This is a genomic window from Streptomyces sp. bgisy100, from assembly GCF_057709105.1.
Genome location: NZ_JBYITE010000014.1, coordinates 57,672 through 155,166, shown reverse-complemented (window position 1 = coordinate 155,166; position 97,495 = coordinate 57,672). Strand labels below are relative to the sequence as shown.

Annotated in this window: 73 protein-coding genes and 4 tRNA genes (1 of these 77 running past the window's edge); 17 read left to right on the top strand and 60 right to left on the bottom strand. The window is 72.4% G+C overall.

Annotation, left to right across the window (positions count from 1 at the left end):
* Window positions 1-136: 136 nt before the first annotated feature.
* From AC3EQ1_RS12955 to hrcA, 5 genes are all read right to left on the bottom strand, one after another.
* Window positions 137-3,373 (bottom strand): S41 family peptidase, encoded by a 3,237-nt coding sequence (locus AC3EQ1_RS12955; RefSeq protein ID WP_432094455.1) that lies wholly within the window; start codon window positions 3,371-3,373, stop codon window positions 137-139.
* A gap of 168 nt (window positions 3,374-3,541) precedes the next feature.
* Window positions 3,542-4,285 (bottom strand): 16S rRNA (uracil(1498)-N(3))-methyltransferase, encoded by a 744-nt coding sequence (locus tag AC3EQ1_RS12950; protein ID WP_432094454.1) that lies wholly within the window; start codon window positions 4,283-4,285, stop codon window positions 3,542-3,544.
* Complete coding sequence (locus AC3EQ1_RS12945; RefSeq protein WP_432094453.1) at window positions 4,282-5,361, bottom strand: nitronate monooxygenase; 1,080 nt, start codon at window positions 5,359-5,361, stop codon at window positions 4,282-4,284. Before AC3EQ1_RS12945 ends, AC3EQ1_RS12950 begins: the two co-directional genes overlap by 4 nt.
* 166 nt (window positions 5,362-5,527) lie before the next feature.
* A complete protein-coding gene (dnaJ, locus tag AC3EQ1_RS12940; RefSeq protein ID WP_432094452.1) occupies window positions 5,528-6,667 on the bottom strand; it encodes a molecular chaperone DnaJ in 1,140 nt (379 codons plus the stop codon).
* A gap of 2 nt (window positions 6,668-6,669) precedes the next feature.
* A complete protein-coding gene (gene hrcA, locus AC3EQ1_RS12935; RefSeq protein WP_351515351.1) occupies window positions 6,670-7,686 on the bottom strand; it encodes a heat-inducible transcriptional repressor HrcA in 1,017 nt (338 codons plus the stop codon).
* 172 nt (window positions 7,687-7,858) lie between these two features.
* On the opposite strand from hrcA, the gene AC3EQ1_RS12930 reads away from it, so the two are divergent.
* Both AC3EQ1_RS12930 and AC3EQ1_RS12925 read left to right on the top strand, forming a co-directional pair.
* A complete protein-coding gene (locus tag AC3EQ1_RS12930) occupies window positions 7,859-8,596 on the top strand; it encodes an MBL fold metallo-hydrolase (RefSeq protein WP_432094451.1) in 738 nt (245 codons plus the stop codon).
* Between the two features lie 33 nt (window positions 8,597-8,629).
* Entirely contained in the window at window positions 8,630-9,454 is an 825-nt protein-coding gene (locus tag AC3EQ1_RS12925; protein ID WP_432094450.1) for a DUF3097 domain-containing protein, read from the top strand.
* A gap of 138 nt (window positions 9,455-9,592) precedes the next feature.
* Here AC3EQ1_RS12925 and AC3EQ1_RS12920 read toward each other — a convergent pair whose 3' ends face one another.
* The 3 genes from AC3EQ1_RS12920 to AC3EQ1_RS12910 form a co-directional block, all read right to left on the bottom strand.
* Window positions 9,593-11,236 (bottom strand): MFS transporter, encoded by a 1,644-nt coding sequence (locus AC3EQ1_RS12920; RefSeq protein ID WP_432094462.1) that lies wholly within the window; start codon window positions 11,234-11,236, stop codon window positions 9,593-9,595.
* A gap of 330 nt (window positions 11,237-11,566) precedes the next feature.
* Window positions 11,567-12,799 carry a radical SAM family heme chaperone HemW gene (gene hemW, locus AC3EQ1_RS12915; protein ID WP_432094449.1) on the bottom strand — a complete coding sequence of 411 codons (1,233 nt, stop codon included), beginning with the start codon at window positions 12,797-12,799 and terminating at the stop codon, window positions 11,567-11,569.
* Window positions 12,800-12,899: 100 nt separating this feature from the next.
* Window positions 12,900-15,035 carry a SpoIIE family protein phosphatase gene (locus AC3EQ1_RS12910; protein ID WP_432094448.1) on the bottom strand — a complete coding sequence of 712 codons (2,136 nt, stop codon included), beginning with the start codon at window positions 15,033-15,035 and terminating at the stop codon, window positions 12,900-12,902.
* A gap of 386 nt (window positions 15,036-15,421) precedes the next feature.
* Here AC3EQ1_RS12910 and AC3EQ1_RS12905 point away from each other — a divergent pair, with 386 nt between their 5' ends.
* Window positions 15,422-16,006 carry a response regulator gene (locus tag AC3EQ1_RS12905; protein WP_432094447.1) on the top strand — a complete coding sequence of 195 codons (585 nt, stop codon included), beginning with the start codon at window positions 15,422-15,424 and terminating at the stop codon, window positions 16,004-16,006.
* Window positions 16,007-16,062: 56 nt separating this feature from the next.
* On the opposite strand, the gene AC3EQ1_RS12900 is transcribed toward AC3EQ1_RS12905, so the two are convergent.
* Together AC3EQ1_RS12900 and lepA are read right to left on the bottom strand one after the other, a co-directional pair.
* On the bottom strand, window positions 16,063-17,946 hold the full coding sequence (locus tag AC3EQ1_RS12900) for an AMP-dependent synthetase/ligase (protein WP_432094446.1): 1,884 nt from the start codon (window positions 17,944-17,946) through the stop codon (window positions 16,063-16,065).
* A 283-nt stretch (window positions 17,947-18,229) separates the two neighbouring features.
* Window positions 18,230-20,104, bottom strand: a complete 1,875-nt coding sequence (gene lepA / locus AC3EQ1_RS12895; RefSeq protein ID WP_432094445.1) for a translation elongation factor 4 — start codon at window positions 20,102-20,104, stop codon at window positions 18,230-18,232.
* Window positions 20,105-20,341: 237 nt separating this feature from the next.
* Here lepA and rpsT point away from each other — a divergent pair, with 237 nt between their 5' ends.
* Window positions 20,342-20,608, top strand: a complete 267-nt coding sequence (gene rpsT, locus AC3EQ1_RS12890; RefSeq protein ID WP_351515358.1) for a 30S ribosomal protein S20 — start codon at window positions 20,342-20,344, stop codon at window positions 20,606-20,608.
* A gap of 672 nt (window positions 20,609-21,280) precedes the next feature.
* On the opposite strand, the gene AC3EQ1_RS12885 is transcribed toward rpsT, so the two are convergent.
* The gene (locus tag AC3EQ1_RS12885) at window positions 21,281-21,601 is read right to left on the bottom strand and encodes an ArsR/SmtB family transcription factor (protein WP_432094444.1); all 321 of its coding nucleotides are present in this window, start codon (window positions 21,599-21,601) and stop codon (window positions 21,281-21,283) included.
* Between the two features lie 92 nt (window positions 21,602-21,693).
* Between AC3EQ1_RS12885 and AC3EQ1_RS12880 the strand changes: the two genes are divergently transcribed.
* The gene (locus AC3EQ1_RS12880; RefSeq protein ID WP_432094443.1) at window positions 21,694-22,674 is read left to right on the top strand and encodes a quinone oxidoreductase family protein; all 981 of its coding nucleotides are present in this window, start codon (window positions 21,694-21,696) and stop codon (window positions 22,672-22,674) included.
* A 131-nt stretch (window positions 22,675-22,805) separates the two neighbouring features.
* Here AC3EQ1_RS12880 and holA read toward each other — a convergent pair whose 3' ends face one another.
* Window positions 22,806-23,798, bottom strand: coding sequence for a DNA polymerase III subunit delta (gene holA / locus AC3EQ1_RS12875; RefSeq protein WP_432094442.1), 993 nt, complete (start codon window positions 23,796-23,798; stop codon window positions 22,806-22,808).
* Window positions 23,799-24,295: 497 nt separating this feature from the next.
* On the opposite strand from holA, the gene AC3EQ1_RS12870 reads away from it, so the two are divergent.
* Window positions 24,296-24,523, top strand: coding sequence for a hypothetical protein (locus tag AC3EQ1_RS12870; RefSeq protein WP_351512109.1), 228 nt, complete (start codon window positions 24,296-24,298; stop codon window positions 24,521-24,523).
* A 186-nt stretch (window positions 24,524-24,709) separates the two neighbouring features.
* Here the strand turns inward: AC3EQ1_RS12870 and AC3EQ1_RS12865 are convergent, their stop codons facing one another.
* From AC3EQ1_RS12865 to leuS, 6 genes are all read right to left on the bottom strand, one after another.
* Entirely contained in the window at window positions 24,710-25,393 is a 684-nt protein-coding gene (locus AC3EQ1_RS12865) for an arylamine N-acetyltransferase family protein (protein WP_432094441.1), read from the bottom strand.
* A complete protein-coding gene (locus AC3EQ1_RS12860; RefSeq protein ID WP_432094461.1) occupies window positions 25,282-27,894 on the bottom strand; it encodes a ComEC/Rec2 family competence protein in 2,613 nt (870 codons plus the stop codon). Before AC3EQ1_RS12860 ends, AC3EQ1_RS12865 begins: the two co-directional genes overlap by 112 nt.
* A gap of 452 nt (window positions 27,895-28,346) precedes the next feature.
* Window positions 28,347-29,072, bottom strand: coding sequence for a ComEA family DNA-binding protein (locus AC3EQ1_RS12855; RefSeq protein WP_432094440.1), 726 nt, complete (start codon window positions 29,070-29,072; stop codon window positions 28,347-28,349).
* A 1,576-nt stretch (window positions 29,073-30,648) separates the two neighbouring features.
* Window positions 30,649-31,497 carry a DegV family protein gene (locus AC3EQ1_RS12850; protein ID WP_432094439.1) on the bottom strand — a complete coding sequence of 283 codons (849 nt, stop codon included), beginning with the start codon at window positions 31,495-31,497 and terminating at the stop codon, window positions 30,649-30,651.
* 82 nt (window positions 31,498-31,579) lie between these two features.
* On the bottom strand, window positions 31,580-32,521 hold the full coding sequence (locus AC3EQ1_RS12845; RefSeq protein ID WP_432094438.1) for a hypothetical protein: 942 nt from the start codon (window positions 32,519-32,521) through the stop codon (window positions 31,580-31,582).
* Between the two features lie 358 nt (window positions 32,522-32,879).
* Window positions 32,880-35,747, bottom strand: a complete 2,868-nt coding sequence (gene leuS, locus AC3EQ1_RS12840) for a leucine--tRNA ligase (RefSeq protein WP_432094437.1) — start codon at window positions 35,745-35,747, stop codon at window positions 32,880-32,882.
* A 374-nt stretch (window positions 35,748-36,121) separates the two neighbouring features.
* Between leuS and AC3EQ1_RS12835 the strand changes: the two genes are divergently transcribed.
* Together AC3EQ1_RS12835 and AC3EQ1_RS12830 are read left to right on the top strand one after the other, a co-directional pair.
* Complete coding sequence (locus AC3EQ1_RS12835; protein WP_432094436.1) at window positions 36,122-37,867, top strand: hypothetical protein; 1,746 nt, start codon at window positions 36,122-36,124, stop codon at window positions 37,865-37,867.
* The gene (locus tag AC3EQ1_RS12830; protein WP_432094435.1) at window positions 37,864-39,417 is read left to right on the top strand and encodes an NADH-ubiquinone oxidoreductase-F iron-sulfur binding region domain-containing protein; all 1,554 of its coding nucleotides are present in this window, start codon (window positions 37,864-37,866) and stop codon (window positions 39,415-39,417) included. Before AC3EQ1_RS12835 ends, AC3EQ1_RS12830 begins: the two co-directional genes overlap by 4 nt.
* Before the next feature lie 157 nt (window positions 39,418-39,574).
* Here AC3EQ1_RS12830 and AC3EQ1_RS12825 read toward each other — a convergent pair.
* The 10 genes from AC3EQ1_RS12825 to AC3EQ1_RS12780 form a co-directional block, all read right to left on the bottom strand.
* A tRNA-Ala gene (locus AC3EQ1_RS12825) sits at window positions 39,575-39,647 on the bottom strand.
* Between the two features lie 593 nt (window positions 39,648-40,240).
* The gene (locus tag AC3EQ1_RS12820) at window positions 40,241-40,474 is read right to left on the bottom strand and encodes a hypothetical protein (protein ID WP_351512021.1); all 234 of its coding nucleotides are present in this window, start codon (window positions 40,472-40,474) and stop codon (window positions 40,241-40,243) included.
* Between the two features lie 3 nt (window positions 40,475-40,477).
* Window positions 40,478-40,717: a hypothetical protein gene (locus AC3EQ1_RS12815; protein WP_351512023.1), complete on the bottom strand. Its 240-nt coding sequence runs from the start codon at window positions 40,715-40,717 to the stop codon at window positions 40,478-40,480.
* A 251-nt stretch (window positions 40,718-40,968) separates the two neighbouring features.
* Window positions 40,969-41,041 (bottom strand) — tRNA-Ala (locus AC3EQ1_RS12810).
* A 142-nt stretch (window positions 41,042-41,183) separates the two neighbouring features.
* On the bottom strand, window positions 41,184-41,837 hold the full coding sequence (locus tag AC3EQ1_RS12805; RefSeq protein ID WP_432094460.1) for a histidine phosphatase family protein: 654 nt from the start codon (window positions 41,835-41,837) through the stop codon (window positions 41,184-41,186).
* The gene (rsfS, locus tag AC3EQ1_RS12800) at window positions 41,834-42,274 is read right to left on the bottom strand and encodes a ribosome silencing factor (RefSeq protein WP_432094434.1); all 441 of its coding nucleotides are present in this window, start codon (window positions 42,272-42,274) and stop codon (window positions 41,834-41,836) included. Before rsfS ends, AC3EQ1_RS12805 begins: the two co-directional genes overlap by 4 nt.
* 100 nt (window positions 42,275-42,374) lie before the next feature.
* Entirely contained in the window at window positions 42,375-44,156 is a 1,782-nt protein-coding gene (locus AC3EQ1_RS12795; RefSeq protein ID WP_432094433.1) for an LCP family protein, read from the bottom strand.
* A 22-nt stretch (window positions 44,157-44,178) separates the two neighbouring features.
* Entirely contained in the window at window positions 44,179-44,802 is a 624-nt protein-coding gene (nadD, locus tag AC3EQ1_RS12790) for a nicotinate-nucleotide adenylyltransferase (protein ID WP_432094432.1), read from the bottom strand.
* A 52-nt stretch (window positions 44,803-44,854) separates the two neighbouring features.
* Window positions 44,855-45,019, bottom strand: coding sequence for a hypothetical protein (locus AC3EQ1_RS12785; protein WP_432094431.1), 165 nt, complete (start codon window positions 45,017-45,019; stop codon window positions 44,855-44,857).
* Between the two features lie 96 nt (window positions 45,020-45,115).
* A complete protein-coding gene (locus AC3EQ1_RS12780) occupies window positions 45,116-45,262 on the bottom strand; it encodes a hypothetical protein (protein WP_432094430.1) in 147 nt (48 codons plus the stop codon).
* Window positions 45,263-45,373: 111 nt separating this feature from the next.
* Between AC3EQ1_RS12780 and AC3EQ1_RS12775 the strand changes: the two genes are divergently transcribed.
* Window positions 45,374-46,450, top strand: coding sequence for a M48 family metallopeptidase (locus AC3EQ1_RS12775; RefSeq protein WP_432094429.1), 1,077 nt, complete (start codon window positions 45,374-45,376; stop codon window positions 46,448-46,450).
* Between the two features lie 118 nt (window positions 46,451-46,568).
* Here the strand turns inward: AC3EQ1_RS12775 and AC3EQ1_RS12770 are convergent, their stop codons facing one another.
* From AC3EQ1_RS12770 to proB, 5 genes are all read right to left on the bottom strand, one after another.
* On the bottom strand, window positions 46,569-47,642 hold the full coding sequence (locus AC3EQ1_RS12770; RefSeq protein ID WP_432094428.1) for an SCO2583 family membrane protein: 1,074 nt from the start codon (window positions 47,640-47,642) through the stop codon (window positions 46,569-46,571).
* 77 nt (window positions 47,643-47,719) lie between these two features.
* Window positions 47,720-48,334: an SCO2584 family spore wall biosynthesis protein gene (locus AC3EQ1_RS12765; RefSeq protein ID WP_432094427.1), complete on the bottom strand. Its 615-nt coding sequence runs from the start codon at window positions 48,332-48,334 to the stop codon at window positions 47,720-47,722.
* A gap of 158 nt (window positions 48,335-48,492) precedes the next feature.
* A complete protein-coding gene (locus tag AC3EQ1_RS12760) occupies window positions 48,493-49,797 on the bottom strand; it encodes a glutamate-5-semialdehyde dehydrogenase (RefSeq protein WP_432094426.1) in 1,305 nt (434 codons plus the stop codon).
* A gap of 221 nt (window positions 49,798-50,018) precedes the next feature.
* Window positions 50,019-50,561 carry a hypothetical protein gene (locus AC3EQ1_RS12755; RefSeq protein WP_432094425.1) on the bottom strand — a complete coding sequence of 181 codons (543 nt, stop codon included), beginning with the start codon at window positions 50,559-50,561 and terminating at the stop codon, window positions 50,019-50,021.
* A gap of 233 nt (window positions 50,562-50,794) precedes the next feature.
* Entirely contained in the window at window positions 50,795-51,880 is a 1,086-nt protein-coding gene (proB, locus tag AC3EQ1_RS12750; RefSeq protein WP_432094459.1) for a glutamate 5-kinase, read from the bottom strand.
* A gap of 412 nt (window positions 51,881-52,292) precedes the next feature.
* Between proB and AC3EQ1_RS12745 the strand changes: the two genes are divergently transcribed.
* A complete protein-coding gene (locus tag AC3EQ1_RS12745) occupies window positions 52,293-54,395 on the top strand; it encodes a hypothetical protein (protein WP_432094424.1) in 2,103 nt (700 codons plus the stop codon).
* 162 nt (window positions 54,396-54,557) lie between these two features.
* Here AC3EQ1_RS12745 and AC3EQ1_RS12740 read toward each other — a convergent pair whose 3' ends face one another.
* The 18 genes from AC3EQ1_RS12740 to AC3EQ1_RS12655 all read right to left on the bottom strand — a co-directional run bounded on the left by AC3EQ1_RS12740 (window position 54,558) and on the right by AC3EQ1_RS12655 (window position 83,001).
* Window positions 54,558-58,799, bottom strand: a complete 4,242-nt coding sequence (locus AC3EQ1_RS12740; RefSeq protein ID WP_432094423.1) for an nSTAND1 domain-containing NTPase — start codon at window positions 58,797-58,799, stop codon at window positions 54,558-54,560.
* A 37-nt stretch (window positions 58,800-58,836) separates the two neighbouring features.
* Window positions 58,837-59,199, bottom strand: a complete 363-nt coding sequence (locus AC3EQ1_RS12735; protein WP_432094422.1) for a CU044_2847 family protein — start codon at window positions 59,197-59,199, stop codon at window positions 58,837-58,839.
* Between the two features lie 96 nt (window positions 59,200-59,295).
* Window positions 59,296-60,732: a GTPase ObgE gene (obgE, locus tag AC3EQ1_RS12730; protein WP_432094421.1), complete on the bottom strand. Its 1,437-nt coding sequence runs from the start codon at window positions 60,730-60,732 to the stop codon at window positions 59,296-59,298.
* Window positions 60,733-60,939: 207 nt separating this feature from the next.
* The gene (gene rpmA / locus AC3EQ1_RS12725; RefSeq protein WP_388845938.1) at window positions 60,940-61,194 is read right to left on the bottom strand and encodes a 50S ribosomal protein L27; all 255 of its coding nucleotides are present in this window, start codon (window positions 61,192-61,194) and stop codon (window positions 60,940-60,942) included.
* Between the two features lie 14 nt (window positions 61,195-61,208).
* The gene (gene rplU, locus AC3EQ1_RS12720) at window positions 61,209-61,529 is read right to left on the bottom strand and encodes a 50S ribosomal protein L21 (protein ID WP_351512048.1); all 321 of its coding nucleotides are present in this window, start codon (window positions 61,527-61,529) and stop codon (window positions 61,209-61,211) included.
* Window positions 61,530-61,777: 248 nt separating this feature from the next.
* A complete protein-coding gene (locus tag AC3EQ1_RS12715; RefSeq protein ID WP_432094420.1) occupies window positions 61,778-65,851 on the bottom strand; it encodes an Rne/Rng family ribonuclease in 4,074 nt (1,357 codons plus the stop codon).
* A gap of 271 nt (window positions 65,852-66,122) precedes the next feature.
* Window positions 66,123-66,896: a TIGR03936 family radical SAM-associated protein gene (locus tag AC3EQ1_RS12710; RefSeq protein WP_432094419.1), complete on the bottom strand. Its 774-nt coding sequence runs from the start codon at window positions 66,894-66,896 to the stop codon at window positions 66,123-66,125.
* Window positions 66,897-67,186: 290 nt separating this feature from the next.
* Entirely contained in the window at window positions 67,187-69,112 is a 1,926-nt protein-coding gene (locus AC3EQ1_RS12705) for a TIGR03960 family B12-binding radical SAM protein (protein ID WP_432094418.1), read from the bottom strand.
* Between the two features lie 139 nt (window positions 69,113-69,251).
* Window positions 69,252-70,958 carry a CYTH and CHAD domain-containing protein gene (locus tag AC3EQ1_RS12700; protein WP_432094417.1) on the bottom strand — a complete coding sequence of 569 codons (1,707 nt, stop codon included), beginning with the start codon at window positions 70,956-70,958 and terminating at the stop codon, window positions 69,252-69,254.
* Window positions 70,959-71,025: 67 nt separating this feature from the next.
* Window positions 71,026-72,225 carry a rod shape-determining protein RodA gene (rodA, locus tag AC3EQ1_RS12695; RefSeq protein WP_432094416.1) on the bottom strand — a complete coding sequence of 400 codons (1,200 nt, stop codon included), beginning with the start codon at window positions 72,223-72,225 and terminating at the stop codon, window positions 71,026-71,028.
* Complete coding sequence (gene mrdA, locus AC3EQ1_RS12690) at window positions 72,225-74,402, bottom strand: penicillin-binding protein 2 (protein ID WP_432094415.1); 2,178 nt, start codon at window positions 74,400-74,402, stop codon at window positions 72,225-72,227. The genes rodA and mrdA overlap by 1 nt, the downstream gene beginning before the upstream one ends.
* Window positions 74,403-74,487: 85 nt before the next feature.
* The gene (gene mreD / locus AC3EQ1_RS12685) at window positions 74,488-75,195 is read right to left on the bottom strand and encodes a rod shape-determining protein MreD (protein WP_432094414.1); all 708 of its coding nucleotides are present in this window, start codon (window positions 75,193-75,195) and stop codon (window positions 74,488-74,490) included.
* Window positions 75,196-75,201: 6 nt separating this feature from the next.
* The gene (gene mreC / locus AC3EQ1_RS12680) at window positions 75,202-76,314 is read right to left on the bottom strand and encodes a rod shape-determining protein MreC (RefSeq protein WP_432094413.1); all 1,113 of its coding nucleotides are present in this window, start codon (window positions 76,312-76,314) and stop codon (window positions 75,202-75,204) included.
* A 185-nt stretch (window positions 76,315-76,499) separates the two neighbouring features.
* A complete protein-coding gene (locus AC3EQ1_RS12675; protein WP_351512064.1) occupies window positions 76,500-77,519 on the bottom strand; it encodes a rod shape-determining protein in 1,020 nt (339 codons plus the stop codon).
* Window positions 77,520-77,801: 282 nt separating this feature from the next.
* Window positions 77,802-78,215, bottom strand: coding sequence for a nucleoside-diphosphate kinase (ndk, locus tag AC3EQ1_RS12670; protein ID WP_388845961.1), 414 nt, complete (start codon window positions 78,213-78,215; stop codon window positions 77,802-77,804).
* Window positions 78,216-78,337: 122 nt separating this feature from the next.
* On the bottom strand, window positions 78,338-78,694 hold the full coding sequence (locus AC3EQ1_RS12665; RefSeq protein WP_388845963.1) for a DUF4233 domain-containing protein: 357 nt from the start codon (window positions 78,692-78,694) through the stop codon (window positions 78,338-78,340).
* Window position 78,695: 1 nt separating this feature from the next.
* Complete coding sequence (gene folC / locus AC3EQ1_RS12660; RefSeq protein ID WP_432094412.1) at window positions 78,696-80,210, bottom strand: bifunctional tetrahydrofolate synthase/dihydrofolate synthase; 1,515 nt, start codon at window positions 80,208-80,210, stop codon at window positions 78,696-78,698.
* 157 nt (window positions 80,211-80,367) lie between these two features.
* Entirely contained in the window at window positions 80,368-83,001 is a 2,634-nt protein-coding gene (locus AC3EQ1_RS12655) for a valine--tRNA ligase (RefSeq protein ID WP_432094411.1), read from the bottom strand.
* Window positions 83,002-83,119: 118 nt separating this feature from the next.
* On the opposite strand from AC3EQ1_RS12655, the gene AC3EQ1_RS12650 reads away from it, so the two are divergent.
* Both AC3EQ1_RS12650 and AC3EQ1_RS12645 read left to right on the top strand, forming a co-directional pair.
* A complete protein-coding gene (locus tag AC3EQ1_RS12650; RefSeq protein ID WP_432094410.1) occupies window positions 83,120-84,028 on the top strand; it encodes a hypothetical protein in 909 nt (302 codons plus the stop codon).
* A 19-nt stretch (window positions 84,029-84,047) separates the two neighbouring features.
* Entirely contained in the window at window positions 84,048-84,908 is an 861-nt protein-coding gene (locus AC3EQ1_RS12645; RefSeq protein WP_432094409.1) for a hypothetical protein, read from the top strand.
* 79 nt (window positions 84,909-84,987) lie between these two features.
* Here AC3EQ1_RS12645 and clpX read toward each other — a convergent pair whose 3' ends face one another.
* The 5 genes from clpX to AC3EQ1_RS12620 form a co-directional block, all read right to left on the bottom strand.
* Window positions 84,988-86,277, bottom strand: coding sequence for an ATP-dependent Clp protease ATP-binding subunit ClpX (clpX, locus tag AC3EQ1_RS12640; RefSeq protein WP_351512077.1), 1,290 nt, complete (start codon window positions 86,275-86,277; stop codon window positions 84,988-84,990).
* A gap of 155 nt (window positions 86,278-86,432) precedes the next feature.
* Complete coding sequence (locus tag AC3EQ1_RS12635) at window positions 86,433-87,089, bottom strand: ATP-dependent Clp protease proteolytic subunit (protein ID WP_351512117.1); 657 nt, start codon at window positions 87,087-87,089, stop codon at window positions 86,433-86,435.
* Window positions 87,090-87,154: 65 nt separating this feature from the next.
* Complete coding sequence (locus tag AC3EQ1_RS12630; protein ID WP_351512119.1) at window positions 87,155-87,760, bottom strand: ATP-dependent Clp protease proteolytic subunit; 606 nt, start codon at window positions 87,758-87,760, stop codon at window positions 87,155-87,157.
* 292 nt (window positions 87,761-88,052) lie between these two features.
* Complete coding sequence (tig, locus tag AC3EQ1_RS12625; RefSeq protein WP_432094408.1) at window positions 88,053-89,453, bottom strand: trigger factor; 1,401 nt, start codon at window positions 89,451-89,453, stop codon at window positions 88,053-88,055.
* Window positions 89,454-89,598: 145 nt separating this feature from the next.
* A tRNA-Pro gene (locus tag AC3EQ1_RS12620) sits at window positions 89,599-89,675 on the bottom strand.
* Window positions 89,676-89,812: 137 nt separating this feature from the next.
* On the opposite strand from AC3EQ1_RS12620, the gene AC3EQ1_RS12615 reads away from it, so the two are divergent.
* Both AC3EQ1_RS12615 and AC3EQ1_RS12610 read left to right on the top strand, forming a co-directional pair.
* Window positions 89,813-89,886: transfer RNA gene (locus AC3EQ1_RS12615), tRNA-Gly, on the top strand.
* 189 nt (window positions 89,887-90,075) lie between these two features.
* Window positions 90,076-90,441, top strand: coding sequence for an ArsC/Spx/MgsR family protein (locus AC3EQ1_RS12610; RefSeq protein WP_432094407.1), 366 nt, complete (start codon window positions 90,076-90,078; stop codon window positions 90,439-90,441).
* A gap of 361 nt (window positions 90,442-90,802) precedes the next feature.
* Here the strand turns inward: AC3EQ1_RS12610 and AC3EQ1_RS12605 are convergent, their stop codons facing one another.
* Window positions 90,803-90,997, bottom strand: coding sequence for a hypothetical protein (locus AC3EQ1_RS12605; RefSeq protein WP_388845980.1), 195 nt, complete (start codon window positions 90,995-90,997; stop codon window positions 90,803-90,805).
* A 606-nt stretch (window positions 90,998-91,603) separates the two neighbouring features.
* Between AC3EQ1_RS12605 and AC3EQ1_RS12600 the strand changes: the two genes are divergently transcribed.
* Complete coding sequence (locus AC3EQ1_RS12600; protein WP_432094406.1) at window positions 91,604-92,791, top strand: acyltransferase family protein; 1,188 nt, start codon at window positions 91,604-91,606, stop codon at window positions 92,789-92,791.
* A gap of 193 nt (window positions 92,792-92,984) precedes the next feature.
* Here AC3EQ1_RS12600 and AC3EQ1_RS12595 read toward each other — a convergent pair whose 3' ends face one another.
* Entirely contained in the window at window positions 92,985-94,127 is a 1,143-nt protein-coding gene (locus tag AC3EQ1_RS12595) for a SpoIIE family protein phosphatase (protein WP_432094405.1), read from the bottom strand.
* A gap of 148 nt (window positions 94,128-94,275) precedes the next feature.
* Between AC3EQ1_RS12595 and AC3EQ1_RS12590 the strand changes: the two genes are divergently transcribed.
* Window positions 94,276-95,505 (top strand): GNAT family N-acetyltransferase, encoded by a 1,230-nt coding sequence (locus AC3EQ1_RS12590; RefSeq protein ID WP_432094404.1) that lies wholly within the window; start codon window positions 94,276-94,278, stop codon window positions 95,503-95,505.
* 57 nt (window positions 95,506-95,562) lie between these two features.
* On the opposite strand, the gene AC3EQ1_RS12585 is transcribed toward AC3EQ1_RS12590, so the two are convergent.
* Both AC3EQ1_RS12585 and AC3EQ1_RS12580 read right to left on the bottom strand, forming a co-directional pair.
* A complete protein-coding gene (locus tag AC3EQ1_RS12585; protein ID WP_432094403.1) occupies window positions 95,563-96,384 on the bottom strand; it encodes an Fpg/Nei family DNA glycosylase in 822 nt (273 codons plus the stop codon).
* A 225-nt stretch (window positions 96,385-96,609) separates the two neighbouring features.
* A complete protein-coding gene (locus tag AC3EQ1_RS12580) occupies window positions 96,610-97,095 on the bottom strand; it encodes a ribose-5-phosphate isomerase (protein WP_351512093.1) in 486 nt (161 codons plus the stop codon).
* Window positions 97,096-97,258: 163 nt separating this feature from the next.
* On the opposite strand from AC3EQ1_RS12580, the gene AC3EQ1_RS12575 reads away from it, so the two are divergent.
* Window positions 97,259-97,495, top strand: partial view of an amino acid permease gene (locus AC3EQ1_RS12575; RefSeq protein WP_432094402.1) — the beginning only. The gene runs 1,200 nt beyond the window's last position; the window shows 237 of its 1,437 coding nt (coding positions 1-237); its start codon is at window positions 97,259-97,261; its stop codon lies off the right edge, out of view.

Sequence of the window (97,495 nt, the reverse complement as noted above, 5' to 3'; positions counted from 1 at the left end):
GAACCCACCACACACCCGCACCCACCCACAACCGGCACCGGCACCGGCACCGGCACCGCACACGCACACGCACACGCACCCAACCGAGGCCCGCACCAACGAACGGCACAGACCCCCAAGCGCGCGCCGCACGGCGTCAGGGCAAAGACGGCGGCACCTTGGCCGGCCTCTCCTCCAACCCCGCCAGCGCAATCCGAATCGCCTCGTCCAGCTGTGGATCCCGCCCCGCCACCGAGTCCTGCGGCGTGTGCACGACCTCGACGTCCGGATCCACCCCGTGGTTCTCGACCTCCCAGCCGAGCCCCTCCAGCCAGAACGCGTACTTGGGCTGGGTGACGGACGTCCCGTCGATCAGGCTGTAGCGGCTGTCGATCCCGATCACCCCGCCCCACGTGCGGGTACCGACCACCGGACCGATCTCCAGGGCCTTGATCGCCGCATTGACGATGTCGCCGTCCGAGCCGGAGAACTCGTTGGCCACCGCGACCACCGGCCCGCGCGGCGCGTCCTGCGGATAGGTCAGCGGGGCCATGCCGCGCGGCAGGTCCCAGCCGACCACCCGGCGGGCCAGCTTCTCCACGACCAGCTGGGACGTGTGGCCGCCACGGTTCTCGCGGACGTCCACGACCAGCCCCTCGCGGGCGACTTCGACCCGCAGGTCGCGGTGGAGCTGGGCCCAGCCGGAGCCGACCATGTCGGGCACATGGAGGTAGCCCAGGCGCCCGCCGGTCCGCTCGTGGACGTACGCGCGCCGGTCGGCGACCCAGGCGTGGTACCGCAGCGCCTCCTCGTCGGCGACCGGCACGACGACGGCGTGCCGGGGGTCGCCGCCGCCCGCCGGGGCGACGGTGAGTTCGACAGGCTTCCCCGCGGCCCCCACGAGCAGCGGCCCGGGCCCGGTGACGGGGTCCACCGGGTGGCCGTCGACGGCGAGGATCGCGTCCCCGGCCCGGACGGCCGCGCCGGGCGCGGTGAGCGGGGAGCGGGCGTCCGGGTCGGAGGTCTCGGAGGGCAGGATCCGGTCGATCCGCCAGGCCCCTTCCGCGTCCCGGGAGAGGTCCGCGCCGAGGAGCCCCTGCCGGTGCGCGTGGTGCCCGGGGCCGCCGGGCGGGGTGACGTAGGCGTGCGAGGTGCCCAGCTCGCCCTGCACCTCCCACAGCAGGTCGACCAGGTCGGAGTGGGTGGCGACCCGGGCGAGCACCGGACGGTAGCGGTCCAGGACGGCGTCCCAGTCGACGCCGCTCATGCCGGGGTGCCAGAAGTGGTCCCGCATCAGCCGCCCGGCCTCGTCGTACATCTGCCGCCACTCGGCGGCGGGGTCGACGGTGAGCCGGATGCGGGAGAGGTCGACGGTGACGCTGCCGCCGTGGTCGTCGTCCTCGTCCGACTTGCTGTCGGCCGGGACGAGCCGCAGCTTGCCTCCGGTGGAGAGAAGCACCCGCTTGCCGTCGCCGGTGACGGCGAAGTCGTCCACGTCCTGGGCGAGTTCCTCGGTCCGCAGCTGTCCGAGGTCGTAGCGCTCCAGCGCGCTGGTGGGCCCGTCGTCCTCGGGGGTGGCGAGCGTCGCGCCGAGCACGCCGCGCAGCGGGTGCCGCAGCCACAGCACCCCGCCGTCGGCCGCCCGCAGGCCGGAGTAGCGGCCGCCCTCGACCGGGAAGGGCACGGCGCGGTCGGCGAGGCCGTCGAGGTCTATGCGGGTGGCGGGGCGCGCCGGGTCGTCGCCGTCGCCGTCCGGCTTCTCCTCCTCGACGGGCCGGCCGTGCCGCTGCGGTCCGAACGGCGAGGGCGTGTCGGCCGCGAGGGTGAGCAGGTGGGGGCGGCAGGCGCCGACGAAGGCGAGGTCGAAGACGTGCGCGTCGTAGACCGGGTCGAAGGCCCGCTCGGAGAGGAACGCGAGGTGTTTGCCGTCGGCGGTGAAGGCGGGCGCGTAGTCGTTGAAGCGCAGCGGGGTGGCGTCGGCGACGGACAGATCGGCGGTGTTGGCGATCTTCAGCTGGCGCAGCGGGCCGGGGCCGGGGTGGGACCAGGCGAGCCAGCCGGAGTCGGGCGAGAAGACCAGCCCGTCGGCGTCCCCGTGCGGGCTGTTCGCGACCTCGCGGACCTCGCCGGAGTCCCGTTCGACCAGCAGGACGCGGCCGTCGTGGGAGGCGACCGCGGCGCGGCTGCCGTCGGGGGCGACGGCGAGGTCGAGGACCCGGCCGAGCCGTCCGGCGGCGAGCCGGCGCGGGGCGGCGCCGGGGGCGGAGCCGGCCGCGGGCGCGAATTCGAGCGCGTCCTCGCCTTCCGCGTCGGTGACCCAGACGACGTGCTCCTCGCCGCGGGCGGAGCCGCGGTCCTGGAAGGTGCGGGGCAGCCGGGCCCGCACACCCGGTTCGGCGGCCAGCGCCCGGGCCGGTCCCTCGCGGTGGGTGACCCAGTGGATGCTGCCGCGGACCTCGACGGCGCTGCCGCGCCCGGTGCGGTCGGGGCAGGCGTCCCCGAGGTAGGAGGCGGCGCGGACCGGGTGCGGCTGGAGATCGGTGCGCTGCCCGCCGAGACGGATCTCCAGGCGGCGCGGCTCGGCGCTCTCCAGGTCCTCCAGCAGCCAGAGTTCACCGGCGCTGCTGTACACCACGCGGGTGCCGTCGGTGGCGGCGTGCCGGGCGTAGAAGCCGTCGGGCACGGCGCCGTCCGGGCCGGAGCCGAGGGGGGTGTGCCGGCGCAGCCCGGAGCCGTCGGGCAGCGAGGAGTAGAGCGCGCCGACGCCCTCGTGGTCGGAGAGGAAGGCGATCCGGTCACCCACCCACAGGGGGCACTCGATGTTGCCGTCGAGGCCGGCGTGCAGCCGCTCGAACTGCCCGTCCCCGGTGGGGTCGAGCCACAGCTTCCCGGCGGTGCCGCCCCGGTAGCGCTTCCAGGCGGCGGCTTCGCGGCCCATGGTGACCGAGAGCAGCAGCACGGCGCCGTCAGGGCCGTACGCCAGGTCGCCGACCGGACCGTACGGGAGGGTGCGGGCGGGGCCGCCGTCCAGGGGCACCGCGCGGGCCCAGGACCGGCGCAGGGAGGCCTGGCCGTGCGTGGTGACGGCCAGGATGTCGCCGTCCGGGTTCCAGCCGCGGACGGCGGTCCGCACGCTGCCCCAGTAGGTGAGCCGGGTGGAGCCGCCGCCGTCGACCGGGGCGGTGTGCACCTCGGGCAGGCCGTCGCGGGTCGAGGTCCAGGCGATGTGCTGCCCGTCGGGGGAGATCCGCGGGGACGAGACGGGCATGTTGTCCGCGCTGACCCGCCAGGCACGGCCGCCGTCGAGCGGCGCCGCCCAGACGTCGTCCTCGGCGGTGAAGGCGAGCAACTCGCCGTGCAGGTGGGGGAACCGGAGGTACGAAGGCTGCGTCACCCTGCCACACTAACGATCCGTCGCGGGCCGTCACCAGGGGCCGGGCAGCCGCGGAGCTTCCGGGCAAGGGGGACGGACCGGCGGTTCCCGGTCGTTCGGGGCAAGAAGCCGTCGCGGCCCGTGCGGTCCACAGGGGCCGGGGCCGACGGCCGGCCGACGGCCGGCGGTTCAGGACCAGCGGCCGGTACGCCCCAGCAGCAGTGCCGTGGCGGCGGTGCCCGCGGTGGAGGTGCGCAGCACGCTCGGCCCCAGCCGGTGGGGCTGTGCGCCGGCCGCGGCAAAGGCCGCCAACTCCTCGGGGGAGACGCCGCCTTCGGGGCCTACGACGAGCACGATGTGTCCGTCGGCGGGGAGTGCGGCGGTGGCCAGGGGCTCGCTCCCGGCGTCCCGGTCCTCGTGCAGCACGGCGGCGAAGTCGGCGCTCGCGAGGAGGGCCGCGACCTGTCTGGTCGTCATGGCGTCGGCGACCTCGGGGAACCGCACCCGGCGGGACTGTTTGCCCGCCTCCCGGGCCGTACTGCGCCATTTGGCGAGGGACTTGGCGCCCCGGTCGCCCTTCCACTGGGTGATGCAGCGGGACGCCTGCCACGGCACGATCGCGTCGACCCCGGTCTCGGTCATGGTCTCGACGGCCAGTTCGCCGCGGTCGCCCTTGGGGAGGGCCTGGACGACGGTGATGCGGGGAGCGGGCTCCTCCTCGGTCACGGCCGCGCCGACGGTGAGGACGAGCCGGTCCTTGCCCTCGGTGGCCCGCACCACGCACGGCGCCGAGCCGCCCCGCCCGTCGGTGAGCACGACCTCCTCGCCGGCCCGCAGCCGGCGCACGGAGACGGCGTGCCGCCCCTCGGGGCCGTCGAGCACGAACTCGCCCGTGCCGGGCAGGGGGTCCACGACGAAGACGGGTGCGGTCACGACGCGGCGTCCGGCTTCAGCGAGGCCCGTGCGGCGTCGAGTTCGGCGGCGAGGAGCTCGACCAGCTCGGCGGCGGGCAGCTCCCGCGCCAGCCGGTGGCCCTGCCCGGCCCACAGCGCCATGCCCTGCGGATCACCGGCCGCGGCGGCGGCCTTGCGCAGCCCCGCGGTCAGGTAGTGGATCTGCGGGTACGCGGCGGGGGCGTACGGGCCGTGCTCCCGGATGAACCGGTTGACCAGGCCGCGGGCCGGGCGCCCGGAGAAGGCCCGGGTGAGCTCGGTGCCGGGGAACACCGGGTCGGTGACGGCCCTCTTGTGCAGCTCGTTGGCGCCGGACTCGGGGCAGACGAGGAAGGCCGTGCCGAGCTGGGCGGCGGTGGCGCCGGCGGCCAGCACGGCCGCGATCTGCGCTCCGCGCATCAGCCCGCCGGCGGCGACGACCGGCACCTGGACGGCCTCGCGGACCTGGGCGATGAGGGTCAGCAGGCCGACGCCGTGCCCCGGGCCGTCGGCGTACGGGTCGTCGTGGTGGGTGCCCTGGTGCCCGCCGGCCTCGATGCCCTGGACGCAGACGGCGTCCGCGCCCGACCACTGGGCGGCCTGGGCCTCGGCGGGGCTGGTGACGGTCGCCACGGTGAGGGTTCCGGCCTTGGCGAAGGCGTCGAACACGGCCCGGGAGGGGCAGCCGAAGGTGAAGGAGACGACCGGGACCGGGTTGTCGAGGAGGATCGCGACCTTGGCCTCGTAGGCGTCGTCGGTGCTGCCGTCCGTGTCGCCGAGCGGCGTCTCGTACCAGTTGGCCTCGCCCGCGAGCTGTTCGCGGTAGACGTCGACGGCGGCCGCGTCGGCGACGGAGGGCTGCGGCATGAACAGGTTGACGCCGAAGGGCCGGCCGGTCAGGCCGCGCAGCGCCTTGATCTCCTCGTACATGGCCTCCGGCGTCTTGTAGCCGGCGGCCAGGAAGCCGAGGCCGCCCGCGTCGGACACGGCGGCCGCGAGCTCGGGGCGGGACGCGCCACCGGCCATGGGGGCCTGCACGATCGGGTACCGGGAGAGATCGGTGAGCGCGGAGGGCATGACCACATGGTGTCACGCCCGCCGGGCCCGGCACGGCCGGACCCCGGAGCCGGCGTCCGGCGCGCGCGCCCGGCCGGAAGGACGGCCGGGGACGCGGGTGTTGCCCGCCGAGGCTGCCGGCGGGGCCTCCGGGCCCGGCGGTCGGGACCACCGGACCGGCCTTGCCTCAGCGACCGTTGAAGGCGTCCTTCAGCCGGGAGAACAGCCCCTGCTGTCCGGGCTGGAAGTGGCCGGAGGGCCGCTCCTCGCCGCGCAGCTTGGCGAGCTGCCGCAGCAGGTCCTCCTGCTGCGGGTCGAGCTTGGACGGCGTCATCACCTCGACGTGCACGATCAGGTCGCCGCGTCCGCCGCCCCGCAGGTGGGTGATACCGCGCTGGTGCAGCGGGATCGACTGGCCGGACTGGGTCCCGGGCCGGATGTCGACCTCCTCCAGCCCGTCGAGCGTCTCCAGCGGGCACTTGGTGCCCAGCGCCGCCGCCGTCATCGGAATGGTGACGGTGCAGTGCAGGTCGTCGCCGCGCCGCTGGAAGACCGGGTGCGGCAGCTCGTGGATCTCGACGTAGAGGTCGCCGGCGGGCCCGCCGCCGGGGCCGACCTCGCCCTCGCCCGCGAGCTGGATCCGGGTGCCGTTGTCCACACCGGCAGGGATCTTGACGGTGAGGCTGCGCCGCGAACGGATGCGTCCGTCGCCCGCGCACTCCTGGCAGGGGGTCGGCACGACGGTGCCGAAGCCCTGACACTGCGGACACGGCCGCGAGGTCATGACCTGGCCCAGGAAGGACCGCGTCACCTGCGACACCTCGCCGCGGCCGCGGCACATGTCACAGGTCTGCGCCGAGGTGCCCGGCGCCGCGCCCTCGCCGGTGCACGTGGTGCACACGATCGCGGTGTCGACCTGTATGTCCTTGGTGGTGCCGAAGGCCGACTCGTCCAGCTCGACGTCGAGCCGGATCATGGCGTCCTGGCCGCGCCGGGTGCGGGACCGCGGCCCGCGCTGCGAGGCGGTGCCGAAGAACGCGTCCATGATGTCGGAGAAGTTGCCGAAGCCCGCGCCGCCGAAGCCGCCCGCGCCACCGCCTCCGCCGGCCTGCGAGAGCGGGTCCCCGCCGAGGTCGTAGACCTGCTTCTTCTGCGGGTCCGAGAGCACCTCGTAAGCGGCGTTGATCTCCTTGAACCGCTCCTGGGTCTTCGGGTCGGGATTGACGTCCGGGTGCAGTTCACGAGCCAGGCGCCGGAACGCCTTCTTGATCTCGTCCTGCCCTGCGTCGCGGCGCACGCCCAGTACGGCGTAGTAGTCCGTGGCCACTTTTACGACTCCGCCAGGATCTGTCCGACGTAACGTGCCACTGCGCGTACCGCTCCCATCGTTCCGGGGTAGTCCATGCGGGTCGGTCCGACCACGCCGAGTTTGGCGACTGCCTCGTCGCCCGAACCGTAGCCGACCGCGACGACCGATGTGGACGTCAGCCCCTCGTGGGCATTCTCATGCCCGATTCGTACGGTCATGCCGGAGTCCTTGGCCTCGCCGAGCAGCTTGAGGAGCACCACCTGCTCCTCGAGAGCCTCCAGCACCGGCCGGATGGTCAGCGGGAAGTCGTGTCCGAAGCGGGTCAGATTGGCGGTACCGCCGATCATCAGCCGCTCCTCGGTCTCCTCGACCAGCGTCTCCAGAAGAGTCGCCAGGACGGCGGAGACCGTGCCCCGGTCCTCCGTCTCGAAGGACTCCGGAAGATCCTGCACCAACTGCGGCACATCCGCGAACCGGCGGCCCACCACGCGGCTGTTGAGCCGGGCCCGGAGGTCCGCCATGGAGGTCTCGCCGAACGGCGCGGGGCAGTCCACCAGGCGCTGCTCGACCCGCCCGGTGTCCGTGATCAGCACCAGCATGATCCGGGCCGGGGCGAGGGAGAGCAGTTCCACATGCCGGACGGTCGACCGCGTCAGCGACGGGTACTGAACCACCGCGACCTGCCGGGTCAGCTGCGCGAGCAGCCGGACCGTGCGGCCCACCACGTCGTCCAGATCGACCGCGCCGTCCAGGAAATTCTGGATGGCCCGGCGCTCCGGCGAGGACAGCGGCTTGACGCCGGCCAGCCGGTCCACGAAGAGCCGGTAGCCCTTGTCGGTGGGGATGCGGCCGGCGCTGGTGTGCGGCTGGGCGATGTAGCCCTCGTCCTCCAGCACCGCCATGTCGTTGCGCACGGTGGCCGGGGACACGCCGAGGCCGTGCCGCTCGGTGAGCGCCTTGGAACCGACCGGCTCCTCGGTGCCCACGTAGTCCTGGACGATGGCGCGCAGCACTTCGAGTCTGCGTTCACTGAGCATGCGCACACCTCCAGTGGTGGTTCCGTGGGCCTCTGCCTGGCACTCGCTGCTTCTGAGTGCCAGCTTCCCCCGCCTCAGTGTACGGCGGGGTGGTGTGAGCAGGGCAAGGGCCGTCACCGCCGGTGTTGGCCGGACGGCGGGTCACGGTACCGCTCCGCCGTAGCCTCGTCGCATGGACCACACAACGGAAGAGCCGCGCTGGGAGATGCTCGCGCCGGGGGTCGAACGGCGCAGACTGCCCGTCTGGGACATGACCGCCGGGGTGGTGCACGGCCCGGACGCGGTGCTGATGGTGGAGGCCGGTTCGAGTCTGCGCGAAGGCGCGGAACTGGCCCGCCAGGCAGCGGGGTCGGCGGGCCGGAGGGTGACACATCTCGCACTCACCCACCCGCACTTCGATCATGTGCTCGGGATGGACGCCTTTCCCGGGGCGGAGGTGTACGCCGCCGTCGGCATGGACCGGCTGCTGACCTCGCGCCGGGAGCGGGACGCCCTGCGTGCCGACGCGGTGCGGCAGGGGGTGGACCCCGGCGCCGCCGCGGAGGCCGCGGAGCGGCTGGCGGCGCCGCACCACCTGATCAGCGGTGAGATGACGATCGCGCTCGGCGGCGGCCGGGAGGCGGTGCTGGTGAACGTCGGTCCCGGCCACACCGGACACGACCTGGCGGTGCTGGTGCCGGGGACCGGCGGGGCCCCGAGCGTGGTGTTCTGCGGCGACCTGGTGGAGGAGTCGGGCGAACCTCAGGCCGGGCCGGACGCCGTACCGGCCCAGTGGCCCGCGGCCCTGGACCGGCTGCTGGACCTGGGCGGCGAGGACGCGCTGTACGTCCCCGGCCACGGCGCGGTGGTGAATGCCCGTTTCGTCCGGGAGCAGCGGGACGAGCTGGCGGCCCGTTTCGGCGTGTCGTAGTCACGACCAGCCGTTTCTTCCTACTGTCGGGCGATGCGCAGCAGAGAGTACGGGCCGGACCTCACCCCGCCGTGGAAGAAGCAGCAGCCCGCCCCCGAGGTTCCGGCCGAGCCCGGCCTGGTGGTCGAGGAGGTGTCGACCGGCTTCTGCGGCGCGGTGATCCGCTGCGAGAAGACTGCGGAGGGGCCGACGGTCACGCTGGAGGACCGGTTCGGCAAGCACCGGGTCTTCCCGATGGTGCCGCGCGGCTTCCTGGAGGAGGGGCGCGTCGTCACCCTGGTGCGCCCGTCGCACACGGCGCCCGCCCGCACCGGCCGCACCGCCTCCGGCTCGATCGCCCTCCCCGGAGCGCGTGCCCGGGTCGCACGCGCCGGGCGCATCTATGTCGAGGGGCGGCACGACGCGGAGCTCGTGGAGCGGGTCTGGGGCGACGACCTGCGGATCGAGGGCGTGGTCGTGGAGTATCTGGAGGGCGTCGACGACCTTCCGGCGGTGGTCCGGGACTTCTCCCCCGGTCCGGACGCCCGGCTCGGCGTCCTCGTCGACCATCTGGTGCCCGGCTCCAAGGAGTCGCGGATCGCCGAACAGGTCACCGACGCCCACACCCTGGTCGTGGGACACCCCTACATCGACGTCTGGGAGGCGGTGAAGCCCGCGTCCGTGGGCATCCCCGGCTGGCCGTCGGTACCGCGCGGGCAGGACTGGAAGACCGGGGTGTGCCGGGCGCTGGGCTGGCCGGAGAACACCGGGGCGGCCTGGCGGGAGCGCGTCCTCGCCTCCGTGAACAGCTACAAGGACCTGGAGCCGGCGCTGCTGGGCCGGGTCGAGGAGCTGATCGACTTCGTCACCGCGCCCTGAGGGGGGCTCGCCCCGTGGCCGATGGGGGGCGCGCAGAGGGAAAGCGCCCCTGAGCGCGGTCGGAGGTCGTGGGGCGCGGTGCGGCGCCGGACCACGCGGCCTATTCGGACGCTCATCGCGCAAGCACCCTGAGAGCGGTCAGAGGTCGGTGGGGCGCGCGGAACCCGGGGAGCCGGCCGGCCCGGTGAACCCGGCGGCGCCCCCGGGACCCGCCGGTTCCGCCCAGCCGGGGACGCCGGGCGGGCCGGACGGCCCGCCGGGGCCCGTCCCCGGGTCCCGTTCGTCCGGAGCGCCCGTGACGCGGGTGCCGGGGTGCAGCAGCGAGCAGACGAAGGCCAGGGCCAGGGCGCCCGCCATGCAGGCGAAGACGACCTGGTTGGCCTCGGCGAAGTCCATCCGGATGGTGCCCATGGCCTCGCGCAGGGAGCGGGCGACGGGGCCGTCTCCGGTCGGCTGCCGGTCGTCGGCGTTCCCGGTGATGGACTCCGCGATGTTCCGGGCGATGTCCCGGGACTCGCTCTCCGGCACGCCCCGGGCCTCGAAGCTCTCCACCACCCGGTCGGTCATCACATGGGTCAGCACCGTGCCGAAGATCGCGAGCCCCACGCTGGCGGCGAAGTTGCGTACGGTCTGGGTGATGCCGGTGACCTCCCCGTACGACGCGTCGATGGCCCGGTTGACGGCGTCGGTGGAGGCCGGGGCGAGCAGGAATCCGATGCCGGCGCCCGCGAGCGCGACATAGGGCCACTGGTCGTGCACCGAGAGGTCGGTCATCTTGTGGGCCCACAGGGCGAATCCGACCGCACCGACCGCGGTGCCCAGCCGCATCGCCGGCTTCGCGCCCTGCTTGTCGAGGATCCGGCCGCCCCACTGGGAGGCGATCGCGAAGCCCACGAAGAAGTACAGCAGGTAGAGCGCGGCCTGGTTGGGGGACTCGCTGAGCGAGATCTGGGCGTAGACGGAGGCGAAGAAGAACACCGGGACGAACGCCATCATGGCGAAGAACAGCACCGCGGCGTCGGCGGCGAAGGCCCGGTCGGCGAAGACCTTCAGCTGGATCAGCGGGTGCCGGGTGCGCAGTTCGAAGCGGACGAACAGCGCCAGGACCGCCAGGCCGCCCACGATGCACAGCCAGGTGGCGGCGCTGCCCCAGCCCCAGGCGGACGCCTGCTGGAGCCCCAGCACGCTCAGCCCCATCCCGACGACCACGAGCGCGGCCCCGGGCCAGTCCAGGGGTTCGGGGCGGGGTTCGTTGCGGATCCGGGCCAGGAAGGTGAGGACGAGGGCGACGATCGCGACCGGCACGTTGACCCAGAAGATCGCCCGCCAGGTCCAGGAGGTCAGCCAGCCGCCGAGCAGCGGGCCGACGGCGGTGAGCGCGCCGGAGAGCCCGAAGAACAGCGCCAGCGCGCGGCCCCGCCGCTCCACCGGGAACACCGCCACGACCACGGCGAGCGCGGCCGGGAACATCAGCGCGGCACCGATGCCCTGGGTGGCCCGGAAGACCACCAGCCAGGCCAGCGCCCCGTCCCCGTCGGGCACCGCGCCGCAGAGGGCGGAGGAGACGACGAAGACGACGGTGCCGATCACCACGACCCGTTTGTGGCCGAGGAGGTCGGCCAGCCGGCCGCCGAGGGCGAAGAAGGCGGCGAGGGCGAGCAGATACGCGTTGACGACCCACTGCATGCCCGAGGAGGAGAGGTTCAGCTCTTCGATGATGCTGGGCGCGGCGATGGACACGATGGTCTGGTCGATGAAGGTCATCGACACCGCGAAGAGCATCGCCGCCAGGGCGACGCCCTCCCGCGGGGCCTGCGCCGCCGCCCCGCCGCGGGACGGTGAGGGCGGCTCGGAGGAACCTCGGGAACCCCGCATGTCACTCACATCACAGGATTCTCCGTGGCCTCAGGGATCACTGCATCCGCGCCGGGCCCGGTCGGCGGGCCGGTGCCGTCCGGAGGTCGCCGTGCCGTCCGTACGCGGGGCGCGAGGGGCGTCACGGCGACGTGCCCGGCCCGGGTGCCATGCGTTGCTCCACCCGGACCGTCGGCGGCGACGCGGGCCCGGGCCATCGATCGGTCGTCGTATTCCGGCCCGCCCGGCCCCCTCGGATCAGTCGACCAGGTCCCGGACGACGGCGTCGGCCAGCAGCCGGCCGCGCAGGGTGAGCACCGCCCGGCCCTCCTCGTACGGCTCCGCTTGGAGCAGGCCGTCGGCGAGGGCGCGGGCGGCGGCGCGGGTGCCCGCCGGTGCCAGCAGGCCGAGCGGGCAGCCGTCGCGCAGCCGCAGCTCCAGCAGGATCCGCTCGACCCGCCGGTCCTCGTCGGCCAGGATCTCCCGCCCGGCGCCGGGCGACCGCCCCTCCGCCAGGGCCTGGGCGTACGCGCCCGGGTGCTTCACGTTCCACCAGCGGACGCCGCCGACGTGGCTGTGCGCGCCCGGCCCCGCGCCCCACCAGTCGGCCCCGGTCCAGTAGAGCTCGTTGTGACGGCAGCGCCCGGCCGCCGAGGTCGCCCAGTTGGACACCTCGTACCAGTCGAAACCGGCCCCGGACAGCGTCTCCTCGGCGATCAGATAGCGGTCGGCGTGCACGTCGTCGTCGGTCATCGGCACCTCGCCGCGCCGGATCCGCCGGGCCAGCTGGGTGCCCTCCTCGACGATCAGCGCATAGGCGGACACATGGTCCGGGCCCGCCTGGACCGCCGCGTCCAGGGAGGCGCGCCAGTCGTCGTCGCTCTCCCCCGGCGTGCCGTAGATCAGGTCGAGGTTCACATGGTCGAAGCCGGCGGCCCGCGCCTCGGCGACGCACGCCTCGGGGCGGCCCGGGGTGTGGGTGCGGTCCAGCACCTGCAGGACGTGCTGCCGGGCGCTCTGCATGCCGAAGGAGACCCGGTTGAAGCCGGCCGCCCGCAGCTCCTCCAGATAGCGCGGATCCACCGACTCCGGATTGGCCTCGGTGGTGATCTCCGCGCCGTCCGCCAGCCCGAACTCCTCCCGGACGGCCGCGAGCATCCGCCCCAGGTCCGCGGCGGCCAGCAGGGTCGGGGTGCCGCCGCCCACGAACACCGTCTCCACCGGCCGCGGGTCGTCGCCCAGCACCTTCCGGGCGAGCCGGATCTCCTCGGCGACGGTCTCCGCGTAGTTGTCCCGGGAGGCCAGGGCGCCGCCGGAGCCCCGCAGCTCACTGGCGGTGTAGGTGTTGAAGTCGCAGTATCCGCAGCGGGTGGCGCAGTACGGCACATGCAGATAGAAGCCGAGCGGCCGCTCGGCCGCCCCGTCCAGGGCGTGGCGCGGCAGGGTCCCGGCTGAGGGCATGGGCTCGCCGTCGGGCAGTGCGGATGGCATACGGTCCATTGTCCCCCGGCGCGAGGGTGTCCCCGCCCGGGCGTCCGGGGCGGCCGCTGAGGCCGGTACCGGGACGGCCGCGAGGGGCCGGAACCGCAGGTCACCGGCGGTGCAGCACCAGCAGCGCCAGGTCGTCGTCGGGCGGAGCCGCGTCGAAGCCGTGCACCAGCGCGCGGATGCGCTCGGCGGTCCCGGCCGCGCCGAGCCCCGCGCACCCCGCCAGCGCGGCGGCCAGGCCATCGTCGTCGTCGAACTGCCGCTGTCCCGAGCGCCGCTCCGTCACCCCGTCCGTCACGCACAGCAGGGTGTCGCCGGGTTCCAGGTCGAACGTCCCGGCCTCGTACGCGGTGTCCTCCAGCACACCGAGCAGCACCTGCGGCGCGGCCACCGGCCGCACCCGGCCGTCCGGGCGGAGCAGCAGCGGCAGCGGGTGCCCGGCACTGGCCAGGGTGCAGCGGAGGCCGCCCGCCTCCCCGGTCGCCACCAGCTCCCCGAAGAGCAGGGAGAGGAACCGGACCTGGGTGACCTCGCCCGCCGGGTGGGCGCCCGCGGTGGCCACCGCGGCGACGGCGGCGACGGCGGCCGCCGCGGCCTCGGTCGCCTGCATCGCGTCGTCCACCAGCATGCGGTTGAGCCGGTCGAGCACCCCGGCGACGCCGTGGCCCTCGTGGGCCAGCAGCTTCAGCCAGGGCCGCACGAGCCCGGTGACGACGGCCGCCTCCGGGCCGCTGCCGCAGACATCGCCGAGGGCGAAGCACCAGCGCCCCTCACCGGCGTGGAAGATGTCGTAGAAGTCGCCGCCGGCCCAGGCGCCCTCACCGGCGGGTTCGTACACCACCTGGGTGTCCACGCCGGGGACGGCCGCGATGCTCCGGGGCCGCAGGCCCTGCTGGAGCACCAGGCTGGTGGTGGCCTGCCGTGTGTACTGCCGCGCGGAGACCACCGCCAGGGCGACGCGCCGCGCGAAGTCCTCGACCAGCGCCGTCACTTCGTCCGGGATGCGCGCCAGACCGGCCCGGCCGAGCAGCAGGGTGCCGACGCTCCGGCCGCCCGCGAAGAGCCGGCAGGCGAGCGCCGAACCGTGCTCGTCCCCCGGCTCCGGGTCCGGCCACTCCGCGAACATCGGCCCGTCGGCGAGCCCCTCGGGCACCGGCACGGTCACCACGACCGCGGCCTGCGGCCACGGCCAGGGCACCGGCCAGCCGAGCGCGGCGTCCGGCAGCGCGGGCGGGTCCTTCTCCAGGACCGTGCGCAGCCCCTCGATCCGGGTCTCGTTGGCGTGCCACACCCGGGCCAGGCGGGGCTGCGCACCGGGGCCCCGCCCGTCCTCGCCGTCCAGCCAGACCGCGCACCAGTCGGCGAACCGCGGCACCAGCAGCTGGGCCGCCAGCGCCGCCACCTTCTCCTCGTCGAACTGCCCGGCCAGGAGGTCGGACGCCTCCGCGAGGAAGGACAGGGCGCCCCGACTGCACCAGTCGCCGTCGCGGTCCGGTGCGGGGTCGGGACCGGACCGGGGCACCGGGTCACCGGCCGGCCCGCCGGACGGCCGTGGTGCTTCGGGATCCGACGGCGCTCCGGAGGCGGGCACCACGCCGGGGACGGGCAGCACCCCGGGGAGAGGCACCGCGGCCCACAGCGGCGGCACGCCGCGGACCGCGGGGTCCGGGACGACGGCACCGGCGGTCGCCGGCAGCCGGAACCACACCGTCTTCAGCCCCCGCCGGTAGCTGACGCCCCAGGACTCGGCGAGGGCCCCCACCAGGTGCAGGCCACGGCCGTACTCGCCCGCGGGGTGCGGCTCGCCGCGCAGGGGGCGCGCCGGATGGTGGTCGGAGACCTCGACGACCAGGGCTTCCGCCCCGCCGTCGGCGCCGTCCGCCCTGCCATCGACACTGCTCGCCCCGTCATCGACGCTGCCCGGCCCACCATCGACACTGCCCGGCCCGTCCGCCGGGACGAGCCGGCAGACGAGTTCCACCTCCGTCCCGGCGTGCACCACGGCGTTGGTGACCAGTTCGCTGACGAGCAGGGCCGCGTCGTCCGCGAGCCGTTCGGCGAACGGACCGGACTCCAGCACTCCGGCCTCGGCCCAGCCGGCGAGCACCCGGCGGACGAAGCCGCGCGCGGTGCCCGGGGACCGGGGATTCCCGGGCAGGCTGGTGTGGGCCACCCGGTCCGGACCACGGGCGGCGGGACGGGAACCGGCGGTTTCCCGCTGCGTCGGAATCGACCCCACGTGAGCGTCTCCTGATCCGTGACTCCTGCCCGGTTCGGGCATTCAGCCGTGACGACACCGCCAGAGTGACAGAATGAGCCCGCCCATGAGCACCGAGTCACCGAAGTGGGCGGGCGGATGAGAGCAACGATGCGAACCGAGCACGACGGACCGGGGTCCGCGGCTCCGCGCGGCGGAGCGGCGGGCCCTGCGGCCGGAGTGCGCCGGGGTCCGGCACCGGCCGGAGCCCCCTGGCCGAACTGGCACGCGGACGTCGACCGGCCGTACGACCCGGACAGCGCGGCCCGGGGCCGCCCTCCGCTCGCGTCCGGCAGCCGTCGGCAGCAGGTCGGGCCAGGACGAGCGGCGGGGGCCCGGCCGGCTCCGCCCGATTCCCCGAGGACCCGATGATGAGCAGCGCCCCCGCCACCGACCGGGCGAGCATCCTCCTGGTGGACGACATGGAGGACAACCTCGACGCCCTGGAGGCCGTGCTGGGCGGCCTGGGCGAACCGCTGGTGCGGGCGGGGTCCGGGGAGGAGGCGGTGAACGCCCTGCAGGAGCGGGAATTCGCCGTCGTGCTGCTCGATGTGGTGATGCCGGGCATGGACGGATTCGAGACGGCCGCGAGCATCAGACGGCACGACCGGTCCCGCGATGTGCCGATCATCTTCCTCACCGGCACCGGGACCGGCACGGACCGCGGCTACGCCTTCCGCGGCTATGCCACGGGCGCGGCCGACTTCGTCGCCAAGCCCTTCGACCCGTGGGTGCTGCGCGCCAAGGTCGGCGTCTTCCTCGATCTGCACCGGAAGAACCGCCAGTTGCAGCGGCTGCTCGCCCGGGACCGGGAGCAGCTGGACACGCTGGCCGAGCGGCTGGCCTCGATCGAGAGCTGCCTGTCCACCGGCCGGGCGCCGGACACGGCGGAGCTGCGGGCCGGCGTGGCCCGGATGGAGGAGGCGCTGCGCGCGCTGCGGAGCGGGCGGTGAGGCGGATACCGCCCGCCCCGCGGATGTGCCGGGCGGACCCGGCGCGGCGGGTGCCGCTACGCCTCGCGCGAGCCGTTGTACATCTCGTCGATCAGGTGCTTGTACTCGCGCTCCACGACCGGCCGCTTGAGCTTGAGGCTCGGCGTGAGCTCCCCGTGCTCCACATCGAGGTCACGGGGCAGCAGGCGGAACTTCTTGATGGTCTGCCAGCGCTGCAGGCCCTCGTTGAGGCGGCCGATGTAGCCCTCGATGAGCTCCTGCACCTGCGGGGAGGCGACGACCTCGGCGTACGGCTTGCCGCCGAGCCCGTGGTCCGCGGCCCAGCTCAGGATCGACGGCTCGTCGAGCGCGATCAGGGCGGTGCAGAAGTTCCGGTCGGCGCCGTGCACCAGGATGTTGGAGACGAACGGACAGACCGCCTTGAACTGGCCCTCGACCTCGGCGGGGGCGATGTACTTGCCGCCCGAGGTCTTGATGAGGTCCTTCTTGCGGTCGGTGATCCGCAGGAAGCCGTCCGAGGACAGCTCGCCGATGTCGCCGGTGTGGAACCAGCCGTCGGACTCCAGCACTTCGGCGGTCTTGTCGGGCAGCCCGTGGTAGCCCTCCATGATGCCGGGGCCGCGCAGCAGGATCTCGCCGTCGTCGGCGATCCGCACCTCGGTGCCGGGCAGCGGCTTGCCGACGGTGCCGGTGCGGTAGGACTCACCCGGGTTGACGAAGCTGGCGGCGCTGGACTCGGTGAGGCCGTAGCCCTCCAGGATGTGGATACCGGCGCCGGCGAAGAAGTAGCCGATGTCCGGCGCCAGCGCGGCGGAGCCGGAGACGGCGGCCCGCAGCCGTCCGCCGAACGCCTCGCGCAGCTTGGCGTAGACGAGCTTGTCGGCGACGGCGTGCTGCGCGGCGAGGCCGAACGGGGCGCTCCGCTTGCCGGTGCGCCGGAAGTTGTCCTGGGTGACCTTGGCGTACTCCCGGGCGACCCCGGCCGCCCACTGGAAGATCTTGTACTTGGCGCCGCCGCCCTCCCGGGCCTTGGCGGCGGCCCCGTTGTAGACCTTCTCGAAGATCCGCGGCACGGCGGCCATATAGGTCGGCCGGACCACCGGCAGATTGTCGACGATCTTGTCGATGCGGCCGTCGACGGCGGTGACGTGCCCGACCCCGATCTGCCCGGAGATCAGCACCTTGCCGAAGACGTGCGCCAACGGCAGCCACAGGAACTGCACATCGTCCGCGGCGACCATCCCGGTGGCCGGGATCGCGCGGGCCATGTACGACCAGTTGTCGTGCGGCAGCCGGACGCCCTTGGGACGGCCGGTGGTGCCCGAGGTGTAGATCAGGGTCGCGAGCTGGTCGGCGGTGATGGCGTCGATCCGCTTGCGGACGCTGTCCGGGTTGTTCTCCAGGTGCGCGGCGCCGCGCCGCTCCAGCTCGGCCAGGGAGAGCACCCAGCCGTCCGGGTCGCCCTCGGCCGGCTTGGCGTCCGACTCCTCGATCACCACGACATGGGCCAGTTCGGGGAAGTCGGCACGCCGCTCCCGCGCCTTGGCCAGCTGTTCCGCGTCCTCGGCGATGAGCACCCGGCTGTCGGAGTCCGCGATGATGAACGCGGTCTCCACACTGTTGGTGCTCGGGTAGATCGTGGTGGTGGCCGCCCCGGCACAGAGAATGCCGAGGTCGGAGAGGATCCATTCGAGCCGGGTACTGCAGGCGACGGCCACCCGCTCCTCGGGGCGCACGCCCAGCTCGATCAGCCCGGCGGCAATGGCGAGCACTCGGTCCGAGGACTGCTTCCAGGTCAGCGAGCGCCACTCGTCCCGCCCGGACGGCGACGGCACGGGGTAGCGGTAGGCCTCGGCGTCCGGTGTGGCATCGACCCGCTCCAGGAAGAGGGTCGCCACGGAAGGCGGCCGGTTCTCGATCAACGTCTGCGTGTCGCTCACGACATCCTCCGTGGCCCGCGGCAGTGCTGTGACTGGCTGGAAGTTGTTTAACTGGCGAGTAACCTTCGAGCAGGCATCAGGTTAAAGCTCGTACCGCCTGTACGTAAGGGGTGTCGGCCCTCCGTCTTGGCCGAGTCCTGCCGCAGGGCCGGACCAGGCCTGTCATCCCGGGGAAAACCAGGAGTCTGCGGTTTTCTCCGCCATCACCCGGATGGACCGGGAGCGCCGGGCAGAACTCCGGCGCCCGCCCCCTCGGGGACGGGCGCCGGAGGTGAGGCAGCCGTTACTTCTTCGCCTTGGCGTCGCCGCCCTCGGTGTCGGAGGACAGCACCGCGATGAAGGCCTCCTGCGGGACCTCCACGTTGCCGACCATCTTCATCCGCTTCTTGCCTTCCTTCTGCTTCTCCAGCAGCTTCCGCTTACGGGAGATGTCACCGCCGTAGCACTTGGCGAGCACGTCCTTGCGGATGGCGCGGACGGTCTCCCGGGCGATGACCCGGCTGCCGATGGCGGCCTGGATCGGCACCTCGAAGCTCTGCCGCGGGATGAGCTCGCGCAGCTTGCCGACCAGCCGGACCCCGTAGGCGTACGCCTTCTCCTTGTGGGTGATCGCGGAGAACGCGTCGACCTTGTCGCCGTGCAGCAGGATGTCGACCTTGACCAGGTCGGCGGTCTGCTCGCCGGTGGGCTCGTAGTCGAGCGAGGCGTAGCCGCGGGTCTTGGACTTCAGCTGGTCGAAGAAGTCGAAGACGATCTCGGCGAGCGGCAGCGTGTACCGCAGCTCGACCCGGTCCTCGGAGAGGTAGTCCATGCCCTGCAGCGAACCGCGCCGGGACTGGCAGAGCTCCATGATCGCGCCGATGAACTCGCTCGGGGCGAGCAGCGTGGCGCGCACGACCGGCTCGTACACCTCGGCGATCTTGCCGGTGGGGAACTCGCTGGGGTTGGTGACCGTGTGCTCGGCGCCGTCCTCCATGGTCACGCGGTAGACCACGTTGGGAGCGGTGGCGATGAGGTCCAGGCCGAACTCCCGCTCCAGCCGCTCCCGGATGACGTCCAGGTGCAGCAGGCCGAGGAAGCCGACGCGGAAGCCGAAGCCCAGCGCGGCGGAGGTCTCCGGTTCGTAGACCAGGGCCGCGTCGTTGAGCTGGAGCTTGTCCAGGGCCTCGCGGAGCTCCGGGTAGTCGGAGCCGTCCAGCGGGTAGAGCCCGGAGAACACCATGGGCTTGGGGTCCTTGTAACCGCCGAGCGGCTCGGTGGCGCCCTTGCTGAGCTGGGTGATCGTGTCACCCACCTTGGACTGGCGGACGTCCTTCACGCCGGTGATGAGATAGCCCACCTCGCCGACGCCGAGGCCGTCGGCGGAGGTCATCTCCGGGGAGTTGGTCCCGATCTCCAGCAGCTCGTGCGTGGCACCGGTGGACATCATCCGGATGCGCTCACGCTTGCCGAGCCGGCCGTCGACGACCCGGACGTAGGTGACCACGCCGCGGTAGGAGTCGTAGACCGAGTCGAAGATCATCGCACGGGCCGGGGCGTCCGCGACGCCGACGGGCGCCGGAATGTCGGCGACCACCTTGTCGAGCAGCACGTCGACGCCCATGCCGGTCTTCGCGGAGACCTTCAGCACGTCCTCGGGCTCGCAGCCGATGAGGTGGGCGAGCTCCTCGGAGAACTTCTCGGGCTGGGCGGCCGGCAGGTCGATCTTGTTGAGGACCGGGATGATCGTGAGGTCGTTCTCCATCGCCAGATAGAGGTTGGCGAGGGTCTGCGCCTCGATGCCCTGGGCGGCGTCGACCAGCAGGATCGTGCCTTCGCAGGCGGCCAGGGACCGGGAGACCTCATAGGTGAAGTCGACGTGGCCAGGCGTGTCGATCATGTTGAGGATGTGGGCGGTGCCCTGGTCCTCACCGGTGGTCGGCGCCCAGGGCAGCCGGACCGCCTGGGACTTGATCGTGATGCCGCGCTCGCGCTCGATGTCCATCCGGTCGAGATACTGAGCGCGCATCTGGCGCTGCTCGACGACGCCGGTGAGCTGCAGCATCCGGTCGGCAAGGGTCGACTTGCCGTGGTCGATGTGAGCGATGATGCAGAAGTTACGGATCAGCGCCGGGTCGGTACGGCTCGGCTCCGGCACATGGGAAGGGGTCGCGGGCACGCAGGGTCCTGTTTCTTGAGACGCCTATCGCCTCTGGTCGGATCGATACGTAGCCTCCATCCTCCCATGGCCGCCGCGCGGCCCACCGCTGCCCGCCGGAGCACGGCTCCCGGCGCCCGCCGCACCTCGACCGGTTTGGGAGGCCATCGGGCCTGCTGCTAGCCTGGTCCACTGTGCCTCGTGCCCTCTCACGCGCGGCGCAGATCAAGAATCCGACGAACCTGCAAAGGCTCTTTCGTGGCGAACATCAAGTCCCAGATCAAGCGGAACAAGACGAACGAGAAGGCGCGCCAGCGCAACAAGGCCGTCAAGTCCTCGCTCCGTACCGCGATCCGCAAGACCCGCGAGGCCGTCGAGGCCGGCGACGTCGAGAAGGCCACCGTGGCCGCTCGCGAGGCCGCCAAGAAGCTCGACAAGGCTGTCAGCAAGGGCGTCATCCACAAGAACGCCGCTGCCAACAAGAAGTCGGCGCTGGCCACTCGCGTCGCCGGTCTCAAGGGCTGACGACACCCCCGAGTCCCCGCAGGGACTCACCGTCCCTCGTTGAGGGGCCCTGCCCCCTCGGGCGCTGATCACAGCTCCGACGGCCGGGCAGAACCGGGGCTCCGGCCCCACTCGCGGGACACCGTCCCGCCGGGGACTCCGGTCCCCACCCCGCCGCCCCGGACCCAGCGGTCCCTCTCAACCGCTCCGGACGGCACCCTCGCGGAGAGCGATCTCCCGCGACACCGCGTCGCACGCGGCCTGCGTTCGCCACGCGGGTGCGGCGCACCGAGTCGAACCGAAGGCCCGGCACCTGCCCTTCCCCAGGGCGGTGCCGGGCCTTTGGCGTGGTATCGGACTTTGGCGTGGTACCGGGCCTTCGACGTAGTGCCGAACTTTGGCGTGGTACCGGGCCTTCGGCATGGGTGGGGGCTGTGGCGCGGGGTGGGGGCTGTGGCTCGGGGTGGGGGCTGTGGCGCGGGGTGGGGGCTGCCTGCTCGCCCTCCTTGCTCCGCGTCTCGCTCGACTCGCCCGCCCCCTGTCGACCTTCTCGGCCCCACCGCCCCACTCCGTTCCCCTGCCACAGCGGACACTCGGGAAGGGCATGCGATCCCGCACGCCCCGCCGGCAGCGCGGGAGTTGCGGGAGTCGCGGGAGTTACTGCCCGGCTGTCGCTTCGGGTGCCGATTCCGGCTACTGATTGCGCTCGCGCAGAACGAGGTCGAGCAGCCCCGGGAACCGGGCGTCGAACTCGGGGCGGCGCAGCCGGTTGACCCGCTTGGCCCCCATGTCGCGCTGCTCGACCAGACCGGCCGCACGGAGCGACGCGAAGTGGTGGCTGAGCGCCGCCTTGCCGACGGGCACATCGAAGCTGCCGCAGCTGCGCGCCCAGTCCTCCGAGGCGGCGAGCTCCCGCACCAGAACGAGCCGGACCGGGTCGGCGAGCGCCGCCAGCGCGACCTCGACCGGTACTTCGTCGGGGTGAGTGTGCTCAGGCGCGGCCCGATGGCTCATGCCGTCTCCCGGATCACTTGCCGAGTGTTCGATCAAAACCATACACTCGCGGGTGTTCGCTTCTCATTGAATACTAGCGGCAGGGGACGATCATGCGTGCAATCGTGCTGGCGGAGTTCGGCGGACCGGATGTCCTGACCGAGGCCGACGTGCCGGTACCGGAGCCCGGCCCGGGCGAGGTGACGATCGATGTCGCGTACGCAGGGGTCAACTTCGCCGAGCTCAAGGCCCGTAGTGCCGGGTTCCGGGTGCCCGCCCTCCCGTTCGTTCCCGGCCTGGAGGTCTCCGGCCGGATCAGGGCCGTCGGGGCGGACGTCGAAGAGCTGCGGCCCGGACAGGAGGTCGCCGCGCTCACCGGCTCGGGCGGATACGCCGAGGTCGCCGTGGCGTCGGCCGCCACGGTCTTCGCGCTCCCGGCCGAGGTGTCACTGCGCACCGGTGCCACGCTCCCGACGGTGCTGCCCACCGCGCACGCCCTGTTGCACGAGGTGGGCCGGCTCACCCGAGGTGAGACCGTCCTGGTGCAGGGAGCGGCCGGCGGTATCGGAACCGTCGTCGGCCAGCTCGCCCGGCTGGCCGGCGCCCGCTCCGTCCTCGGCGTCGTCTCCCGCAAGGAGAAGATCGAGCAGGCTCTCGCGTCCGGTTACGACGAGGTGTTCGTCGGCGACGGCTTCGTCGACGACGTCCGGGACAGCACCGGCGGCCGGGGCGTCGATCTGGCACTCGACCCGGTGGGCGGCGAGACATTCCGGCGGGCCCTGGATTCACTCGCGCCCTTCGGCCGGCTCGTCGCGTTCGGCAACGCGAGCGGCGCGGAGCCGTGGGGGATCGGCCAGGCCGACCTGATGCCCGGCGGACGATCCGTGGCCGGCTTCTCCGTCCTGACCCTGGCGGAGAACGACCCGGAGGCGCTGCGCACCATCGCGGACAGGGCTTTCGCGCGCGTGGCCGAGGGCGCGGTCGACCTGCCGGTGAGCGCCGAGTTCCCGCTGGCGGACGCGGCGGCGGCCCACCGTCTCATCGAGACCCGTACGACCACGGGGAAGCTGCTGCTGCGGGTCGCAGGCGACTGACGGCGGCAGATGGCTGCTGTCCCGAAGGCTGTCCCCCGGCCCGGGCTGCCGGACGCGCGGTGCCCCGAAGGCGCCGGGCGCCTTCGGGGTCGGGCGCCTTCGGGGCCGGGGAGGCTGTCGGGCCGGGGGCGTCAGTACGGGCGGGCGGGGCGAGCCGCGCGGGCCACGGCGACAACCGCCTTTTCCAGGGCGTACGCGGGGTCGTCGCCGCCCCCCTTGACCGCGCCGTCCGCCTCGGCCACGGCTCGCAGGGCGGCCGACACCCCGTCCGCCGACCAGCCGCGCATCTGCTGCCGCACCCGGTCGATCTTCCACGGGGGCATGCCCAGTTCGCGGGCGAGGTCCCCGGGACGCATGCCGCGCGGCGCGGAGGCCAGCTTGCCGATCGCCCGCACCCCTTGGGCGAGGGCGCTGGTGATCAGGACCGGAGCGACTCCGGTGGAGATCGCCCAGCGCAACGCCTCGAGGGCCTCCGCCGCCCGGCCCTCGACGGCGCGGTCGGCCACGGTGAAGCTGGATGTCTCGGCCCGGCCGGTGTAGTAGCGAGCGACCACGGCCTCGTCGATGGTGCCCTCGACGTCGGCGGCGAGCTGGGAGCACGCGCTCGCCAGTTCGCGCAGATCGCTCCCGATCGCGTCCACCAGCGCCTGGCAGGCCTCCGGCGTCGCGGACCGGCCGACGGAGCGGAACTCGGACCGCACGAAGGCCAGCCGGTCCGCAGGCTTGGTCATCTTCGGACAGGCGACCTCACGGGCGCCTGCCTTGCGGGCCGCGTCGAGCAGCCCCTTGCCCTTGGCCCCGCCCGCGTGCAGCAGGACCAGGGTGATCTCCTCGGCGGGCGCGGCCAGATAGCCCTTGACGTCCTTGACGGTGTCGGCGGAGAGGTCCTGGGCGTTGCGGACCACCACGACCTTGCGCTCGGCGAACAGTGACGGGCTGGTCAGCTCGGCGAGCGTCCCCGGCTGCAACGCGTCGGGCGTGAGGTCCCGCACATCGGTATCGGCATCGGCAGCGCGCGCGGCGGCGACCACCTGCTGCACGGCGCGGTCGAGCAGCAGGTCCTCCTGCCCCACGGCGAGCGTCACGGGGGCGAGCGGGTCATCGGTCGAAGTCTTCCTGGCCATCGCGGAACAGCATCCCACGGGCCACCGACATCGATGGTTGTCGGCGGTTCCGGCGGTCATGGCTCGGCCACGGACCGGCGCCCTGCTGGGCTGTCCTCGCGTGGGCTGTCCTCACGGGACTCACGGGGCTGTCCTCACGGGACTCACGGGGCTGTCCTCACGCTGTTCGGCGTCGGCCGGTGGCTCACTCCCTGCCCGGGCAGCCGCCCATCGCCGGTCCCGGCGTCGCTCCCCGGTCCGGCGCACCGTCCGGCAGGGGCGGTGCGGCTCCCCGTCAGCCCCGGCACTCTGCGGACGGGGCCGTCTCCTCACCCACGGCGGACGTGGCCCGGGAACGGCGCTGCCGGTCCCCTTCCCCGGTAACAGCGCTGCCGTTCCGCTCCCCCGTTTCCGACCGCTCCTCGACGGTCCCGCACAATGGGCGCGTGAGCAGCGCGACGCCCCACCCCCACGAGACAGCCGCACAGCCCGGCCACCCCGCACCTTCCACCCATCACGTGCTGGTGCTGCCCGACCGTGACGCCGCAGAGGAGGCCGCCGAAGAAGTCGTGAGCCGCTTCGGGCCGCCTGAGGAACCCCAGCTCGTCCGGGACGCCCTGGCAGGCGAGGACGACGCCGAGGACGCCCAGTGGCTGGTGGTTGTCGAGGACCCGGCGGACACCATGGACGCCGCCGCCCTCGACGAGCTGGCGTCGGAGTACGAGGGCTGGCTGGAGCGGCCGTAGCACCCACTGACCGGTTGCCGGCCAGGTCATGATCATCTCCTGGCCGACTGCCGTCGCCCCGGCCACCGGCCACCGGCCGGCAACCGTCGACGACCGACCTCCGACTGCCGACCGGCGACCGGCGACCGGCGACTGGCGACTGGCGACTGGCGACTGGCGCAACTGCGCCACCGAATCGAGGAGCGGTCAAGAAAGGTCGAGTACCGCAGGGACCCGGTCGAGTTCCAGGGCGAAGTGGTCACGATAGGCGGCGAGGATCTCCGCATCAGTCGTCAGGGTTTCCTCGTAGCGCTCCCCCGCGACCGTGGTGACGAGCCGGTCACCGCTGAGCGTGACCCGTGCCTCCCCTCCGTCGGTGAGCCGGGAGCAGACCAGCTTCTGGGTGAACGGGGACTTCGGCGAGGTCCGGTGCCACCAGCAGGTCGCCTCGAAGTCCTCCAGCGCACGGGGACGGACGGCCAGCCGGTACTGCGGGGCGCCGTCCTTCAGGACGTCCAGGTCGCCGTCCGGTGTCCCGGTGATCCGGAACGTGCCACCGGGGTCCGTTCGCTCTCCCCGTTCGGTCAGCCGAAGCGGATGGTGGCTGTGCGCTCCGAAACCCACGTCGACCAGCCAGGGGCCAGGGTCGTCCGGGCTCTCGACGCGCAGTGCGAGATGGTCGTACGGCGGGCCGATCCGGTCGGGGCCGGTGAAGACCCGGGCGGCGAGCAGCGTCACCGACCAGCCGAGCGCGGAGAGCAGCCCCGCGAACGCACCGTTCAGTTCGTAGCAGAACCCCCCTCTCCGTGCCCGCACGACCTTGTCGACGAGCCGGTCCTCCTCGAGCACGATGTCCTCACCGAGATGGATGCTGAGGTTCTCGAACGGCACCCGGGTGAGGTGCCGTATCTGCAGCTCGCGCAGGGCTTCGGCATCGGCTCGCGCCGGTCGGGTGGCTCCGATCCGCTGGAGGTACGCGTCGGTCTGTGCGGTATCCATCCCCCAGTTATGACCCATCCGGCCGCCCTGCGCCATCGGCCCTCGGGCCTCCGTCCGGGGACCGAGGAAGCGGTCGGACGCCGCCGGGCTCTGCGGACTCGTCCCAGCGCCGCGCCGAGCCGGGACGCCGGGCCCGTGACGGCGATCGATCCGTCGGTATCGGTGCGCAGCACGGCCGCTCCGTGCTGCCGCAGCATGGCGACGGTACGGGGCGACGGGTGACCGTACGGGTTGTCCGCCCCACAGGAGATCACGGCCAGGCGGGGGCGCACCCTGCTCAGCAACCGCGGGTCCTGGTAAGCGGAGCCGTGGTGGGCGACCTTGAGCACGTCGACGGGTGGCAGGTCGGGGACCGCCGTCAACAGGCTCTGCTGCGCGGGTGGTTCGAGGTCACCGAGCAACAGCAGGGTGAGTCCGGCCGTACGGACCAGCAGCGTGACGCTGGCGTCGTTAGCTCCCTCGGGGGCCGGGGCCGGGGGCGGGCCCGGGGCCCCGGGGAGACCTCCGGCAGGACGGGGCAACGGCCACAGGACCTGCCAGCGCAGCGGCCCCAGCTGTCGGTCGCCGGGTGCCGTGCGGACCGTCCGGACGCCCGCGGCCCGCGCCACGCGGTGGACGAACGCGGCCTGGTCGGACGGATCCTCGAGGAGCGTGGTCTCGATCGCGCCCACCGAGCGGCCCCGGAGCACCCCGGGCAGCCCGGCGACATGGTCGGCGTGAAAGTGCGTCAGCACGATGAGCGGGATCCTGGTGACGCCCAGGGACCGCAGGCAGCGGTCGGCGAGCACGGGATCGGGACCGGCGTCCACCACGACGGCGGTGCCGTTGCCCGCCGGGAGGACGAGCGCATCGCCCTGGCCCACATCGCAGACCGCGAACCGCCAGCCGGGCGGTGGCCAGCCCGTCACCAGACGCGGCAACGGTGCCGGGCGAGTGATCGCCAGGACCAGCAACAACGCGAACAGCCCGCACAGCCAGGGGTGGCGCATCAGCCGGGGCAGGGCCCACACCATGGCGCCGGTGACCGCAACGAGCAGCAGGCCCCCGGCCCAGCCCTCCGGCCAGTCCACCTCGGCACCCGGGAGGGCCGCGCCCGCGCGGGCGACACCCGCGACCCATTCCGCGGGCCAGCCACCCAGCCAGGCGATTCCGGCAGCGACCGGCTGCGCGACCGGGGCGGTCGCCAGCGCGGCGAACCCGAGCACCGTGGCCGGGGCCACGGCCGGCTCCGCCAGCAGGTTGCACGGAATCGCGACCAGGCTGACGCGCGCGGCCAGCAGGACGACCACGGGCGCGCACACGGCTTGGGCGGCGGCGGCCGCGGCCAGGACCTCCGCGACCCTGCCGGGCACACGGCGGCGCTGGAGTGCCGCACTCCAGCGTGGGGCGATGGTGAGCAGCGCGGCTGTGGCCAGCACGGAGAGGAGGAAACCGTAGGACAGGGCGAGCCACGGGTCGTACAGGACCAGCAGGAGAACAGCGGCACAGAGAGCGGGCAGCAGCGATCTGCGACGGCCGGTGGCGATCGCGAGCAGTGTGACCAGTCCGCAGGCGGCGGCCCGCAGCACACTCGGTTCGGGACGGCAGACGATGACGAAGCCGATCGTGAGCAGACCCCCGAGCAGCGCGGTGGTGCGCAACGGAAGGCCCAACCGGGGCGCGACGCCGCGGCGCTCGGCCCGGACGGCCAGATGCGGTGGCCCGATGAGCAAGGCAAGGATGATGGTGAGATTGGCACCTGACACCGCAGTGAGGTGTACAAGATCCGTGGCGTGGAAGGCCTCGTCGAGATCGGGCGGCATCCGGGAGGTGTCCCCGACCACCAGCCCCGGCAGCAGGGCCCGGGCATCGGGCGACAGCCGGTCGGTGGCCTCTCTGAGGCCGGCCCGCAACTCCCCGGCAGCGCGTTGCAGAGTGGTGGGCGGCGCGATGACCCGCGGTGGTCCGCCACCGGAGACCCGGAGCACCACGGCGACGGGTCTGCCGCCGGACTCCGACGGCACCGTCGGCCGCGCCCGGACCAGCAACCGGGTCGACGGCAGCAACCGGAGCCAGGGGGTCGGCTGCCCCGCCCGCCGGGCGGCCGTGGACGACGAAGGTGGACGGCCGCGCTGCTGGACGATGACGAGCACCGGCGTCCGGGCCGTGGTGACCTCGCCGTGCGGCCCGGTCACCCGCTCGGCCTCCGCCTCCAGGACCACGGCCGCCGGAGCGTGCCCAGCACCGACCACCCGGGGCCGGGCCAGGCGCGGGTCGCCGGTCACCTTCAGCTCGACGGTCACCGGCACGTGGTGCACCGCCGACTCCGGCAGCGGCCCGCGCCGCAGATCGGCCGCGTGCAGGGTGGCCGAGATGGCTGCCGCGCCTGCGCAGAGCAGAGCAGCGGCGGCCATGAGCCCCACCCCGCGCAGGAGGCTGCCGACCGGCCGCGTGTCACGGCCCCCGATGAGGTACGGAGCTCCGCCGGCCCGGACGGGGGCGGGAGTTCCGGCGTTGCCGATGCTGCCAGGAATCCCCGTGCACCGGATGGTGCCGGGAATTCCGGTGCCGAGGACGGTGCCGCGAATCCCGGTGCCGAGGACGGTGCCGCGAATCCCGGTGCCGAGGACGGTGCCGCGAATCCCGGTGCCCCGGATGGTCCTTCGCAGCACCAGCAGCACCGCCGCCGTCACCAGGCACAGGGCCGCCCCGGTCATCGCCCAGGTCATGGGGGCATGGAGCGCCCAGGCCGCGGCAGCCCAGGCGGCGAGAGCCGGAGCCACGAGACGGAGGTCGAGGGGGCCTTCCCGGGCGGGGCCGGAGGTTTCCGGACGGTCGGGCGCGTTCGCGGGTGCCCCGGTGTTCGTCACGGCTGCACCAGCGGCTGGAGGTCGGCGAACCTGCGGTCACCGATGCCGTTGACCTCGCGCAACTGGTCGACGGACTGGAAGCCGCCGTTCTGCTCGCGGAACTGGAGGATGTGCTGTGCGAGGACCGGCCCCACCCCGGGCAGGGCGTCGAGCTGGTCGGCCGTCGCCGTGTTGAGGCTGACGGGCCCCGCCGCAGGTGACCCACCGGGCCCCGTGACCGGGCTCTCCCCGCCCGGACCCCCCGCACTCGCGCCCGCTCCTGGCGGAGCCGGACCGCCGACCACCACCAACTCACCGTCGTTGAGCACCCGCGCCCGGTTCAGCGCCCCCGTATCGGTGCCCGGCCGTACTCCACCCGCGGCCTCCAGCGCGTCCGCAACGCGCGAGCCGGCCGGCAGGCGCTGGATGCCCGGACTGCGGACCTTGCCCGTGACGTCCACCATGATGCGGCGCTCCGGTCCCTTCGGCGGCGCCGGGCCCGGTGCACTGCTCGGCAGGGCACCGCTCCGCACCGGGGTGGACGGCCCGGTCGCCGGTTCGGCGGTCGGTGCCCGGACCGTCTGCGGCTCCCCGGTCCAGTAGTGGTGCGCCGCCACTCCTCCGGCGACGGCCAGGAGTACCGCCAGCGCCGCCAATGCCCGCGGGTTGACCTCACATCTCAACTGGACCCAGAGCGGCAGCCGTTCGCGGAGGGCCGACCACCAGGGGCGGTCCCGGCTCACGACAGCTGACCCGTCCCGCGGACCGGAGGCGTTGAAGGGCCCCTCATGCGTGGCCCGTTGCGCTCCCGGCGCCTGGACCCGCGCTCCCGGCCGCGGTGCGCCGGTCCTCCATGCCCCAGCCTCCGTCACCCCGGTCCTCCCCCTCCCTGACTCCGACGCATCCGATGGGTGAGAGGTCCTCGCCGCCCCAACTGCCGTCGCCGCCTCCGAGGCCTCCGCGGCTCCCGAGGTCTCGGCGTCCCTCTCCGCCGCTGCCCCGGGCGGCGGTGACAGTGCCCGAGCCGGACGGCCGGAGGCCCGGCGGTCCAGCGTCTGTGCCGCGAGCCCCCTTCCGGACGTACGCATGGCCGACTCCCGGACCGCACGCCTCAGCGGCCCCTCGACCGGCGACTCCGCACTCTCCGGTCCGTCCCCCAGCCGGCCCCCGACCGCCGCCCCGCCCCTCAGCGAGTCCACAACCATCGATCGCCCGGTCAGCGGCCTCGCCTCCGTAGGCCCGCCCTCCGGGCCCTCCGGCGCCCTCGGTACGTCGGCGGCCGACCGCCTTCGATCCGCCGGCGACCGGCCACGCCCCGGCGGCCCCGCCGCGTGCCCCGACCGCGGTTCGTCGGCTCCACCGGGCGCCCGGTCACAACCCGGCGACTCGGCCTCATGTCCCGGCGGCGACGCCGCGTGGCCTCTCCACTGCGAGTCGTGTCCCCTCAACCGCTCGTCACGGGCAGGCAACACCCCGCCGCAGCGCGGCGACAGCTCGTCCCGACCAGGGGACAGCTCGCTCCGACCGGGCGACAGTTCCCCGCGGCCGGGCGACGGCTCCTCGCACCCCGGCGGCGGCAGATCGCCTTGGTCCGGCAGCGGTCCCTGACCGTCCGCGCGGCCCCGCGCCGCAGCTCCCTCGGACACCGGCCACCCCGCCGGGGCGGCTACCGCCCGTCCCGTCTGAGCCGGTGCGGCGAAGAGCGCGGCTGCGCGCTCCCGTAACACCGTCGCGTCGGCGAGGGCGACTTCCCGGCGCATTTCGCGTCTCCAGCGGCCGGGCCGCAGGGGTGCATCAGCCGGACCGCCGCCGTAGCGACCGGTGCGGCCCGGGTGGTTCATCGGACGGGCGTGACGGCGCCCGTGCCGCCGCCGGGATCGACGGTCGGAGCCGTGCTCACGGCCCGGACCGCTGGTTACGGTGCGTGATGTGAGTTCCATGCACCCGACGGTAGGCGCACTGCACGCATCGCACCGAGAGGCCCGAGAATCCGTGGACAACCAGCGAGTTGTGGAAAACTCCGCCACTCTTGCGGGCGATTCGAGTGCCGCGAGCCCCAGCCGCGCACCACCGCATGTTCAACTGTCTGTAGTAGCCCCGACGAGAGCTGAAGCAGAGCTCAATCCGCCCACCCGCAACCAGCGAGCCCTCGGCCTCACTTCCCCACCGCCCCCACCGCCCCGCTCACCGCCCGATACCCGACCCCACACAACCAACGCCGACCACCGACCCGGCACCACAACCAACGCCCCACCCACCCGACAACGAACGCCCCAGACCCCGCCCGTCCCCGACCGCGGCCCAATCCCCCGCCCCCGCTCACCCCTTGGGTGACAGCACCGCCCCCAGCAACCCCGGCCCCGTGTGCGCCCCGATCACCGCGCCGACCTCGCTGACATGCAGCTCCACCAGCCCCGGCACCCGCTGTCGCAGCCGCTCCGCCAACTGCTCCGCCCGCGCCGACGCATCGAGGTGATGCACGGCGATGTCCACCGGGCCGGCCCCGGCCCGCTCGACCACCAACTCCTCCAGCCGCGCAATCGCCTTCGATGCCGTACGCACCTTCTCCAGCAGCTCGATGCGCCCGCCCTCCAGGTGCAGCAACGGCTTCACGGCGAGCGCCGAACCCAGCAACGCCTGCGCCGTGCCGATCCTGCCGCCGCGCCGCAGATAGTCGAGGGTGTCGACGTAGAAGTACGCGGACGTGGCCTCGGCGCGCTTCTCCGCCGCCGCCACCGTCTCGTCCAGCGTCCCGCCCGTCCCGGCCGTCTCTGCCGCCGCCAGCGCGCAGAAGCCCAGGGCCATGGCCACCATCCCGGTGTCCACCACCCGGACCGGAACGGGAGCCTCCGAGGCCGCCAGCACCGCGGCGTCGTACGTCCCGGAGATCTCCGCCGACAGATGCAGCGAAACGATTCCCTCTGCGCCCGCGTCCGCGGCAGCCCGGTAGGCATCGGCGAAGGTCGCGGGGCTGGGCCGGGACGTCGTCACCGAGGTGCGTCGCTGCAGCGCCTCGGCGACCGACCGGGCGGACACCTCGGTGCCCTCCTCCAGCGCCCGGTCACCGAGCACCACCGTCAGGGGCACCGCGGTGATGCCGTGCCGCTCCATCGCCTGCTGCGGCAGGTAGGCCGTTGAATCCGTGATGATCGCGACATGGCGGGACATGGATGGGAGGTTATCCGGGGGCGGCCCCTGCCGACAGCACGGGCCCGTCCTGTCGCCGTCCACGCGTCTCGCCGTCCGCAGGTCAGGTGGTGCTCTCCGGCCTGCGGGCCTTCGTCCAGGGGTGGGCGGTCCGCTTCCGCGGATCCCGTGCGGTGATGGCCCTCGGCTCCGGCTCCGGCCCCGAACCGTCGACGCCCGCATCGCCCGCCGTCCGACCACCGGCATCCACGCCCTCGGGCCCCTGACCGCCGACGCCGCCCGCCTCCGGTCCACCGGAAGCCCCCGAGGCACGGGCCCCCGCGGCCCCGGACGCTGCAGCCCCAGTCTTTGCAGCCCCGGCTGCTGCGGCCCCCGGCGTCGCAGCCCCCGACTTCGCGGCCCCGGACACCGGAACCCCCGAGCCGGTCCGCTGCGACGCGGCGGAATCCGCCCCGGCACCCGCGTACGCGGTCTCCGGCCCGCCGAAGCCGGCGCCCTCCGTCGCCGTCCAGTGCCGCAGCGCCCCGGACTCGACCTCGATCTCGCGCCCCAGGTCGTCCAGGTCCTCGCCGGCGAAGCGCCGCGCCCGGTCCCGCGCCGCCCACCGCAGCGAGTCCGCATGCCGCACCACGCGCTCGGTGCGGTCGCGCAGCTCGGGAAGCCGCTCCATGACCTTGCTCCGGTCCGGGTCCCGCTCCAGCCGCCTGAGGTCGTCGTCCAGCTGGTAGCCGTGGGCGCTCAGCCGCTTGAAGAGCGCGACCGTCTCGGACAGCGACGCGTCCTCCGGCGAACCGGCCGCCAGTGCCTCCCGGGTGGCCCGCATCGAGGTGCGCAGGGACAGCCGCAGCTCCGCGAGCTCACCCACGGCACCCGGCTGTGTGTACTTCTTCGCCTTGAGCGTGGTGTCCTCGACGGCACGGCGCGCCTGCTCCACGGTCCGGTCCACACTCCGCTTGGCGGCCCCCACCGCCTTCACCGCGGCATAGACGCCCAGCGCGACGAATGCCACGAAGAGCAGCGCCAGAACGAGGATCGCGGCTTCCATGGACGCTCCTTCACGAAGACGGGCCTGCCCCGGTCGTATCTCCACCGTAAACGGCCCGGGCCGGTCGGGGGTTCCTGCACGACCCCCCAACCGGCCCGTAGGGGTTCACCCTCGGCCGAACGGACCGCCGAAAGGATCACCCCGGCCGGAGTCACCCCGACCGGATCGTCCCGGACCCCTGTCCAGGCGTCCTCCCGGACCCATGTCCCGGCGTCCTCCCGGACTCACGTCTCAGCAGCCTCCCGGGCCCACGTCCCGGCAGCCTCCCGGGCTCACCTCTCCCAGCAGCCTCCGGGACACACGCCCCGGCAGCCTCCGAGCGCCCGTCCCGGCAGCGTCCCGGACACACGTCCCCGCCTTACGCCGGAACGATGTTCACCAGCTTCGGCGCCCGGACGATGACCTTGCGGATGCCCGCGCCGCCCAGGGCGGACTGCACACCCGCGTCAGCCAGCGCCAGCTTCTCCAGTTCCTCGTCGGAGACCGACGGCGCCACCTCCAGGCGCGCCTTGACCTTGCCCTTGATCTGCACGACGCAGGTCACGGTCTCGTCGACCACGTACGCCGGGTCCGCGACCGGGAAGGACTCGTGGACGACCGTGGCCCGGTGGCCCAGCCGGCGCCACAGCTCCTCCGCGATGTGCGGGGCCAGCGGGGCGGTCAGCAGCACCAGCCGCTCCGCGACCGACCGGGCGAGGGGGCCGCCCGCCTTCGTCAGGTGGTTGTTCAGCTCGGTGACCTTGGCGATGGCGGTGTTGAAGCGCAGGTTCTCCATGTCCTGCGTGACCCCGTCGATCGCCTTGTGCAGCGCACGCAGCGTGGCCTCGTCCGGCTCCGCGTCGGTGACGGTGACCTCACCGGTGTCCTCGTCCACGACGTTCCGCCACAGCCGCTGCAGCAGCCGGTACTGGCCGACCACGGCCCGGGTGTCCCAGGGCCGGGAGACGTCCAGCGGGCCCATCGCCATCTCGTACAGGCGCAGGGTGTCGGCACCGTACTCGGCGCAGATCTCGTCCGGCGTGACGGCGTTCTTCAGGGACTTGCCCATCTTGCCCAGCAGCCGGGAGACCTGCTCGCCCTGGTAGTAGTAGCCGCCGTCGCGCTCCTCGACCTCCGCCGCGGGCACCGCGATGCCGCGGCTGTCCCGGTAGACGTAGGCCTGGATCATGCCCTGGTTGAACAGCTTGTGGAACGGCTCGAACGAGGAGATGTGCCCCAGGTCGAACAGCACCTTGTGCCAGAACCGCGCGTACAGCAGGTGCAGCACCGCGTGCTCGGCGCCGCCCACGTACAGGTCGACACCGCCCGCGGTCTGCCCCTCCCGCGGCCCCATCCAGTACTGCTCGGCCTCGGGGCCGACGACCTGTGCGGCGTTGTGCGGGTCCAGGTAGCGCAGTTCGTACCAGCACGAGCCGGCCCAGTTGGGCATGGTGTTGGTCTCACGGCGGTACCTCTTCGGGCCGTCACCCAGGTCCAGTTCGACGTGGACCCAGTCCTCGTTGCGGGACAGCGGGGTCTCCGGCGAGGTGTCCGCGTCGTCCGGGTCGAACGTCCGCGGGGAGTAGTCGTCGACCTCCGGCAGCTCGACCGGCAGCATCGACTCGGGCAGCGCGTGCGCCACACCGTCCTCGTCGTAGACGATGGGGAACGGCTCGCCCCAGTAGCGCTGGCGGCTGAACAGCCAGTCGCGCAGGCGGAAGTTGACCGTCCCCTCACCGATGCCGCGCTCGGCCAGCCACTCGGTGATCCGCGTCTTGGCGTCGACCACGCCCAGGCCGTCCAGCGAGACGGTGCCGGCGGCGGAGTTCACGATCTTCGCGTCGTAGGAGGCGAAGGCGTCGTCCCAGTCCGCGGGGTCGGTGCCGCGGTCGTCGCTCGGCTCGACGACACAGCGCATCGGCAGCTCGAAGGCGCGGGCGAAGGCGAAGTCCCGGCTGTCGTGCGCCGGAACCGCCATGATCGCGCCGGTGCCGTAGCCCATCAGCACGTAGTCGGCGATGAACACCGGCACGCGCTCGCCGCTGGCCGGGTTGGTGGCGTACGCGCCGGTGAAGACGCCGGTCTTGTCCTTGGCCTCGGCCTGGCGCTCCACGTCCGACTTGGCCGCGGCCTGCTTGCGGTACTCGGCGACGGCCTCCGCCGGGGTGGCGTGCCCGCCGGTCCACACCTGGTGCGTGCCCTCCGGCCAGGCGGCCGGAACGATCGCGTCGACCAGGTCGTGCTCCGGCGCCAGCACCATGTAGGTGGCGCCGAACAGGGTGTCCTGGCGGGTGGTGAAGACGGTGATCGCGTGGTCGTCGCCGACCGGGAAGTCGATCCGGGCGCCCTCGGAACGGCCGATCCAGTTGCGCTGCTGCAGCTTGATCGCCTCGGGCCAGTCCAGCGCGTCCAGGTCGTCCAGCAGCCGGTCCGCGTAGGCCGTGATGCGCATGTTCCACTGCCGCAGCTTGGCCTTGAACACGGGGAAGTTGCCGCGCTCGGAACGTCCGTCCGCGGTCACCTCCTCGTTGGCCAGGACGGTTCCCAGGCCGGGGCACCAGTTGACGGGCGCGTCGGACGCGTACGCCAGCCGGTACCCACCCAGTACGTCCGCGCGCTCCGCGGCGTTCAGCTCGGCCCACGGGCGGCCGTCCGGGGTCTGCCGCCGGCCGGACGCGAACTGCTCGGCCAGGGTCTCGATCGGCCGGGCGCGCTTCGCCTCGTCGTCGTACCAGGAGTTGAAGATCTGCAGGAAGATCCACTGGGTCCAGCGGTAGTAGTCCGGGTCGATCGTGGCGAACGAGCGGCGCCGGTCGTGGCCCAGGCCCAGCCGGCGCAGCTGGGCCTTCATGTTCTCGATGTTGGCCTCGGTGCTCACCCTGGGGTGGGTGCCGGTCTGCACGGCGTACTGCTCGGCGGGCAGGCCGAAGGCGTCGAAGCCGAGGGTGTGCAGGACGTTGTGGCCGGTCATCCGGTTGAAGCGGGCGTAGACATCGGTGGCGATGTAGCCCAGGGGGTGGCCGACGTGCAGGCCCGCACCCGACGGGTACGGGAACATGTCCATGATGAACTTCTTCGGACGGTCGACCGCCGCGGCGGACCCGGCCAGGTCACCGCTGGGGTTGGGCGTCGCGTAGGTGCCCTCGGCGTCCCAGAAGTCCTGCCAGCGTGCCTCGATGTCGGCGGCCATGGCCGCCGTGTAGCGGTGCGTCGCGGCCGCCCCGGCCGCGGAATTCGTCTCGCTCATCGTCCTCAAAGCTCCATCGGTCGTCTCTGCTCGCGGATTCGCACCCTGTTGTTCCTGAAACAAAAAGGCCCCTCGCACAGGAGGGGACGCCGCGCCGATTCCGACCGGATTGTCCTCCGGCCGGGACTGATCAGCGCGGCCCGCCAAGCAGAAGGCGTACGGCACGCATGGCCTCAGAGTACCGCAGCGTCCGTGCAGGCCGCACGGAGCATCCGGCCCCCTCGCGCACAGCTACACCCGGAAGTAATCGGCGCAATTGACAATCGAGCAAATAACCAAACAGTCGGATGATCTTTGTTTTGGCGCTTAGCATGCGGGTCCGGGACCCCTCCCTCCGCACCACTGGAGTCGCCCGCATGCAATCTCATCGCACGATGCGAACCCCGTCCTCACGGACGAAGTCGTCAAGGACACCGTCGTCCCGGGCGCAGTCTCCACGGCCGTCACCGATCACCCCGAAGGCCCTGCCGCAGCCGGCGCTGTACGCCGTGCAGGTCGCGGTCGCCGCGGGCATCCTGGCGATCACCCTGCTCGCCGGTGAGGCACTGCAGCTGGCCATCGACTTCGCCAGCGGGGTCCTCACGCTGGTCTCGCTCAGCGCTGCCGTGATCTGGGGCCTGGTGGCCGCCGACCGCGTGCTGCTGGAGGTCCGGCAACGGCTGCTCTCGCAGGCCATCCACCGCGGCCTCGCGGTCGCCTCGCTGGGCTTCCTGCTGATGCACATCACCGTCAAGGTCGCCGAGTCGCACGCCTCGCTGCTGGCCGCGCTGGTGCCGTTCAGCCTGGGCGTGCAGGGCTCCGGCGGGCTGATCGGCCTCGGCTCGCTCGCCGCGCACTGCATGGTGATCGCGGGAGCCACCGGCGCCGCCCGCAGCCGCCTGGCCTCCAACGGCCCCGCGGCGGCCCGCTGGCGCGCGCTGCACTCGCTGGCCTACCCGGCCTGGTTCGCCGCGTTGCTGCACGGATTGAACGCCGGGCGTCCGGCAGCCGTATGGGTGACCACGATGTATGCGCTCGCCCTCGCCGCCGTGGGTGCGGCGGTGTCCGTGCGGCTGCTCCCGCAGCCGCAGCGCCGCCGCATCGCGCGGATGCTGATGTCGCTGACCAAGCCCGGACCGTCCGGACGCGCCGACCGTGACCAGGAGCCCATGGGGCCCCGGGACACCTCGGTGTCGCCGCTGCCGGGCGGCAGCGCCATGTCCGGAGCCGACCGGATGCCGGGCACGGCACGCATGCCGGGCGAGCGGGCCGACGCCTTCGCCGAGCAGCCTCCGCTGCGGCTCGACTCGACGCGTCCCGCACCCGTCGCGGGCGGCCGGGGAGCCGGCATATCCGCGGCGTACCGGGCGGTGTCGTCCCCGCCGCCGTCCCCCTTCGGAGCGCCCGGCGCACCGCAGGAGGCGCGGACGGAGATGCTGCCGCCGGTGCCCTCGTACGAGGCGCCGACCGACATCCTTCCGCCGGTCCCCTCCGGCAACCCGCAGACGGGCGGCGTGCCGCCCTTCCCGCAGTACGACACCGGCACCCTTCCCCCCGTTCCGCAGTACGACACGGGGAACCTTCCCCCGGTCCCGCAGTACAACACGGGAAACCTTCCGCCGGTACCGCAATACGACACCGGAAACATTCCGCCGGTACCGCAGTACGACACCGGCGGCATTCCACAGGTCCCCCAGTACGACACGGGAAACCTCCCCCCGATGCCGCAATACGACACCGGAAACATTCCGCCGGTGCCCCAGTACGACACCGGCGGCATTCCACAGGTCCCCCAGTACGACACGGGAAACCTCCCCCCGATGCCGCCGTACCAGGCACAGACCGGGAACCTCCCGCCGCTGCCGCAGTACGACACCGGGAACCTCCCGCCCGTACCCCCGTACGACACCGGAGGCATCTCTTCCGTACCGTCCTACGCGGCACCCACCGAGACGTTCCAGACCGTGTCGCCGTACGTCCCGGAGCAGCCCACCGGGACCTCGGGCCGCTGGCCGGCCCCGTCCCCGCCGCCGCCCGGCGAGACCTTCGGGCGCCGCGCGGAGCCGGACCCGGCCGCCGGACAGTCCTATTCGCCCCCGCCGGGTGAACCCTGGCACCAACCCGCAGGAGAGCGGCCATGAACGCACCACTCCCCGACGTACCCGAAGTCCGGGTGGTCGGTCTGCCGCAACTGACCGCGGGATTCGACCTGGTCCACCGGCTCGACCTCGGCATGCACCTGAAGGTGCACGGTGCCCTGGAGCCGATGGTCGGCGAGCGGCTGGCGGATCTGGCCGAGGCTGTATCACTGAACGGCAGGGGCGGTGCGGGCTTCCCGTTCGCCAAGAAGCTGCGGGCCGTTGCCAAGAGCGCGATCCGACGGGGCGTACGTCCCGTGGTCGTGGTCAACGGCAGCGAGGGGGAACCGGCCTGCCGCAAGGACACCGTGCTGCTCTGCCGCGCACCGCATCTCATCCTCGACGGCGCTCTGCTGGCCGCCGAGGCCCTCGGAGCCCGGGTCCTGGCCATCGCCGTGACCCGGGACTCCACCGAGGCCTCCATGCGGGAGGCCATCTCCGAGCGCGGGCTGACCGACCGGCGCGGCAAGGGACTGCGGGTCCGCGTGGTGCGGACCCCCGAGCGGATGGTCTCCGGTGAGGCCTCCTCGGTGATCAGCGCGGTCAACGGCGGCCCCTCGCTGCCCGCGGGCCGCAAGGTGCGCGCCTCGGACTCCGGCGTGGGCGGCGCCCCGACGCTGCTGTCCAACGCCGAGACCTTCGCCCAACTCGCCATGGCGGCACGGCTGGGACCGCAGCGGTACGCCAACATCGGCCTGTCCGACGAACCGGGCACCGTGATGCTGACGGTCTCCGGCTCGGTGGCGCGGCCGACCGTCCTGGAGGTGCCGGTCGGCACCCCGATGCGCTACGTCCTGGAGCTGTGCGGCGCGCCGCCGATGCCGCAGGCCGTGCTGACCGGTGGCTATCACGGCGACTGGATCGACGGCCTGACCGCGGTGGGCGCCATCATCTCCCGCAAGGCGCTGCGTACGGCCGGCGGCGCCCTGGGAGCGGGCGCGATCCTGCCGATCGGCCCCGAGACCTGCGCGCTCGGCGAGTCCCTGCGCATCGCCAACTGGCTGGCCGCCGAGACGGCCGGGCAGTGCGGGCCCTGCAAGCTGGGTCTGCCGGCGGCCGCCGCGGGCCTCTCGGACGTGCTGGGCGGCGGCGGACCGACCGCGCTGGAGGCACTGAAGCAGGTCACCCAGGCGGTCAAGGGCCGGGGCGCGTGCAAGCACCCCGACGGCTCGGTCCGCTTCTTCCAGTCCACGCTGAACGCCTTCACCGACGACCTCGCCGCCCATGTGCTCAGCGGCGGCTGCGGCCGCCCCACCCAGGGTGTGCTGCCCCTGCCGAACCCGGGCTACGAGGACGAGGGCGTGCCCAGCGGCGAGAAGCTCGCGGTGGACTGGGTGCTGTGCGAGGGCCACGGCCTGTGCGCCGGGGTGGTGCCGGAGATGATCCGCATGGGCCCCGACGGCTACCCGGTGATCGCCGACATGACGGTTCCGATGCATCTGCGGGCCAACGCCCAGCGCGCCGTACGGCGGTGCCCGGAGCTCGCGCTCCGGCTGGAGCAGGCGCCCGCCCAGCAGGCGCCTCCCAGCCGCAAGGCACTGCCCCGGGGCTGACGCCCACGGACAGCAACGGCGGGGCCGGGACCCGGGGTACGCCCCCGGGTCCCGGCCCCGGTCCGTTCCCCGGCTCTCTCGGCGAAAGACATCGAGGCCCCCGGGCCCGGACATACGAAAGCGGGCCGTCCGGTCGGACGGCCCGCTCTCTCTTCTGTGGAGCTAAGGAGAATTGAACTCCTGACCTCCTGCATGCCATGCAGGCGCTCTACCAACTGAGCTATAGCCCCAGGTCTCGCTCCGCCCGGTTTCCCCGGCGGCTCCGCCAACATTACACGGCCCACCCGGTCTTCCGCCAAATCGATGACCAGTCATCTCGTCCGCCGCCCGGCCACGGCGCCGCCCCGCCCGCCGGAGCGACGGCGGAGAGCCGGTCCGGGCGCCGTACGAGGCCCCGGCCGGGCTCATTCACGGCTCCGGCAGGCCCGCCACCGGCAGCGCCACCGGCAGCGCCACGTTCCGGATCCGCGCCCCCAGGGTGCGGTGGGTCACACCCTCTCCCGGGACGCACAGCCCGGACGGGGCAGTTGCGGTGAACTCCCCCGGAGCGGAAGGCGGATGGCGTTCGGCGGGTGCCGTCGGGCGGGGGAGACAGCGGCATCCGGGGGGGGCTCCACGGCCCCGTGACGGCGGCCAGGGCCCGTGGGCGCCAGTTCCCCACCCGGAGGTCCCGCCGGAGCCACCACGCACCAGGAGCCCGGGAAAGGCCGCGGGAACGCCGTGGAGCAGCCTGCGGGGACCGGGAACGAAGCCCGGCGCTCGGAGACCGGAGAGCGCGGCCGGAGGCCCGGAGCGCCAGCCCCGCGGCCGCCCGTGCCAGGACTCAGGCGGTCGCGAAGGAGTAGAAGCGCTTGAGCGTGCAGTGCTCGTCGAGGAGCCGTCCGTAGATCGGCTCGCCCTCGAGCTCGCGGTAGGTCTCGATCGGGTCGCCTTTTATGATCAGCGCCCGCGCGCACTCCTCGCACCAGTACTGGTACTCGGAGTTGATCGGCTCCATGTCGCGCACGATCGGCGTTCCGCTACCGCACCAGTCGCACTTCCGCCTGTGTGCACCCATCAGTCAGCTCCAGCAGTGGCCGCAGGCTGTGCACACGTAGGAAATCCCTCCGTTGTCCCCGAGCACCTGCGCCACATGGGCGGAGCCGCACGCTGGACACTTGAGGAGGGCCGGACAGTACGTCGCCTGGTTCTCGTCGGGGGGACAGGGGAGACGGAGCGCGTATTCCGACAGCCGGTTGTCATGGAATGCCGCGGCAATGTCGAGAAGATCGTCGGCCTCCTCGAAACTGCTCGTCGGCATGCGCACTCCCTCCCCTTCCGGCCGTTTGATTCTGCCATGTGACAGCCCGGAGGTCAGCGGACCTTCCGGACCGGACGGGTCCGTTCGAGGCCCACTTCGCGGATCGCGACAGACAAGCTGTGCGGATCGCGACAGAGAAGCTGCGGATCGCGACGGTCAGGTTGCGGATCGCGACAGAGAGACAGGACGCGGTCACCGGCCACAACGCGACGATCCCGCCTCCCCTGGGGGAGACGGGATCGGACGAAGCGTGGAGCTAAGGAGAATTGAACTCCTGACCTCCTGCATGCCATGCAGGCGCTCTACCAACTGAGCTATAGCCCCGCTGTTCTCATCGCCCCGGTGTTCTCACCGCTGCGCTGTGAACGAGAAGAAGCTTAACCGGTGACCTGGCCAGATGCGAAATCCGCCCCCGGCCTCCCGCCGGGGCGGCCCGTGGCCGCGCCCGGAACGGGCGGCGGCCCGGTCAGTCGTCGTCGCCGAGGACCGGCTCGGGCAGCGTTCCGGCGTTGTGCTCCAACAGACGCCAGCCGCGGGCTCCCTCGCCCAGCACCGACCAGCTGCAGTTGGAGAGGCCGCCCAGCGCCTCCCAGCTGTGCGGCTCCAGCCCGAGGAAGCGCCCGATCGTGGTGCGGATGGTGCCGCCGTGGCTGACGACGACGAGGGTTCCGCCGTCGGGCAGCTTGTCCGCGGCGCGCTCCACCACCGGCGCCGCCCGCTCGGCGACCTCGGTCTCCAGTTCACCGCCGCCGCGCCGCACCGGCTCGCCGCGCTTCCAGGCGGCGTACTGCTCGCCGTACCGCTCGACGATCTCCTCGTGCGTGAGGCCCTGCCAGCTGCCCGCGTAGGTCTCGCGCAGCCCCGGGTCGTGCTCGACGTCGAGCTGGGTGACCGAGGCCAGCTCACCGGCCGTGACGGCGGCCCGCCGCAGGTCGGAGGCGATGATCGCGTCCGGCTGGAGGGCCGCCAGCAGCCGCGCGGAGCGGCGCGCCTGGGCGTGCCCCTCCTCGGTCAGCTCGATGTCGGTCGTTCCCTGGAAGCGGCGCTCCAGGTTCCAGGCGGTCTGGCCGTGCCGCCAGAGGACGATCCTGCGGCCGCGGCCGCTCCCCGCGCCGTTCAGCTCAGCTCTCCGTCCAGCTCCTGCTCCGCGGCCTGGCGCTTCGCGTGCTCCTCGGCCTTGCCGCGGGTCGCGACGGCGTCCTCGGGCAGGCCGAGCTCGGGGCAGTCCTTCCAGAGCCGCTCCAGCGCGTAGAAGACCCGCTCCTCGCTGTGCTGGACGTGGACCACGACGTCCACGTAGTCCAGCAGCACCCAGCGGGCCTCCCGGTCGCCCTCGCGGCGCACCGGCTTGGTCTGGAGCTGCCGGTTCAGGCGCTCCTCGATCTCGTCGACGATGGCCTTGACCTGGCGGTCGCTGGGGGCCGAGGCCAGCAGGAAGGCGTCGGTGATCGCCAGGACGTCGCTGACGTCGTACGCGATGATGTCGTGCGCGAGCTTGTCGGCAGCCGCCTGGGCGGCGACGTTGATCAGCTCGATGGAGCGGTCCGTGGCGGTCACAAGCCAAGCTTTCGATCGGGAACGGGTACCCGTCCAGGGTCTCACGCCCCGCCCCCGGCCCCCGACCGGATTGCCGGGCGGGGGCCGTGCGCCGGACCGGTCAGCCGGCCCGGTAGTCCTGTCCGAGGACGACGCTGATGTCCGCGTTGGACGCGCCGCGGCCCTTGGCCACCGCGCCGGCCGGCAGGCCGAGCGTCTTGGCGACCTCCTTGGCCTTCCCGGCCTGTGCGGCGTCCGCGTAGGTGACCCGGGAGGCGGTCTGCGCGGCGCCTGCCGCACCGCCGTCGACGAAGGTGTAGCCGCTGTTGACCAGGGTGACCTGGGCGCTGGAGGAGGCCTTGCGGTCGCCGGTGGCGTTCCGGACGGTGATCCGCGGGGCGTCGTTCGGGTCGGTGTTCTTGACCGTGCCGCCCAGGACGTCCTTGACCACGCTGTCGGTGGCCTGCTCGCTGAGTGTGCCGTCCGGGCGCACCGGCAGCAGCGCCGTCCGGTACGCGCCGTTCTTCGCCTGCTCGGCGAGCTGCGCCAGGGAGGCGCCCAGCTGGCCCTCGGTCAGCGACGGGTCCGGGATCTGGGCGAGGGAGCGCACGGTCGCGGTCGCGGCGTCCGGGTCGCTCGACATCTTCTTCAGCGCGGCCTGCATGACCTGGCCGAACCGGCGCAGCTGCCGGGTCTGCGGCTCGCCGGGCGCGAGGTGGGTGGCGTAGCCGACCGCGGCCTGGCCGGAGAGGGTCCGTGCCTTCCCGCGCTCGACCAGCGGGTCGTCGCCCCGCTTCGGCGCGGGCACGGTCGCGTCGGCGTCGACGGTGATGCCGCCGACCGATTCGACGAGGTTCTCCAGGTACGGCGTGTCCAGCCGCCAGCTGCCCTGGATACGCGCGCCGAGGAGGGTGTCGAGGGCGGACCGGGTCGGCCCGGTGCCCTCGTCCGCGACCGACTTGCCCAGGGTGGTGCTGCCGCCGTCCTCGGTGCCGACCGCCAGGGAGTTCGGCAGCAGGACGGTGGTGCCCTTCCCGGTGGTCTCGTTGTCGACCAGCAGCGCGGTGGCGCCGGGCCCGCCCTTGGTGTCGCGCAGATGCACGACGATCACGTCCCGCTTCTGGCCGGCGCCCGCCGCGGCGGCGCCACCGGGTGCGGAGAGGCCGGGCACCTTGCCCGCGAACCAGAGGTAGCCGGCTCCGCCCGCGAGGGCCAGGACGAGGACCACGACGAGCATGACCACCCGGTTGCGGCCCTTGCGCTTGCGCTCGTCACGCCGCTCGGTGCGGGTCTCGGCGAACTTCAGCCAGTCGATGACGTCGTCGGACTCCTCGTCCGGCTCCTCGATGAACGAGAACTGCTCGGTGCGGTACTCCGGCCCCTCGTCGCCCGGCCGGCCGCCCGCCGGCGTCCCGCCGCTCCGGCCCTCGTCGTACTGGCCCTCGTCGTACTGGGCCTCGTCGCGCGGGCCCGGCTGCCGCGGGACCTGCGGCTGCGACCGCACCGGCTGGAGCGGGGGCGCCTGCGGTTCCGCGGCCTCCTGCCGCGGAGCCTCGGGCTCCGCGGGGGCGTAGGTCTGCGCGTAGCCGTCGTAGGACTGCTGCTGCGGGATCCACTGCCGGCCGTCGGTCTGCTGCGGGGGCGGCTGCACGGCCTGCGCCTGGGCGTACGGGTCGTAGTACGGGCGGCCGTACTCGTCGTACTGCGGCTGCTGGTGCTGCTGCGGCTGGTGCGGCTGGTGCTGCTGGGCGCCGTACGGGTCGTAGTACTGCTGGGCGTACGGGTCGTACGGCTGCTGTTGCGCCTGCTGCGCGTACGGGTCGTAGTACTGCTGCTGGTACGGGTCCTGGCCGTCCTCGGCCCCACCCTCGGCGTGGCTCCGCCCGGAGTGTGCGTCGTTCACCAGTGCCCCTTCCAGAGACGGACTAGCCGGCGTCCCGGTACAGCCCGCGTTTGTTGATGTACCGCACCACCCCGTCCGGCACCAAGTACCAGACCGGCTGCCGGGCCGCCACCCTCGCGCGGCAGTCCGTGGACGAGATGGCGAGCGCCGGGACCTCGACCAGCGAGACCCCGCCGTCCGGGAGCCCCGGGTCCGAGAGCACGTGGCCCGGCCGGGTCACACCGATGAAGTGCGCCAGCGAGAACAGCTCGTCCGCGTCCCGCCAGGTGAGGATCTGGGAGAGCGCGTCGGCGCCGGTGATGAAGAAGAGATCGCTGTCGGCGTTCTCCGTGTGCAGCTCGCGCAGGGTGTCGATGGTGTACGTCTTGCCGGCCCGGTCGATGTCGATCCGGCTGACCGAGAACTGCGGATTGGACGCGGTGGCGATCACCGTCATCAGGTAGCGGTCCTCGGCGGGCGATACCGCCCGGTGGCTCTTCTGCCACGGCTGCCCGGTCGGCACGAACACCACTTCGTCGAGGTGGAACTGCGAAGCCACCTCGCTGGCGGCGACCAGGTGACCGTGGTGGATCGGGTCGAACGTCCCGCCCATCACGCCGAGTCGCCGCTTCACCGGACCGGTCACCGGCCCTCCGTGCTCTCCCATGCGTGCAGAGCCTACTGTCCCGGTCCGGGAGCCGTCAGAGCCGTCCCCGGGCTCAGCGGTCGCGGTTGAAACGCGTGGTGATCCACAGCAGGAGCAGCAGGACGAACAGCGCACCGCCACCCGTCAGGTAGGGGTTGAGGCTTTCGTGCTCGCCGCTGTGCTCGGCGCCCTCGGCGGCGAGGGTGACCAGGGCATGGGCGGTGCTGGGGAGACTCATCGTCGGCAGGCCTATCCAGGTTGTCGTCGGGCATGACGCTTGGCGGCAACATCGTAAGCGGGCCCGGTGGGCAACCCGACGCCGACTCCTCGCGTCCTACTGGTCCCGTCCGCCGTATCCCCTCAACAGGAACCAGGCGAGCAGGGCCGCTCCCACCACGGAGACGACGATGAGGGTGCGCAGCAGCACGCCCGGACCCGTCTGGTCCGCGGCCACCGCGAGCTGGGCAGTGAAGTCCGACATGTCTCCACCGTAGCCGCGGACCCGGCGCACGCCGCGGGCGGGGCGGAGCCGGAACGCGTCTAGGCTGGGCCGTGGGGGACGGGCCGCAGAAGGGCCGACAAGGGGGCTTCGATGACCGAGAACACCGAGCACGCACCGGGCCGTCACCGGCGGCGCTTCCCCGGGATCTCCTCCCGGGCGTACGAGCATCCCGCCGACCGCTCGGCGCTGGTGGCGCTGCGCAGGCTGAGCGGGTTCGACACCGTCTTCAAGACGCTCAGCGGGCTGCTGCCGGAGCGCAGCCTGCGGCTGCTGTTCCTGTCCGACTCGGTCCGGGTCGGCGAGCGGCAGTTCACGCATCTGCACACGATGCTGCTGGATGCCTGCTACATCCTGGACCTGGAGAAGGTCCCGCCGATGTACGTGACCCAGGATCCGCAGCCCACCGCCATGTGCATCGGCCTGGACGAGCCGGTCATCGTGGTCAGCACCGGCCTGGTCGAGCTCCTCGACGAGGAGGAGATGCGGGCGGTGATCGGCCACGAGGTGGGCCACGCGCTGTCCGGCCACGCCGTCTACCGGACGATCCTGCTCTTCCTCACCACCATCGCCGTGAAGGTGGCCTGGATCCCGCTGGGCAACGTCGCGGTGATGGGCCTGGTGGCGGCGCTGCGCGAGTGGTTCCGGAAGTCGGAGCTCTCGGCGGACCGGGCCGGCCTGCTGGTGGGCCAGGACCTCCAGGCGTCGATGCGCGGGCTGATGAAGATCGCGGGCGGCAACCATCTGCACGAGATGAACGTGGACGCGTTCCTGGAGCAGGCGGAGGAGTACGAGGCGGGCGGTGACCTGCGGGACTCCGTGCTGAAGATCCTGAACCTGCTGCCGCGCAGCCACCCGTTCACCACCGTGCGGGCGGCCGAGCTGAAGCGCTGGGCGGAGAGCCGCGACCACCAGCGGATCATGGACGGCCACTACCCGCGGCGCGACGAGGACCAGGACACCTCGGTCGGCGACTCCTTCCGGGAGCACGCGAACCACTACGCCGACTCGGTGCGCACCAGCAAGGACCCGCTGATGGGCCTGGTCCGGGACCTCGCGGACGGCGCGGGCGACCTGGGCGGCAAGCTGCGGGACGCGTTCACCGGGGGCTCCGGCGGGCGGCAGCAGGACGGCAAGTCCGGCCCCGAGGGCACTACGGGGGCCTCCTAGAGGCTGCCGGCGGCGGGCACGGGTCCCCGCCGCCGTCGGGAGGCCCGGGCGCCCCGCTCGGCTACGGCTTCGGCAGGGGCTGCCCCGGCTCGGCTGCAGCTTCGTCAGGGCCGCCCCGCTACGGCTTCGGCAGGGCGTCGGGCGCCAGCACGCCGCAGAGCGAGGCGTGGGGCCGTCCGGCGTCGTACGGGTTCGTGCCGGCGGGGGCGTCGTTCCCGGCGCTCTGCCCGGCCAGCAGCGGCCGGAGCCGGTTCGCCGGGTCGGCGGCGCAGGTCAGGGGCCCTGCCTGGAGGCTGGTCTGGACGACCTCCAGGTGGTGGCTGCGCAGGTCCTCGCGGTCGAAGCGGAGGCGCACCTCGCGCCGCGCGGTGAACAGCGAGGAGTCCGCGGCCTGCTTGCCTTCCCGGGCCGACCGCAGAGCGTAGACGAAGGTGTGGTCGCCGGTGACCTCCAGCCGGTCCTGGCCGGTCTCGGCGACGGTGAGGCTGCCCTGGACCCGCACCCCGGGGTCGGCCAGCGTCGCCGTGGCGGGGTCGAAGCGGACGAGCCAGCCGGTGGCGGCGTGCCGGCCGTCGTCGACCGGACGGTCCATGCTGCGGTCGAACTGGTCGAGCTGGCCGGGGTCGAGCAGCACGCGGACCGACCGCGTCGCCCCGCCGGTCAGCACGGCGGGGTCGATGGCGGACCGGACGATGTACTCCTTGGCCGTGTCCAGGGCGGCCATGACCTGCTGCTCGGAGAAGTGCTCGGTCCCGCGGGCGGCGGGCATGGTGACGCCCGCGGCCCCGGTGCGGTACTCCGCGGCGGGGCTGCGCCCGAGGAGCGCGGCCGGTGTCCCGCCCGGCACGGCGCCCTGCGGGGCGAGCGGCACCACGGAGATCCGCAGCGGCTCCACGGTCCGCGCCGAGGGGCTCTGGTACGGGTGGCGTATCCCCATGTAGATGGCCGTGGCGAAGGCCAGCGCGATCACCACGACCAGGATCAGCGCCTGCCGGGACCCACCGGCCCGGGACCAGGCGCGGCGGCTGCGTACGGCCGGGGAGTGGTCGTCCAGCCGCTGCCGGGCCGAGAACTCCTCCAGCCGGGCAGCACGGACGAACGACTCGTCGAAGACGACGGATCGGTACTCGTCCTCTCCACCTCCCGGAACGCCCTCGGGTGTCCCCTCAGGTGGCTCTCCAGGCCCTGCCATACCAACAGAGTAGGTCGGAAGAAGGTCCGGTAAACGCGCTGGTACGCGACAACTTCTGACGGGGGTTCACGGCTGTGTCAGTGGGCGCGCGGGACGGCTGAGGCGGTCGGCGCGGCGGTGCCGGCGGTGGCCGACGGCAGCCCTCCCGGCTGTTCCGGGAGCTGCCCCACCGAGGGGCCTTCCACCTCGCTCGTGGCGGGCGGCGGGGCCGGCTCCTGCCGGCTGCCCGCAGCTCCACGGTAAACCGCGGCGAAGGCCAGCGCGACCATGCCCATGCCCATCAGCACGGCCAGCAGCCAGGCCACGGGGCGGTGCCAGCGGGCCGGGCTGCGGTAGGGGCGCAGGGAGCCGCCGTAGCGGCCGTACGGCCCGTAGAGCGCCTCCTCCGGGTCCCGCGGCGGGCCGTCGATGCCGTCCCGGTAGTAGTCGGGGTCGCCGTCGGGGCCGAAGTCGTCGTAGAAGTCCTCGTCGGCTCCTCCGGAGCCCGCGCGGGCACGGGCGGCCTCGGCCTCGGCACGGGCCTGCGCGGCGGCGAGCATGCGCTCGGCGGCGGTGGGCTCGTGGATCCGGGCGGAGCGGACGAAGTCCTCGTCGAAGACCACGGAGGCGAACGCGTCGTCCGCCGCTCCGTGGCTGTGGCTGTCGGGCTCCTCGCCGTCCGGGAACGGCCTGCCCCCCACGTCGTCCGGCACCCGTCCAGAGTACGGCCGGCCCGCCCGTTTGGGCAGGGCGGAGCGGAAATCCGCTACGGCCGGAACCGGCCTCCCGGGGGCCCGCCGCCCAGGCGCGGCACGGGTCGGGCCGGTGCCCGGGGGACGGCGGCCGCCGTCCCCCGGACGGGTGCTCCGCGTCAGCGGGTGTGGCCGTCGCCGGTGACCACGTACTTGGTCGAGGTGAGCTCCGGCAGCCCCATCGGGCCCCTGGCGTGCAGCTTCTGGGTGGAGATGCCGATCTCGGCACCGAAGCCGAACTGGCTGCCGTCGGTGAAGCGGGTGGAGGCGTTGACGGCGACCGTCGTGGAATCCACCAGTTGGGTGAACCGGCGGGCCGCGGCCTGGGACGTGGTGACGATCGCCTCGGTGTGGCCCGAGCTCCACAGCCGGATGTGGGCGACGGCCGCGTCCAGCGAGTCGACGACCGCGGCGGCGATGTCGTACGAGAGGTACTCGGTCTCCCAGTCGTCCATGGTCGCCGGGACCACGGTCGCCTTCGACCCGGCCTGCTCGGCGAGGTCCACCACCCGCTCGTCGGCGTGCACGGTCACCCCGGCCTCGGCCAGCGCGTCCAGCGCCCGCGGCAGGAACTCCGCGGCGATGTCCCGGTGGACGAGGAGGGTCTCCGCGGCGTTGCAGACGCTGGGCCGCTGCGCCTTGGAGTTGACCAGGATGTCGACCGCCATGTCGAGGTCGGTCTCCGCGTCGACGTAGACGTGGCAGTTGCCGGTGCCGGTCTCGATGACCGGCACCGTGGACTCCTCGACGACGGTGCGGATCAGCGAGGCGCCGCCGCGCGGGATCAGCACGTCGACCATGCCGCGGGCGCGCATCAGCTCGCGCACCGAGTCGCGGCTCTCGCCGGGGACCAGCTGGACGGCGTCCGCGGGCAGCCCGGCGCCGCCGACGGCGTCCCGCAACACCCTGACCAGGGCCTGGTTCGAGGCGTACGCGGAGGAGGAGCCGCGGAGCAGGACCGCGTTGCCCGACTTCAGGCAGAGCGCCGCGGCGTCGACGGTGACGTTGGGGCGGGCCTCGTAGATGATCCCGACGACGCCCAGCGGCACCCGGACCTGGCGGAGGTCGATGCCGTTGGGGAGGGTGGAGCCGCGGACGACCTCACCGACCGGATCGGGCAGGGCCACCACGTGGCGGACGTCGGCGGCGATGGCCCGCACCCGTTCCGGGGTCAGGGTGAGCCGGTCGACGATCGCCTCGCTGGTGCCGGCGGCGCGGGCCCGCTCGACGTCCTCGTCGTTGGCCTCGACGATCTCCTTCGTCCGCACCTCGAGGGCGTCGGCCATCGCCAGCAGCGCGTCGTCCTTGACCGAGCGTGGCAGCGGGGCCAGGTCGGCGGCGGCGGCGCGGGCCCGGTAGGCGGCGAGGACGACCGGGGACTTCGGGGTGGGATCGGCCAGGGGCGAGGGAAAGTCGCTGCTCATGCCGTCAGGGTACGGCCCGTTCCGCCCGGCGCCGCCACGGTTTCCGGCACCTGAGACGGCTCGGTACGGAGTCCGTCCGTTCCTGGCCGGAGGCGGTCCTCCGCGCACCGGGCGGCGGCCCGGGGGCGGCGGGCTCCCCATGTCCCGGACCGGACCGGGGAGTTCGGCACTGCCGAGGCCGGTGGGTCCGGTCCGGCGGCTGCCCGGAGCGGACCGGCGGGTCAGAACGGGTGCACCCCGACCGGGGCGGCCGGCGGCGGACCGTACCCCTCGGCCACCCGCTGGTGGTAGGTGTCGCGGTCGATGACCTCCAGGCCGACGATCTCCCACGGGGGCAGCTTGGCCGTCGACCGGTGCTCGCCCCAGAGGCGGAGCGCCACGGCCGCCGCGTCGTGCAGGTCCCGCGCCTCCTCCCAGTACCGGATCTCGGCGTGGTCGTTGGCGTAGCGGCTGGTCAGCAGGAACGGATGATCGTGGGCGAGCTTCTCCAGCGCCCGCCGGACATCGCTCAGCGGCGCCTCGGCGCCCGAGACGCTGAGCGTGACGTGCCACAGCCGGGACGCGTCACGGCCCTCGCACTCCGGGGTCCGCCCCGTCTCGGTGCCGGCCGCGGATCCCGGCCCGGCCGGCCGCTGCCCGGTACCGACGCTGGTCAGCGTCCGCTCCTCCCCCGCGGTCCGGCGGGTGGGGGTGCCGGCGCTCCCGGCCGCGGCTCGGACCGTGCCCCCGTCCCGGGGCAGCGCCCCTGGGCGCCCTCGTCTCACCGGTTCCCTCCTGACGTGCGTATCTGCTCCTCCTCACAGCCCCGACGGGCTGGAGGGTGCCCTCACGCGCGCGGGTGGAGCCGTGCGCGCTGTCGTCCCCCGGGCACCGGCGGCGCCCCCGACACCAAAGTTGACCAGTCCGCGGGGCGGCTGGGGGCGGTTTTCCGGAAGGTCTCCGTGGAAAGGCTGGACTTTTGGCGTATCCGCGACACGGGGCGACAGACCGTGTCCGGTCAGTGGCCGAGCACCACGAGGTCGTCCCGGTGCACGACCTCCCGCTCGTACGCCGGGCCGAGCTCACGGGCGAGATCCCGGGTGGAGCGGCCCAGCAGCCGGGGGATCTCCTTGGCGTCGAAGCTGACCAGGCCGCGGGCGACCGCCCGCCCCCCGGCGTCCCGCAGCTCGACCGGGTCACCCGCGCTGAACTCGCCCTCGACGGCGGCGATTCCGGCGGGCAGCAGCGAGGCGTTGCCCTCGACCACGGCCCGTACCGCCCCCTCGTCCAGGGTGAGCGCGCCCCGCGGGGTCGAGGCGTGGGCCAGCCACAGCAGCCGGTCGGCGGAGCGGCGCCCGGTCCGGTGGAAGTAGGTGCCGGTGGGCCGTCCGGCGACGGCGTCGGCGGCTTCCGAGGCCGAGGTGAGGACCACCGGGATGCCCGCGGCGGCGGCGATCCGGGCCGCCTCGACCTTGGTGACCATGCCGCCGGTGCCGACCCCGGCCTTGCCCGCGCTGCCGATCGAGACGCCCGCGATGTCCGCGGGCCCGGTGACCTCGCCGATCCGGGAGGTGCCGGGCGCGCTGGGGTCGCCGTCGTAGAGGCCGTCCACGTCCGAGAGGAGGACCAGCAGATCGGCGCGGACCAGATGGGCGACGAGGGCCGCGAGCCGGTCGTTGTCGCCGAAGCGGATCTCGTCGGTGGCGACCGTGTCGTTCTCGTTGACCACCGGCAGCGCGCCCATCGCCAGGAGCTTGTCCAGCGTCCGGTACGCGTTGCGGTAGTGGGCGCGGCGGCTGGTGTCGTCGGTGGTGAGCAGCACCTGGCCGACGCGGACGCCGTAGCGGGCGAAGGAGGCGGTGTAGCGGGCCACCAGCAGCCCCTGGCCGACGCTGGCGGCCGCCTGCTGCCGGGCCAGGTCGCGGGGGCGGCGCCGCAGGCCCAGCGGGGCGAGCCCGGCCGCGATGGCACCGGAGGAGACCAGCACGATCTCCTTCTCACCGCCGCTGCGCGCCTTGGCCAGCACGTCCACGAGCGCGTCGACCCGGTCCGCGTCGAGGCCGCCCGCCGCGGTGGTCAGGGAGGAGGAGCCCACCTTGACCACGACCCTGCGGGCCTTCGCGATCTCGTCCCGCACCGCTGCTGACCCTGCTGCCCGTGACACTGTGTTCCCCTGTCCCCCTGATCGACCGATGTTCCGCTGGCAATCTACGTCAGCGGAGCGGGCCGGCGCCCGGCCGTTCCGACCGGTGGGCGCCCGGCTCCGGGCCCGAGCGGGCCGCGGGTGGCCGCCGGGGTGGCGGACGACACACTGCGCCACTTGGTTCACCGGCTTTGAGCCCATTCGCGGTGATAGCGGTCACGGCAGATTGTCATCGAGGCGGCGCGCATCATACGGTCAGTGGTCGACCTGAGCTGCTGCCGCCGTACTGCGGCACCGGCTCCCCCGGCGGGACCGCCCCCACGGCCCGCCCACTGCTTCCGTCCGACCGCTTCCCTCGCCAGGAGCCCTGCCCGTGCCCTCTGCCGGACTCGCCCCCCGACGCGTCGTGCAGCTCACTGCACTGTCGGCGATGTTCGTGGCCTTCGCGGCCCAACTCGCCGGTGCGCTGCTGCCCAACGTGCCGACCTTCGCCGCCGCATCCGCGGCAGGCCTCGCACTCGACCTCTATCTGCAGCGCAAGCAGCCCGGTCTGCTCTCGCTGCTGGGCAAGATCCGGTTCGACGTCACCATCCGGCAGTTGCTGCGCGACATGCTGATCCTGGTGGGCCTGCTGCGCATCGAGGGCATCAACCCGCTGCACGAGCAGTCGCCGCTCACCATCGCGCTGCTCCTCTTCTACGGGCTGCACTTCGCCTGCCAGGCCGTCGCGGTCCTGGTGCGGCGCCGCCGCACGGTGCCCATCGTGACGCGGAACATCGACACCTCCTCGCTCGGCCTGACGGCCGCCCCGCCGCGGATCCTGTCCCGCCGCCCGGGCCACCGGCTGCTGAACTTCTCCGTACCGGCCACCGCCGGTCTGCTGGTGACCGCGATCACCCGCGACGCGACCTGGGGCGGCATCGGCCTGGGCATCGCCCTCGCCCTCTCCCTGGGCGGCACCGTCTACCTGGGGACCTGGCTGCTGCCCGGCAAGCGCGCCGCGAACGACCAGAAGGTGCTCGAGTGGCTGAACGCCTGGCTGGCCGAGTACCAGCCGACGGTCGGCATGTACTTCTCCGGCGGCACCACCTCGGCGTACCAGGCCAACATGTGGCTCTCGACGCTGGCCGCGCTGGACGGCAAGCCGCTGATCGTGCTCCGCGAGCGCTTCATGGTGCAGAAGATCGACGCCACGGACGTCCCCATCGTGTGCATCCCCAAGGTGGCGCAGCTGATGGCGCTGGAGCACTCCACGCTGCAGGTGCTGCTGCACCCGGCGAACTCCGGCAAGACCTCGCAGGTGCTGCGGATCCCGTCGATCAAGCACGCGTTCATCAACCACGGCGAGAGCGACAAGCTCTCCAGCTGCAACCCGTACGCCAAGGCCTACGACGAGGTGTGGGTGGCCGGTCCGGCCGCGCGCGAGCGCTACCAGCTCGCGGACATCGGCGTCGAGGACAAGGACGTCGTCGAGGTGGGCCGACCGCAGCTGGCGCCGATCCGGCCGTACGCGGGCGGCCCGACGAGCCCGTACACCAGCGTGCTCTACGCCCCCACCTGGGAGGGCTGGACGAACGACCCGGGCAACACCTCGGTGATCCTGGCCGGCGAGAACATCGTCCGTGAGCTGCTGGCCGACCCGAAGGTGCGGCTGCTCTACAAGCCGCACCCGATGACCGGCTCGGTCGACCCGCGCGCGGGCCGTGCCAACGACCGCATCAAGACGATGATCGCCGAGGCGAACGCCCGGCGCGGCGGCGACCGGCCGGGCCCGGAGGCCGCGGCGACGCTGGAGCAGGCCACCGCCGAGCTGAACGCGCTCACCAGCACCAAGTTCGGGACCAGCGCCGACGAAGCGGAGCGCATGATGCTCCAGGGCTCCCCGGACACCGGCCGGGCCGCCGCGGTCGCCGCGGCGACCGCCGCCTGGGAGGCCGCGTACTGGGCGTCCTTCCCGGAGTGGGAGCACCAGATCGTCACCGGCCCCCGCCCGGCGATCTACAGCTGCTTCAACCAGGCGGACCTGCTCATCAGCGATGTGTCGAGCGTCGTCTCGGACTACCTGACCAGCGAGAAGCCGTACGCCGTCGCCAACACCAGCGGCTTGACGGAGGACGACTTCCGGGCCGGCTTCCCGACCGTGCGGGCCGCGGCCATCCTCGACCCCGAGGCGACCGGGGTCCCCGCCCTGCTGGAGGCCGTGCGCAACCCGGAGAAGGACACCCTGGCCGCGGCGCGGGCGGAGCTCAAGGAGCACCTGCTCGGCCCGTCCGACCCGCCGTCGCTGGTCCGCTTCAACGGGGCCGCGCTGACGCTGGCCGCCAAGGCGGACGAGCGCCGGGCCCGGATGGCCGCCCGGCTGGCGTCCGAGATCCCCGCGCAGCGCGAGGACGTCTCGGAGGCCGAGGCGGCGATGTCCGAGGAGGAGCGGGAGCTGGAGCCCAACGGCAGCACGGACGACGCGGTCAACGCCTGACGTCGCCGTACGCGGAAGGGCCCCGGAACACCGTTCCGGGGCCCTTTCCGTATCTCCGGTGACTCCTGCGCACGATCGTTCCGCCGGGGCCGGTGCCGGTTCCGCCCGGCCGTTGTGCCGCGTCGCCCACCTCATCGGCCGCGGCGCAGTCCTGACGGGCGGTCAGCCCTGGCAGTCGCGCCCGTCCGGCACCGGGGCGGGCACGCTCGCCCGCTCCTCGGCGGAGAGCTCCCGCTGCCCGATGACTCGGCAGAGCTCGCTGCGCCACACCGCGGGATCCAGCCGGACCACCCGGTCGACCGTGGCGTCCAGCAGGAGGGTCTTCCCGTCCTCGGAGAAATCCAGGAAGTCGTAGGTGTTGTCCGAGAAGTCGAAGGACTCCACGTAGGCGCGGCTGCCGGCCCGGTAGATCCGCACCTTGCCCCCGTCGGCCACCAGGAACCGGTCGCTCCCCTCCAGGAAGCCCACGGCGAAGCCGCCGCCGCCGTCCTCTCCGACGGCGGGCAAGGGGCCGAGCACCCTCCGCCGCGACTCCAGCGACCACATCTCCGGGAGCGAGCCGCGTCGCAGCAGCGCCAGGTACCGGCCGCCCGGGTCCGTGAAGGCGCCCAGCGCGCCCTTGCCCACGGTGATGCGGTCCCCCTTGACCTCCCGGCCGGTCCGCAGGTCGACGACATGGATCCGCGGATCCTCCGGCCGCACGACGAAGACCCGGCCCGGCCGGGCAGCGCGCGTGACCGTGAAGTCCCAGTTCCCCTCCGGGTCCCGGTCCCTGCTGTGCACCAGCCCCATATCGAGGAGATCGACGTCGGACGTCTTCTTCCCCGTCCTGGCGTCCCAGCCCTCCAGCCGGCTCCCCGACACGGTGACGAACCCCTTGCCCGACATGTCGAAGAAGTGGCGCAGGTCCGCCACCCGTCCCAGGGCATCGGCCGGGGGCTTCGCCGGGTTGATCGTGGACACCACCTTCAGGGACGAGGTGTCGCGCAGGACGATCCTGTGGTCCCCCACCCGGTCGGCCACCAGCGCACCGTCCCGGCCGATGGTGATGCGCTCGTCGGTGCGGGGGACGTGGGCGCCCGCGGGGCGGGCCCGCTCGGCGATCACCCGGCCGGCCCCGGTCGCCGAGCGCAGCACGATCCGCGTCCCCTTCCGCACGATCTCGATCAACTTCCGGCCGTCCCCGGTCAGTGTGGCCATGTCCACCGGGACCCGCCCCCTTCTGGCGAGTTCGGCGTAGTAGGCAGCGGCGTCCCGCCGTCCGACGATCAGCAGGGCGCCGGACCGCTCGACGATGCGTCCGTCGCCGTCCGACCACCACGGGGGCGCCTGGGTCTCGGAGAGGACGGTTCCCCGCCGCATGTCCACGAGTTTCAGCCCCTGGGTGTCGTCGTGGACGACGCGGCGGCCCGTACGGTCCAGGGCGACGTTCCCACAGGTGCTCTCCGCGGTGATCCGGCCGAGCTGCTTCCGGTCGGCGATCCGCACGGTCCTGATCTCCGCGTTGAGGCCCTTCGTCACCCGGCAGTAGGCCACGGTGCTTCCGTCCGCCGAGACCGACGTGTCCGCCGCGCGGGCAGCCAGTTCCTCGGACCGGCCCGAGCGCCGGTCCACGGTCACCAGGCGGTTGTGGTTGTACAGCTCGTCATCGTCCTCGATCCGCGCGCGGGCCACGAGCGTGTCGTCGTCCGGGCCGAACCACACATCGACGAAGGACTCCCCCTTCGCCGGGGCGATGCGTCCGCCGAGGGAGCCCTTCGCAAGGTCCCACCACACGATGCGCCCGCGGGAGGCCGACGCCACGAGACGTCCGTCGTCGGACATCGACGCCAGGCGCTCGGGTTCGTCGAGGACCGAGTGGTTGGGGATGGGGCCCTTGGGCAGCACGTGCGCCGGACCGACCGTGCCGTGCTCCCCCGTCCGCACCTCGTGCCAGACCAGCGAGCCGTCGTTCGCCAGATAGCCGACGCGCCCGGCGTCGCGGGACATCACCGGCTCGACCGCGCTCCTCCGGGCGGGCAGCCGGACCCGCCGTATCCGCCCGTCGGACTCGCGCAGGAAGAGCGTCACCCGGCCGAGTTCGGAGACCACGAGGGTCGCCCGGCCGTCGGGACTCGCCGTGACCGCCTGCACCTTGCCCATGGTCCCGGAGAGCACGGTGTGTGCGCTCCGGTATTCGCCGTAGCGTCTCAGCAGCTCGTTCCGCGCCTCGCGGGTGGGCGACGTGCGGTAGGCGGACATCGCCAGCAGGATCGACATCCCGGGGTCCTGGTACACCGAGTCCGCGGAGATCCCGGCCAGCGAACGGGACTGCGACTGTGCCGCCTTCTCGGCGCTGACCTGCCGCTGGTAGAGGAAGAGCGACCCCAGCAGCGTCGCGACAACCAGCACCACGGCCACCAGGGTCCTGACGATGTGCTTCCGGCGGCCCTGGTTCCGCAGGCGCTCGCGACCCTGCTCCAGGAATCCGCGCTCCGCCGCTCCGAGGTCCCCGCCACGCTTCTCCGACCACGTGTCCGCCACCGCCAGGGCCTTGGTGCCGGGCAGCAGTTCGGGGTCCCGGCCGGAAGCCTCCCAGCGGGCCAGATCCAGCCGCAGATTCTCCCGCCAGGCCAGGAATTCCCGGTCCGCTTCGACCCATCGGGCCAGCCGGGGCCATCCGTTGATCAGCGCCTCGTGCGCGGGCTCGGCGGTCTCCTGCCCCTCGGTGCCGCGGCCGAGGACGAGCAGCCGCCTGGCCGCCAGCCGCCGCGCGATCCGCCACTCGGCGGCGCCGAGCTCACCGCGGGTGACCTCACGGCGGGTGACTGCGCCGGCGGAGGCCGTCGGGACGCGTACGAGCTGGGTGAACAGCCGCCGCATCGCCTCCTCCTCGGACGCGGCCACGCACTCCCGCCAGGCGTCCTCGGCCTGATTGGCGAGCGCGCCGCTGACCCCGCCCAGCTCCTCGTACGCCTCGTGCGTGAGCAGTCCGCCCGACGGTTGCTCCCAGAGTCCGGCCAGCGCGAAGCCGAGCAGCGGAAGGGTGCCGGGGGCGTCCCCGGCGTCGGCGAGAATCCGGTCGACGAGACCGGGGGCATAGGCGAGGGCCGGGATGCCGTCGAGCGGCGAGGTGACGACTTCCCGCAGCTGCCGCGGGGACATCGTGCAGAGCGCGTGGATCTCCTGGCTCACGGCGGGCCCGAGGACGGGGTGGTCCAGTGCGGCGTCCAGGAAGTCGGCGCGCAGGGTGAGCAACAGCCTCAGTTCCTCGGGCGGGTCCTCCGCGAACAGCACGGAGGCCCCCTGGTCGAAGAGTACGGAGGCCCCGTCGTCCGCCTCCTCCTCGGCCATCAGTTCCTCCGCCTGGTCGACGACCAGGAGCAGCCGTTGGGCCCCGGTGTGCCGCAGAGCGTCGGCCACGGCTCCGGCGAGCCCGTGGCCGGCGAGCTCCTCCGCCAGCTCGCGGATCTCCCGCAGCCGCTGTGCACCCGCCAGCTCCGGCCGCAGCAGCGCCGTGAACTCGGCGGCCAGCGCGGATAGCAGCCGGTGGCTGCGGGTCGGGCGCAGGACACACACGGCCCACCCGGCGCTGCGGAGCACCGGCACCACCCCGGCGAGGGCCAGCGAGGACTTGCCGCAGCCGGACGGCCCGACGAGGGTGACCAGGGGTTTCTCACGGACCAGTGCGGCGAGCGCGGCGCTCTCGGCCGCCCTGCCGTGGAACACGTCGGCATCGGATTCCCGGAAGGCCGACAGGCCCCGGAACGGTGACTCCGGCAGCACGAAGTCCCGTAGCGAGGGAAGGGCGCTCACCAAGCCCTGGGTGGAGATCAGATACCCGGCGCGCGGGCCCTTCGTCTCGGCGAGCGCGACCATGCCGACCACCGCGGACAGCTCGTCGTCCCAGACCGGACTGCCGCTGAAGCCGCGGGAGATGGGGTACCCGCCGGGTTCGGCCGGCTCCGTCTGGAGCCAGCCCGCCGCCTGCCGGGCACGCAGCCGGCCGGCGTGCCACACACCGTGGTCCCGCCCGTCGGGGAAGCCGAAGGCACGCATCGGGTGCTGCCAGACGTCTCCGGCCTCCACCATTCGCACCGGCCGGGCGCCGGGCAGCGGGGCGCTCAGACGCAGGACGGCGAGGTCGCCTCCGCCGGACGGATCCTCCGGCAGCCAGTGCTCCACGGTGGCGGTCACCGTCGTACCGTTCCCCGGGGGCCCGGTCAGGGGCAGGTCCAGCTCCGTCACGGCGTCGGCGGGCGGTTCCTCGCCGTCGCGCAGTCCCAGAGCGGTGGCGACCACATGGGCGCAGGTGACGGCCAGTTCCGTGGTGATGAGGAAGCCGACGCCCACGGGCCGGCCCGCGGGGTCCCTGATTCTGAGAACGGCCGTTTCGAGCGCCTCCGGCCCGGCTCCGAGCCCCACCGCGCCCACCTCCCCCGTGAGTCGGTCCTCGGCGGGATTATCCCGGCAGGGGATCCTCGGGGGCAGAGCGAATCCAGGTCAGGGAGACGGAGAAGTTGGCCGCGGTGGCCGTGCTGGCGATCACCACATCGGCCTCCGCGGACAACGAGATCCCGAACTGCACGGTGATCTCGTCGGGGGCGTCGACCGCCCCACGGAAGGTGTTCACGAAGTTCATCGCGACCGGGCGCACGGTGCTGAGCATCTCGTCGAACGACCGGGTGGCGCGCGCCGCCGTCTGACCGCCGGACCTGCCCACCCGGACGAGTCCTTCGTCGAGTTCGCGGACCTCCACCCTGACCACCTCGGGGTCCTCGCCGTCCCCGGCGCCCTCACCGATCGGGACATCGACCACGTACACGGGCCCCACCGTTCCCCTCCGTCGCGGCACTGCGGCTCTCCGGAGATCGTAGGGACCGGTCTCCGGGGAGCCGCAGTGATCGCGGGAAGAAGGGCGTCAGAACGGCTTGAAGTCGTCGAACTCCTGCTGCGCGTCGTCCCGTTCGGCGTCCCGGTCCCGGCGGCGCTGGGCGGCCGGACGCGGAGCCTCGAAGCGGTGGTCCTCACCGCGCCGGCCGAGCATCTCGGCGCCGGCGGCCAGCGTCGGCTCCCAGTCGAAGACGACCGCGTTGTCCTCGGGGCCGATGGCGACGCCGTCGCCCGCCCGGGCGCCGGCTTTGAGGAGCTCCTCCTCGACGCCGAGCCGGTTGAGCCGGTCGGCGAGGTAGCCCACGGCCTCGTCGTTGCTGAAGTCGGTCTGGTGCACCCAGCGTTCGGGCTTCTCACCGCGCACGCGGAAGAACGCCTCGCCCTCGGCCGTCACCGTGAAGCCCGCGTCGTCCACGGCCTTCGGGCGGATGACGATCCGGGTCGCCTCCTCCTTCGGCTTGGCGGCCCGCGCCTCGCCGACGATCCCGGCGAGCGCGAAGGACAGCTCCTTGAGGCCGGTGCGGGAGACCGCCGACACCTCGAAGACCTGGTGGCCGCGCTCCTCCAGATCCGGGCGGATCATGTCGGCGAGGTCCTGGCCGTCGGGGATGTCGACCTTGTTGAGGACGACCAGCCGCGGCCGGTCGTCCAGGCCGCCGTACTGCGCCAGCTCCGCCTCGATCACATCGAGGTCCGAGGCCGGGTCGCGCTGCGACTCCAGGGTGGCGCAGTCCAGGACGTGCACCAGCACCGTGCAGCGCTCGACGTGCCGCAGGAACTCCAGCCCGAGGCCCTTGCCCTGGCTGGCGCCGGGGATCAGCCCGGGGACGTCGGCGATGGTGTAGACGGTCGAACCGGCCGTCACCACACCGAGGTTGGGGACCAGGGTGGTGAACGGGTAGTCGGCGATCTTCGGCTTGGCGGCCGAGAGCACCGAGATCAGCGAGGACTTGCCGGCGCTCGGGTAGCCGACCAGCGCGACGTCCGCGACGGTCTTGAGCTCCAGCACCACGTCCCCGGTGTGGCCGGGCTCGCCCAGCAGCGCGAAGCCGGGGGCCTTGCGGCGGGCGGAGGCGAGCGCGGCGTTGCCGAGCCCGCCGCGGCCGCCCTGCGCGGCGACGTACTTGGTGCCCTGGCCGACCAGGTCGGCGAGGACGTTGCCCTGCTTGTCGAGGACGACGGTGCCGTCCGGGACCGGCAGGACCAGGTCACTGCCGTCCTTGCCGGAGCGGTTGTCGCCCTCGCCGGGTTTGCCGTTGGTGGCCTTGCGGTGCGGGGAGTGGTGGTAGTCGAGGAGCGTGGTGACCGACTGGTCGACGACCAGGATCACATCGCCGCCCCGGCCGCCGTTGCCGCCGTCCGGGCCGCCGAGCGGCTTGAACTTCTCGCGGTGCACGGAGGCGCAGCCGTGGCCTCCGTTACCCGCGGCGACATGCAGCTCGACGCGGTCCACGAAGGTGGTCATACGGATGCCTCCTGCTGTGCTGACGGACATGCTTCTTCTGCTGCAACAGACCGAGGGCGGACCCTCTTCCCCGCGCGGAACGGTGGGGAAGGGCGGTCCGCCCTCGGAAAGGTGCTCTGTCGTACCGGGTGCCGCCGGGCCCGCCGGGGTGTTCCCCCGGGGCTCCGACGGCGTGCGCTGAACGAGGTCAGCGACGGGCTGAAAAGATCAGCCGACCGGGACGATGTTCACGACCTTGCGACCACGGCTGGTGCCGAACTCGACCGCACCGGCGGCGAGGGCGAACAGCGTGTCGTCGCCACCACGGCCGACGCCGGTGCCCGGGTGGAAGTGGGTGCCGCGCTGGCGGACCAGGATCTCACCGGCGTTGACGACCTGACCGCCGAAGCGCTTCACGCCGAGCCGCTGAGCATTGGAATCGCGACCGTTCCGAGTGGACGATGCGCCCTTCTTGTGTGCCATCTCTCCTCAGTCCCTTACTTCGCAGCCGTGGGGATGCCGGTGATCTTCAGCGCCGTGTACTGCTGGCGGTGGCCCTGGCGCCGACGGTAGCCGGTCTTGTTCTTGTACCGAAGGATGTCGATCTTCGCACCCTTGTGGTGGTCCACGATCTCGGCCTGGACCTTGATGCCGGCCAGCACCCACGGGTCGCTGGTCACGGTGTCACCGTCGACAACGAGCAGGGTCGAGAGCTCGACCGTGTCGCCCACGTTGCTCGTGGAAATCTTGTCAACCTCAACGATGTCGCCGACAGCAACCTTGTGCTGGCGACCACCGCTGCGCACGATTGCGTACACGCGGATCTCACTCTCTCGCTCGAAACGGGACCCTTGATGCCAGCCGCTCCCACGGACCAGGGGCCCGCGATATCCGGAAGGACGAGCGGCCTCTCCCGGCGGACCGGGAGGGAGTTGCTCAGGGGGTGGCGCACAGAGACGCCGACGGTCAAGGTTACGGAACCCCGACCAGGGGGTCAAACCGAGTCCCCGCAGCCGCGGGGGAGACTCCGGTGGCCCCGCCGGAGCGGGACCACCGGACGCCGTGACTAGGCCTCGTCGGCCGGGGCGGACGCCGCGGTCTGCTCGGCCGCCGCCTTCTTCGTCGTCTTCTTGGCCGTGGACTTCTTGGCCGTCGTCTTCTTCGCCGCGGTCTTCTTGGCGGTGGTCTTCTTCGCCACCGTCTTCTTCGCCGCGGCCTTCTTGGCCGTCCGCTTCTTCGCCGGAGCGGGCGCCTCGGCCTCATCGGCCGGGGCGTCGGCGGCCGGAGCCGTCACGGACCCGTCCTCAGCGGCCGGGGCGGCCGCCTCGGCGGACTCCGCGGACCGCGGGGCCTGTGCCGGGGCGGACTCGGCGGCCTGCTCCGCCACGCCGGACGGGACGACCACGACACCGGCGTCGTCGGCGGCCTTCGGCGAACCGGCCGGAGCCGTCGCCTTACGGGTCGCCCGACGGCGGGTACGGGCCGGAGCGGCCGGCTCCGGGGCCTCGGCGGCAGCCGGGACCTCGGTCACGGCCGGTGCGGCCTCCGGCAGCGGCTCGGCCTCCGCGGGCTTCGCCTGAGCGACGACCACGGCCTCCTCTGCGGCCTTCGGCGGGCCCGCGGGAGCGGACACCTTGCGGGTCGCCCGGCGGCGGGTCCGGCCACGGCCCGCCGAGGCCTCGGCCTCGGCGACGCTGCTGAACAGCTCCTCGTCCGCCGCGAACGCCGGCTCCGGCAGCTTCCGGGGCTCCGCGACCTCCGCGGCGACCTCGGTCGCGCTCTCCACGGCCCGCGGCTCCTCCGCGACGGCCGGCTCGTGCACGTGCTCGGCAACGGCCTCGGGCTGCTGACCGCCGCCCTTGCCCTTCTTCTTGCGCTTGCCGCCGCCACCGCCGCCGGCGGCCGTCGGCTGCTCGACGTGGACGATCACGCCGCGCCCGTTGCAGTGGACACAGGTCTCGGAGAAGGACTCCAGCAGGCCCTGGCCCACCCGCTTGCGGGTCATCTGGACCAGGCCGAGCGAGGTGACCTCGGCGACCTGGTGCTTCGTCCGGTCCCGGCCCAGGCACTCCAGCAGGCGGCGGAGCACCAGGTCCCGGTTGGACTCCAGCACCATGTCGATGAAGTCGATCACGATGATGCCGCCGAGGTCGCGCAGCCGGAGCTGGCGCACGATCTCCTCGGCCGCCTCCAGGTTGTTCCTGGTGACCGTCTCCTCGAGGTTGCCGCCCTGACCGGTGAACTTGCCGGTGTTGACGTCGACCACGATCATCGCCTCGGTCCGGTCGATCACCAGCGAGCCGCCGCTCGGCAGCCAGACCTTGCGGTCGAGCGCCTTCATCAGCTGCTCGTCGATCCGGTAGGTGGCGAAGACGTCGACCTCGGAGGTCCACTTCTGCAGCCGGTCGCTGAGGTCCGGCGCCACGTGCGAGACGTAGCCGTGGATGGTCTCCCAGGCGCTGTCGCCGCTGACGATGACCTTGGAGAAGTCCTCGTTGAAGATGTCGCGGACGACCCGGACGGTCATGTCCGGCTCACCGTAGAGAAGGGCCGGAGCGTTGGCGCTCTTCGCCTTCTTCTGGATCTCCTCCCACTGCGCCTGGAGCCGCTCGACGTCGCGGCGCAGCTCCTCCTCGCTGGCGCCCTCCGCGGCGGTCCGGACGATGACGCCCGCGTCCTCGGGGACGATCTTCTTGAGGATCTGCTTCAGCCGTGCGCGCTCGGTGTCCGGCAGCTTGCGGCTGATGCCGGTCATCGAGCCCTCGGGCACGTAGACCAGGTACCGGCCGGGCAGGGAGACCTGGCTGGTGAGCCGGGCGCCCTTGTGACCGATCGGGTCCTTGGTGACCTGGACGAGGACGGACTGGCCGGACTTCAGCGCGGTCTCGATCCGGCGCGGGCCGTTGGACATGCCCAGCGCCTCGAAGTTGACCTCGCCGGCGTACAGGACCGCGTTGCGGCCCTTGCCGATGTCGACGAAGGCGGCCTCCATCGACGGCAGCACGTTCTGGACCTTGCCCAGGTAGACGTTGCCGACGTAGCTGGTGGCCTGCTCCTTGTTGACGAAGTGCTCGACGAGGACGTTGTCCTCCAGCACACCGATCTGGGTGCGGTCGCCCTGCTGACGCACGACCATGACCCGCTCGACGGCCTCCCGGCGCGCCAGGAACTCGGCCTCGGTGATGATCGGCACCCGGCGGCGGCCCTGCTCGCGGCCTTCGCGGCGGCGCTGCTTCTTGGCCTCCAGACGGGTCGAGCCCTTGATGGACTGCACCTCGTCGGAGGGCTCGGGCTTGGCCCGCGGCTCACGGATCTTGACGACCGTGCGCTCCGGGTCGTCCGTGGCGCTCTCGCCACCGCCTCCTCCGTCGGCGTCCCCGCTGCGACGGCGGCGGCGACGGCGACGACGGCTGCTGCTGGAGCCGCCACCGGCGCCGGACTCGTCCTCGTCCTGCTCGCTCTGCTCGGGCTCCTCGGCGCGGTCCTCGGCCTCGTCCGGCTCCTCGGCGGACTCGCCGGACTCCTCGGCGCCCTCCGCGGTCTCCCCGCGACGGCGACGACGGCCACCGCGACGGCGGCGGCGGGCCGGGCGGTCGCCCGACTCGTCCTCGCTGTCGCCCCGGTCCTCGGCCTCGGTCCCGGCCTCGGCGGCGGTGTCCGTGGCGGTGTCGGTGGTCTCCTGCTCCGGGGCCTCGACCGGTGCCGCCTCGGCGACAGCGGCGCGACGACGGCGTCGGCGCGAACCGGGAGCGGGCTGCTCCTCGGGCTCCTCGGCGCGCTCCCGCTCGGCGGCAGCGGCCGCGGCGGCGCTCTCCGGGGTCTGGAACATCGGCTCGGTGAACACCGGCGCCTGGAAGACGGCGGTCGGCGGGCGCACCGCACGGCGGCGGCCCCGCGGCGCGGCGTCCTGCTGCTCCTCGGCGCTCACGGCCTCGTCGGTCTCGGCCTGCGCGGCCTTCTCCGCCTTGGCGACCTTCTCCGCCTTCGCGGCCTTGCCGCTCTTCGCGCGCTTCTCGGTCTTCTCTGCCTTCTCGGTCTTCTCTGCCTTCTCGGCCTTTTCCGGCTTGTCGGCCTTGGCTGCCGTGTCCGGCTTCTCGGCCGCCTGCGCGGCGTCGGCCTGCGGCTCGACGGCCGGGGCGTCCGCGGCGCGGGTGGTCCGGCGCCGGGTGCGCCGCTGCGGGGCGTCGATCGCGTCGGCGACGGTGACCGACTCGGTCTCCGCGGCGGGAGCCTCGGCCGACGGCGCCTCGGCGGGCGCCTCGGCGGATGCCTCGGGCCTGCGGGCCGAACGGCGGCGGCCACGTCCCCGGGGCGCCTCGTCGACGGACTCGCCGGTCTCACCGGACCGGTCGGACGTCGCGGCTGCCTCGGGGGCACCGGACGCGGCGGACTCCTCGGCGCGGTCACCGCTGCCGGCGGCCGCGGCGGCCTCGGCGGTCGGGGCCTCGGCGGTCGGGGCGGACACCTTGCGGGTCGCCCGGCGGCGGGTACGGGTGCGCGGCGCGTCCTCGGCCGGGGTCTCCCCGGCGGATTCGGCGGCGGGCTCGGCGACGGACGCGGTCACGGCGGCCGGAGCGGACTCCTCCGCACCGGCGCTCGGTGCGGCCTCGGCCACGGGCGGCGCACCGGCCGGAGCCGTCGCCTTACGGGTGGCACGGCGGCGGGTGCGGACCGGCTCCGCGACCGGGGCCGGGGCCTCGGCGGGAACGTCCTGGTCAGCGGCGGCCGCGGCGGCGGCCGGGCTCTCGGCGATGATCTCGACCGGCTCGGCGGCGGGCGGCGCACCGGCCGGAGCCGTCGCCTTGCGCGTCGCGCGGCGGCGGGTGCGGACCGGCTGCGGCTCCGGGGCCGGGGCCTCGGCGGCCTCCTCGATCTCCTCCTCGGAAAGGTTCTCCGGGGTGGCGGGGAGGACGGTCACGGCCTCGTCCGGGTCCGGGGTCCCGGCGGCCGCGGCCTCCGGTGCTCCGGACGGTATGGCCGACGCCGTGGCGTCGGTGCTCGCCGCGACCGGCGGACCCGCCGGCCGGGATGCCGCGCGGCGGCGCCGCGGCGGCAGGTTGTCACTGGGGCTGTTGTTGTCTGAGCTGTCCCCGGCGGCGCTGTTGCGCGCCGCCTCCGTGGGCTCCATTGGCTCGAGCATGCGGGCGGTTCTCCCGTCACGCTCCCGGGCGCCGCGCCTGACTCCGGCAGCGGCCCACGTGATGAGCGTGGTGCCGCCGTCCGGGGCGCGGGCGCCACACGGGAGCTGTCGTCTCGCTCGCCGGGGCCGGAGGGCCCGACACCGGCGAAAGTCTGCTTTCTCGGTGCGTCTGCCGGACCCGGGTGGCTCCCGGTGCATCGGCGGCGCTTCGACGAGCCCCCAGCCCTCCGCCTGCAGGATGCGCGGCTCGCGTGCCCTGCCGACGGACGACCTACGCGGAACCTCCCGGCGCCGTCGCGGTCAGCCCGGCGGCCGTGGGTGGGGCGGCCATGACTGCCTCGCGGTCGGGCGCGAGCGGGTCGGTCACCGTGCCGCTCTCCTCATCGAGCAGCCCCTGCGCCAGCCTGGTCACCGCAGCGGGGACCGGCGGCGCCAGGTCGGCCGTGGCGCGGAGACCGGACAGGACGTCGTCGGGTCGTACGGCAGGTGTCGCATGCCGAACAACCAGCCGCAGTATCGCACAGGCGCCGACCTGCGGCCTATCAGCCGGTCCCGCGGATGCCTCGAGGCGTGCGACCGCGCCGCGCGCATCGAAGGTCCGCAACCCGTTTTTCGTACGGCGCTCGACCTCGACGGTCTCCTCGGCGAGGAAGGCCGCCACGGCGCGCTCGGCCTCGTCGAGGGGCACCCCGTCGAGCCGGAGCTCCCAGACCGAGGCCTGCAGCCGGTCGGCGAGCCCGGAGGTCCGGGCCTCCACCGCGTCGATGATGTCGAGGCCGGACGGCATCGACTCGTCGAGGAGCTGCCGCAGCGTCTCCGGGTCCCGCTCCTCGGTGAGCGCGATCTCCAGGTAGTCGGCCTCGCTGCCCGTGCCGGTGGGTGCGGCATTGGCGTACGACACCTTGGGGTGCGGGGTGAACCCGGCCGAGTACGCCATGGGTACCTCGGCGCGGCGCAGCGCCCGCTCGAAAGCGCGCTGGAAGTCGCGGTGGCTGGTGAACCGGAGGCGGCCGCGCTTGGTGTAGCGCAGTCGGATGCGCTGCACCGCGGGTGCGGGCGGGGGGCCTTCGGGCTGTCGCTTGCCCAGTGTCCTTCAGTCCTTCGTGAGTGCTGTCGTACTGCCCACCAAGAGTACGTCCCGGGAGGGCCGCCGGTTCCCGCCGTCGTCTCGGGCAGGCGCCGGGGCCCGGGCCGGGTGCGCGGCACCTGGGGGCGGCACGGGGGCAGCAGGTGGTGGTCCGGACCCGCCGCGGGCCGGTCCGGACCACCATCGGGTGACAGTGGCCGGACCGGCCCAGGGTGCCGGTGCGCCGCGGTGCGTCCGCGGCGGGTGCGCTACTTGACGACGGTCAGCGGCAGCAGCTTCTTGCCGGTCGGGCCGATCTGGATGCTGGTGTCCATCTGCGGGCAGACGCCGCAGTCGAAGCACGGGGTCCAGCGGCAGTCCTCGACCTCGGTCTCGTCGAGCGAGTCCTGCCAGTCCTCCCAGAGCCAGTCCTTGTCGAGGCCCGAGTCGAGGTGGTCCCAGGGCAGGACCTCCTCGTAGGTGCGCTCCCGGGTGGTGTACCAGTCGACGTCGACGCCCTGGGCGGGCAGCGCCTTCTCGGCGCACCGCATCCACAGGTCGTACGAGAAGTGCTCGCGCCAGCCGTCGAACCGGCCGCCCGACTCGTACACCTCGCGGATCACCGCGCCCACGCGCCGGTCGCCGCGGGAGAGCAGGCCCTCGACGATGCCGGGCTTGCCGTCGTGGTAGCGGAAGCCGATGGAGCGCCCGTACTTCTTGTCGCCGCGGATCTTGTCGCGCAGCTTCTCCAGCCGCGCATCGGTGTCCTCGGCGGACAGCTGCGGGGCCCACTGGAACGGGGTGTGCGGCTTGGGCACGAACCCGCCGATGGAGACGGTGCAGCGGATGTCGTTCTTGCCGGAGACCTCACGGCCCTTGGCGATGACGTTGACCGCCATGTCGCCGATCTGGAGCACGTCCTCGTCGGTCTCGGTGGGCAGGCCGCACATGAAGTACAGCTTCACCTGACGCCAGCCGTTGCCGTACGCGGTCGAGACGGTCCGGATCAGGTCCTCCTCCGAGACCATCTTGTTGATGACCTTGCGGATGCGCTCGGAGCCGCCCTCGGGGGCGAAGGTGAGGCCGGACCGGCGGCCGTTCCGGGTGAGCTCGTTGGCCAGGTCGATGTTGAACGCGTCGACCCGGGTGGACGGGAGGGACAGGCCGATCTTGTCCTCCTCGTAGCGGTCCGCGAGACCCTTGGCGACATCGCCGATCTCGGTGTGGTCCGCGGAGGAGAGGGAGAGCAGGCCGACCTCTTCGAAGCCGGTGGCCTTGAGCCCCTTGTCGACCATGTCGCCGATGCCGGTGATGCTGCGCTCCCGCACCGGCCGGGTGATCATTCCCGCCTGGCAGAAGCGGCAGCCGCGGGTGCAGCCGCGGAAGATCTCCACCGACATCCGCTCGTGCACGGTCTCGGCGAGCGGCACCAGCGGCTGCTTCGGGTACGGCCACTCGTCCAGGTCCATGACGGTGTGCTTGGAGACCCGCCACGGCACGCCGGAGCGGTTCGGCACGACCCGGCCGATCCGGCCGTCGGCCAGGTACTCGACGTCGTAGAACCGCGGCACATAGACGCCGCCGGTCTTCGACAGGCGCAGCAGCAGCTCGTCGCGGCCGCCGGGGCGGCCCTCGCTCTTCCACGCCCGGATGATCTCGGTGATCTCCAGGACGGCCTGCTCGCCGTCGCCGATGACGGCGCAGTCGATGAAGTCGGCGATCGGCTCCGGGTTGAACGCCGCGTGACCGCCGGCGAGCACCACCGGGTGGTCCTCGGTACGGTCCTCGGCCGCCATCGGGATGCCGGAGAGCTCCAGCGCGGTGAGCAGGTTGGTGTAGCCGAGCTCGGTGGAGAAGGACACGCCGAGCACGTCGAAGGCGCCCACCGGGCGGTGCGAGTCGACCGTGAACTGCGGGACGTCGTGCTTCCGCATGAGCTCTTCGAGGTCCGGCCAGACGCTGTAGGTGCGCTCGGCGAGGACGCCCTCGCGCTCGTTGAGGACCTCATAAAGGATCATGACGCCCTGGTTGGGCAGCCCGACCTCGTAGGCGTCCGGATACATCAGCGCCCATCGCACATCGCAGGATTCCCACGGCTTGACCGTGGAATTCAGCTCGCCGCCGACGTACTGGATCGGCTTCTGGACGTGCGGGAGAAGCGCTTCCAGGCGGGGGAAGACCGACTCGACAGGCATTCTCAGCGTTCTCTCGTGAGCGGGCACAGGTGACCCTCAAGGGTAACGTGCCCGACAGGTCACGCCGACGGGTGAAGCCGGACCCGGCCGGGCGGCCGGTCACCGCCGCCGCGGGCGGGGTCCGGCACACCCGCTCCCGTCACCCCCGCAGCGCCGTCCGGTACTTCTTCCGCGAGGCTTCCTTCCAGGCCCGGGGCAGTTCGTGCTCGCGGGCGGCGGCGCGCATCTCCTCGTGCCCGTAGAGGACCCCGAAGGTGAAGGCGCTCTCCCCCGCGGCCTGGGACCGGAGGGCGAGGTCCCGCAGGGCGTCACGGGCGACGACGCTGTCCTGATGGTCCCCCAGGACGTCCTGGAGGTTCTTCATGTGCCGGACGAACCGTTTCGCCGGCTTCCCGATGGCCGGCTCGGCGGTCTCCGCGGCGTAGCGGGTGCGCTTGGCGGCCTTGCGCGCCTCGTGCATGGCCACGTCCCGCTCGTGGCCCTCCGGGGTGTCCAGGGCCTTCGCCATCCGCCGGGAGAGCCGCCGGGCCTCCCGCAGCACGGCTCCGGGCAGCACCTCCATCGGCGGGCGGCCGGCGTCGGGCAGCAGCGGCGGGTCGGCGACGAGCCGGTCGAGGGTGGTGAGGAGGTCGAGGTAGCGGTGGCTGTCCAGGACGCCGATGACCTGGTGGCGCGAGCCGCTGCGCCGGGCGTTCGACCAGGTGCGGAGCCGGCCGCGGACCGGGCCGACGAGCAGGGTGTGCGGCAGTTCGGCCAGCCGCTCGTGGAGGCGTTCGGTGAGCACCTCGCGGTCCCGGTCGACGCCCAGCTCGGCCGCGAGCCACTTCAGCTCGTCGCCGACGGGGTCGGTGACCTCCCGGTCGAGGACGGTGCGGAACGACCGGAAGGCGCTGCGCAGCCGGCGGGTGGCGACGCGCATCCGGTGGACGGAGTCAGGCTGGTCCCGGCGGACGGCCGGGTCCAGCTCGATGATCGCGGTGACCTGGGTGCGCAGATAGCGCAGGAGGTGGTCGCCGGCGGTGGGCCGCTCGGGGGGCTCGGTTCTCCGGCCGGGCTTCGGCTTCTTCTTCCCCTTCCCCCCTGCCGTCCCCTTCTTTCCCGCCTTCTCGCTCTTTCCCGCCTTCTCCGTCATCCCGCTCCTGCGGGCCGTGTCCGCCCAGCCGGGCGTCCCGGCCTCCGAAGGTCCCCCCGCTCCCTCGGTGGCCCCGTCGGTCTCCCCCGCCGCGCCCGTATCCCCCGTAACGCCGGGGGCGGTCTCCGCGAGGGCCCGCGCCAGCTTGGACGGACCGGCCGCGCGGCGCGCCCCGGCCGCCAGGAGCGCCTGCTCGACGGTGTCGAGGAGGTCCGGGCCGGTCCCCTCGCGCAGCTCCGCCTCGATCTCGGTCCACCGGGCGGTGCCCGACCCGCCGGCGAGCCGTTCGGCGGTGACCGCGTCGACGCACACCTCGGCGAGCACCGCGCCGTCCGCGCCGACGAGGTGCCGCAGGTCCCGGTCGGTGCGCAGCCGGACGACGGGGACGAGCGGGGCGTCGCGGACCCGGGAGCGGACGAGGGCCGCCAGGTACCGCGGCACGTCCTCGGAGAGCGGGGCGCGGATCTCCTCGCGGGTGTCGGGGCCGACCGGCAGCTTGAGGTGCCAGCCCTCGTCGTCGCCCCCGGTGCGGCGGCGCAGCGTGATGCCGTCCGCGGCGAGCCGCTCACCGGGGGTGTCGTAGTAGACGGCGTCCAGGCCGGTGACGCCCCGGTCGGCCACGGACGCGACCCCGGGGACGCCCGTGAGGTCCGGCAGCCCGTCGGCCTCGGGGGTCTCGTACTTGCGCTCGATCTCCCGCACCTGGTCGGCCATGACTCTTATCTACCCGCGGAACCCCGTTTCGATCGGCTGCCGGTCCGCGGGCCGGGTGCCCGCCGCCTCAGGCGGACACCCGTCGCTGCACCTTGATGGACTCCAGCAGCCCGACCGCGATCCAGACGGCGAACATGGAGGTGCCGCCGTAGGAGACGAACGGCAGCGGCAGACCGGCGACCGGCATGATGCCGAGGGTCATCCCGATGTTCTCGAACGCCTGGAAGGCGAACCAGGCGGTGATCCCGGCGGCGACGACCGTGCCGTACAGCTCGGTGGTCTCGCGGGCGATCCGGCAGGCGCGCCAGAGGATGACCCCCAGCAGCACGAGGATCAGACCGGCGCCGAGGAAGCCCAGCTCCTCACCGGCGACGGTGAAGATGAAGTCGGTCTGCTGCTCGGGCACGAACTGGCCGGTGGTCTGGTGGCCGTTGAACAGCCCGGTGCCGCTGAGCCCGCCGGAGCCGATCGCGATGCGTGCCTGGTTGGTGTTGTACCCGACCCCGGCCGGGTCGAGCTCGGGGTTGGCGAACGCGGCGAACCGGTTGATCTGGTAGTCGTCCAGCAGCCCGAACTGCCAGACGGCGATCGCTCCGGCCGCGCCGGCGCCGATGAGTCCGAGCACCCAGCGGTTGGAGGCGCCGGAGGCGAGCAGCACACCCAGCACGATCACCACGATCACCATGACCGAGCCGAGGTCCGGCATCAGCATGATGATCCCGACGGGCAGCGCGGCCAGCCCGAGGGCCTGGACGACGGTGCGGTGGTCGGGGTGCACCCGGTCGCCCGCGTCCACCCGCGTCGCCAGCAGCATCGCCATCCCGAGGATGATCGTGATCTTGGCGAACTCGGAGGGCTGGAGGGAGAAGCCGCCACCGATCTGGATCCATGCGTGCGAACCGTTGATGGTGGAGCCGAGCGGGGTGAGGACGGCGGCGGTGAGCAGGATGGAGAGGCCGTACAGCACGGGCACCGCGCCGCGCAGGGTGCGGTGGCCGAGCCAGATCGTGCCGATCATGAGGGCCAGCCCGATCCCGGTGTTCAGGACGTGCCGGAACAGGAAGTAGTACGGGTCGCCCTGGTTCAGCTCCGTGCGGTTGCGGGTCGCCGACCAGACGAGCAGCGAGCCGAGGGCCGACAGGGCCAGGGCCGAGCCGAGCAGTATCCAGTCGACCCGGCGCACCAGCGAGTCGCGTGCGGTGAGCTTGCCCCAGGTGCCCCGGTCGGGGGTGTACCGGCTGATGGAGAAGCTGGAGGATCCGGCCATCAGCCCCGCCGCCTCTCCACGGCCGCCGCCTGCTCGACGGTGTCGGAGTCGCTCGGCGCCTCCGGCTTGTACGGCTTGACGGGCTGGGACTCGATCGAACCGTCCTTCTCGATCTTCGGCAGCTTCTTCTGCGGCTCGGGGAGCAGAGCGCGCTTCTTGTCGATGCCGCCCTTCGCGTCGATCCCGTACAGCGCGTTGTAGATGTTGCGCACCGCGGGACCGGAGGCGCCGGATCCGGTACCACCCTGCGAGATCGTCATGACGATCGAGTAGTCCTTGGTGTAGGTCGCGAACCACGACGTGGTCTGCTTGCCGTAGACCTCCGCCGTACCGGTCTTGGCGTGCATCGGGATCTCGTCCTGCGGCCAGCCGCCGAACCGCCAGGCGGCGGTACCCCGGGTGGCGACTCCGGCGAGGGCGTCGTCCATCTGGCTCATGGTCTTCTTCGTCACCGGCAGCTTGCCGTGCGCGGCGGGCTTGATCTCCTCGACGTGCTTGCCGTCGGGGCTGACGACCGCCTTGCCCACGCTGGGGTTGTAGAGCGTGCCGCCGTTGCTGATCGCGGAGTAGACGGACGCCATCTGGATGGGGGTGACGAGGGTGTCGCCCTGTCCGATGGAGTAGTTCACCGCGTCATAGGCGTGCAGCTTCATGCCCTCCAGGCAGCCTTCGCGGGCGAGCAGCGTCTGGAAGTCCTTCTTGCCCGGCCACGCCTTGGCCTGCTTGCACCAGCTGTCCTTGTTGGCCTTCCAGAAGGCCTTCTTCCACTGGCGGTCGGGGACGCGGCCCCGGACCTCGTTCGGCAGGTCGATCCCGGTCTCCTTGCCGAGGCCGAACTGGTGCGCCGTCCTGAAGAACCAGTCCTTGGAGTTCTTGTCCGGCTTGAGCCCGCCGTCCTTCTTCCACTGCTGGTGGGCCAGGGCGTAGAAGACCGTGTCGCAGGAGACCTCCAGGGCGCGGCCCAGACCGATCGCGCCGTGGCTCTGCGACTCGAAGTTCTTGAAGACCTGTCCGCCGATGCTGTACGAGCTGCCGCAGTTGTAGCCGCCGTTGAAGTCGTACCCGGCGTTCACCGCGGCGGCGGTGGAGACCACCTTGAAGATCGATCCGGGGGCGGCCTGCCCCTGGATGGCCCGGTTGAGCAGCGGGTAGTTCGACTTCTTGCTGGTCATCCGGCTGTAGTCCTTGCCGGAGATGCCGCCCACCCAGGCGTTGGGGTCGTAGTCGGGGTTGGAGGCCATCGCCACCACCCGGCCGGTCTTGGCCTCCATCACCACGACCGCGCCCGCGTCCGCCTCGTAGTGGCGGTTGGTGTTGCGGTCCATCTGCTTCCGGGCCTCCTTCATGGCCCCGTCCAGCTCCTTCTCCGCCACGCCCTGCACCCGGGAGTCGATGCTGGTCACCACGCTGGACCCGGCGACGGACTTGTCGCTGCGGTCCTGTCCGATGACCCGGCCCAGGTTGTCCACCTCGTACCGGGTGACACCGGCCTTGCCGCGCAGGTACTTGTCGTAGCTGCGCTCCAGGCCGGAGCGGCCGATCTGGTCCGAGCGCAGCAGCGGCGAGCGGGTGTTCTTGGCCTCCTCGATCTCGTCGTCGGTGACGGGCGAGAGGTAGCCGAGCACCTGGGAGGTCCGGGACTTGGCCGGCGCGGGGTAGCGGCGGACGGCGGTGGGCTCGGCGGTGATGCCGGGGAAGTCCTCGGCCCGCTCACGGATCTGCAGCGCCTGCTGGGTGGTGGCCTCGTCGGTGACCGGGATGGGCTGGTAGGGCGAGCCGTTCCAGCAGGGCTGCGGGGTCTTGGCGTCGCAGAGCCGGACCTTCTCCCGCACCTCCTCCGGCTTCATCCCCAGGACTCCGGCGAGCCGGTCCAGGACGGCCTTGCCGTCGTCCTTCATCTTCAGCAGATCGGTGCGGCTCGCGGAGACGACGAGGCGCGTCTCGTTGTCGGCCAGCGGCACGCCGCGGGCGTCCAGGATGGCGCCGCGGGTCGCGGGCTGCACGACCTGCTGGACGTGGTTGCTGGCGGCCTCGTGGGCGTACTCGTCACCGTTGCGGATCTGGAGGTACCAGAGCCGGCCGCCCAGGGTGAGCAGCAGTGAGAACACCAGGATCTGCAGGGCGACCAGGCGGATCGTGACCCGGGGAGTGCGTCCGGTGGCGGGGATGTTGGTCATAGCGCGAAGCGCTTCCCTTGACGGTGGCGGAGGGTGACGGGCGGGCGGACGGCGGAGGCCCGGCGGGCGGCTGCTCCGGCCGCCTTCATAGCCGCTTGACCCCCTTCAGGCGTCCCGCGCCGCTCCGGGGGGACCCGCCGAGCAGACCGCCGCGCCGCCCGCCGCGGAGCCGGCCGGGGGAGCTGGTGCGGCCGCCGCCCTTGCGGGGCTTCAGCAGACTGCCGGTGGTCGCGAAGCCGCGGAGGGCGTTGTCGGCCCCGCCGGAGCCGCTGGAGGACTCGGCCATCGGGTCGTTGTCCGCGCGCCGGGCCAGGGCCATGACGCCCGGCACCACGAAGGGCGCGAGCAGCAGGTCGTAGACGGCGGCGGTGAGGACCAGTCCGACGAGACCGACCTGACGGGCCGCGGTGTCACCGACGAGGGCGCCGACCCCCGCGTACATCAGGGTGGTGCCGACGGCCGCGCCCACGACGACCAGCAGCGGGCCGACCGCCGAGCGGAGCCGCCCGGTCTCGGGCTTCGCCAGGCCGGCGAGGTAGCCGACGACCGCCAGGACGAGGGCGTAGCGGCCCACCGCGTGGTCGGCCGGGGGCGCCAGGTCCGACAGCAGGCCCGCGCCGAAGCCGACGAGGGCGCCGCCCACGTGGCCGTAGACGAGGGCGAGCGCGAGGACGACGAGCAGCATCAGGTCGGGTACCGCGCCGGGCAGTTGGAGCCGGGCGAGGATGCTCACCTGGACGACGAGCGCGACGACCACCAGCGTGGTCGAGAGCAGGATCCGGTTGAGACGCATGGGAGGTCAGCTCCTGGTGGGGCTCGCGGCGGCCGGGGTCCGGAGGTAGGCGGCGGGACTCGCCCCCTCATCGGGTGAGTCGCCGCCGGCCGGCCCGTCCGGCTCCTCCGCGGCGTCGGCGTCCCCGCCGGTGTCACCGCGGGTGTCCTCACCGCGGTTGCCCCCGTCGGCCGGCTCACTGCCTTCCTGGGACGGGCCCTCGGACCCGTCGGCCGACGGCGTGGCCGTGACGGTCACCGTGGGCGTCGGCTTCGGCTTCACCGCCGGCGGCAGCACCGCGTCCCGCGGGTCCTTGCGCGGCGGCTGGACGACGACCCCGACGATGTCGAGCTTGGTGAATCCGACGTAGGGGCGGACCTGGAGGGTCCGGGTCAGACCGCCGTTCGCGGGGTCGACGCGGACGACCTCGCCGACCGGCACCCCGGGGACGAACGGCTTGTCGGCACGCGAGCCGAAGGTGACCAGCCGGTCCCCCTTCTCCACCCGGGCCTTGCCGTTGAGCAGCTGCACCTGGAGCGGGCGGTCGCCCTGTCCGGTGGCGAAGCCCAGCTCGGCGGAGTTCTCCATCCGGGTGCCGACGGTGAAGTCGGGGTCGTTGGCGAGCAGTACGGTCGCGGTGGACGGGCCGACCGTGGTGACCCGGCCGACCAGCCCGTCGCCGTTGAGCACGGTCATGTCGCGGACGAGGCCGTCCTTGCGGCCGGCGTCGATGGTGACGGTCCAGGAGAAGCCCTGGGCCGCTCCTATGGCGATGACCTCCGCGCCCTTGATGCCGTACCGGCCGGCGCCCGCCGTCTTCAGCATCTTGTCGAGCTCCGCGGCCCGGCCCCGGGTGCGGATGTCGCTGCCCAGCTTGGTCTTGAGCGCGGCGTTCTCGTGTTCGAGTCTGCTGATCCGGTCGTGCCGCTCACCCGAGTCGCGGACGGCGCCGATGGCGTTGCCGATGGGATTCACCGCCGAGGCCACGCCGTTCTCCACGGGCCCGAAGGCCGACGCGGCGGCCTGCCGGGCGCTGTCGAGCGGCGAGTCCTCGCCACCGCGGATGTCCACCGTGATCAGTGCGAACGCGATGGCGATCAGCAGCACCAGGAGCAACCGGCTCTCTCGTGTGTCCCTCACGTGCGGCGGCCGTGCCTTCCTCGTGGGACCGGTCGGCTGCGGGCCCGGCCGGTCGGGAGTGTCAAACCTGAAAGCGAACAGGCGGTGGGTCGAATGCCGTTGTTCTGTTGTGGAGACGATCCGCCGCCGGGGAACGGGCCGCCGCGCGGGAGCAGGTCACCCGCGCGGCGGCATCCGTCCCAGCGTCATCTGCGCGGCTGGGCGTCCAGGACCTGCTGCAGCGCCTCGAACTCCTCGACGCACTTGCCGGAGCCGAGCGCGACCGAGTCCAGCGGGTCCTCGGCGATGTGGATCGGCATCCCCGTCTCCCGGCGCAGCCGCTCGTCGAGGCCGCGGAGCAGCGCGCCGCCGCCGGTGAGCACGATGCCCCGGTCCATCACGTCGCCGGAGAGCTCGGGCGGGCACTTGTCGAGCGTCGTCTTGACCGCGTCGACGATCGAGTTGACCGGCTCCTCCATGGCCTTGCGGACCTCGCTGGCGGAGATGACGACCGTCTTCGGCAGACCGCTGACCAGGTCGCGGCCGCGGATCTCGGTGTGCTCGTCCTCCTCCAGATCGAAGGCCGAGCCGATGGTCATCTTGATGTTCTCCGCGGTCCGCTCGCCGAGGAGGAGGCTGTATTCCTTCTTGATGTGCTGGATGATCGCGTTGTCCAGCTCGTCACCGGCGACCCGGATCGACTGGGCCGTCACGATGCCGCCGAGGGAGATGACCGCGACCTCGGTGGTGCCGCCGCCGATGTCGACCACCATGTTGCCGGTGGCCTCGTGGACCGGGAGGCCCGAGCCGATCGCAGCGGCCATCGGCTCCTCGATGATGTGCACCTGGCGGGCACCCGCCTGGGTGGACGCCTCGATGACGGCACGGCGCTCGACACCCGTGATGCCGGACGGCACACAGACCACGACGCGGGGGCGCGCGAGATAGCGACGCTTGTGGATCTTCAGGATGAAATAGCGGAGCATCCGCTCGGTGATCTCGAAGTCGGCGATGACGCCGTCCTTGAGCGGCCGTACGGCGACGATGTTGCCGGGGGTGCGGCCGATCATCTTCTTTGCTTCGGCACCGACCGCCAGGATGCCGCCCGTATTGGTGTTGATGGCGACGACGGATGGCTCGTTGAGGACGATCCCGCGACCCCTGACGTACACCAGCGTGTTGGCGGTCCCGAGGTCGACAGCCATGTCACGGCCGATGAACGACATATTGTTCCCCATGAGGATACGTCTGGCCTTCCCAGCTGGAACGATGATGACTTGTAGGTCGGCAGGGCGGGCGCTGTGGGCGTGGAGGTTTCCATCGTAGTCACGCTCGCGGGAACGCGCCGCTAGGGTTACTCCGCCATTGTCAGCGGAACACGCGCCTACCCCCGTATTGGTGACGTCGTGTCGGAGTGACAGGTTCCCTCAATCATCTCGCATATGCCAAGGGGCGACCGAATAAAATCGATCGCCCCAGGTCACAAGCGGATTACGGCTAACGGGGCGTCAGGCGACGCCGGGGAAGAAAATCTTCATCTCACGCTCTGCGGACTCCTCGGAGTCCGAGGCATGGATCAGATTCTCCCGGACAATGGTGCCGAAATCACCCCGGATACTGCCGGGTGCCGCGGCAATCGGGTCGGTCGGCCCCGCCAGGGTCCGCACGCCCTCGATGACACGCTCGCCCTCGACGACCATCACCACGACCGGGCCGGAGGACATGAACTCCATCAGCGGCTCGTAGAACGGCTTGCCGACGTGCTCGCCGTAGTGCTGCTCCAGCACCCCGCGGTCCAGGTCACGCAGCTCCAGCGCACTGATCGTCCAGCCGGCCTTGCGCTCGATCCGGCCGATGACCTCGCCGATCAGACCGCGTCGTACGGCATCGGGCTTGAGAAGGACGAGCGTACGCTGGCTCACGGTGCGGACTCCTTAGCTGTGTTCTCCGGGCGCGGTGACAGATGCGGCCGACGCCGCGCGGCCCGGGCCCCCGCAACAAATGTGCGGATGCGAAGAGGCTACATGGGTGATCGGCCGGGCCGTCACGCGACGCCCTCCCCCGCTTCCGCCGCCTGGGCGGCGAACCGGGCCTTCGCCTCGTCGATCTTCCGGCCGAAGTGGACCGAGGTCCACCACAGAGCAGCAAAGCACGCGCCGAGGAAGAACATCGCCGGGACGACGAAGCCGGCCGCGATCAAACCGATCTGCAGCGCCCAGCCGACCGGCACCGCCCCGGGCCGGGACAGCATGCCGCACAGCAGCACACAGAGCAGCATGGCGACACCGCTGACCGTCCAGACGGTGGCGGGCGACAGGTCCGTCATCTGCATGGCGACCAGACCGGCGAAGCCGATCACGAAGAACTCGCCGATCAGCGTGGAGGCGCAGAGGGTCCGCATCTCATCCCTTTCCGAGCAGCAGCCGGGCCTCGCCGACCGTGATCACCGAACCGGTCACCAGCACACCCGCGCCGGAGAACTCGCTCTCCTCCTCGGCCAGCGTGACCGCGGCCTCCAGAGCGTCGTCGAGCCGCGGCTCGACCTGCACCCGCTCCTGGCCGAACACCTCGACCGCGAGCGCCGCGAGCTCGTCCACGTCCATGCCCCGGTCGCTGGAGTTCCGGGTGATGACGACCTCGGCGAGGATCGGCTCGAAGGCCTCCAGGAAGCCCTTCACGTCCTTGTCGCCGCTCATGCCGATCACTCCGATGAGCCGGCTGAAACCGAACGCCTCGGTGACGGCCTCCGAAGCGGCGCGGGCGCCCGGGGGGTTGTGCGCGGCGTCCAGGATGACCGTCGGGCTCTTCCGGACGATCTCCAGCCGGCCCGGGGAGACCACCGAGGCGAAGGCGGAGCGGACCGTCTCCGGGTCGAGCGTCCGGGCGTGCTGCGAACCGATGCCGAAGAACGCCTCGACGGCGGCCAGCGCCACCGCGGCGTTGTGCGCCATATGGGCGCCGTGCAGCGGCAGGAAGATGTCCGGGTACTCACCGCCCAGGCCGCGCAGCGTCAGCAGCTGCCCGCCGACCGCGACCTCCCGGGTGGTGACGCCGAACTCCATGCCCTCCCGGGCGACGGTGGCGTCCACCTCCACCGCGCGCTTGAGCATCACCTGGGCCGCGTCCACCGGCTGCTGGGCCAGGACGACGGTGGCGTCCTGCTTGACGATGCCCGCCTTCTCCCCGGCGATCTCGCCCGGCGTGGTGCCCAGCCGGTCGGTGTGGTCGAGCCCGATCGGGGTCACCACGGCCACCTGGCCGTCGATCACATTGGTGGCGTCCCAGGTGCCGCCCATGCCGACCTCGACGACCGCCACGTCCACCGGGGCGTCCGCGAAGGCCGCGTAGGCCATTCCGGTGAGCACCTCGAAGAAGGACAGCCGGTGCTCCTGCGCGGCGTCGACCATCTCGACGTACGGCTGGACGTCCCGGTACGTCTCGATGAACCGCTCGGCGTCGATCGGAGCGCCGTCCAGGCTGATCCGCTCGGTCACCGACTGCACGTGCGGGCTGGTGTAGCGGCCGGTGCGCAGCTCGAACGCGGTCAGCAGGGCCTCGATCATGCGGGCCGTGCTGGTCTTGCCGTTGGTGCCGGTGATGTGGATCGAGGGGTAGGCCCGCTGCGGCTCGCCGAGGACGTCCATCAGCGCCTCGACGCGCACCAGCGACGGGTCGAGCCTGGTCTCCGGCCAGCGGCCGGCCAGCTCGTTCTCGACCTCCCGCAGCTGCCGGTCGGTCTCCGGGTCCGTCGGGCGGGCCGGGATCCCGTCCCCCTGCGGCGGCCCGGCCTGGGCGCGCAGGGTGCGGCTGCCGGCCTCGATCACCGCCAGGTCGGGGTCGCGGTCGGTCTCCGCGTCGACGATCTCGTCGAAGGAGTCGGGGGCGTCGGCGTCGTCGTGCTGGGGGCGCTCACTCACGCCCCCAGTCTACGGAGCCCCGATGGGCGGCTTCGCCGCCCCCGGACATGCGCGCGGGCCCCGGGGCGGTCACTGCGCCCAGGGGCCCGCGGCCACTGCTGTCGGCTGCCGGGACAGCCGGGTCCCAGCGGCTCTCCGCTGTCGGGACAGCCCGGTCTCAGCCCTGCGGAAGCCCGTCCAGCTGGGCGGAGATCCGCTCGATGTCCGCCTCGGCGGTCTCCCGGCGCTTGCGGATCTTCTCCACGACGTTGTCCGGGGCCTTGCCGAGGAACGCCTCGTTCCCGAGCTTCGCCGTGGTCTGCGCCAGCTCCTTCTGGGCCGCCGCCAGGTCCTTGGCGAGCCGCTTGCGCTCGGCCGCCACATCGATCGCGCCGGAGAGGTCGAGGGCGACCGTGGCACCGGCGACCGGCAGGGTGGCGGTGGCGGTGAAGCCCTCGCCCTCCGGCTGGAGGCGCAGCAGCTGACGGATCGCGTCCTCGTGGGCGGCGAGCGCCGTGCCGGTCAGGTCGAGCCGGGCCGGGACCTTCTGGCCGGGCTGCAGGCCCTGGTCGGCGCGGAACCGGCGGACCTCGGTGACCACCTGCTGAACGGTCTCGATCTCCCGCTCGGCGTCCCGGTCTCGGAAGCCGCTGTCGGTCGGCCAGTCGGCGATGACCAGCGACTCCTGGCCGGTGAGCGTGGTCCACAGCTGCTCGGTGACGAACGGGACCACCGGGTGCAGCAGCCGCAGCGTGACGTCCAGCACCTCACCCAGGACCCGGCGGGAGGCCTCGGCCTCCGCGCCGCCCTTGGCGAACGTGGTCTTGGACAGCTCGACGTACCAGTCGAAGACCTCGTCCCAGGCGAAGTGGAACAGGGTGTCGCTGAGCTTGGCGAACTGGTAGTCCTCGTAGTACCCGTTCACCTCGCTGACCACGGTGTTCAGCCGGGACAGGATCCAGCGGTCCTCGGGCCGGAGCCGGTCGGCCGACGGCAGCTCGCCCTCGACGGTGGCGCCGTTCATCAGCGCGAAGCGGGTGGCGTTCCAGATCTTGTTGGCGAAGTTCCGGGACGCCTGGACCCAGTCCTCACCGATCGGCACGTCGACCCCGGGGTTGGCGCCGCGCGCCAGGGTGAAGCGGACCGCGTCCGAGCCGTAGGAGTCCATCCAGTCCAGCGGGTTGACCGCGTTGCCGAAGGACTTGGACATCTTCTTGCCGAACTGGTCGCGGACCATGCCGTGCAGGGCGATGGTGTGGAACGGCGGGGTGCCGTCCATCGCGTACAGGCCGAACATCATCATCCGGGCGACCCAGAAGAAGAGGATGTCGTAGCCGGTGACCAGGACCGCGTTCGGATAGAACTTCTCCAGGCTCTCCGTCCGCTCCGGCCACCCGAGCGTGGAGAACGGCCAGAGGCCGGAGGAGAACCAGGTGTCCAGCACATCGCTGTCCTGCGTCCAGCCCTCGCCGCTCGGCGGCTCCTCGTCCGGTCCGACGCAGACGACCTCGCCGTCCGGGCCGTACCAGACCGGGATCCGGTGGCCCCACCAGAGCTGACGCGAGATGCACCAGTCGTGCAGGTTGTCGACCCAGCCGAAGTAGCGGGACTCCATCTCCTTGGGGTGGATGGCGACCCGGCCGTCGCGGACCGCGTCGCCGGCGGCCTGCGCCAGCGGGCCGGTCCTGACCCACCACTGCATGGACAGCCGCGGCTCGATGGTGGTCTTGCAGCGCGAGCAGTGCCCGACGGAGTGGGTGTAGGGGCGCTTCTCGGCCACGATCCGGCCGTCGGCGCGCAGCGCGGCGACGATCGCCGACCGGGCCTCGAAGCGGTCCAGACCCTGGAACGGGCCGTGGGCGGTGATGACGCCGCGCTCGTCGAGGACGGCGAGGTTGGGCAGGTCGTGCCGGCGGCCGATCTCGAAGTCGTTCGGGTCGTGGGCGGGCGTCACCTTGACGGCACCGGTGCCGAACTCCGGGTCGACGTGCTCGTCCGCGACGACCGGGATGCGGCGGCCGGTGAGCGGCAGCTCGATCTCGGTGCCGACGAGGTGCCGGTACCGCTCGTCCTCCGGGTGGACCGCGACGGCGGTGTCACCGAGCATCGTCTCGGCGCGGGTGGTCGCCACGACGATCTCCGAATCACCGGAGCCGTACCGGATCGAGACGAGCTCGCCGTCGTCGTCCTGGTACTCCACCTCGATGTCCGAGATGGCGGTGAGGCAGCGCGGGCACCAGTTGATGATGCGCTCGGCGCGGTAGATCAGCCCGTCGTCGTAGAGCCGCTTGAAGATGGTCTGGACGGCCTGCGAGAGGCCCTCGTCCATGGTGAAGCGCTCGCGGGACCAGGCGACGCCGTCGCCGAGGCGCTTCATCTGGCCGGAGATCTGACCGCCGGACTCGGCCTTCCACTTCCAGACGCGCTCGACGAACGCCTCACGGCCCAGGTCGTGGCGGGACTTGCCCTCCTTGGCGAGCTCGCGTTCCACGACGTTCTGGGTGGCGATGCCCGCGTGGTCCATGCCGGGCTGCCAGAGGACCTCGTACCCCTGCATCCGCTTGCGGCGGGTGAGGGCGTCGATCAGCGTGTGCTCGAAGGCGTGGCCCAGGTGGAGGGAGCCGGTGACGTTCGGCGGCGGGATGACGATCGTGTACGGCTCTTTGTCGCTCTTCGCGTCCGCCTCGAAGTAGCCCCGCTCCACCCAGCGCTCGTACAGCTGCCCTTCTACGTCGGCCGGTGCGTACTGGGTCGGCAGATCACTGGGCGCGCTGTGGGCCCCGTCGTGGGGGCGCTGGGTGTTCTCGGTCACGGCTGAAGTCTACGGGCCGCCCCAGGCCTGTTACTAACCCGTTGCCGCCCCGGGGTAAGGCGCCCGTAAGTCGTCCGGAAGGATGTGGCGAACGTGACATGTTCATAGAGGGGATGCCATGAGCTACCACCAGCCGCCGCCGCAGCCGGGTCCGTACGGCGCAGGCGGGCCGAACCCGTACGCCCAGGGCGGAGCGGCCGGCCAGCCCGGCTACGGCTACCCGCAGGCCCCGCAGGGCGTTCCGCCGCAGCAGCAGGGCTACGGCCACCCGGGACAGGGACAGGGACAGGCCGGCCCGTACGGCGGCCAGCCGCAGCAGCCGGGCCCGTACGGCCAGCAGCCGCCCTACGGTCAGCAGCCCGCCCAGGGTCAGATGCCCCAGCCCCCGCAGGGCGGCGGCAGCAAGAAGAAGACGGGCCTGATCGTGGGCGCGGTCGTGGCGCTGGCCGCGGTCGGCGTCGGCATCTACGCCCTCACCGGCGGGGACGACGGCCCGCACAAGCTGACCACGCCGGAGACCGTGGCGGGCGAGTTCAAGCGCCAGGGCCCCGGCAAGAACGACGCCAGCCTGGGGGCCTCCGACAAGAAGCAGTACAAGGAGCTTCCCGGGGTGAGCGACCCCCACCTGGTGCAGGCCGAGTACCAGAGCGCCAGCAAGAAGGCGCTCCTGTTCAGCGGCGTGTGGGGCAAGATCCAGAATCCGGAGCAGGTCGTCGACGCGATGTTCGTCGTGCTGACCAAGACCGTTCAGGAGAAGGCCAACGCCGAACCCGTCGGCAGCCCCGAGACCGCCGATCCCGGCGGGCTGGGCAGCGCGGTCATGAAGTGCCAGAAGTTCAAGGTGACCAAGGCACAGAGCGGCAAGACCTCCGAGCTGCCGGTGTGCATCTGGGGCGACTCCAGCACGGTCGGCAGCACCGTGCTCTTCGACCCGCTGGCGGCCATCACCGGCAAGGCCGACCTGGAGGCCGCGGCGAAGACGACCTCCGACGTGCGCGACGACACCCGCGTCGAACTCGAGCAGTAGGACCACCGAGAGGGACCTGATGAGTCACAACCAGCCCGGCCCGTACGGCGGTCAGCCGCCGCAGGGCCCGTACGGCCAGCAGCCGCCGCAGCCGGGCCCGTACGGCCAGCCGCCGCAGCCGCCGCAGGGACAGCCCGGGTACGGCTACCCGCAGGCCCCGCAGGGTCAGCCGGGGTACGGCTACCCGCAGCAGCCCCCGCAGGGCGTTCCGCCGCAGCAGGGCTACGGCTACCCGGCCCAGGGCCAGCCCGGCCCGTACGGCCAGCAGCCGCAGCCCGGTTACATCCCGCCGCCCCCACCCGGTGGCGGCGGCAAGGGCAAGCTGATCGGCATCATCGCGGGCATCGCGGGGGTGGCCGTGATAGCCGTCGGCGCGATGGCCCTGCTCGGTGGTGGCGGTGGTGGCGACTACAAGCTGACGGCGCCGGATACGGTGCTGAGCGGTCAGTACACCAAGGACACCAGCAAGCCGGCGGTCAGCAACGGGGAAGCCATCGAGGACAAGGGCATCGACGGCGGCACGTCCGTCAGCGGCACGTACAAGGGCGAGTCCGATGGCATGGGATTCGGTGGTGGCTACGGCGATGTTTCCGACCCCGAGGCCGCTGTCGACGCGATCCTGAAGGGCGCACTCAAGGGCGCCAAAGCCACGGAGCAGAAGCCGTCCGGCTTCGACGGCACAGTGATGAAGTGCGGCGAGAACGACTTCGGCGTGTTCTCGCAGCCGTTCTGCGTCTGGGGCGACGAGAGTACAGCCGCCATGGTGGTCTGGATGCCGAAGCAGGGCACCACCGACCCGACCGCCATCAAGCCGCCCTCGATCGAGGAGTGGGCGGAAACCACCGCGAAGCTCCGCAACGAGGTCCGCGTCAAGAAGTAGGCACCACTCCCGAACAGCGAAGGGGCACCCGGCCGTTGGCCGGGCGCCCCTTCGCGTGTGTCTTCGTCTGCGGCGCGGGTCAGGCGCTCTTCTCGTGGCGTTCGTCCTTGCCGATGCCCCGGGGCTCGCGCGGGACCAGCGTCGGGTTCACGTTGGAGTGGACGACCTCCTCGGTGATGACCACCCGGGCGACGTCCTTGCGCGACGGCACCTCGTACATCACCGACTGGAGGACTTCCTCCATGATGGCGCGCAGACCGCGTGCTCCGGTGCCGCGGAGGATCGCCTGGTCGGCGATGGCCTCCAGCGCCGGCCGGTCGAAGTCCAGCTCCACGCCGTCGAGTTCGAAGAGCCGCTGGTACTGCTTGACGAGCGCGTTGCGCGGCTCGACCAGGATCTGCAGCAGCGCCTCGCGGTCGAGGTTGTGCACCGAGGTGATGACCGGGAGGCGGCCGATGAACTCCGGGATCATCCCGAACTTCACCAGGTCCTCCGGCATGACCTCACGGAAGAAGTCCGAGGAGTCGACGTCGCGCTTGGAGCGGATCGTCGCGCCGAAGCCGATGCCCTTGGCGCCGGCCCGGGACTCGATGATCTTCTCCAGACCGGCGAAGGCACCGCCCACGATGAACAGCACGTTCGTCGTGTCGATCTGGATGAACTCCTGGTGCGGGTGCTTGCGTCCGCCCTGCGGCGGCACGGAGGCGGTGGTGCCCTCCAGGATCTTCAACAGGGCCTGCTGGACACCCTCGCCGGACACATCGCGGGTGATCGACGGGTTCTCGCTCTTGCGGGCGACCTTGTCGATCTCGTCGATGTAGATGATGCCGGTCTCGGCCTTCTTGACGTCGTAGTCGGCGGCCTGAATCAGCTTCAGCAGGATGTTCTCGACGTCCTCGCCGACGTACCCCGCCTCGGTGAGCGCGGTGGCATCCGCAATGGCGAACGGGACGTTGAGCATCCGCGCGAGGGTCTGCGCGAGCAGGGTCTTGCCGGAACCGGTCGGCCCCAGCAGGAGGATGTTGGACTTCGCCAGCTCGATGCCGTCGTCCCGGCCGCCCTGGCCGTTCTCGTCCGCCTGCACCCGCTTGTAGTGGTTGTAGACGGCGACGGACAGCGCCTTCTTCGCGGCCTCCTGGCCGACGACGTAGCCCTCGAGGAACTCGTAGATCTCCCGCGGCTTGGGGAGCTCCTCCCACCGCACCTCGGAGGTCTCGGCGAGCTCCTCCTCGATGATCTCGTTGCAGAGGTCGATGCACTCGTCGCAGATGTACACACCAGGCCCCGCGATGAGCTTCTTCACCTGCTTCTGGCTCTTTCCGCAGAACGAGCACTTGAGCAGGTCGCCGCCGTCACCGATGCGTGCCACGAGGTGCTTCCCCTTCGCCTGGGATCTGCGGCGTTGCGCAGACCCGGGTGCTTGCCTAACGACGGTACCTTGCCGGGCCCCCCGCGCGGGCCCCCCTTGGGCCGGTTCACTTGTCCGTGACCGGCCCAGGGGGCCGTCGTACCTGACCGGAGGGGTCAGCCCATCCCGACAGAGGTCTTGCGGGTGGACACGATCTGGTCCACCAGACCGTACTCGAGCGACTCCTCGGCCGTGAGGATCTTGTCGCGCTCGATGTCGTCACGGATCTTCTCGATCGGCGTGGTGGAGTGCTTGGCCAGCATCTCCTCCAGCTGCGAGCGCATCCGCAGGATCTCGTTGGCCGCGATCTCCAGGTCGGAGACCTGGCCACGGCCGGTCTCGCTGTACGGCTGGTGGATCAGGATACGGGCGTTCGGCAGCGCCATCCGCTTGCCGGGGGTGCCGGCGGCGAGCAGCACGGCCGCGGCGGACGCCGCCTGGCCCATGCAGACCGTCTGGATGTCGGGCTTCACGAACTGCATCGTGTCGTAGATCGCCGTCAGCGCGGTGAACGAGCCACCCGGCGAGTTGATGTAGATGGAGATGTCCCGGTCCGGGTCCATCGACTCCAGGCACAGCAGCTGCGCCATGACGTCGTTGGCCGAGGCGTCGTCGATCTGGACGCCGAGGAAGATCACCCGCTCCTCGAAGAGCTTGGCGTACGGGTCGTACTCGCGCACGCCCTGGGAGGTGCGCTCCACGAAGCGCGGAACGACATAGCGGGACTCTGCGTTCGGGCCCTCGTACAGGCCGCTGCCGGGGAAGTTGTTCATCGGGTTCTTCACCATCCTGGTGGCGATCATGGGCTGGGGTGTCGGCTGCGGGGTGACGCGGGGGCTCAGGCCCCGGTGCCGCCCCCGCCCGGAACGCCTACGGCAGAGGTCATGACCTCGTCGACCAGGCCGTAGTCCTTGGCCTCGTCGGCGGAGAACCAGCGGTCCCGGTCGGAGTCGCGGGTGATCTGCTCGACGGTCTGGCCGGTGTGGAAGGCGGTGAGCTCCGCCATCCGCTTCTTGGTGTGCAGCAGCCGCTCAGCGTGGATCTTGATGTCCGAGGCGGAGCCCGCCAGGCCCGCGGAGGGCTGGTGGATCAGGATCTCGGCGTTCGGCAGCGCGAAGCGCTTGCCGGGGGTGCCGGCGCTCAGCAGGAACTGGCCCATCGAGGCGGCGAGGCCCATGGCGATGGTGACCACGTCGTTCTTGATGTACTGCATGGTGTCGTAGATCGCCATGCCGGCCGAGATCGAGCCACCCGGGCTGTTGATGTAGAGGTAGATGTCCTTGTCCGGGTCAGCGGCAAGGAGGAGCAGCTGCGCGGTGATCTTGTTGGCGATGTCGTCGTCGACCGGCTGGCCGAGGAAGATGATGCGCTCGTTGAGCAGCCGGTTGTAGACCTGGTCGCCGAGGCCACCACCGATGGACGGCTCGCCGGCGGCGGAAGGCATCAGATTCGTCACGTATCCACCTGCTCGTCTCTGACGGCAACGGGCCGTCTCAGCGTCTTCTTCTGGGGCGGGGGTCGGCGGTACCGACGCTCTCCGGCGTCTCCCGGGGACTCCCCTGCCCTCGTATCTACGGACCCTAACGCGCAGGTCGGACAACGCCATCCCGCATTCAGAACTGTTCGCTGTGAGCGCAGGCTCACCGAGCGCCGCGCGGGGCCGGGGAACGCCGGTGGGCCCGGACGCCCTCAACGGACGTCCGGGCCCACCGTGCGGGCTACTGCAGCGGCGAGGCTCAGGCCTCGGGCTTCTCGTCGGCCTCGGCGGCCTTCTCGCCCTCCGCGGCCTCGTCCGAGGACGCCTCGACCGTCTCGGCGGTCTCGTCCTCCTCGTCCAGGTCCACGGTCTCGCCGTTGGTGTCCTTGACCGTGGCGGCCTCCACGACGACCGCGAGGGCCTTGCCGCGGGCGACCTCGCCGACGAGCATCGGCACCTGGCCGCCCTCGACGACGGCCTGCGCGAACTGGTCCGGGCTCATGCCGGAGGACTGCGCACGGCGCATGAGGTGCTCGGTGAGCTCCTCCTGGCCGACCGACAGCTGCTCCTTGTTGACCAGCTCGTCCAGGATGAACTGGGTCTTGATGCCCTTCTCGGCCTGCTCGCGGAGCTCGGCGTCGAACTCCTCGGCGGACTTGTTCTGGATCTTGAGGTAGCTGTCCAGGTCCAGGCCCATCTGCTGGAGCTGGTGGTTCTCCAGGTTGTGCTTGCGGGTCCGGATCTCGTCCTCGAGGAGCTTCTCGGGGATCGGCACCTCGGCCAGGGCCAGGAGGGCGTCGAGCACCTTCTCCTGGGCCTGGGTGGCCTGGTCGTACTTCTTCATCTGCTCGAGGCGCTTGCGGCTGTCCGCCTTGAGCTCGTCCAGGGTGTCGAACTCGCTCGCGAGCTGCGCGAACTCGTCGTCGAGCTCGGGGAGCTCACGGGACTGGACGGCGGTGACGTCGACCTTGACCTCGGCCTCCTTGCCCTCGGCGGAACCGCCCTTGAGCTCGGAGGTGAAGGTCGCCGAGCCACCGGCCTCGAGGCCGGTCACGGCCTCGTCGATGCCGTCGAGGAGCTCGCCGGAGCCGACGGTGTAGCTGACACCGCTGGCGACGCCGTCCTCGAGGACCTCGCCGTCGACCTTGGCCTCGAGGTCGATCGTCAGCACGTCGCCGTCGGCGGCGGCGCGCTCCACCGGGGTGGTGGAGGCGAAGCGCTCACGGAGCTGCTCGACGGACTTCTCGACGTCCTCGTCGGAGACCTCCACGGCGTCGACCTCGACCTCGATGCCGGAGTAGTCCGGGATCTCGATGGAGGGACGGATGTCGACCTCGGCGGTGAAGGCCAGCAGCTCGCCGTCCTTCAGCTCGGTGATGTCGACCTCGGGCTGACCCAGCGGGTTCAGGTCACCCTCGTTGACGGCCTCGGTGTAGAACTTCGGGAGCGCGTCGTTGACGGCCTCCTCCAGCACGGCGCCGCGGCCGAACCGCTGGTCGATGACGCGGGCCGGGATCTTGCCCTTGCGGAAGCCCGCCACCGTGACCTGCTGGTTGATCTTTTTGTACGCCGCGTCGAGGCTGGGCTTGAGCTCCTCGAAGGGCACCTCGACAGTGAGCCGAACCCGGGTCGGGTTCAGGTTCTCCACGGCGCTCTTCACGGTTGGGTCTCCTTGGGGGCTGACTTCTGGGGTTTTGCTGAGATTCAGCGGGCTGATTCAGCGGGTCGCGCCCGGTACAGAGACACACGAGCACGCAGCTTGCATAGTAACCGCAAGGCGGTTGGGCCCCACAATGTGATCTTGCTGGTCGGGGTGGCCGGATTCGAACCGACGGCCTTCCGCTCCCAAAGCGGACGCGCTACCAAGCTGCGCCACACCCCGCTGGTTGCGACACGTAGGGTACATGGCCGGACGCGGTCCGGCTGCCGCATTGATGCGGGTGGGGTGAGGTGTGCGGGAGACCGCCGGGACCCGCTACGATGCTCTGCGTGCCGCGGTCCTCACCGTCGGCGGCGCATGCGGGCGTAGCTCAATGGTAGAGCCCCAGTCTTCCAAACTGGCTACGCGGGTTCGATTCCCGTCGCCCGCTCCAGCAGGCCTCCGGCCCGGTACCGCGACCCGCTCGCGGAACCGGGCCGGAGGTGTTTTCGGGGCCGCCGCTCGCGGGGAACCCACACCCGTGACCCGGGTCGCGGCACGGGCGGGCCCGCTCACGGAGGGCGGGGACGCCGGGGCAGCGGTCGGGACCGGGCGGCCAAGGGGCACGGCTAAGGTGCCCGGCATGGAGATCTGGGTGAATCCCGCGTGCTCGAAGTGCCGGTCCGCTGTGCAGCTCCTCGACGAGGAGGGCGCCGACTACACCGTGCGCCGCTACCTGGAGGACCCGCCGGACACCGACGAGCTGCGGGCGGTACTGGACCGGCTGGGGCTGGAGCCGTGGGACATCGTGCGGACGCAGGAGGCGGAGGCCGGGGAGCTCGGCCTCAAGGCCTGGCCCCGGGAGCCGGCGGAGCGGGAGCGGTGGATCGGGGCGCTCGCGGCACACCCGCGGCTGATCCAGCGGCCGATCATCACGGCGGACGACGGCACCGCGTCGGTCGCCCGGAGCGAGGACGCGGTGCGGGACGCACTGACCCGCCGGGCCTGAACGACGCCCGGGGCTGAGCCCGGGGCACAGCCCTGGCCGGAACCGGCCGGTGTCGCACCCGGGCCGCGGGGCGTCCTGCGGCCCGGGGCGCACGCCGGGACCTGCGGTCGGCACCAAGGCGGGGGACAACCGAGCACGACGGCTGCCCTGCAACAGCTCGCAAGGCAGCCCGAGCCCGCACGGCAGCCCGCGGCCGGCCTGCGCCCGCATGACGGCGGTCATGAACCCCGAGCGCGCATGACGACCGCCACGTCACCGGACGCGCGAGCCCCACGGTGCGCGCAGTGAGCCGCGCCGGAGCAGAGGCCGAGCCGGGGAGCGGAGGAGCCTGCGGCAGCCGGAGCGCCGCGGGCGGGCCGCCTCAGAAGCTGATCTGGCTGATCATGTCGGATATCGAGTGCATGAAGCGGTTGATCGACGGGGCCATGTCGGTCGAAGCAAGGAAGAAGCCGAACAGGGCCGCGACGATGGCCGGCCCCGGCTTGATCGATCCCGAGCGGATCATGACCACCAGCACGATGGCCAACAGCACCACTACGGACAGCGAAATGGCCACAACGGATCACACCCTCGGTCTCGGTCGGAACGTCTCACCGGCCCGGGGAGCATGCCCCGCACACCCCCGATGTGACCATCGTGCCACCAACCCGATGCCACTCGGACCCCGGTGACGCATCGTCGGCAGCCTGCTCACACCCGTTGCGGGCCCGTGCACCGCAGGAGTCCGTACCCAGGGAGACCTGCACCACACAATTCAGCCACCCGGTCGCCGGATTATTGCGACTGATCGTTTCTCTGTGCACCTTCCACCCGTGCGGAGCACGCCGGTGGGAAATTCTGAATTACTCGTGAGTCGTGAGCAGCGACAACGAACGGTCATTGAACTGGACATTCCACCGGAGCCGCTTCCGGGGCATATGCACCAATTAAGGGGGATGAGCCGTGACAGAACGGACAGTTGATCCGCATCACGCACAACGGCTGAACCCCTACGTTTACTTCGCGTGAACAGGGTAGCCGTGTGATTCGTAGAGGGGAGGATGAAGGTTTTACTGAATCCACCTTCCGACGCTATGGTGCCTCAGATGTTCAGCGCTGCCACGACCCCCGCACGCGCAGTGAGGTCCAGGATCGTCTCCCCCAGTTCATGGTGGGAGGGCCTGTGACGAACACCTTGCGCCCGCACGGCTATCAGCGGACCCCGCTCCCCCCGGCCCGGGATGCGGTGGCCACGGACTCCGAGCGTCCTGCCGCAGGCGACGCTCCGGACCAGAGAAAACCCGCCACACCAGCGGCCGGAAACAAGCCGAAGCAGCGTGACTCCTTCTTCGACAACGCGAAGTACCTGGCCATCGTCCTCGTGGCGATGGGCCATGCGTGGGAACCGCTGACCGACGGAAGCCGCACCGCCGAGGCGCTGTACATGGTGGTGTACAGCTTCCACATGCCGGCGTTCATCATCATCTCCGGCTACTTCTCGCGCAGTTTCGACATGCGTCCCGACCGGCTCAAGCGGCTGGTCACCGGCGTGGCCGTGCCGTATGTGATCTTCGAGGTCGCGTACACCTTCTTCAAGCGGTGGGCGGACGACGATCCGACCCAGCCGATCAGCCTGCTGGACCCCTGGTACCTGACGTGGTTCCTGGCGGCCCTGTTCGTCTGGCGGCTGTCCACCCCGCTGTGGAAGCTCGTCCGCTGGCCGGTGCCGCTCGCGCTGGCCATCGGGGCCCTCGCCTCGATCTCCCCGGACATCGGCGACGACCTGGATCTCCAGCGGGTGCTGCAGTTCCTGCCGTTCTTCGTGGTGGGTCTGTTCATGAAGCCGGAGCACTTCCAGATGGTGCGGCGCCGTGAGGTGCGGATCCTGTCCGTGCCGGTCTTCGCCGTGGCACTCCTGGTCGCCTACTGGGCGGGCCCGCGGATGTCGTCGGCGTGGTTCTACCACCGGGACAGTGCCCAGGAGCTCACCGCTCCGTGGTGGAGCGGTCTGATCATGACGCTCGCCCTGTTCGGCTGCTCCATGGTCCTGGTCGCCTGCTTCTTCGCCTGGGTCCCCCGGCGGAAGATGTGGTTCACGGCACTGGGCGCCGGAACGCTGTACGGCTACCTGCTGCACGGCTTCCTCGCCAAGGGGTCCCGCTTCTGGGGCTGGTTCGACGACTACGCCTGGCTGCAGACGCCGTGGGGCGCGATCGTCGTCACCTTCATCGCCGGAGCCGTGGTGACCGTGCTCTGCACCCCACCGGTGCAACAGGTCTTCCGGTTCGCGATGGAGCCCAAGATGGAGTGGGCCTTCAAGAAGGATGCGGCCGAGCTGGCCCGCGGCCGGGCGAAGGCCACCACGGGCTGAACAACCTGCCGCGACCTCACGCGTGCGTCGAACGGCCCCGGAGCTTCAGGCTCCGGGGCCGTTCGCTGTCTCGGGGCCGTTCGCTGTCTGCGGACCGTTCGCCCCACGCCGGAGCGAGCCGTTCGCCCCACGCCGGAGGGCGGTACCCCCCACGCCCGAGCGGGCCGTACGGGGCGGACCGCGAGAGGGCCGGTCAGTCCCGGCAGATCAGCAGCAGCGCGCGGTCGTCGTTGACGTCCTTGGCCACCGCTTCGATCAGGTGCCAGGCCGCACCGTGGAAGCCGGAGGCGACATAGCGGTCGGCCTCGCCGGTGAGCCGGTCGATGCCCTCGGTCAGCTCGCGCTCGGCGGACTCGACCAGACCGTCGGTGAACAGCATGAGCACATCACCGGGGCGCAGGGTGCCCTTGATCGGGTCGAACTGGGCGCCGTCGTACACCCCGAGCAGCGGGCCCTCCGCGCCCTGCTCCTCCCAGCGGCCGGTCCCGGCGCTCAGCTGGAGCGCCGGGAGGTGGCCCGCCGACAGCAGCTCGTAGTCCCCGCTGTCCAGGTCGAGGACGAGGTGGATCGAGGTCGCGAACCCCTCGTCCCAGTCCTGACGGAGCAGATACGCGTTGGCGGCGGGGAGGAAGGCATGGGGCGGGAGCGAGCCCAGCAGGCCGCCGAACGCACCGGAGAGAAGGAGGGCGCGGGAGGCCGCGTCCATGCCCTTGCCGGAGACGTCGGTGAGCACCACCTCGAGCGTCCGGCCGCCGTTGGTCCGTCCCGCGACGACGAAGTCGCCGGAGAAGGACTGGCCGCCGGCGGGACGCAGGGCCATCTCCCGGTGCCAGCCCTTGGGCAGCTTCGGCAGCTTGCTCTGCACCCGGATCCGCTCGCGCAGGTCGAAGAGCATGGTGCCGCCGCGCCGCCAGGGCACCCCGACCCGGCTGCGGAACTGGGCGATGACCAGCCCGACGAGGCCCACCGCACCCACCACCAGCACGGTGCCGGGGGTGACCCGGGAGGGCCCCTGGGAGTACGGGCCGAGGATCGCCGCCTCGGTGATCAGCGCCGCGGCGGCCCCGGCGTAGAGCAGCAGCAGGCTGGAGGGCCGCAGCAGCAGCCCGCCGACGACGACGGGGAGGACGAGGGCGGCCGGCGGGCACCAGTCGGGCACGGTGATCGTCGCGGTGGCGATGGCCGGGACGGTGAGCAGCAGGGCGGCGAGGGCGATCCAGTCGGAGCCGTCGCCGCGGAAGTAGTCGACTCCGGCCCGGCGCAGGCCGATGCGGGCCCGGTGCAGTTGCTTGCGCACCCGGGCCGTCAGGGTCTCTGCTCCCGCGACGCGTGCCATTTCACCGGGACCCTATCCACCCGTTCGGCGGCGCGTCGATTCACGGCGCGCCGCTTTTCGCCGTATCCGGTGTTCAGCCGGGTGGGGTATGGACGCGTGTGCGAAAAATGCGGTCGCTCGGGGGAGAACGCGCTGATAGGGATGGCGTATGACAACAGAGTCGCGTGTGCTGCGCCGTGATGAGTGGGACACCTGGTACAGCACGCTGGAGCTCGCCTTCGGCGGGGTGGCGGAGCCCGCCGAGGAGCGGGAACTCTGGCAGGAACTGACCGAGGTGGAGCGGTCCATCGGGGTCTGGGACGGCGGGAGCTGTGTGGGGACGGCCGGGGCGTTCAGCTTCCGGATGTGCGTGCCGGGCGGCCGGATCGTGCCCGCGGCCGGGGTCACCATGGTCGGGGTGACGCCGACGCACCGGCGGCAGGGGGTGCTGCGCTCGATGATGCGGCGGCAGCTCGACGACGTGCGGGCCCGGGGCGAGTCGCTGGCGGTGCTGACGGCGTCGGACCCGGCCGTCTACGGGCGGTTCGGCTACGGCACGGCGAGCGAGCGGATGTCGGTGGAGGTGGACACCGAACGGGTCCGGCTGACCGTTCCGCCCGGCACGGACGACGTACGGCTCCGGCTCGTGCCGCCGCGGGAGGCGCAGGAGGTGTGCGAGGCGCTCTACGCCGAACGGGTCACCACGCGGCCGGGCATGCTCGCCCGGCTCCCCGGGTGGGAGCGGCTGCCGCTGCTGGATGCCGCGGCGTCGCGGGCGGGTGCCTCGCCGCTGCAGTGCGTGCTGGCGGAGCGGGACGGTGCGGTCACCGGATACGCGCGCTACGCGGTGCGCCCGGACTGGGAGGCCGCCGGGCCGACGGGCACGGTGGTGCTGCGGGACGTCGAGGCGCGGGATCCGGCGAGCTACGCCGCGCTGTGGCGGTTCCTCTGCGACATGGAACTGACCGTGCGGATCACCCACACCAACCGTCCGGTGGACGATCCGCTGCTCCAACTGGTCTCGGACGTCCGCCGCTGCAACATCCGCATCCGGGACCAGCTCCATGTGCGGCTGGTCGAGGTGGGCGCCGCCCTGGCGGCGCGGACCTACGCGGCGCCGGTGGATGTGGTGTTCGAGGTCGCGGACGCGTTCTGCCCCTGGAACGGGGGGCGTTGGCGGCTGACCGGCGACGCGCGGGGCGCCTCCTGCGAGCCCACCGGCGACGAGCCCGATCTGCGGCTCTCGGTCCGGGAGTTGGGCGCCGCCTATCTGGGCGGGTGCACCCTCACGGCGCTGGCGGACGCGGGCCGGGTTCAGGAGCTGCGGCCGGACGCGCTCGCCGAGGCGTCGGCGGCCTTCCGGAGTGATCGCGCGCCCTGGCTGCCGCACGGGTTCTGAGCGGTTCCGCCGCACTACCACTCATCGTCGGCCCCGCGGCCCCGGGGCCGACGGCCGCTACCGGCGCTGGCAGTCCGGGCACCAGAAGAGATTGCGGGCGGCGAGGTCGGCGGTGCGGACCTCGCCGCCACAGATGTGGCAGGGCTGCCGGGCCCTGCGGTAGACGTAGACCTCGCCGCCGTGGTCGTCGACGCGCGGCGGGCGGCCCATCGCCTCGGGGGTGTGCTCGGGGCGGACGGTGTCGATCCGGTTGTTCCGGACGCCCTCCCGCATCAGGGCCACCAGGTCGGCCCAGACGGCGTCCCACTCGGCGCGCGTCAGGTCGCGCCCGGCGCGGTACGGGTCGATGCCGTGCCGGAAGAGGACCTCGGCGCGGTACACGTTGCCCACCCCGGCTATCACCTTCTGGTCCATGAGCAGCGCGGCGACGCTGGTCCGGCTGCGGCTCACCCGCCGCCAGGCCGCTTCGCCGTCGTCGCCGGGCCGCAGCGGATCGTCGCCGAGCCGGTCGTGCACGGCCTGCTTCTCGGCGGTGGTGATCAGCTCACAGGTGGTGGGGCCGCGCAGGTCGGCGTAGTGGTCCTCGCCGGTGAGGCCGCCGGCGAGCCGCAGCCGGACCGCGCCGACCGGCGGCGGGGCGGGGCCGTCGCCGAAGCCGACCTTGCCGTAGAGCCCGAGGTGGATGTGTAGCCAGCCGACCGCCTCGAAGCCGAGGAAGAGGTGCTTGCCGTGGGCGTCGGCGCCGCTCATCACCTGGCCGTCGAGGAGGGCCGCGCCGTCGGAGAACTTGCCCTGGGGGCTGGCGGCCCGGACGGGCCATCCGGCGAAGCGCTCGAGGCAGTCCGCGGCCAGGCGGTGGATCGTATGCCCCTCGGGCACAGGTGTCTCCTCGGATGCGGTGCGGCATGCCCGGCCCAGGGCGCAAGGACATGCGGTGCGGCATGCCCGCACCGGCGCGCCGGGGCGCACGGGCAGGACCCAGCCCGACCCGCAACCCCGGCCCCGGGCGCCGCCGGGGAAACGGACGGCGCCCGAGCCCTTGGTGCCCGGGCGGATGGCGGAGCGAAGCCGGGCCGGCGGTCCGCCGGCCCGGTGCCCGCGGGGTTACGGCTGGGGGTGGTGGGCCGGGATCGGGGGGAGCTCGCCGGTCGTCTCGTAGGCGCTCAGCATCTCGATCCGGCGGGTGTGCCGCTCCTCGCCCGAGTACGGCGTGTTGAGGAAGATCTCGACGAACTTCGTCGCCTCGTCCCGGGTGTGCATCCGGCCGCCGATGCTGATGACGTTGGCGTTGTTGTGCTCACGCCCGAGCTCGGCGGTCTGCTCGCTCCAGGCCAGCGCGGCGCGGACGCCCTTGACCTTGTTGGCCGCGATCTGCTCGCCGTTGCCGGAGCCGCCGATCACGATGCCCAGGCTCTCCGGGTCCGCGGCGGTACGCTCCGCGGCGCGGAGGCAGAACGGCGGGTAGTCGTCCTGGGCGTCGTAGATGTGCGGGCCGCAGTCGACGGGGTCGTGGCCCTGGGCCCGGAGCCACTCGACGAGGTGGTTCTTGAGTTCGTAACCGGCGTGATCGGAGCCGAGGTAGACGCGCATGGACCGAGTGTGACATGCCCGTGCCCCGGCTTTCGTCACTGGGTGTGACGTGTCACATCTCAAGGGAAGCTCAAATACAACGATCCGGAATCAAAGGTTTTCCTTCTCCTTCTCCTGAGATTCACTGGCCGAGCTCGTAACCCGAGAGCTAAGGACCCCGCACATGAGCGCGCAGTCGACGCCCACGAAGGTGGACGCCACACCCGGCGGCCCCGGACAGGGCCCCTCCCCCGACGGTCTCAAGGCCGGACTGAAGAACCGTCATCTGTCGATGATCGCGATCGGCGGCGTCATCGGCGCCGGCCTGTTCGTCGGCTCGGCTTCCGGCATCGCCGCCGCCGGCCCCGGCATCCTGCTGTCGTACGCCCTCGTCGGCGCGATGGTCGTCTTCGTGATGCGG

What these genes read in the sequence shown, in the direction of transcription:
- AC3EQ1_RS12945 (WP_432094453.1), bottom strand. Translation starts at nt 5,361, where the DNA reads ATGCCCTCCGCGCTCACCGATCTCTCCCGGTACCCGATCGTGCAGGCC.
- hrcA (WP_351515351.1), bottom strand. Translation starts at nt 7,686, where the DNA reads ATGCTCAGTGAACGCAGACTCGAAGTGCTGCGCGCCATCGTCCAGGAC.
- AC3EQ1_RS12930 (WP_432094451.1), top strand. Translation starts at nt 7,859, where the DNA reads ATGGACCACACAACGGAAGAGCCGCGCTGGGAGATGCTCGCGCCGGGG.
- AC3EQ1_RS12925 (WP_432094450.1), top strand. Translation starts at nt 8,630, where the DNA reads ATGCGCAGCAGAGAGTACGGGCCGGACCTCACCCCGCCGTGGAAGAAG.
- AC3EQ1_RS12920 (WP_432094462.1), bottom strand. Translation starts at nt 11,236, where the DNA reads ATGCTCTTCGCGGTGTCGATGACCTTCATCGACCAGACCATCGTGTCC.
- hemW (WP_432094449.1), bottom strand. Translation starts at nt 12,799, where the DNA reads ATGCCATCCGCACTGCCCGACGGCGAGCCCATGCCCTCAGCCGGGACC.
- AC3EQ1_RS12905 (WP_432094447.1), top strand. Translation starts at nt 15,422, where the DNA reads ATGATGAGCAGCGCCCCCGCCACCGACCGGGCGAGCATCCTCCTGGTG.
- AC3EQ1_RS12885 (WP_432094444.1), bottom strand. Translation starts at nt 21,601, where the DNA reads ATGAGCCATCGGGCCGCGCCTGAGCACACTCACCCCGACGAAGTACCG.
- AC3EQ1_RS12880 (WP_432094443.1), top strand. Translation starts at nt 21,694, where the DNA reads ATGCGTGCAATCGTGCTGGCGGAGTTCGGCGGACCGGATGTCCTGACC.
- holA (WP_432094442.1), bottom strand. Translation starts at nt 23,798, where the DNA reads ATGGCCAGGAAGACTTCGACCGATGACCCGCTCGCCCCCGTGACGCTC.
- AC3EQ1_RS12860 (WP_432094461.1), bottom strand. Translation starts at nt 27,894, where the DNA reads ATGGCCGCCGCTGCTCTGCTCTGCGCAGGCGCGGCAGCCATCTCGGCC.
- AC3EQ1_RS12850 (WP_432094439.1), bottom strand. Translation starts at nt 31,497, where the DNA reads ATGTCCCGCCATGTCGCGATCATCACGGATTCAACGGCCTACCTGCCG.
- AC3EQ1_RS12845 (WP_432094438.1), bottom strand. Translation starts at nt 32,521, where the DNA reads ATGGAAGCCGCGATCCTCGTTCTGGCGCTGCTCTTCGTGGCATTCGTC.
- leuS (WP_432094437.1), bottom strand. Translation starts at nt 35,747, where the DNA reads ATGAGCGAGACGAATTCCGCGGCCGGGGCGGCCGCGACGCACCGCTAC.
- AC3EQ1_RS12835 (WP_432094436.1), top strand. Translation starts at nt 36,122, where the DNA reads ATGCGAACCCCGTCCTCACGGACGAAGTCGTCAAGGACACCGTCGTCC.
- AC3EQ1_RS12830 (WP_432094435.1), top strand. Translation starts at nt 37,864, where the DNA reads ATGAACGCACCACTCCCCGACGTACCCGAAGTCCGGGTGGTCGGTCTG.
- AC3EQ1_RS12820 (WP_351512021.1), bottom strand. Translation starts at nt 40,474, where the DNA reads ATGGGTGCACACAGGCGGAAGTGCGACTGGTGCGGTAGCGGAACGCCG.
- AC3EQ1_RS12815 (WP_351512023.1), bottom strand. Translation starts at nt 40,717, where the DNA reads ATGCCGACGAGCAGTTTCGAGGAGGCCGACGATCTTCTCGACATTGCC.
- nadD (WP_432094432.1), bottom strand. Translation starts at nt 44,802, where the DNA reads ATGGGAGAGCACGGAGGGCCGGTGACCGGTCCGGTGAAGCGGCGACTC.
- AC3EQ1_RS12785 (WP_432094431.1), bottom strand. Translation starts at nt 45,019, where the DNA reads ATGAGTCTCCCCAGCACCGCCCATGCCCTGGTCACCCTCGCCGCCGAG.
- AC3EQ1_RS12780 (WP_432094430.1), bottom strand. Translation starts at nt 45,262, where the DNA reads ATGTCGGACTTCACTGCCCAGCTCGCGGTGGCCGCGGACCAGACGGGT.
- AC3EQ1_RS12775 (WP_432094429.1), top strand. Translation starts at nt 45,374, where the DNA reads ATGACCGAGAACACCGAGCACGCACCGGGCCGTCACCGGCGGCGCTTC.
- AC3EQ1_RS12770 (WP_432094428.1), bottom strand. Translation starts at nt 47,642, where the DNA reads ATGGCAGGGCCTGGAGAGCCACCTGAGGGGACACCCGAGGGCGTTCCG.
- AC3EQ1_RS12760 (WP_432094426.1), bottom strand. Translation starts at nt 49,797, where the DNA reads ATGAGCAGCGACTTTCCCTCGCCCCTGGCCGATCCCACCCCGAAGTCC.
- obgE (WP_432094421.1), bottom strand. Translation starts at nt 60,732, where the DNA reads ATGACCACCTTCGTGGACCGCGTCGAGCTGCATGTCGCCGCGGGTAAC.
- rpmA (WP_388845938.1), bottom strand. Translation starts at nt 61,194, where the DNA reads ATGGCACACAAGAAGGGCGCATCGTCCACTCGGAACGGTCGCGATTCC.
- AC3EQ1_RS12715 (WP_432094420.1), bottom strand. Translation starts at nt 65,851, where the DNA reads ATGCTCGAGCCAATGGAGCCCACGGAGGCGGCGCGCAACAGCGCCGCC.
- AC3EQ1_RS12705 (WP_432094418.1), bottom strand. Translation starts at nt 69,112, where the DNA reads ATGCCTGTCGAGTCGGTCTTCCCCCGCCTGGAAGCGCTTCTCCCGCAC.
- AC3EQ1_RS12700 (WP_432094417.1), bottom strand. Translation starts at nt 70,958, where the DNA reads ATGGCCGACCAGGTGCGGGAGATCGAGCGCAAGTACGAGACCCCCGAG.
- rodA (WP_432094416.1), bottom strand. Translation starts at nt 72,225, where the DNA reads ATGGCCGGATCCTCCAGCTTCTCCATCAGCCGGTACACCCCCGACCGG.
- mrdA (WP_432094415.1), bottom strand. Translation starts at nt 74,402, where the DNA reads ATGACCAACATCCCCGCCACCGGACGCACTCCCCGGGTCACGATCCGC.
- mreD (WP_432094414.1), bottom strand. Translation starts at nt 75,195, where the DNA reads ATGCGTCTCAACCGGATCCTGCTCTCGACCACGCTGGTGGTCGTCGCG.
- AC3EQ1_RS12675 (WP_351512064.1), bottom strand. Translation starts at nt 77,519, where the DNA reads ATGTCGTTCATCGGCCGTGACATGGCTGTCGACCTCGGGACCGCCAAC.
- AC3EQ1_RS12665 (WP_388845963.1), bottom strand. Translation starts at nt 78,694, where the DNA reads ATGCGGACCCTCTGCGCCTCCACGCTGATCGGCGAGTTCTTCGTGATC.
- AC3EQ1_RS12650 (WP_432094410.1), top strand. Translation starts at nt 83,120, where the DNA reads ATGAGCTACCACCAGCCGCCGCCGCAGCCGGGTCCGTACGGCGCAGGC.
- AC3EQ1_RS12645 (WP_432094409.1), top strand. Translation starts at nt 84,048, where the DNA reads ATGAGTCACAACCAGCCCGGCCCGTACGGCGGTCAGCCGCCGCAGGGC.
- AC3EQ1_RS12635 (WP_351512117.1), bottom strand. Translation starts at nt 87,089, where the DNA reads ATGAACAACTTCCCCGGCAGCGGCCTGTACGAGGGCCCGAACGCAGAG.
- AC3EQ1_RS12630 (WP_351512119.1), bottom strand. Translation starts at nt 87,760, where the DNA reads ATGCCTTCCGCCGCCGGCGAGCCGTCCATCGGTGGTGGCCTCGGCGAC.
- AC3EQ1_RS12610 (WP_432094407.1), top strand. Translation starts at nt 90,076, where the DNA reads ATGGAGATCTGGGTGAATCCCGCGTGCTCGAAGTGCCGGTCCGCTGTG.
- AC3EQ1_RS12595 (WP_432094405.1), bottom strand. Translation starts at nt 94,127, where the DNA reads ATGGCACGCGTCGCGGGAGCAGAGACCCTGACGGCCCGGGTGCGCAAG.
- AC3EQ1_RS12590 (WP_432094404.1), top strand. Translation starts at nt 94,276, where the DNA reads ATGACAACAGAGTCGCGTGTGCTGCGCCGTGATGAGTGGGACACCTGG.
- AC3EQ1_RS12580 (WP_351512093.1), bottom strand. Translation starts at nt 97,095, where the DNA reads ATGCGCGTCTACCTCGGCTCCGATCACGCCGGTTACGAACTCAAGAAC.